This is a genomic window from Vibrio sp. 10N.247.311.49, assembly GCF_041467655.1.
Lineage (GTDB): Bacteria > Pseudomonadota > Gammaproteobacteria > Enterobacterales > Vibrionaceae > Vibrio > Vibrio crassostreae_C.
Genome location: NZ_JBFSVA010000009.1, coordinates 1 through 113178, shown reverse-complemented (window position 1 = coordinate 113178; position 113178 = coordinate 1). Strand labels below are relative to the sequence as shown.

The window sequence follows — 113178 nt, the reverse complement described above, 5'->3', positions numbered from 1 at the left end:
GGCGCAAAAGAATAAAGCATTGGCGATTATCGCTGATGAGCTAGAAGCAAACGCAACAACGATTTTAGAAGCGAACGCGAAAGACATCGAATTAGGTCGCGAAGCGGGTTTAACTGACGCACTGCTTGATCGTCTACTTCTTAACGAAGAGCGCTTAACCGGTATCGCTAACGATGTTCGTAACGTGATTAGCCTGAATGACCCAGTTGGCAGCGAAATTGACAGCAAAGTACTAGAAAACGGTATGTCGCTGTCTCGTCGCCGCGTGCCACTTGGTGTGGTGGGTGTTATCTATGAAGCGCGTCCGAACGTAACCATCGATATTGCAGCTCTGTGTCTGAAGACAGGTAACGCAAGCATTCTACGTGGTGGTAAAGAGACGTTTTTCTCGAACATGGAACTGGTTAAGGTTATCCAGTCTGCATTAGAGAAAGCGGAGCTTCCAGCCGCTTCTGTTCAGTACATCGAGAAGCCTGATCGTGAACTCGTTTCTCAACTGCTTAAACTGGACGACTACGTGGATATGATCATTCCTCGTGGCGGCGCTGGTCTGCACAAGATGTGTAAAGAGAACAGCACCATCCCAGTAATCATCGGCGGCTTTGGTATCAGTCATATCTTCGTTGATGAAAGCGCTGATCTTGAGAAATCTGTCGATGTGGTCGAAAACTCAAAAGTTCAACGTCCATCGGCGTGTAACTCGTTAGATACACTGCTAGTGCATGAAGCGGTTGCTGAAGCTTTCCTAACTAAGCTGAAACAGCGTTTAGCCGGCAAGGTAACCTTAGTTGCTGATACCAGTGCAAAATCGCTGCTAGCGGGTTTTGAAGACCAACGTGATGCGGTTGAAGGCGACTTTGACACTGAATGGCTAAGCTACACGCTAGGCGTGAAAGTGGTAGCGGATGTGGCAGAAGCGATTGACCACATGCGTGTACACAACGCGAGTCATTCAGATGCGATCATGACCAATAGCTTAGAGAGCTCAGAGCGTTTCATTAACTCTGTTGGTTCTGCAGCGGTTTATGTGAATGCATCAACACGTTTCACTGATGGAGCACAGTTTGGTTTAGGTGCTGAAGTTGCCGTGTCTACTCAGAAATTGCATGCTCGCGGCCCAATGGGCTTAGAAGAGCTGACAAGCTACAAATGGGTAGGTAAAGCGAACTATTTAGTCCGCGGTTAACGCTGGTCGTTAATTTTACTCCTCAGCTCATTTTTGAAATGGCGGTCGAGTAGCAATAATCAATGAATCACCACACAAAAGGGCCTTAATTGGCCCTTTTTCTTTCCTAACGTTTGGCAATTCCGTTACACTGATATTCAATTATTTGGAGGTGATATGCATTGTCCTTTTTGTTCAGAGAACGACACTAAAGTAATCGATTCAAGACTGGTAGCCGATGGCCATCAGGTTCGTCGTCGCCGTCAATGCCTTGCATGTAGTGAACGTTTTACTACGTTCGAATCGGCAGAACTTGTGATGCCTAAAGTCATAAAGTCGAATGGAAACCGCGAACCATTTAATGAAGATAAAATGGTGGGTGGTGTACAGCGCGCCCTAGAAAAACGCCCAGTGAGTGCTGACGCGATTGAACTTGCGATCAGTACGATTAAGTCACAACTCCGTGCAACTGGTGAGCGTGAAGTACCAAGCGAGATGATTGGTAATCTTGTGATGGGCCAATTGAAAGAATTGGATAAAGTGGCGTACATTCGTTTTGCCTCTGTTTACCGCAGCTTTGAAGACATCCGAGAGTTTGGCGAAGAAATCGCTAAATTAGAGGATTAACTCCTCAATCATGTCAAACTTTACTCCCCTAGATTTTCAAATGATGTCGCGTGCTATTCAGTTAGCAAAACGCGGCATTTACACTACTGCGCCAAACCCTAATGTGGGTTGTGTCATTGTACAAACCGACGGTCAGATCGTTGGTGAAGGTTTTCATGCCAAAGCTGGCGAACCTCATGCTGAAGTACATGCCATGCGAATAGCAGGCGACAAAGCAAAAGGTGCGACGGCTTATGTCACGCTAGAGCCTTGTTCTCATTACGGTCGAACGCCGCCTTGTGCTGAAGGTTTGATTAAGGCTCAAGTAGCCAAAGTGATTTGTGCCATGCAGGACCCAAACCCAAAAGTCGCAGGTCGTGGTATCAAAATGCTACGCGATGCGGGTATTGAGGTTGAAATCGGTTTGCTAGAGCAAGACGCTCTCGACTTGAACCCTGCATTTATCAAGCGTATGCAAACTGGCATGCCATTCGTTCAGTTAAAGATGGCCGCTAGCCTTGATGGGCAAACGGCATTGGAAAATGGCCAAAGCCAGTGGATCACATCGCCAGAAGCACGTCGTGATGTTCAGAACTACCGAGCAAAATCAGGCGCTGTGTTGTCAACTAGCCAGACGGTGATTGAAGACAACGCGTCGTTGAATGTTCGTTGGGCAGAGTTGCCAAGCAGTATCAAAGGTCATTACGCTGAAGACGAGCTGCGTCAGCCGATTCGCGTGATTCTTGATCGTCAAAACCAACTGCGTCCTGAACTCAAGTTATTCCAGACTCCAACATCGGTGTTGAGAGTTGCCGAAGCATCTGCTGATATTGAAGTCGCAACCACAGATGCAGGTCAGCTCGATTTGCACGATCTGATGCGTCAATTACCTGCCAATCATATCGACCATATTTGGGTCGAAGCGGGCGCAACATTGGCAAAAAGCTTGATTGAAGAGCAGCTGGTGGATGAGCTAATCCTTTATTTAGCACCTAAACTTATGGGCAGTGACGGACGAGGTTTGATGGGTGCATTAGGGCTCACTTCAATGTCTGACGTTATTGACCTAGAAATTAAAGATGTTCGACAGGTTGGTGTGGATATTCGCATCGTTGCGAAACCCGTATTTCGAAACAGATAGTAACGAAACCACAGTTGAAATAGTTACTCCAACTACATACGTGTCGTTGACAACAAAAAGAGTTTTAAAATGTTTACAGGAATTGTAGAAGCCGTAGGTACATTGAGTGCAATCACTCCCCGCGGAGAAGACATCACCGTAACGGTTAATGTTGGTAAGCTTGACATGGCTGACGTTAAGTTAGGCGACAGTATCGCTACCAATGGTGTGTGTTTGACAGTTGTTGAATATAACGACCACAGCTACAGTGCAGATCTTTCGCTTGAGACCCTGAAAAAAACGGGTTTTGTCGATTACCAAGCGGGCGATAAAGTTAACCTTGAGAAAGCAATGTTACCAACCACGCGTTTCGGTGGACATATAGTGTCTGGTCACGTTGATGGCGTGGGTGAGATTGTTGAACGTAACCAAGTTGGCCGTGCGATTGAATTCTGGGTAGAAATGCCAGCAGAAATCTCAAAATACGTGGCTCAAAAAGGCTCAGTAACAGTTGATGGCATTAGCCTGACTGTGAACGATTTACGTAAGAACGCATTCAAGCTGACTATCGTTCCTCATACTTCTTCAGAAACCACCATCGACCAATTCAATGTCGGTCGTAAAGTGAATCTAGAAGTTGATGTATTAGCACGTTACATGGAGCGTTTACTGCAAGGTCAGCAACAAGAATCTGAGCCTGAATCTCGATTAACGATGGAATTCTTACAGCAGAATGGTTTTGCCTAACCGTTGATACAAAGTGCGTTAAGCGAGACTTTGTAAAGCGAAGCAATATCATCAGGTTTAAATAGTGTCGGTTCTAGGAAGCAGAACCATTTCAAAGGATATAGAACAATGCCAATTAGTACTCCTCAAGAAATTATTGAAGACATTCGCCTAGGAAAAATGGTTATCCTGATGGATGATGAAGATCGCGAAAATGAAGGCGATCTGATCATGGCAGCAGAACATGTGACGCCAGAAGCGATTAACTTCATGGCGATGTACGGCCGTGGTTTAATTTGTCTGACGCTAACCAAAGAGCGTTCAAACCGCATGGGTCTAGCGCCTATGGTTCAAGATAACAACGCACAGTACACCACTAACTTTACTGTTTCGATTGAAGCGGCAGAGGGCGTAACAACGGGTATCTCTGCATCAGACCGTGCAGTGACGGTTCAAGCGGCAGTGGCGAAAGATGCGAAAGCGGCTGATCTTGTTCAACCTGGTCATATTTTCCCACTGACAGCGCAAGATGGCGGTGTTCTGACTCGCGCAGGACACACAGAAGCAGGTTGTGATTTAGCACGTCTTGCAGGCTGCGAGCCAGCATCGGTTATCGTTGAGATCCTTAACGACGACGGTACTATGGCTCGTCGCCCTGACCTTGAAGTGTTTGCTGAAAAACACGACATCAAGCTAGGCACGATTGCTGACTTGATTGAATACCGCAACAACACAGAAACAACGATTGAGCGTGTAGCACAATGCCATTTACCAACAGAGTTTGGTGATTTCGAGCTGGTGACTTACCGCGATACAATTGATAACCAGATCCACTACGCGATGCAAAAAGGCGACCTATCTGAAGGTGCTCCTTTGGTACGTGTTCACCTGCATGACACGTTCACCGATCTGCTTCATTCAGACCGTGGTACTGAACGCAGCTGGTCGCTAGATAAAGCGATGAAGCGTATTGGCGACGAAGGCGGTGTGTTGGTTATTCTTGGCAACGAAGAGTCGTCTGATTCTTTGATTCACAAAGTGAAGACATTCGAAGCGCAAGACAAGAACGAGCAGCCAACTATGGCGAAGAAGCAGGGTACCTCGCGTCGTGTTGGTGTCGGTTCTCAGATTCTTCAAGATCTAGGTGTGCACGATATGCGTCTGCTTTCTTCAAGCACTAAGCGTTACCACGCATTGGGTGGTTTTGGCCTTAACGTTGTTGAGTACGTTTGCGAATAAACCATGCGTTAGCAAGCAGACGTTTCTCTGTTTGTAGCAACATAATTTACCGATGATTTCAGTGGCTCTTTTGGTGATAAATCTTGCCAAAAGAGCAAAGTAGCCAAGTCCGACTCAAAACGTGTTCAACACACAAACTTGGTTACTCGCTGTTCCTATATGCTTGGGATCAGCGCTGCATTATCATCTTTACATTGCCGGTGTCTGTTCTTCTAAATTACCATTAGATATTGCTCACAGTTTTGTGCTAGAATCCGGCGATTCTCACTTGATGAAAATAGTTAAAGGAAGGCTTATGAAAGTGATCGAGGGTGGCTTCCCAGCGCCAAATGCAAAAATTGCTATCGTTATTGCTCGTTTCAACAGTTTTATTAACGAAAGTTTACTTTCTGGTGCAATCGATACTTTAAAGCGTCATGGACAAGTAAGCGAAGACAACATCACTGTTGTTCGTTGCCCTGGTGCAGTAGAACTTCCACTTGTAGCGCAGCGCGTTGCAAAAACAGGTAAGTTCGATGCGATTGTATCTCTTGGTACAGTAATTCGTGGCGGTACACCTCACTTTGACTATGTTTGTAGTGAATGTAATAAAGGTTTGGCACAAGTGTCTCTGGAATATTCTCTTCCAGTAGCGTTTGGTGTTCTTACTGTTGATACGATCGATCAAGCTATTGAACGCGCAGGAACCAAGGCTGGTAATAAGGGTGCAGAAGCAGCACTTAGCGCACTTGAGATGATCAACGTTCTTTCTGAAATCGATTCCTAATGGGGGCCAGTGTGAAACCAGCCGCACGTCGTAACGCACGTCAATTTGCTCTACAAGCAATTTATTCTTGGCAAATTACTAAAGAAAATATTGCTACCGTTGAAGAACAGTTCTTATCTGGTGGTAAGTATGATGAAGAAGAGCATCATGCTGCAGAGCCTGCTCTTGCTATGCCAGAAACAGACGTTGCATACTTCCGCGACCTACTAACTGGTGTTGCTCTTAGCCACATGGAACTTGATAGCAAGCTTCGTCCATTCGTATCTCGCCCTATGCAAGATCTGGATCTGATGGAACTAGCGCTTCTACGTTTAGCTATGTACGAGATGACTCGTCGCGAAGATGTACCATACAAAGTGGTTATCAACGAAGCTATCGAGCTTGCAAAAGTATTTGCAGCAGAAGACAGCCATAAGTTTGTTAACGGTGTGCTTGATAAAGCTGCACCGCACGTTCGTAAGAAATAAGACGTTCGTATATTGAATCTAAAGGTCAGCTTTATGCTGGCCTTTTTTGTAACTAAATTTCTGTAATATCCATGATTACGGCGATTTTTATGAGACTAAAGATAGGGCATGTGATGTCTGGCGAATTTAACCTGATTGAAAAATATTTTGTAAATCGACAACCACAACGTAAAGACGTTCTTCTAGCTGCTGGCGATGATTGTGCTTTGGTCAAAGCGCCGGGCAATGTTGAGATAGCGATCAGCACGGACACCTTAGTGGCTGGTACCCATTTCTTAGCTGAGGCGAATCCGGCTTGGGTGGCACACAAAGCGTTGGCTTCCAATATCAGTGACCTTGCTGCAATGGGCGCGACGCCTGCTTGGGTGTCTTTTGCTTTAACCATGCCTGAAATCGATGAAGCATGGCTTGCTCCCTTCTGTGACTCCTTTTTTAAACTCGCAGACTACTTTGGTATTCAGTTAATTGGTGGCGACACAACCAAAGGTCCACTAAGCCTGACACTGACGGTACAGGGCTTTGTTCCTGAAGGACGAGCGCTGCGCAGAGATGGCGCGAAAGTGGGCGACTGGATTTACGTAACAGGTAATCTAGGTGACAGCAAAGCTGGCTTAGAAGTGTTACTTAACCCTGAGCAGAACAGAGCGAAGCCCTATGCTGCTGAGCTTGAAGAGAGACATTATGTGAGCGCCCCACGAGTGTTAGCGGGTCAGGCTCTAGTGAACCTTGCTTCATCTGCGATTGATATCTCTGATGGCGTTATTGCTGATTTAAAACATATCCTTAAGCGTTCTCAAGTTGGCGCGAGTATTGATGTAAGCACGCTGCCTATCTCTCCAGAGTTATGTCAGTTCGCTCCTGATATCACTTCAGCTCAGCAGTATGCGCTAACGAGTGGTGAAGAGTACGAACTGTGCTTTACTGTACCAGAAGAGAATAAAGGGTCGCTGGAAAGTGCTTTGTCACACACTGGTACAAAAGTCACCTGCATTGGCCAGATAAGACCTGTAGAATATTTTGAATTACACAATAATGGTGAACCACTAAGCTGGAACTTAACTGGTTACGATCACTTTAAGGTTAATTGATGACAAACCCACTTTCTCTTATTTCTCTTAAAAATCCTTGGCATTTCTTAGCAACGGGTTTTGGCAGTGGCTTATCGCCTATTATTCCCGGCACAATGGGCACGCTTGCGTCAATTCCGTTGTACCTATTGTTGGTTCAGCTACCGTTTCCTGCTTACGTTGCCGTGGTGGTGGTAAGCTGCATTATTGGTATTAAGATCTGCCAAGTAACGTCTGATGATATGGGCGTGCATGACCACGGTTCTATCGTTTGGGATGAGTTTGCGGGCTTTTGGATCACCATGAGCTTAGTGCCTATGCTGAATATCCCTGCCGATGACTGGAAATGGCTTCTGACTGGTTTTGTGCTTTTCCGCTTCTTTGACATGGTAAAACCTTGGCCGATTGGTTGGCTAGATGCGCGAATTCACGGCGGCTTGGGTATCATGATTGACGATATTGTAGCGGGTATTATGGCGGCTATTTCGTTGTATGCCGTGGCACATTTCGCAGGTTGGTTAGTGTGAGTTAACTGAAGGGCTAAGGTTTAGTTGGCGATACACCAAACTAATTAGCAGATACTAAAAAGGTTGACCCTAGGGCCAACCTTTTTTGTTTGCGGAGCTTACGAGCTTACGTATTAAAGCTACTTGGCAAGATAGTCAGTGATAGACTTCTCAATGCCTTTCGCGTCCAAACCAAGCTCTTCATGCAGTTCGCCTTGCGTACCTTGAGCAATGAACTTGTCTGGTAGGCCAAGGTTCAATACTGACATCAGCAGTTTCTCTTGCATCAAGAACTCAATCACACCTGCGCCCGCACCACCTACAATCGCATTCTCTTCGATAGTTACCAGTACATCGTGGTCAGCAGCAAGTTGTTTGATCAGAGCTTCATCGAGTGGTTTCACAAAGCGCATATCTGCAACTGTCGCATCGATGACGTCAGCGGCTTGAAGTGCACTCTCAAGGAAAGTACCAAAGCTTAAGATAGCGACTTTCGAGCCATCTTTTGTTTTTTCGCTTTCGCGAACGATACGACCTTTACCAATCTCAAGCGCGGTAAATTTATTTTGTATCTCAGTACCCATACCATTACCGCGAGGGTAACGAACGGCACTTGGACCTGTATGCTGGTGGCCAGTGTAAAGCATTTGGCGACATTCGTTTTCGTCGCTTGGCGCCATGATCACCATGTTTGGAATACAACGCATAAAGCTTAAGTCGAACGCACCTTGGTGTGTTTGACCATCAGCACCGACAAGACCTGCACGGTCAATAGCGAACATGACCGGTAAGTCCATGATAGCCACATCGTGGATCAGTTGATCGTAGCCACGTTGTAGGAACGTCGAGTAGATAGCGACAATCGGCTTATCACCCGCAATCGCCATACCCGTTGCTAGGGTCACAGCATGCTGCTCAGCAATTGCTACGTCGAAGTATTGTTCTGGGTACTCTTTCGAGAAACGCACCATGCCAGAACCTTCACGCATTGCAGGCGTGATCGCCATTAGCTTAGGATCTTGCGCCGCCATATCACACAGGAAGTCACCAAAAATCTTAGAGAAAGTTGGTTTAGAGCTGGTGCTCTTAGGCAGACTTGAGTGTGCTGGATCGAATTTCGGTACGCCGTGGTAACCGATTGGATCTTTCTCAGCTGGCTCGTAGCCTTTGCCTTTCTTAGTCATGATATGCAGGAACTGAGGGCCTTTAAGGTCTCTCATGTTCTTAAGCGTTTTAATCAGCTCATTGACATCGTGACCATCAATTGGGCCAATGTAGTTAAAGCCTAACTCTTCGAACATGGTGCCAGGGACAACCATGCCTTTTAGATGTTCTTCTGTACGACGAACCAGCTCTTTAATCGGCGGAACGCCTGATAGCACTTTCTTGCCGCCCTCACGAATTGACGTGTAAAGACTGCCAGAAAGAACTTGAGCTAGGTGGTTGTTTAGCGCACCTACGTTTTCAGAGATCGACATCTCGTTATCGTTCAGGATAACCAGCATGTCATTGTGAATATCGCCCGCGTGGTTCATGGCTTCAAATGCCATACCCGCAGTAATCGCGCCATCACCAATCACACTCACGACTTTACGGTTCTTGCCTTCTTTCTTCGAACTGATAGCCATACCAAGTGCAGCACTGATCGATGTTGAGGAGTGACCAACAGAAAGGGTGTCGTATTCACTCTCTTGACGCCATGGGAATGGGTGCAGTCCATCTTTTTGACGGATAGTCGACAAGCGGTCGCGACGACCTGTAAGAATTTTGTGCGGGTATGCTTGGTGACCAACATCCCAAACCAACTGGTCAAAAGGCGTGTTGTACACATAGTGCAGAGCAACAGTCAGCTCTACTGTACCTAAGCCTGACGCTAAGTGACCACTTGACTGGCTCACTGAGTTAAGAAGGTAGGTACGTAATTCATCACAAAGCTGTGTCAGCGTCTCTTTTGGAAGTAGACGCAAATCCTCTGGCTTATCAGCCAAAGCAAGAGTTGGGTACTTTGATATATCAAGAGTCATAGGTAATGCGCGCTTATTGTCTTAGTTCTTGCGCTCGATGACGTATCGGGCGAACTCTTCGAGTAACTGGGTATTGTATGGGATTGCAGCCAAAGCTTGAAGTGCTTCCTGTAGCAGAGTTTGCGCTTTTTCTTGAGCGCCCTCTAAACCTAGCAAAGAAGGGTAGGTGCTTTTGTTCAATTCTTGGTCAGAACCCTGTGGTTTACCCAAAGTTTCAGTATCGCCAGTGATATCTAAAATATCATCTTGAACCTGGAATGCTAATCCAATGGCATCGGCGTACTTGTCTAATTGAGGCATCACTTCAAACGCTTTTTCACCAGCAGTAAGCGCACCTAAACGAATCGCACATTTCATTAACGCGCCCGTTTTATTGCGGTGAACTTCTTCTAACTCTTCTAGCGTGACAGAGCGGTTTTCAGCTTCAATATCAAGTGCTTGTCCAATACACATACCTTGTGCACCAGAGGCTTCAGCTAGGCGTTGAATCATTCGAACGCGATTGCTTTCACCGTCAGCACTTAATGTACCTTCCGCAAGTATAGTAAACGCGAGAGTTTGTAGTGCATCGCCAGTTAAAATTGCCGTTGCTTCATCGTATTTGATGTGACAAGTCTGATGGCCACGACGCAGTTCATCATCGTCCATTGCTGGAAGGTCGTCGTGAATCAGAGAATAGGCATGAATACATTCGATTGCAGATGCTGGAGTGTCGAGTTCTTCAGCGGTGCAGCCGAGCATTTCCCCTGTAATGTAGACAAGAAATGGACGTGCGCGTTTACCGCCTAAAAGTAATCCATAACGCATCGCGTTGATAAGATTCTGATTTTGGTGTGGTAGGCGATCAAGCCAAAGGTTCAATTGCTCGTTATTACGTGCTTGATAAGACAATAAAGTCTCGATCATAGGGGATCTCATACAATTCGTTATTCAGGTTGTGGGTTAAAGTCACTCAGCTCTGCATTTTCATCATTTTGCAGTAGGATGCTAACACGTTGTTCAGCATCGTTTAGTTTACTTTGACCGGCACGAGCGAGGGAGATGCCTCGTTCGAATTTTTTCAGCGCATCATCTAAAGCTAGATCACCATTTTCTAGTTGATCAACCAAGCCATCAAGCTCTTCGATTGCTGCTTCAAAGCTCATATTTTCAGGTTTCTTAGTAGCCATAATAAATCTGCGTTTGGAAAGATGAACGAACGTTACCCTAGGCCGCTGAGATGGTCAAATGTAACCAAGAAATTTTGCTAGAAAGTTCGTTTTTAAGGGGCTTGAACGCACTTTGCTTGAATAACCTTAGCTTTATCGAGTTTATGCGCTACGTATAAGAGCAAAGTAAGCCAATAGTTGGGATTCAAAAACGAAAAGTGTGATACTTAGGCCAAGAATTTACTAAAAGATCTTATAGTCTTGCCGATACAAAGATTATCGTCGACATAGAGCTACAAAAAAGCATGAGGAGTGCTCAGTGGATTTAGCAACCCTAATAGGTTTGATTGGTGGATTTGCCTTTGTAATTATGGCAATGATCCTAGGTGGAAGCCTCGGGATGTTCTATGACACGACATCCATTTTGATCGTAGTTGGTGGCTCAACGTTTGTTGTTCTGATGAAGTTCACCATGGGACAGTTCTTTGGCGCGACTAAAATCGCAGGCAAAGCTTTTATGTTTAAAACGGATGAGCCTGAAGATCTTATTGCGAAAGTTGTAGAGATGGCTGATGCGGCTCGTAAAGGTGGTTTCTTAGCACTGGAAGAGATGGAAATTAACAACAGTTTCATGCAAAAGGGCATCGACCTATTGGTAGATGGCCATGACGGTGATGTGGTACGCGCTGCACTGCAAAAAGACATCGCATTAACCACAGAACGTCACGAACAGGGCGCGAAAGTGTTCTCTGCATTTGGTGATGTTGCCCCTGCAATGGGCATGATTGGTACCTTGGTTGGTCTGGTTGCCATGCTTTCGAACATGGATGATCCAAAAGCGATCGGTCCTGCGATGGCGGTAGCACTTTTAACCACTCTATATGGTGCGATTCTTTCGAACATGGTGTTCTTCCCAATTGCCGACAAGCTTGCGCTGCGTCGTGACCAAGAGACACTCAACCGTCGTTTGGTTATGGATGGCGTACTCGCGATTCAAGATGGTCAGAACCCACGAGTAATCGATGGTTACCTGAAGAGCTACCTAAACGAAGGTAAGCGTACGATTGATGGTGAACCTGCGTAAGAGGAGTTGAAGATGGATGAAGAAAATCCATGTAAATGTCCTCCTCCGGGGTTGCCTCAATGGATGGGGACATTTGCTGACTTGATGTCACTGCTGATGTGTTTCTTCGTACTGTTGCTCTCATTCTCTGAGATGGATGTACTGAAGTTTAAGCAGATCGCTGGCTCGATGAAGTTCGCATTTGGTGTGCAGAACCGCCTAGAAGTCAAAGACATCCCGAAAGGGACCAGCATCATTGCACAAGAGTTTCGCCCTGGTCGCCCAGAGCCAACGCCAATTGATGTGATCATGCAGCAAACGATAGATATCACTCAGCAGACGCTGGAATTTCATGAAGGTGAATCTGAGCGCGCTGGCGGTACCATGCGTGACCAAGGCAAGATGACCGGAGGCAAGTCGCCAGAGGTTTCGACTCACGACAATCAAAACTCTGAGTCAGACCAACAGCAACAACAAGCTGAAGCTCAATCGCAAGAGATGGAAACCTTGATGGAAAGCATCAAGAAGGCGTTGGAGCGAGAGATAGACCAAGGCGCGATTGAAGTTGAAAACCTTGGCCAGCAGATTGTGATTCGAATTCGTGAGAAGGGTGCATTCCCATCGGGTTCTGCTTTCCTACAGCCTAAGTTCCGACCTTTGGTGAGACAGGTTGCTGAGTTGGTGAAAGATGTTCCGGGTATCGTTCGAATCTCAGGGCACACCGATAATCAACGTCTTGATTCCGAGCTTTATCGATCTAATTGGGACTTGTCATCACAGCGAGCAGTGTCTGTTGCTCAAGAGATGGAAAAGGTGCGTGGTTTCTCTCATCAACGCTTGAGAGTACGCGGCATGGCGGATACCGAGCCAGTCGAGCCGAACGATACTGAATGGCAACGTAGCCTCAACCGCCGCGTTGAAATCAGCATCATGCAGGGCGAGCCGCTTTACAGTGACGAAGTGCCTGTTATTAATGAATAGCCGATACGTGTACACACGGTAGCATGCAGATAGCATCGAAAGCCCAACCTTATAATGAGGTTGGGCTTTTTGTTTGCTGGTCTTCAATGGTTCTCTCTGCGGCATTTATGTCGTTTCGAAACCTGCTACTGTTAATAACAAGCGGTTTAATGATGGTGTTACAGCAAGCACTCTTTTCCTTGCTTCACTTTCTCATGTATAATTCGCGCCCTTAGATTTAGATATGATCTATTCTTGCTTCAAGTGCTGTGTAAATTCTCTAATTTACTTGGCGATGAGCGTTTTCAAAATTTTGAACATTAATGTTGTGAAAGTACTATGAAATTTATTGTTAAGCCCCATCCGGAAATTTTTGTAAAAAGTGAATCGGTGCGTAAGCGCTTCACAAGGATTCTAGAGTGCAACATTCGTAACGTTATTCAACGTCGCTGTGAAAGTGTTGCGGTATTCAACCGTCGCGATCATATTGAAGTGACGTCTGAGAGTGACCAGTACTACGCAGAAGTGTTAGAGGCTCTGACTCACACTCCAGGTATTCACCACTCTCTTGAAGTTCAACAGTCTGAATTCAAAGACTTGCACGATATTTACGAGCAAGTACTAGAACGCAGCCGTGCTGACATTGAAGGCAAGACTTTCTCTGTACGTGCTAAGCGTCGTGGTAAGCATGACTTTACCTCTATTGAACTTGAGCGCTACGTAGGCGGCGGTCTAAACCAAGCAGTTGAGTCAGCGAAAGTTCGACTTAAGAACCCTGATGTAACCGTTAAGGTTGAAGTGGCTAACGACAAGCTAAACCAAGTTCTAGCTCGTCACAAAGGCCTCGGTGGCTTCCCTCTTGGTACTCAAGAAGATCTACTGAGCTTGATCTCTGGCGGCTTTGATTCTGGTGTTTCAAGCTACCTGCACATCAAACGCGGCTCTAAGGTTCACTATTGTTTCTTCAACCTTGGTGGCCCAGCGCACGAGATTGGTGTTAAACAAGTGGCTCACTACCTATGGAATAAATACGGCTCATCTGCAAAGGTGAAGTTCATTTCTGTAGACTTTGAACCTGTGGTTGCTGAAATCCTTGAGAACGTAGAAGACGGCCAAATGGGCGTTGTTCTTAAGCGTATGTTCATGCGTGCTGGTGGTATGGTTGCAGACAAGTTCAAGATCGAAGCGTTGGTTACTGGTGAAGCACTAGGTCAGGTATCAAGCCAAACGCTAACTAACCTGCGTCACATCGACAACGTGACAGATACTTTGATTCTTCGTCCGCTTATCAACTGGGATAAAGAAGACATCATCGACCTTTCTCGTATCATCGGTACTGAAGACTTCGCTAAGGTAATGCCTGAGTACTGTGGTGTTATTTCTAAGAAGCCAACAGTGAAAGCGAAGAAAGGCAAACTGGAAGCAGAAGAAGCTAAGTTTAACTTTGAAGTGCTGGATCAAGTGATCGAGAACGCTCGTGTTATGGATATCCGTGACATCGAGAAAGAGAGCCAAGAGCAAGCGCCTGAAGTTGAACAAGTTCAAGCTGTTGCTGAGCACGCTATCGTTCTTGATATCCGTAGCCCAGAAGAAGAAGACGAAAGCCCATTAGAGATCGAGGGTGTTGAAATTAAACACATCCCATTCTTCAAGCTTTCGACTCAGTTTGGCGACCTAGACCAAGCGAAAGAGTACTTGCTGTACTGTGACCGTGGTGTAATGAGCCGTCTACAGGCACTTTACCTACAAGAGCAGGGCTTCCATAACGTTAAGGTTTACCGCCCATAGTGGTGTGTTGACCAAGCGTTAATCATTTTGCAAAGCCGTTTACTGAAAAGTAAGCGGCTTTTTTATTTTCTATTGTGAATGATTTACAGTAGTCAGACAGAGGCGTGAGTTTGGGCGTGCTATCGTCATGCTCAGCTTTGAAATTTTTGATTGATAGAAAGAGTGTGTTCTAAACGGGTTTATAAGTACCGAAGAAGTGTGAGTATCTTGAAGTATTCTGTTACTTTTTAGTGCAACTCAATGGTGCTATTTGTATGTGTTCAGTTGATTATTTGAGTGGGTGTCTGATTCTGTGATTGGCGATGAAAAATAATAAAGATTAATTAGCACAGCTATTGATAAACTTGTTGTTACATTTCTTTGCACATAAAAAAACACCGCCCATAAGGCGGTGTAAACAAATTTGACAGACAGGTCAAAATAAATACAGGAAGTACATGCCTCGTTTCAGTATAAACTGCAACAAAACATTTGGTAGAACTCTACCCAACTCGAAAAGAACGAGTTTGCAAACACAACATCGCAGGAGCTAAGCCAATTGATTCTAGAGAGAATCAAGCCGTTCAGGCTAGCTGCTGCGGGATGAAATATAGAATTTCTCTGGCTGCTAGGCAATGGACAAATTATAATGTTTCAGATAAAAAAAACTAATGCTTATTTAGAGAGTAACTATGTCTCGTCGATTACCCCCATTAAACTCGCTAAGAGTGTTTGAAGCTGCAGCTCGACACTTGAGTTTTACGCGTGCTGCAGAAGAGTTGTTTGTTACTCAAGCGGCAGTCAGTCATCAGATCAAAGCGCTTGAAGAATTCTTATCTTTGAAGCTGTTTCGCCGAAGAAACCGCTCTTTGCTGCTAACTGAAGAAGGTCAAAGCTACTTCTTAGATATCAAAGATATTTTCACATCACTAGCAGAAGCGACAGACAAAGTGCTGGAGCGAAGTGAGAAGGGCGCATTGACCATCAGTTTACCGCCGAGTTTTGCTATTCAATGGTTGGTACCAAGGCTCGCTGACTTTAATCAGCAAGAGCCTGATATTGATGTAAGAATCAAAGCCGTTGATATGGATGAAGGCTCGCTAACCGATGATGTAGACGTCGCTATCTATTATGGCCGAGGGAATTGGTCGGGGCTCAGAGCCGATAAACTTTACCAAGAATACTTAATTCCTCTTTGCTCACCTTCCGTGCTGCTAGGAGCTAAACCTTTAGAATCTCTCAGTGATTTGGCATGTCATACGCTACTGCATGATACATCTCGAAAGGATTGGAAACAGTTTGCTAAGCAAAATGGTATTGATGGGGTAAACGTTAATCATGGCCCTATCTTCAGTCACTCAACCATGGTATTGCAGGCGGCCGCTCACGGGCAAGGTATTGCTTTGGGTAATAATGTGTTGGCGCAACCTGAAATCGAAGCAGGTCGTTTGATTGCACCTTTTGATGAAGTGTTGGTGAGTAAGAACGCCTTCTATGTGGTTTGTCATGAGAAACAAGCCGACATGGGTCGTATTGCTACCTTCCGCGACTGGATGCTAGCGAAAGCGCAAAGTGAACAAGAGGACTTACTCGATGAATAACGTCATCATTGATGGTGAAGACAATCCCATCACCTTTATCTTTGCCCATGGTGCTGGCGCAGGCATGGAGCATGAGTTCATGCAGTCGGTAGCCAAAGGGTTAGCCTTTAAAGGGATACGAGTGATTCGTTTCAACTTCCCTTACATGATTAAACGTGCTGAAGATGGTAAGCGTCGTCCACCTGACAGAGCGCCTAAGCTACTTGAAGCCTATCAAGAGATTATTGAGCAGGTTGATGCCGATAAGCTTGTGATTGGTGGTAAGTCGATGGGAGGGCGTATGGCGAGCCATTTGTCTGAACTTGATAAGGTGGCCGCAATGGCGTGTTTAGGCTTTCCTTTCCACCCACCAGGTAAACCCGAGAAATACAAAGGTGAGCATCTGGCTGAGTTAGCAAAGCCATGCCTCATTTTACAAGGTGAGCGCGATACCTTTGGTAAGCGTGAAGAGTTTGCTGATTTTGATCTGTCTGATTCTATTCGTGTTGAATTTATTCCCGATGGCGACCACAGCTTTAAACCTCGTAAGAGTTCTGGTTACACCGAGCAGCAGAATATTGCGTTAACCGTTGAGAAGTTATCAGCGTTTATCAAAGAGGTACTCAATGAGAAGTAAGTATTTACTCACGTTTGCTGGCATCTCTGGTGCGGTTGCTGTGATGCTTGGCGCCTTTGCAGCTCACGGTTTGAAAGCTATCTTGTCTGAATATCTGCTAGGCGTGTTTGAGACGGGTGTTCAGTACCAATTTATCCATACTCTAGCGATATTGGCGTGTGGCGCTCTGCTGCAGATGAAACTTGGCGCTAAATCACAAAAATATTTTTTCATTGCGGCAATTTGCTTTATCATCGGCATCCTTTGTTTTAGTGGCAGCCTTTATGGCTTGGCACTGACAGGAATAAAATGGTTTGGCCCTATCACTCCGTTTGGTGGTCTACTATTTATCATTGGTTGGGGAGTCTTCTCCTTCGCTGCTTTGAATATAAAAGAGGTAACTCAGTGAAACACGTACTACTTTATTGTCGCTCTGGTTTTGAAAAAGAATGTGCTGGCGAAATTCAAGACAAGGCAACACAACTGGAAGTGTTTGGTTTTCCTCGCCTAAAGAACAATACAGGTTTTGTATTGTTTGAATGTTACCAAGCAGGTGAAGCGGACAAGTTGATCAAAGAGATCGATTTCCAATCACTGATCTTTGCTCGTCAAATGTTGGCAGTGGCTGTTGAAATTAAAGACCTGCCAACCGATGACCGTATTTCTCCAATTCTTGAGGCGCTTTCTGAGAAAGAAGGTTTCCCTCGTTGTGGTGATATCCGTATTGAAACGCCAGATACTAACGAAGCAAAAGAGCTTTTGAAGTTCTGCCGTAAATTTACCGTGCCGATGCGTCAAGCGATGCGTGGTAAAGGCCTGATGACAGCGAAAGATAACGCTAAGAAGCCTGTGCTTCATTTATGCTTCATCGCTCCGGGCCACTGTTTTGTTGGTTACTCTTACCCAACGAACAACTCCCAGTTCTTTATGGGTATCCCTCGTCTGAAGTTCCCATCAGATGCGCCAAGCCGTTCTACATTGAAGCTAGAAGAAGCATTCCACGTATTCATCCCTCGTGATGAGTGGGACGAGCGTTTAGCTCCAGGTATGTGGGGTGTTGATTTAGGTGCATGTCCAGGTGGTTGGACTTACCAATTGGTTAAGCGCTCGATGTTCGTTCACTGTGTTGATAACGGCATGATGGCAGACAGCCTAATGGAAACAGGTCAAATTAAGCACCACATGGTGGATGGCTTTAAGTTTGAACCAGACCGTAAGAACGTAACTTGGATTATCTGTGACATGGTTGAGAAGCCAGCTCGTGTTGCTCACCTTATGGGTGAGTGGATCATCAAAGGCTGGGCGAAAGAAGCACTGTTCAACCTTAAACTGCCTATGAAAGGCCGTTACGATGAAGTACTGCAAGATATCGAGAACCTAAAAGTGTTCCTGATTGAGAACAAAGTGAAGTTCAAGATGCAGGCTAAGCACCTTTACCACGATCGCGAAGAGATCACGGTCCACATTCAGGCGCTTTCAAACATCTCACCGCACTAATATTTACGTTAGTGTGTCAGTGATAAAAAATGCTCCTTTAAGGGGCATTTTTTGTATCAATATTATCGAGTCACAGCGACTTAAGCGTTTGCTTCGTAACGAATATCTTGCAGGTTGAACCCTAAATCAATATCGGTTTTGAGTGCCGATACTTGCTTACATACACGAGCGGATTCGATGTGTTCGTCGAACTTCTTACGATATTTTTTCGGCAGATCTTCTGCTTGATAGGCCGCTTCGATATCTGGGTAAGTGGTCAATATCTCTTTGGCTGCTTTTGGCCCGATACCTGGGATGCCCGGTACTTGGCTTGAGCTTACGCCCGTTAATCCCCAGTAATCTGCCAGTTGTTCAGGTTTAACGCCAAACTCAGCTTCGATAAAGGGTTTATCTAACCAGCGGTGCTGGAAGTAATCGCGGATCTGTAGTGTAGGTGATAACAGTTGGCAGTAACCTTTATCGGTAGAGATTATCGTAACTTTTTCACCATGGTCAGCCACTTTTTTTGCGAGTGTTGCTACTAAGTCATCAGCTTCATCGCCATCAGATAACAGCGAATCAATACCTAATTCCCACCAAGCTTGTTGGATAGTATCGAGGCCTTTCAGTAATGGCTCAGGCATCGGTTTACGATTCTGCTTATAAGCAGGAAGCACATCTGCGCGCCAGCCACGGTCTTGTAAATGGTGATCAAATACCGCGATGATGTGGGTGGGCTTTGATTCATTCAGAATCTTATTGAGAGTGCGAATTGTGGTGGTAATGGTTCTTGCTATATCGGTTGGATCCGGCTGAACTGAGTGAACGCGTCGGATTAGGTTCAAGGCATCGATAATAACAAGATGGATAGACATAAGTTTCCACTAAATAGGCAATAAATAAGGGACTGCTAGCCCCTTATAGTAACGTATCACTTGGTGAGTTGAAACGCTGGTGACGTAAACGTCATGACTTGTTTAGCTTTATGCTTACGGCTTTGTTATCAGTCAGATATTATCATCAGCTGCTTGGCGCAATTTTATAACAAGGAACGTAGTCGGTACCACCCGGCAGTTTCATTCGATCTTGTTCAACAAAATCATTTAGCAGTTGATCCATCTTAGTCATCAACTCTTTGTCGCCATCAATGAGGAATGGCCCATGCTTCTCAATCTCCAGAATACCTTCGGCTTTGACGTTACCTGCCACAATACCTGAGAACGCTTTACGTAAATTCGCAGCAAGGCTCTCTGTTTTCTGATCCATGTGCAGATCGAGTGCCGCCATAGATTCGTGAGTAGGGTCGAAGGGGAGTTGGAACTCAGGCTCAATATGCAGTGACCAGTTGTAGCTGTAAGCATCGCCTGTTTCTTTACGGTGAGAGCGTACATCTGGCATTGCTTGCTTCATAATTTTCGCAGCACGTGCTGGATCATCAATGACAATTTCATAGTGCTTTTGCGCTTCTTCACCCAATGTTTCACCAATGAACTTATCAATTGAACGGAAGTAAGCCTCGCTCTCTTTAGAGCCAGTTAGAACGATAGGCATCGGTTGGTCTGCGTTGTTTGGGTGCATCATGATACCTAGGATGTACAGCAGTTCTTCGGCGGTTCCTGGGCCTCCAGGGAAGATTATGATGCCATGTGCCATACGAACAAACGCTTCAAGACGTTTCTCGATATCGGGCATGATCACCAGTTCGTTCACTATCGGGTTTGGCGGCTCAGCCGCAATGATTGATGGTTCAGTTAACCCTAAATAACGATGTTCAGTATAGCGCTGCTTAGCGTGACCAATAGCCGCACCTTTCATTGGCCCTTCCATCGCACCTGGTCCACAACCCGTACAGATGTTGAGTTCACGTAGGCCAAGTTCATTACCGACTTCGCGAGTATATTGGTATTCAGTGGCATTAATTGAGTGACCACCCCAGCACACGATCAGGTTCGGCTCAATGCCGGGTGTGAGTGCTCCTGCGTTTCTCAAAATACCAAACACAAGATTGGTGATGTGAGTTGCGTTGGTGAGGTTAAGCCTTTGGTTATCGGCCAAGTGCATGTTGACGTAGACAATGTCACGCAGCACTGAGAATAGATGTTCTTGAATACCCTTGATGATTTCACCGTCGACAAAGGCATGCTCTGGTGGGTTGCTTAGTTCGAGCTTGATACCACGCTCACGACGCACCACTTCAACATCAAATGACTGATACTTGTCGAGCAATTCTTTGGAGTTGTCGGTATGGCTACCCGAGTTCAGTACCGCTAACGTACAGTTACGATACAGTTGGTACAGATCACTAGATGCGGTTTTTTTAAGACGCTCAACTTCAAGTTGAGAGAGTAAATCCATGCTACCGGCAGGGCTGATATGAGTGATCATAGTGCCTCCTTGTTGAGAAGAGCAGAGGCGACTTTTGAAGTGACCCTCTGGCTCGAGAGTGAGAAGCAAACGTTGAAAGTGTTTGGTTAAAGGTGAGAAGAGTTAACCAGACGAAACGGTTACGACAGCGTTGCTTTATGGATTGTATAGAATTGCTTAAGGGCTAATATCGAGTTGCTTAAGATCTTATAAACAGCATGACTTGTCAAGAATGCTTGTTAAGCGAATGCTAATCATAAGCTTAGCAAACATTGAGGGAATTGGTATGTGATAAGTATTTGAAAAAAAGAAATAAATTAAATCAGGCCTAGTTTAATTCCAAACCAATTGGTTAGTACCACGTTGTTTGGCTTTGTTTAGCGTTTTATTGAGTCGCTCTAGTACTTCTTCAGGTGTATCTGACTCTTTGAATTGAGTACTTGCTGCACACAAAGTAATCGTGATTTGTTGATCACGGAACTTAAAGGGTAAACGGCTGACTTGAGTCTGGATGTTTTGAATTACCTGGTGGCAATATTCATCCGTTTGCTCTGGTAATAACAAGATAAATTCCTCACCAGAAAAACGAGCCACACTATCGGTAGCGCCGGTCTCTTTGGTGATGGTTCTTGCGATAATTTTGAGTGCTTTGTCACCCGCTGTATAACCAAAACTATCATTGATGGCTTTGAAATTGTCGATGTCGAGCAGTACAACACGCAGTGAGTGTTGCGCGCGAATCCAACGGCGGTATTCAAGTTCTAAGCGATCGGTAAAGGCGGTACGATTGTAGACCTTGGTGAGCGGGTCAAGCAACATACGCTGAGCCTGATCTTCTAAACGCTTTCGATAGTCTTGAGTCACTTCATAGAGTGAATCTAACTGAGTCTTTCCATAACTCATTCTCTCTATCAGAGCTTGTTCTTTCTGTTCTGCGTGATTCAATCTTTCTGAAAGAGAGGCGATTTCAGTGAGTAACGGATTAATCGTTCGCTTTAAACTATCAATTTCCTTCGCTTTCTCTACTGAGCTTTGGCTTCTAGTGACTAGTTCATTTAACTCAGAGTTTAGACCTTGTCGGTGCTCAAAGTAGCTCTGGCTCTGGTCGGCATTTTGGTCTGCCGTTTTGATGCTGGACGCTAAAGAAGAATTAAGCTGATCGATGAATTGTTCAGACTTCTTACGTTCTAGGTTGGTGCCTTCAATAACCAGTTTGAGGATCTGAAGTGTTAGCTCAAGTAGGTTTTGTGTGGAAACACCAAGCAGCAGCTTCGCTCGAATATCGGTAAGCAGATCACCCGATTCACCCTCGAAGTCGAGTTCAGTGATCAGATGTTGTAGTTCGTTTGATAGGTCGGAAAGGAGCTCTTGTTCCGGAGAGTGCGCAGCGTCAGCAAAATGGGTGCGTGAGTTATTCGCCATAATCTTTATGGCACGCTCATAAATACCGAGAAGTTTCATGGCGTGGTCGACTTTCTGACTGCCATTGCATTCGGAGAAGCTAAGTAAGTTTCTTAGGTCGCGTTTGAGCTGTGCTGGAAGGCCAGTTATGCGCTGCAGCGTTTCCCCACTGTGCTTAATGCTATCGTCCAGATATCCGTTCTGTTTATCCATAGCCAACGTTTTCTGCTTAAGCATCCTTTCTAATACTGCCAGCTTTGGGATCATCGAGCTAATGTCTTTTTGCTTTTCTAGCTCTTCCCGAAGGGCAATGAGGTTTTCATCTAAATGGCTGTTACTGCCAACACATGCGTCACTTAAAGATGTGACGATACGCTTTAGAACTTTTTGTTCTCTAATAAATTTGAACGAGGTGTCTCTTTGCGTCAAACGGACCTGCTCCAACTGAAGTTTCAGCTGGTGGAGTTGCGCCTGAATGTCTTTTTCAAGAATGCCCATAGATGTATTAATTAGCGCCGCGTAGACCGAGCTCGATCATTTTGATGAAATTCCGTTGCATCGATAATAACAAAACTAAAAATAAGGTCACGGCTTGCCGCTCTTAACCGCTCGCAAATCAGTCATCTTTTAGCATTTTTTTGATGTTGTCCTCATTCTGGTATGACGATTGTATCTTTATTAACCCTTGATTAATCGCATGTTTACACGCTTCTCGTATGTTACCAGTTGCAAGGCTTGCCGCTGGTGCGTTATCGATAGCTTTGAGGTATACCCATTGGCTAGTGCGTTCTTTCAAGCTGATTTCACGCGCTAGGTTGGTCGACATCAACAATACATCTAATAGCTCTTGGTCATTAATAGCGGTGTAAGCTCGTGGTAAAAACGGGTAGTCAGCGATGCCCATTCGAATCGTTCGGTTGATATTACGTTCTGGCTCGAAGTCATTTACCCACGATTGAATCTTTAGGAACATCGCTTCTGGTGATGAATCACGATCTGAATTTGGCTCTATATAAAGCAAGTTCGCATCTGAGAAATGATAGACGCGAGCTGGGCCTTCCAGTTTTGATTTTAAGAAATCACCGAAAGCATCTTCGAGCTCTAAGCCCGCTTTATAACCATTTTGCGTATACATGTTGCGCAGGAAAGGTAAGTCAATCATAACGAAGCGTAAGCGGTCGTTTAATGGTTCATAAATCAACTCCCCAAGCTGCCATTGCTCGAAGGTTTGGCTGGTTTGCTCTAACGAATTTGAGAGCTTAGCATTGAGCATTCTTAGGTTCGGAAGCTTTGAACGTGAGTGCGTAAAAAGATCAGTACGCAGCGAATCCACTTCTTTAGCTAAGGTTTGGATGAGGTAGCCTCTGCGTAGTACAAAGAAGAATAGGACGATGCTGAACAGAAATAGGGCGAAGGATATCTTTTGGAATTTACGATGCTCTAACTTATACCTTTCTAATTCTTGCGCTTGACCAGCGTAGTGCAAAGTTTGTTCAGCAAACTCTTTCTGCTGACGGAATGCATCCTCACCTACACGATTTAGTTTTTGCTGCTCTAAAGAAACTAAACTATTGTACTGCTTGAGATTCGCTAATGCTTGTTGAGGACGACCTGCTTGTTCATAGCCTAAGGACAGTAAGTAATACGAACGCTGTGACAGGTGCATATTTTCTATCTGACGTGAAATTTCAAGTGCACGTGTCGCATGCTTGATTACGTCATCGCTCTCTTGTAGATGATAAGCTAACCCTGCCGACAGCAGCGCAGCGCGGCCTTCCAGTTTTGGAATATCTGTGTACTCCAACAGCTCAAGAGCGCGTGTTAGGTATTGTTCTGCAAGAGGGTAGTTATAAAGGCGTAAGTAGGTAGCTGATAAACTCAGACGAATATCAATGACTTGTTGGATATCTCGGTCGGTGCTTTCATGGTCCAAAACGTTGAAGAAATGCACTAACGCAAGGTTATATTTTCCTTGAAAGAAGTATACATCACCCATTTTTTTAAGCACTTGTGCCAAAACAGGTGAGTTTTCAAAGCTATCATAGAAATCAGCAGCTTGAGATAAGTGCTCGAGAGCTTTATCTAACACTTGGCGTTCAAAGAAAAGCTGAGCAAGCAGGCGGTTTACTTTTGCTAAGCGTGAGCTCAGATTACCTTCTACGGATTTCCAGTAGCCATACAACAACTCAGATAGTGCGTGGTTGTACTCTTTATGGGTTAGATAAAATTCACCGACCGCGATGTGGTAGTCGATAGTCACTTTTTCTGAGTAACGCTGATCGAGGTAGGTTTTCGCTTCTTGGTAGAACTTCTCGGCTTCATCGACCTTATTGTCATAAGAGGCAATATCAGCTTTCAGCATGATCAAACGATAGGTAATACCTTCTGTTAAACGCAAGGTTTTATTCACCGATTCTAGGTTTGCTTCGATACTCGCCAGCTCTGTTTTTGCTTTGGCTGATTTCCTGTCACTCAGCCAAAGTAAGCGTACTTTTAGGATCTCAAGATCCAGTTTTAGGTACTCAAGCTTATAGGTTTTCGCAAGCTCAAATGCTTTGTCGATATGTTGAATCGCAATATGAATATTACCAAGGTTGTATTCTGCTTTCGCTAATATCTTGTAGGCATCAATACTGCTGTTTGGGGTTCTGATCGAAGAGTCTGTCTCTTCGCGAGAAATAGCCGATGGGCTTTTCTCGCTTTGGTCTGAAAGGATACGTAGCGTTAGGTAGCTGTTGGCCATTTGTTTTGCTTGGCTCGGCTCGATCTCAACCAAATTATTGGCTTCATTGAGTAGCGCCGACGAATAAACCGACGCATTGACCGATGTGCTTAAGCTTAAAATAAATAGACTAACAACGTATAACCAACGCATTTCAATGTCCCTTTAAAGATTTGGTAGGTTCAAATAAGTGTGGGTGGTTCTCGCCTGATTATTGGCGAGCCATACGCTTATTGTGGCTTGGTCTATCTTGCTCTGTTGAACGGTATGGGTTGATATCCAGACCACCACGACGTGTGTAACGTGCGAACACAGTTAGCTTCGAAGGTGCACAGTATTTCATGATGTCAGTGAAGATACGCTCAACACATTGTTCGTGGAATTCATTGTGCTCACGGAAAGAAACTAAATAGCGTAGCAGAGCTTCACGGTCAATTTGCTTACCAGAATATGCGATCTCAACGCTGCCCCAATCCGGTTGATTGGTGATCAAACAGTTCGACTTCAATAGGTGGCTGTGCAGTGTTTCTTCAACGTCTTGTTCGCCAGCAGCGCCTTCAAGCAGCGACGCTTCAAAGTCGTAGCTAGTGATTTGGATGTCTTGGTTGTCGATACAGTCACCTTCCATCGTCACGATAGGTTGGTTAGTGTAGTCGGTTACTGAGTTTACATTCACAATCACCGTTTCGCCTGCACATGCCGACAAATCTTGGGTCAGGCGCTCGGTTACTTGATCCCAGTTTTCAAATTGAGTCTGGTTGTAGCTGTTCAGGTACAGCTTGAAAGATTTTGATTCAATTAAATTTGGGCTGGTTGCTGGGATGAAAACTTCACCGACAGCCACTTGTGGTAGACCATTGGTGTTTAGCCACGAAAGCTCGTACATCGTCCAAATATCATGACCAACAAAAGGCAGCTCGCCGTTTAGCGCAAGATCATCGCGATTAAGGCTACGAGGCACTGGTTGCAATAAACTTGCATCGTATTGGTTAGAGTACTCAGTTTTTTGGCCAAGGGTTAAACCCGCTAGCTCTTTTGCGTCAGAATATTTGCTCATACTTTCGTTTCAAATTCGATTAGAATGGGGTCGATTTTACTGAATCCCCCTTACCCTGTCATTAAGTCATCGCTTAATCGGCGCGGAAAGGGCTCGGATTCTATTTATTATTTTGTGTTTAGGAGATTTTCATGACTCAACGTGCTCAAGACGCACTACTTTCTTTTAGTCAGCGATACGTTGACGCGTGGCAGCAGAAACACCAAAGCTTACCTCGTAATGAGGAGTTGGTGGACATCGTATCGCCATGCGTAGAAGAAAAGAGTGGCGATGCCGTGTTGTGGAAGCACTATCCACGTGAGCAATTCGCGGATTTCACCAACGTTGAAACCGGTATTGAGTTGACTCTGCATGAAGACATCAAAACTTTCTACGGCGCACAATTCAGCGCAGATATGAACGCAACTTTCGATGGTAACGAATTGACTCTGTTACAGATTTGGAGTGATGAAGACTTCGAATGCCTACAAGAAAACATTTTGGGTCACCTAGTAACTCAGCGTCGCTTGAAGCTAAAACCAACGGTTTTCATTGCCGCGACCGATGCTGAGCTGGATGTTATCTCTATCTGTAACCTAACGGGTAACGTGATTTTGGAGCGCTTAGGTACCAAAAATCGTGATGTGCTCGCCGAGACATTGGCAGAATTTTTAGAAAAGCTACAACCAGCGGTATAAATAGATGTACGTACTAGAACTTCAATTTGAGTGTTTTGATAACACAACGGTAAGCGCTGTCGACAAGGCGGTTAATGGCTTAATGGATGCACTTCGTTATAACGGACAAGTGTTAGGTCGTGAGTTCCCAATCGTGATGGGCGATGGGGAATTCTATGTTCGCGTTGTGTGCCCGGAGCAAGATAGCTTGCACCCGCGGAATCACTCAGACTTTGTGAAAGTGTGTTTTGATCGCTTGTCTAACGCGAGCCTACTAGCGCCTAAAATGCGTTTGCTCGGTCGAGATCTGAACTCAGAAGAAGTGGCAGAAGATGAAACACCAAGCTGGCAGGTGTTATACACGACATTCGTGCACACCTGTTCACCGCTGCGTAGTGGCGATAGCTTGCTACCAATCCCTTTATATCGCAATCCACCTACCTTCAATGGCGACCATAAAGCCGTGTTGAAATGGCAGACCGAATGGCAAGCCTGTGATGAAGTACAAATGGGTGGTGGTTGTCGCGCGGAACATGCAACGCTAACCGAGATCAGTGACACGAAGAGTGTGCTGTTTAAACGCGGTTGGGGTCTAAGAGGGCGCATTGAGTATCTGACTAAGGTTCCAACCTACTACTACTTATACCGTGTCGGTGGGATCAGCCTGAAAGATGAAAAAGAGCGCAAATGCCCGCAATGTGGTGGTGAATGGCTGCTAGATGCGCCTATCCACGATATTTTCTATTTCAAGTGTGATGACTGCCGATTGGTGTCAAACATCTCTTGGGATCACCTGAAGTAATCGACTTTGTTTCGCTTAAATCTGAGATGCTTTACTTTCTAGCAAATCTTTATCATTAAAAAAGGGGCTGACGTTATGTCAGCCCCTTCAGGTATCTATACAGTGCTGTCGTTTAGTTGATTACCAACCTTTAACTACGCCACCTTGGAAGATATCAGAAGCTGCGTTGTACACTTCTTCAGTTTGGTAAGCTTTTACGAAGTTTTGTACGTTTTCAGCGTTTAGATTTTCTTCACGAGAAACGATTAAGTTTACGTATGGAGAATCTTTGTCTTCAACGAATACGCCATCTTTTTGTGGAGTCAGGTTGATAGAGCTCGCGTAAGTTGTGTTGATGATAGATAGAGCAACATCATCAAGAGAACGTGGCAGTTGAGCTGCGTCTAGTTCAACAATCGTTAGGTTCTTAGGGTTACCCACGATGTCGCGAACTGTAGCTAGAAGACCTGCGCCTTCACGAAGTTCAAGAAGACCTTGTTGCTCAAGAAGAAGTAGAGAGCGACCTAGGTTTGTAGGGTCGTTTGGTACAGCAATACGAGCACCGTCTTGGATTTCGTCTACCGATTTCACTTCTTTAGAGTAACCCGCAATTGGGTAAACAAACGTGTTACCAGCGATAGTTAGCTTGTAGCCACGGTCAGCCACTTGCTGATCTAGGTACGGTGCGTGTTGGAACGCGTTGATGTCGATAGAACCATCATCTAGAGCTGCGTTTGGTGTTACGTAATCCGTGAAAGTAACCAGTTCAACGTCTAGGCCGTATTTCTCTTTCGCTACTTTAGCTGCCACTTCAGCAACTTGCGCTTCTGCACCTGCCATTACGCCAACTTTTACTTTAGAAGTATCCACTTCTTTATCACCACAACCTGCTAGAACTAGCGCTGAAGCTGCTGCTGCGATAGTTAGTAAACCTTTAAGGTTAAATTTCATAATAATCTCCTTTTAATAAATCTATTTAATTAGGTTCAGACGACTCTAATCTTTATGTGTGAGTCTTTATCTGTGGTCAACGCGGCGAACTAATGAATCACCGATTGATTGAATAATTTGTACCAGCACAATCAACATCACTACTGTCACAGCCATGATGGTCACATCGTAGCGGTGGAATCCGTAACGAATCGCGACATCACCTAGGCCACCACCGCCTACAGTACCGGCCATTGCTGAGTAGCTCACCAGAGTCACTAGCGTAATCGTTACTGAGTTGATGATAGTCGGTAGTGCTTCTGGAAGCAGAACCTTATTGATGATTTGTGTTGGTGTTGCGCCCATTGATTGGGCCGCTTCCACTAGACCTGTTGGTACTTCAAGTAGTGCACTTTCGATAAGTCGAGCCACGAATGGGATAGCGCCAATCGTCAGTGGAACAATCGCTGCTGTTGTACCGATGAAGGTACCAATCAGCATCTTAGTCAGTGGAATAATCGCAACCATCAAAACTAAGAAAGGTACTGAACGACCCACGTTCACAATCGCACCTAGAATCTTGTTTACTTTGGTGTTCTCTAACAGGCCACCTTTTTTAGTCGTATGCAGAATCACGCCTAGTGGAATACCGACCGCGAAGCCAACAATGCCTGCAACAGCAACCATGTAAAGCGTTTCGCCTGTTGCGCCTAATAGAAGGTTACCGTTAAGGCTGATCCAGTCAGCAATCTCGTTGAAACTAAAGGACATAACCAAGCACCTCTACTTTTACATTGTTGTCGCGTAGGAATTGGATAGCAGCATTATCATCTGCTTCATTACCGAACAGTTCAGCGACCATCATGCCGAACTTCACGCCACCGGCGTAATCAAGGTCAGAACTTAAGATGCTGACATCGATATTGAATTTACGTGCGATTTGCGTCATTAGCGGAGCATCAACCGTTGCACCAGTAAACTCAAGACGCACCAGCGGGTAGCTGCTGTTTACGCGAGTCTCTTGCAAACGTGCTTGGTAATCTTCAGGGATCGTCAGATCCAACGTTGAGCGAATAAACTGATGCGCTAGCTCTGTCTTCGGATGAGCAAAGATGTCACCGACTGTACCTTTCTCTACCAATTCACCGCCGCCAATGATCGCAACCTCGTGACAAATGCTTTTAACCACATCCATCTCGTGTGTAATAAGCAGGATAGTGATGTTCAGCTTGCGGTTGATTTCACGCAGCAGCTCAAGGATAGATTGAGTTGTTGCTGGATCCAATGCGCTGGTGGCTTCATCACATAGCAGTACTTTCGGGTCAGAGGCCAGTGCGCGAGCAATCGCCACACGCTGCTTTTGACCACCACTTAGGTTTGCCGGGTAGGTGTCACGCTTATCAGCAAGGCCAACCAGTTCAAGTAACTCGCTGACTTTCGCTTCAATAATCGCTTTATCTTTACCAGCAAGTTCTAGAGGCAGTGCTACATTGTTAAATACAGTACGAGAAGACAGCAGGTTGAAGTGCTGGAATATCATGCCGATGTTACGGCGCGCTTCGCTAAGCTCTGATTTGCTGAGTTTTGTTAGGTCGATACCATCAACAATCACTTCACCCGAAGTCGGGGCTTCCAACATATTTACACAGCGGATTAGGGTACTTTTGCCTGCACCTGAAGAGCCGATGACTCCAAAGATTTGACCTTGAGGAATGTGGAGGTTGATATCAATTAAGGCATTGATTTCTTTAGTGCCTTGATAAAAAACCTTATTGACTTGATTCACTTTAATCATAGAGAAACCCGTGCAGGTAGAACAGAATAATATGTCGATAGCTCGCTCGATTTACAGACGATGCTATGGTGTTCTATGATCTAAGTCAATAGATATTTTTACGTCTAGACGGCTAAACGTCGATTGTATGGCTAAGCTAGAAACAAATCGTTAACGAACGCAAAACTAAATAGATAGTGATGAAGCAAATAAAGCGTGTAATAATTAATGATTAATAGAGAGTTGATAGAGAACAAAATTTTGTCTAAACCTGCTGTTTTTTTAGATCGTGATGGAGTGATTAACGTTGATCACGGCTACGTACATGATGAGCATGACTTTGAATACATCGATGGTGTGTTTGAAGCGGCGAAAGCGTTTAAAGATATGGGTTATTTATTGGTGCTAGTGACCAACCAATCTGGTATTGCTCGCGGCATGTTTAGTGAAGACCGTTTTCTTTCTTTAACGCAGTGGATGGATTGGAACTTTGTTGATAATGGTGTCGAGCTCGATGGCATTTATTACTGTCCTCACCACGCTGAGCACGGTATTGGTGACTACAAGCAAGATTGTGAATGTCGTAAGCCAAAGCCAGGCATGTTCATTTCTGCTCGTGACTTTCTGAAGATTGATATGGCTAACTCGGTCATGATCGGCGATAAAGCGGAAGACATGATGGCTGCAGAAGCAGCAGGTGTTGGTACTAAAGTCTTGGTAAGAACGGGTAAACCCATCACTGAAAAAGGTGAAGCGTTGGCTAGCGTGGTACTTGATAGCATTAAAGACGTACCCGCTTTCTTAAAAGGCTAAACGTTTTATTTATCACTAAGGTATGGACCTATCATTAGGCACTTACATTAGGTTTGTTCGAACCTGTGAATAGGCTAAGTGTCGTTGACTATATAAAGATGAGGAACGAAGTATGAAAGCTATGTTGGTAGCATCTCTATGTACAGTAGCATTGGTTGGGTGCTCTAAATCAGCAGCCCCTGAGACTGATAGCGCAACATCGAATGATCAATTCGCGACTTATCAATGTGAGTCTGACGTCTCGTTTGATGTGTCTTACCTTGATAATGAAAAAGCGGTACTACGCTTGCCTGATAATGAATACCGCCTGACTCAAGTTCCAGCGGGCTCAGGAACCAAATACATCTTAGATGATGGCACTTCAGAGATGATTAACAGCATCACTTTGCGCACGAAAGGTGACAATGCGCGTCTAGAACTTGGTCGCGTAGTCTATCGAAATTGCCAAAAGTAAGTCATAGTAAGAACTGCTAGTATTTACAAACAGTTAAGTGAGGGAATCTACCCTCACTTTTTCTTCTCTTCCCTTTAACGTTAGACTTTTTATGAGCAAAAAACTCACTATTCTTGATATTGCAAAGCTGTCCGGTGTTGGTAAGTCAACCGTATCACGCGTTCTGACCAATGATCCAAAAGTGAAACCTGAAACCCGTGAAAGGGTAGAAAGAGTAATTCAAGAATCTGGGTACACGCCTTCAAAGTCTGCGCAATCGATGCGCGGTGGCAGCCAAAAAGTCATCGGCGTGATTATCTCTCGTTTGGACTCTCCCTCTGAAAACAAAGCCGTTAGCACGATGCTGGCCGAGTTGTATCGAGCGGATTACGATGTCGTGATCATGGAAAGCCAACTTGATAGAGATAAAGCCAATGAGCACCTGCAAGTTCTAAAGCGTCGTAACGTTGATGGCATTATTGTATTTGGTTTTACTGACTGCGATATTCCGGCAATCGAAGCTTGGGAACACAAAGCGGTGGTGATTGCTCTGGATACCGAGAACGTGACGTCGATTAACTATGATAACCAACAGGTGATCAATAGTGCGTTGGTGCATTTATCGGATCAAGGGATCTCTGACGTTGGCTTTATCGGGGTTGATCCTAGTGATAAATCAACCGGTGAACTGCGTCTTAAGGCTTATCTCGATTGGTGTGAAAACACAGGTTCAGTGGCAAACTATCGTACTGGTCAACTTCATCACGAAAGTGCTTATCAGCTGGTGGATGAGGTGTTAACTCCCGCGACTCAAGCGATCGTTTGTGCCAGTGATACGCTGGCTCTTGGTGTAATCAAGCGTCTGCAAGAACTACAACGTGAAGATGTGGTCGTCACTGGCGTTGGTGGTAATGATCTTCTCTCTTTCTTATTCCCACGAGTATTTAGCATTGATCCTGGTTACCAATCTGCAGGTAAGTTGGCTGCTAATCTATTGATCTCTCAGCTTTTAGGCAATTCAGAGATCTCTCATCATACGCAATCTCCTATTCTATAATCCACTCAATTAAGCGAAATTGAACGGCTTAGATTAAAATTAGAGTGTGATCTCTTTCAATTAATGGGATTGTTCCCATTTTAATTTATCATTCATACGGGCATTATAATAACCGTAATTGGGAATGTTCCCATAGATCTAAGTCTGAGTGATTATAGCTTGCATGGTTTAGATGAGTAATTGAATGAAACCAGGGTGGGGTAGTATGAGTAAGATAGCGAAGCAAGACGTTGCGCGTCTTATCGAGTTAGTCGGTGGTAAAGAAAACATTGCGAGTGTCAGCCACTGTCTGACTCGACTGCGTTTTGTATTGAACGATACAGAGCAGGCCAACAAAGCTGAACTCGAAAAACTGAAGCTAGTAAAAGGCTGTTTTACTAATGCAGGCCAATTCCAAGTTGTGATTGGCACTGAAGTTGATGAAGTGTACGCACTTTTGATTGAGCAAACTGGTAAAGATGCATCATCAAAAGATGAGGCGAAGTTGGCTGCTCGTCAAAATATGAACTTCCTTGAGCGTGGTATATCCCATTTAGCCGAAATTTTTGTACCACTGCTGCCTGCCATCATTACTGGCGGTTTGATTCTTGGTTTCCGTAATGTGATTGGCGACATTCGCATGTTCGACGGCAAAACCCTAGTTGAAATCAGTCAATTCTGGGCAACGGTTCACTCTTTCTTATGGTTGATCGGCGAAGCTATTTTCTTCTTCCTTCCGGTTGGTGTGTGTTGGGCAACGGTTAAGAAGCTCGGCGGAACCCCTATTTTAGGCATCACGCTCGGTGTGACCTTGGTTTCCCCGCAATTGATGAACGCTTACATGATAGGTAAATCGGTACCTGAAGTGTGGGACTTTGGCTTGTTCGTGATAGAGAAAGTTGGTTATCAGGCTCAGGTGATCCCTGCGATGTTAGCGGGTGTGGCTCTGGCCTTCATCGAGACCAACCTTAAGCGTATTGTTCCTTCTTACCTGTACCTTGTTGTCGTGCCGTTCGTATCGATTATTTTGTCTGTGATTCTAGCGCACGCTTTCATTGGCCCATTTGGCCGTATGTTAGGCGATGGCGTGGCATTCGCGGCTAAAGCGGCAATGACAGGTGACTTTGCGATTCTTGGTTCAGTAGTCTTTGGCTTCCTATACGCACCTTTGGTGATTACAGGTATTCACCACACAACCAATGCCGTCGACCTACAACTGATGCAAGACTTAGGCGGCACACCAATCTGGCCTTTGATTGCGCTATCAAATATTGCACAAGCTTCAGCGGTTGTTGGCATCATCATCTTAAGCAAACGCGAAGGCGAACGAGATATCTCGGTTCCAGCTGCAATCTCTGCTTACTTAGGTGTAACAGAGCCAGCGATGTACGGCATCAACCTTAAATACAAATTCCCAATGCTGAGCGCAATGATCGGCAGTGCCGCTGCGGCTGCTATCTGTGGTAGTGCAGGAGTGATGGCGAATGGTATCGGTGTTGGTGGCTTGCCAGGCATCTTATCGATTCAACCGCAATATTGGTCTGTTTACTTAATTGCGATGCTGGTGGCGATTGTACTACCCGTCACGTTAACACTGTTCTTCTATAAACGAGCACAGATGAAAGGCGAGCTAGAAACCGCCAACGCGTAATGCATTTAATAAGCGATGACTCCAAGGTGAGCCATCGCTTTTTCTCTTAGTTATAGCTTTTTCTTTTAGTTATAACGGCTATTCGACCATGATTCACATGGTGATTTTTATTTTATATTTTCTGGTAAGTGAGTGTTAGAGATGGCGATGACTGAGCATGATGAAAGTTGGTGGAAAACCGCAACCATCTATCAAATCTACCCAAAGAGCTTTTGTGACAGTGGCAGTAAAGGTACTGGCGATATCAAAGGGATCATTTCAAAACTGGATTATCTTAAACACTTGAGTGTGGATGCCATTTGGTTAACCCCAGTTTATGCATCCCCAATGATCGATAACGGCTACGATATTTCAGATTACTACGCGATTAACCCACAATTCGGCACCATGGAAGATTTCGACCTATTGCTGGCTGAAGCGCACCAACGTGGTATTCGTATCGTGATGGATATCGTGGTAAACCATACTTCAACAGAGCATGCATGGTTTCAATCTGCTTTGGGCGACAAAAACAGCTCTTACCGCGATTACTATATTTGGAAAGATCCCGTAGATGGTCAAGCACCAACTAACTGGCAGTCTAAGTTCGGTGGTAATGCGTGGGAACTAGATGAGGCGACTGGGCAATACTTCCTACACTTATTCGCCAAAGAACAGGCTGACCTCAACTGGGAGAACCCGGTTGTACGTGAAGAAGTGAAAGACGTTATCAGCTTTTGGGCAGAAAAGGGCGTTGATGGTTTCCGCTTGGATGTGATCAACCTGATTTCGAAGCAGCAAGACTTTCCTAATGATGATATCGGTGATGGCCGTCGTTTCTATACCGATGGTCCACGTGTACACGAATACCTGAAAGAGATCAGCGAAGCCGTATTTCAGAAGTACGGCAGCGTGACCGTAGGCGAGATGTCTTCAACCACGTTGGAACACTGCCAGCAATACTCAAACGTTGATAACAGTGAGCTATCGATGGTGTTTAACTTCCACCACCTTAAGGTCGATTACACCAATGGTGAGAAGTGGACCAATGCGCCGTTTGATTTCTTACAGCTCAAATCGATCTTTAACCACTGGCAAACGGGATTGAATGGCAAAGGGTGGGGCGCACTATTCTGGTGTAACCACGATCAACCGCGAGTGGTGAGTCGCTTAGGTGATGATCAGCAATATCGTGTTGAATCGGCCAAGATGTTGGCTGCGTCTGTACATATGATGCAAGGTACGCCGTATATCTATCAAGGTGAAGAGATTGGCATGACCAACCCTGGCTATACCGATATCAGCCAGTATCGTGATGTAGAGAGCACCAATATGTATGACATCATGGTGAACCGTGATGGTGTAGCGCATCAAGATATGATGGCGATTCTGGCGCAGAAATCACGTGATAATTCTCGTACTCCAATGCAATGGAATAGCGAAGCGCATGCAGGCTTCTCACAAGCTCAGCCGTGGCTAGATGTTGCGAATAACTACACTGAGATCAACGCTGAGCAAGCGCTAGAAGATAAAGACTCTGTTTTTTACTTCTACAAGAGCTTGATTGAGTTACGTAAAGAAGTGCCAGTGATTACTCATGGTAGCTACAAAGATTTATTGCCTGAGCACCCATCGGTATTTGCGTATTCTCGTGAGACGGATAGTCAGACTTTGTTGTGTATTAACAACTACTATGGTGAAGAGGCGGAATGCGTTTTACCGGAACGTTTTGATATGAGTAAGGCGAAGAGTTTGTTGTCTAACTATCAAGAAGCGAACACTTCAGCAGCATCACATCATCAAGTCTTACGTCCTTACGAGACTCGTATTCTCTTGATTGAAGGTTAACCTTGTTTCATTTTAAGAAGCCTGATTCTTACTCCCCTTAAAGGATTAGGCTTTTACAAAGGCTTTGGAGTGCTCCCCAAAGCCTTTTTTTCGATGCCCTGTTAGTGCTTAGTGAGCATTTCGATCTCTTCGTGTGAAAGAGGAACAAGGGTTGGCACTGACTGTGGTGTGACAGCGACATTCAGTTCATCGAGAAGCATTGTCAGTTTGTCCATCGGCCATTGTTGAAGCTGAGCTTTAATCTCTTCGTAGGCGTCATCCCTTTCTTCTCTCACTGCTTTGTCCATTTCAAGTCCCGCAAAGTTAACGTTGTTTGCTCAAGACCACTGATTTCACTGTGTCGCACATAGCCAAATACGGGATGATAAATCGTCGTGATATTTTCATTGATGAGTGTACTACTCGACGGTTGCTCATCATTGTTGCATTCTAGAGTCAGTATTGATTGGTATTCGAGTAAGCCTACTTCTATTTGTTGATTATTAATTTTCTCAAATATTTTACCGTTTTCTATTCTTTTCTGTTCTCTTTTCCAATTCAAAGAACAGCGACTGATCACCATTTTAGGATCAACATCATACTGTTCGACTAATCGGTATGCATCTTCATCGCTGATGTCGAGTCCGTTAATATTATGTTCCCAAAATGAAGAACTTATTTGTTGATCTTTATATGTATTAGCCGATGTAGGAAATTCCATGCTATCAAAAATATGGATTAAAGAAGGCGCTTTATTAAAGAAGTCAATCAGACTTAAAGAAGCCTCTTCATTAATTCGATATAGCTGACCATCTTTTTCATACAAAAAATCTGTATCTTCATTACTTCCTATCGAGTTCTTAATTATTCTCACATAAAAGCTATCTACACCAATATTGGAAAGGTTATTAATGATTGCTGTCAATTGATCTGTCTCCTTTTGAGGGAGAGTGTCTAAAACGTCGATGAGTTCAATCGCATTTTTAGGAATGTATTTAATGTAAAAAACCTCTGAAGAGCCCCCATCAAGACGATTTATTTTCTCTTCATAGTTTAGCCACTGTTCATTTTTTGGAGAAAATTGGGATTTATTAAAGTCCAGATCTGAGCCGATTTGTTTTTCTGGTATAGAGGGTGATGAGCTATTACAGCCTGATAGAAATAGCGATGATAAAATAGATAATAAAGTTAATTTGTTCTTCATGATTTTAATCCGGTAAAAATGCTGAGGTGTTTATGTTGTCAACAAGTTTGAAGATTAGCGTTTGATAAGCCAAATAATGAGAGATAACAAAGATTAACGAATCTTATTTTTATGTTTAATCTTCTGTTTTTAAAGGTTTTTTTTTGTTATTTTATTTCATTTTATTGGTATTCTAGCGTAGCAGTCTTATTCATTAATAGATTAACTTAAGTGACCTAAGTGTTTTGTTCGTATTTGTTTTACTTTGTTGTTTTATTTATTTAATCCAATTCGTTAACTTCTCGTCTACCAAAATGGTAATAAATAAAAGAAGGATAACTAAATGCGTAATAATAGTGGCTATAGCTTAATTGAATTGGTGATCGTTATTGTGGTGATCGGTATTTTATCGGTGGCAGCGATACCTAAATTTATGAATATTCAAAATGAAGCGAGAGAAGCTCGACTCTATAGTATAAGAGGTGCTTTAGAATCGGGTATCAATATGGCTCATGGAATGATGATGTTAGAAGGGAAAGAACACTATCGTTATGTTTCAAATAAAATTGAGGGTCAAACTTCAGATGGTTATGGTGTAATTCCGTTACAGAACTTGCCATTTAAAGGGTGTGAGATCGATGGAAGAAAAAGTTGTGCATTTATTTATGGTTACCCTGATGCCGACGAAAATAATCTATCCATTGTCCTAAAAGGCATTCTCGGTTCGTCTTCATTGTGGAAGGTACACCGAACGGAAAATGAAAGAGGTACTGCTTATATTACGCCACTGAATCAAAATGAATTTAAACAGTGTTCAGTTCGATATCAGGTCCCTCTTTCTCAAGAAGAAGATTATCAGATCGATGTTTTGCCTTGTGCTTAATTGATTGACATAAGATTGAATAAAACCATGATCAAATAAGTTCATGGTTTTATTTTTGTTTCTGCATCTTGATCATGGTTTGGCAATAGGCTTCAATCATATTGCGCCAATCATAAGTCATCGTTTTATTCGAAAATTTGCTCTTCAACTGATTCCAAGGTGATAAGCAAGTTTCTACTGATTCTGGTTGAGCAAGTCGTTTAAATAGCGCTTTTGATGGGACTGTATGGGATAGTGAAACGATGGATTGTAGGTAGTTTTTCATAAAGAGATCTTCTCGGCCGCTTTTATAAGAAATATCGGAAACGAGAAGGTAAATTAAGGCATTATCAATCCTTGAACCACCTACTGGAGTGCGTAGAAAATCAAAAGCGTTTTCTAGGTTTCCTGCTTTCAGGTTAATTAGGCCTAACCATATGCCTAGTTCGTCAGGAAGCGGAGTGAAACGCGTATACAGTTGGCTAATAGCCTTTTCCAACGTCTCTTTATTGGTTTCAAACAATGTGTTGTGTCGAGCAAAATAGAGGGCTTTAAATTCATCATTTGGAATGAATGAACCTTCGTCAATATCACGGTCATACTGCTTAAATACAGACAAATTATCTAGTTGCCAATCGTATTCAATCGGAATGGGAAGTGCAAAAAAACGAGCGATGTCTTGCTGTAGAGGCAAAAGGGAAAGGCTCAAGCTGTTGAGATTGATAACGTAGGTTTTTTTGAACACTTCCTTATCAGATGTAGAAAAGAGCAGCTTAGCTTCGGCATGAACAGTGGAAGGTGTTTCGAGATCTTTTAAGCGAATGTTGAGTTTGTACTCACTTGATATGCTCTCTTTTGCTCCGGGCCAATAGGGACTGTCATCGATTGTCGTCACGAAGTAACTCGGAATGTCTTGATTGACCAAATCGGTATATGGATATTCAATTTGTTGCTCAAGAATCAAAGCTTTAATGATTTTCCTATGCTGTTTTGATTGAGGGCCCGTAGCATCAATACGATGCAGAAGAAGCTCTCTCATTTGGATGGTTTGTTGTTTGCGATATTGCTCGATTAGATTGCTTGTTTTTGTAACATAAAGATAAGACGAAACAAAAAATGCCATAGAAAGGAACACGATCAAGTAATGTAAGGGCTTTATGTTGGTCAGTTTGGCACTCAACGCAAGACGTATTGTGGGCGGTGTTTCTCGGGAGGGAGCATGGTCATCTTCCTCAAGAGTGATTAGCTTTACTTGGCTGTCGCAAAGGTAATAGCCTTTACGGGGGTAAGTCACCAGTATTTTTGTTGCATCTTCATGGATTAAATATTTTTGAAGGAGCGCACGGAAGGTCGATATTCTGTTAGTCAGTACATTTTTAGAAATGTAGTCGCTATGCCAGATCTCTTGAATGATCGCGTTAGAAGAAAGCGGTTCACCGACATGAGTAAGCAAAAACTCGAGCAGTTCAATGGTTCTTGGTTCTAAATCGATTATCTCATCGTTATACTGTAAGTGCTTTTTCTGCGGATTATAGATCATTCCCCCGATTTTAATTAGGCCGCCAACCTCTTTTGCTTCTTCAAGAATATTTCGCATCATGTAGGAACATCATTATTAATTATTTGCCTGTATTATATAGCATTTTTCTTAAACGGAGTATGCGTGTTGTCACCTGTAGTGGATTTTATATCGGTGTGGCTTATGATTCATCGCCAGTACTAAATTCAGTGCCAAAGCTCCTAAAATGGAAAGTAAGATTGTTGTAGGAGTGACAAAAAGAAAGGAAGTGAATAGGATTATCGCGTCAATCGCCATTTGTGATTTTCCGACGGAAATACCAAATTTATCTTGGATGAATAAACACAGGACGTTGAACCCGCCAAGACTCGAATGATGTCTAAATAGGATCAGCATGCCTAAGCCCATTAACAAGCCGCCAGCTACCGCACAGTAAATTTCATTATGAACGTCTAACGAAATCACCAAGTATAAATGATCGGCAAATACAGACACTAAAGCGCCAGAAATGGCACTGCTTATCGCAAAGTGACGGCCAAATCGTTTCCATGCTAATAGGTAGAATGGGCAGTTGGCAATAAAGTACAAAATACCAAAGGTTACTGGTGTAAATTGACTCAAAAGCAGTGCCAAGCCAGTCGTACCACCAGTAATCAGGTTTGCTGACTGTAAAAAGAAGACGCCTAACGCCACTAAAAACGTGCCAGTGAGAATCGCTACCCAATCTTCTTTACGTGAGTGTTTTTCCATCGTTTTTATAATTACCTAACCAATAAAGGCGTGCATAGTAGAGAAAAACCTTAGCTTTCGGTAGCTGGAGGGGCAAAATTAAGGTAAACCTATGTAATCTGCGTTTTACAGGGTGTAAAGCGTAAAATTGACAGTAAGCGCCATCTTTGGTTGGATAAGCCAAATAGCCATGATGAATCTTATTTGTGATTATGAAAAAACTGCATGATAAAATTGCAATTAGCTCTTTATGACCTAGATCAAATTATGTAGAATGCGTCACATCAAAACGGTGACGGAAACGTTTGCTTTCGGTCGTTGTGTGGTTTTTTTGAAACTTTCAGTACAATCTGAGTCAGGAGATACAGATGCTTAAGCGTGACATGAACATTGCTGATTACGATGCGGATCTATTCGCAGCTATCCAAGAAGAAACTCTTCGTCAGGAAGAGCATATCGAACTTATCGCTTCAGAAAACTACACAAGCCCACGTGTAATGGAAGCTCAAGGTTCTCAGCTAACAAACAAATACGCTGAAGGCTACCCAGGCAAGCGTTACTACGGTGGTTGTGAGTACGTAGACAAAGTTGAAACTCTAGCAATTGAACGTGCATGTGAACTATTTGGTGCAGAGTACGCAAACGTACAGCCTCACTCAGGTTCTCAAGCAAATAACGCTGTATACATGGCACTACTAAATGCAGGCGATACGGTTCTAGGTATGAGCCTAGCACACGGTGGTCACCTAACTCACGGTTCTCCAGTAAACTTCTCTGGTAAGCTTTACAACATCATCCCTTACGGTATCGATGAAGCGGGTCAAATCGATTACGAAGAGATGGAAAAGCTGGCTATCGAGAACAAGCCTAAGATGATCATCGGTGGTTTCTCTGCTTACTCTCAAATCTGTGATTGGAAGCGCATGCGTGAAATCGCTGACAAAGTAGGTGCTTACCTGTTCGTAGATATGGCTCACGTAGCAGGTCTAATCGCTGCAGGCGTTTACCCGAACCCAGTGCCACACGCTCACGTAGTAACTACAACGACGCACAAAACGCTTGCGGGTCCTCGTGGTGGTCTAATCCTTTCTAACGAAGGCGAAGATCTTTACAAGAAGCTGAACTCAGCAGTATTCCCAGGCGGCCAAGGTGGTCCTCTAATGCACGTTATCGCTGGTAAAGCAGTAGCGTTCAAAGAAGCTCTAGAGCCAGAATTCAAAGAATACCAAGCTCGCGTAGTTGCTAACGCAAAAGCAATGGTTGCTGAATTCCTAGCACGCGGTTACAACATCGTTTCAGGTTCTACAGAGAACCACCTGTTCCTAGTTGACCTAATCGACAAGGACATCACAGGTAAAGAGGCTGATGCAGCACTAGGTGCAGCGAACATCACTGTGAACAAGAACTCAGTACCAAATGATCCACGTAGCCCGTTTGTTACTTCAGGTATCCGTATCGGTTCTCCTTCTATCACTCGTCGCGGTTTCTCAGAAGCAGACGCGAAAGAGCTAGCAGGTTGGATCTGTGACATCCTAGATAATATGGGCGATGAGTCTGTTATCGAAGCGACTAAAGCAAAAGTACTAAATATCTGTAAGCGTCTACCGGTTTACGCTTAATTTTTCTTCGTAGTAATTTGAACTTCGTTGTCGAGCATGCTCACTTACATCCGTAAGCTCCGCGTGCTCTCCTAGAATTTCAAACGACTACTTTGAAAAATACTTTTAAAGGGGCTCATTGAGTCTCTTTTGTTTTAGGGAAAGGTGCTGAAAACTCCGCGCCTGTTCCTTGAACTTAAGCTATTTGATTGAAAGTACGATTTGAAGGGCTCCTTGTTAGGGGCCTTTTTGGTATCTGTCGGTATGGAGTTGGGTTATCTGAGAATGCAGAAAGGCGGTACTAAAAAGGGCTGATGTTTGCACATCAACCCTTTGTGGTTTTCTTATGTTGGTTCTACTTTCTGATACTAAGCAGGGTGCCAGACTTACACTTGAATGAGTAATAATGGCGGCTCTCGTTGAATTTTCCTAAGCCTTCGCCGTCACAGTAGTCGATATTGATGTCACGCATCACTTCTAGTGTGTCTTCGCTTTTCAGAGCGAATTTAGAGCCATCAGAGCAGACAATACGCACTCTTTCATCATGGCTTACTGAGTAAATATCGACTTCGGTGTTACACAGCTCAAAAGAGGCTTCACGAAAGTTGTCTTGCTGTGTATTTGAAGCGCAACCTGCAGTCAGTGTTGCTGCGAAAACTGCCAAAAGTCCGAGTCTTTTCATTGTTAATCCTTCGCTATCATCAGATTGATTGATGAGTTTTATATGCTATTTCAGGTAGCCTATACAACAACACGCTTTGGTTCAAGGAGCGCTCGTTGACTCTAAGATATAAAAGTATAGATGTAGACAGATAATTTATAATTGGCTAACTGCATGTTTATCCAATACGTATCACCAATAAAAAAGACCAACACAGAGGTTGGTCTTTCGAAATAAAGCTTGTTTTAAATGACTATCGAAACTGTTTTGCTTCTGGAAAATACTCAAAACCAGCAGACGCAAGTTTAGCGATCAAGGCTGCCTTATCGATTTCGTAGAAGTTAACCACTCGATCCAAATCACCACCGAAGTCGTCACGTAGCTTCATGTTGACGATGCTCATTAACATCACTGGATCCATCTTTGCAAAATTAGCGAGGTTCATGTTAGTCCTCGAAATCTGAAATCAGTAAGTTAGCAGCGGCAAAGGCTGCACGTTCACGAGCTTCTTTAGGAAGAGACTCATCGGCAGCAAGGTCATTCAATGTTTTTACTGCGCAGGTGATCGCTTTAGGGATATAGCCTTGGTCGCCACTGCCAATTTGAGAATACAGTTCACGAACCAAATCACAACAATCGTATACTTTCATTTTTATACCTAACCAAATGATAACTGATCTCAATATACACATAGAGATAAGCAAAAACAAAGTGGATCTGATCAAGTTCAGAGTTAGTTTGTCCTTGCTCAATATCTCACTTGGTTAGCTCGCTGCTTAGGCCGTTCTTTACGGCTTCGTTTGGTACTTGCCGATTAGCCAGAGACTTGTTGTTCAAGTTGATAGGTGACTTCATCAGCAAGATTGAGCTGTTTCGCGAGCTCTTTGAGGTACGCCTTTTCCATGAAATTCTGTTCGTCGGCCACAATCAAAGAGGCTAAGTAGATCTCACTCGCCTGTTGAGGTGACGTTGCCAGTTGAGCGATTTCGCTTGGGTCGAGTGGCTTATGCAGTTCTTCAGAGACCAATTTAGTCAGTTGATAATCAGCGCCCATATTCTCGACGGCTTGCTCTATCTTAGCCATCTCTTCTTCATCAACATGGCCATCAGCTTTAGACGCGGCAATCATCGATCGTAGAATCAGCACGCTGTGGTTTGCATCATTTTCATCAAACTGAGCCTGTTCGGCGTTAGGTGTCTGGCCTTGTTTGGATTGGTAGTCGTTGTAGACTTTATAAGCCAAAGCGCCCAGTGCTGCTGCGCCGCCAATCCCAGCCGCTTTCTTACCCATTTTCTTAGTCTTCTTAGAGCCCATTAACGCACCTAACAGTCCTCCGCCAACTGCGCCTGCACCGAAGGCTCCGAGTGTACTTTTACTGCTACTCTTGCTATTGCTGCCTTGAGAAAGGCCACTTAAACTTGAAGACCCTTGTGAAAGTTTCTGAGTACCTTGTTTTACGAGATCTGATTTAAGTGCTTGGTTCAGTAAGCTTTTGATATCCATCGATACCTCCAATGGTGAGCATGTCCAAAAAGTTGATGACACCAATATACGGATTTAAAGATGAACAGGGGATTAACTTACGTTATTTACTCTACTGATAAATAGAAGGGAGTTTGAAGCGAAATGACAGGCACAAAAAAGGCCACCTAACGGCAGCCTTTCAATGTTTATCTAGTCAGTAATCGGATTACTAAGCTAGTTGAGCCTTAAGGTGCTCGATAACCGTGTCCATTGCGATAGCTTCTTTATCACCAGTACGACGGTTTTTGTATTCGAAGTTACCTTCGTCCATGCTGCGATCGCCGATAACGATAGTGTGAGGGATACCCACAAGCTCGATATCTTTAAACATAACACCAGGGCGCTCTTTACGGTCATCGAATAAAACTTCGATACCCATAGCTGTTAATTCAGCGTATAGCTTCTCAGCTGCTTCTTTAACGCGCTCAGATTTGTGCATGTTCATTGGTACGATAGCAACTTGGAACGGCGCTAGTGCGTCTGGCCAAGTGATACCGAATTTATCGTGGTTTTGCTCGATAGCAGATGCAACAACACGTGAAACACCGATACCGTAACAACCCATCTCTAGGATTACGCTCTTACCATCAGGACCAAGCACGTTACAGTTCATTGCTTTAGAGTAAGTATTACCCAGTTGGAAGATGTGACCCACTTCGATACCACGCTTAAGCTGGATAGTACCTTTACCACATGGGCTAAGGTCACCTTCAACTACGTTACGTAGGTCTTCAACTTGAGCAAGCTCAACGTCACGACCCCAGTTAATTCCGAAGTAGTGCTTACCGTCTACGTTTGCACCAGCGCCGAAGTCACTCATTACAGCAACTGAGCGGTCAACGATGAATGGTAGCTCTAGGCCAACAGGGCCAAGTGAACCAGGACCAGCGCCAACAAGTGCACGGATTTCTTCTTCAGAAGCCATCTCTAATGGAGAAGCAACCTGTGGAAGGTTTTCTGCTTTCACTTCGTTAAGCTCGTGGTCACCACGGATGATTAGAGCAATGATATCTGCTTCTACTTCATCAGATGCTTTAACGAATAGAGTCTTAACTGTCTTCTCGATTGCTAGACCGTGTTGCTCTACCAATTCTGCGATAGTTTTCGCATTTGGTGTATCAACCAGTTCCATCTCTTGAGTTGGTGCTGCTGCATCTTCAGTAGGAGCAAGTGCTTCTGCTTTTTCGATGTTTGCTGCGTAATCTGACTCAGTTGAGAATGCGATTAGGTCTTCGCCGCTTTCAGCAAGAACGTGGAACTCTTGAGAGCCGCTGCCGCCGATTGCGCCAGAGTCTGCCAATACTGGACGGTATTCAAGGCCCATACGGTCGAATGCTTTACAGTAAGCATCGTGCATCGCTTGGTAAGACTTTTCTAAGCCTTCTTTGTCGATATCAAAGCTGTACGCATCCATCATAGAGAATTCACGTGCACGCATTACGCCAAAACGAGGGCGGCGCTCATCACGGAATTTAGTCTGTATTTGGTACAGATTTAGAGGTAGCTGTTTGTAAGAGCTGATCTCGTTACGTACTAGACTCGTTACCACTTCTTCAGCTGTTGGGCTAAGAACAAATGGACGAGAGTGACGGTCTGTGAAACGAAGTAGCTCAGGCCCCATCTTTTCAGAACGGCCAGTCTCTTCCCAAAGCTCAAACGGTTGAACTACGGGCATCAAGATTTCAACGGCACCTGCATTATCGATCTCTTGGCGAACGATATTTTCGACTTTACGCAGTACACGTAGACCAGTAGGTAGCCAAGTATATAAACCTGAAGCTAGCTTACGGATCATACCTGCACGTAGCATCAGCTGGTGGCTGATAACTTCTGCGTCGTTTGGAGTCTCTTTCAGAGTAGAAAGAAGGTAGTTACTGGTACGCATTCTATGGTATCCGTTTCATCATTGATAAAAGAAAACTTGCTGTCGTTCGTAACCACAGCAAATCTGATATAGCCGCATATAATATCAGCCTATTTGGGATCTCAAAAGCGTTCAATGTCAGTTACATTGATGAAAAGCGTTTCAACCACGAATTTCACGTTAAGATCGAACAAATTTACCGCATATTCCTTACTGTCTGGCTTGCCTTTTTTATAGGCAGGGCGAGGATCTTGGCCTAATACTTCTTTGATCACCTGAATGATATGGCGCGCTTGTGGATGGCTTGCGAGCTTACTTTGCGCTTGCTGCGAAAAGTTAACGTCGAGCACTTCTGGTTCATCGGCGGCAAACCCTCCCAATGCATCCGGAATCGAATCTGAATAGGGGATATAAGGCTTGATGTCGATGATCGGTGTACCGTCTACTAAGTCGACGCTGCCGAGATCCAACCAAGTCTGTCCTTTCTCTTGAGACACACCTTTTAGTTCAACCGCAGACATGCCAATTCCATTTGGTCTGAATGTGGCACGTGACGCGAATACACCAATACGTTCATTCCCGCCAAGGCGAGGTGGCCTCACAGTTGGTTTCCAGCCTGCTTCAAGGTTCTTGTCGAACAGAAATAGTAACCAAACATGGCTAAATTGCTCTATATCACGAACAGACTCAAGGCAGTTTGCTGCATCAACCAACCTGACTCTTGAGGTGGATGTGGGTACCAACCTGGGCTGCCTTGGCACAGCGAACTTCTCTTTATAAGGAGACTCAATAAAGCCAACAGGTTCAATGGTGTACATAGTTGGGTGTTCTCTGATTAGGATTAAGACGGAAAAATATCATAAAATCGCTTGTTTTTCTTTTGATAATAATTATCATTTGCAACGTTATAACGTATCAAAATTAGTTATTTAAGGGAAATACAATGAAACCGAATATCCATCCAGATTACCGTCCCGTGGTTTTTCATGACACCAGTGTCGATGAGTACTTCTTAATCGGCTCAACGCTAAAACAGACCGTACTATCGAATGGGAAGACGGCAATACTTATCCTTACTTCACGATTGAGGTGTCGTCAAAGTCGCATCCTTTCTATACGGGTAAACAACGAGTGCTACATAAAGAGGGACGTGTTGCGAACTTCACTCGTCGTTTTGGTCAATTAGGTAAGGGAGCGAAATAGAATGAAAGTTGTGAAATCACTTAAAAGTGCGAAAAGTCGCCATCCTGATTGCCAGATAGTAAAGCGCAGAGGTCGTCATTATGTTATCTGCAAAACCAATCCGAGATTCAAAGCGGTTCAGAAATAGTCAGTCAAATTGATGTGACGCGAGTGTAAAAACGAGGGGAAAGTCAAACTTCATTCATTTGTCTGTTTTTCTTTTCCACCGAGAAGAACCTGACAGAATATTGCGTATTAACTTAGAGTATGGCGTGTTTTATTTTCAAGTGAATCAATGGCTTATATTATCAGTTATATTTGTAGTGAATGTGTGTTTGTGAATTATAAATCTAGATTTTGTATTTAATGTGGATTTATTTGCTAATTAATTGTTCAAATAGAGTTAAAAATCGTCGTTTGTTACACATTTTGTAACATTTTGAATTTCTAATTGATAATTTTGTCGCGTACCCTTCGCTGGCAATTTGAACATTTTTGTCACAATTGCATAGGAATCACTACAAGGAGGGAACTGATGAGTTCATCAGCTTCAATAAAAAACAACTCGCCAAAGAAACCTATTTTTACCCGTTTTCTCGATGGTGTTGAATATTTGGGGAACCTATTACCCCACCCGATCACTCTTTTCGCAATCTTCTGTGTCGCTATTCTAGTTACTTCAGGTATCGCTGGATATTTTGAAGTCTCTGTTATGGACCCTCGTCCAGAAGGTGCTCCAGGTCGTGCTGCTGACGGCATGATCTACGTTGTAAGCTTACTTAATGCTGAAGGCTTACAGCTCATTGTTACTAATCTAGTGACAAACTTTGTTGGCTTTGCGCCATTAGGTACCGTGCTTGTTGCAATGCTAGGTGTAGCGATTGCTGAGCACTCAGGTCTATTATCTGCGGCGATGCGTGGCATGGTAATGGGCGCATCTAAGCGCATGGTTACGGTAACCGTAGTTTTCGCAGGTATTATCTCTAACACGGCTTCAGAGCTTGGCTATGTAGTACTTATCCCGCTTGCAGCAATGCTTTTCCACTCTTTGGGTCGTCACCCATTAGCAGGTCTAGCGGCAGCATTTGCTGGTGTATCTGGTGGTTACTCTGCAAACCTTCTAATCGGTACGGTTGACCCGCTGCTTTCTGGTATTACTACAACAGCAGCACAAATGATTGATCCGACTTACAACGTTGGTCCTGAATCAAACTGGTACTTCATGTTTGTTTCTACTTTCTTCATCGCGATTACAGGTGCATTGGTAACTGAGAAGATTGTTGAACCAAAACTGGGTAAATACAACGACGAAGAAGCGTCTGAAGATTTATCAAATGATTCAATGGGCAAGCTAACAGACGTTGAGAAGAAAGGCCTTAAGTTTGCGGGTATCGCAGTGCTAGCGGTTTCAGCGCTTCTTGCTTGGACGATTGTTCCAGCTGATGGTGTTCTACGTTCAGCAGCAGGTACGGTTTCAGGTTCTCCATTCCTGAAAAGTATCGTAGCGTTCATCTTCGTATTCTTCGCAGTTCCTGGTTTTGTTTACGGTAAAGTTACCGGCACAATGAAAACAGACCGTGATGTAATCAATGCAATGTCTAAGTCTATGTCTTCAATGGGCATGTACATCGTACTTGTGTTCTTCGCTGCTCAGTTTGTTGCTTTCTTCAAGTGGACTAACTTCGGTCAAGTATTCGCAGTTGCAGGTGCTACTTTCCTACAGGATATCGGCCTAACGGGTCCAATGTTGTTCTTCGCATTCATCCTAATGTGTGGCTTCATTAACCTGATGATCGGTTCGGCTTCTGCTCAGTGGGCAGTAACAGCGCCAATCTTCGTTCCAATGCTAATGTTAGTAGGTTACGCACCTGAAACGATTCAAGCGGCTTACCGTATCGGTGATTCAACAACCAACATCATTACGCCAATGATGAGCTACTTTGGTCTTATCCTAGCTGTAGCGACGCGTTACATGAAGAACCTAGGTATCGGTACTCTGATTGCAACTATGCTTCCATACTCAATCGTATTCTTGGTTGGTTGGAGCTTAATGTTCTACGTTTGGGTATTCGTATTTGGCCTACCAGTAGGTCCAGGTGCTGCAACGTACTACACGCCTTAGTTGTAGAGTAGGGGAAACCTTCTTCTAATTGATATTAAAAAAACCTGCATTGTTTGCAGGTTTTTTGATTTTTTATGGAGAGATAGAACTAGGTTAAGCTCGGATGAGCCAGCTAGCGTTTGGCTAGAATTCTATCTAAGTGGTTGGCAAACTCACGACGGTCGGTTTGAGAAAGGGCACTTGGTCCACCCGTTTGGATGCCACTTGAGCGCATGGTATCCATAAAGTCACGAATGTTCAGACGCGCTTTAATGGTCTCTTTGGTGTAAAGCTCACCACGAGAGCTGAGTGCTTGCCCACCTTTAGTGATCACTTCGTCAGCCAGAGGGATATCGGATGTAATCACAAGATCGCCGGGTTCAGTGCGCTTTACGATTTCATCATCAGCAATATCAAACCCGCTTGGCACTTGAATTGAGTGAATGTTATTGCGTTTAGGAACGGGAACCAGATGGTTTGCCACAAAGGTACATTCAACCCCTGTGCGCTCAGCTGCGCGTACGATTGTTTCTCGGATAACCTTTGGACAAGCGTCCGCATCAACCCATATCTTCATAGTGTTCTATTTCTCTGTTAGCTTATTTATCGGTCAACTTATTGCTCAGTTGCCTTATTGATCAGTTAGTTTAGCTTCAAGCATGGCAACGCGAGCAGTGAGTTCAAGGATTTGCTTTTCCAGTTGGCTAACACGATCAAGTGCTGGCTCTTCTTGTGTCGCGACTTCAACTTTAGGAACACGATTTGCGCTTTTCCAGCTCTTGATGGTCGTGATTAAAGCGGGCATCGGAACGGATGTGCTCATACGAGCCTTAACTAAAGCAACTGTCGGCTCTTTCCCTTGCGCTTGCAGTCCTTCAAGCACTGATTTCAACTCTTCAGAAACATCTTTTGTCAGCATGTTGATCTCCATTTTTAGTCTTTAGTCATTTTACTCGCTCTGGTGAATGATAGCGAATCATAAAACCGCCCATGGCTTGTGAGAGATCTCTTACAAAGGTTGTGAGATAACACGAATACATCGCTAGAGAGATTGATGTGCACATGGTTAAGGTGTTGAATTTTAATTGTTTTATATAATTAACAACTTTCTTGAATTCAAAATGTGATGCAAATCTATTGTCCGAAATCCTAAATCGCGTAAATTAAACCTTGTCGGAAGGATTCTGACACGGAACAGGAAAGCACCAAGGATTTGGTTATCTTCAGGATGAAGATTTGGTTACTTAGGATTGAGTGATCAAGCATGGAGCGTAAGGACATTGTAGGGATACAGTCAGTTAACAGGAAGTTAGCTGCAACGGAATGACAATGGACACCTTTAGGATTAAAGGGTTGGATTAGCATCAGGACGATGTAAAGGACACCGCTCACGGAACAAGTGATGTGCGCTAACTAGGATTGTTAGCTTTCAGGATGATTGGACACCGCTAGGACGGCGAAGTAAAGGGAAGAGCTGAAGGATTACAGCCACTATTATGGATGATGCATGGAGCATTAATTAGTAGCCGGACTGCTGCGAGTAAGACCCTAGCCCTGACACTTCGGTGTCGGGGCTTTTCTTTTCCTAAGGCTTTTTCTCTATCTAGGGGCTCTCTTTAATTCAGGAGCTTTTATCTAAGCACGCGACATCTGCTTTTCTGCTAATGGTCAACACAAGGAGTGTTTTATGACGATAGCAACCTCAAGAACGCTGTTGGTACCTTATACCGAGCAGTTAGAACATGACTTTATCAAGTTGAATTGCTGCCCCATCAATCGTGCTGAAATGAACGGGCCGCATTCTATTGCCTCTGCAAAACACCTATTTCAAGAAATACTGAACGACAACGTTGGTTTTTGCCGAGCCATTATCCACAACCAAACCCGCGAATACCTCGGGCATTTGTTTGTTTCGTCTGAAGAAGGGAAGCATGAACTGGGATTTATTCTGGACAAGGAGTTTTGGAATCAAGGCCTTGCTAGTGAAGTGCTAAAACCTTTCTTTAGTTTGGTTTGTTTTGAAGAACACCTAACGAATGTTGTCGCGACCGTTAATGTTGGTCATAACCCATCAATTAAGTTACTTGAAAAGTTAGGCTTTGCATTTAAAGAGACCAAACAAGATCAGTTTGGCCCTTATCATGAATATAGTTATACCGCGTATTGCGACGTTACATTCTATGAGGCTGTAGCTCAAACCGCATAGAACGGAAGCCCACCATGGTCAGTTTCCCTTGGTACAGGTCATCACCTAACGCTGAAAACTCAAATTGATACACGGTGTGCCAGCGCCAAATGGTGGTGAGCTCATGGCGCATCTTAAGTTTATGACCACTAAAGGCAACACTTAATAGCTGTAAGTCGAGCTCTTTACATTTTCTCGCAATGGCAGCTTTCGCAAGCTCGGATTGCCTGCGCTGTTGCCAAAACAGAAAGCAAAAGAAGCACAGCATCAAAATAGCCAATAAGTTATCTATCATTTAATCCATACTTCCTTTTATCTCTCTATTCCGTTCGTGATTTGAGCTTTTTGTTATGAGCTACTGAGCTGTTCTGTCTGGTATCTATTGCGACTTAGCCGCTTGTTGTAATTCTACAAGTGCATTGGCGAGTTCTGGTGATGGGTTCGAGTTCAATAATGGTAAAAATACCATTCTCAGTGTCGGAATCATCACTAAATCTGCAAATAACTGATTGAACAAGTTTTGGTTGCCCGTTTGTGCGAGACGCAGCAAGAACTGCTCAGCAATCGCAGGATCTTGCAGTGCGTGCCAGCTGCGACCAGCCAAACCAATCAATACTTCTTGGTGGCTTAAGCGCGGGCTAGCCAGAACTTGGTTAATTACGGCGTTGGTTGTGCTTTGCTCTGCGCCAGAAAGGGCACGTACCAGCGCTGACAGTAAGAACAGATCTGGCTCTTGACTGTTAATCTCATTCTCTGCCATTTCTTGTAAGCGTTGAGCGAGCTTGTCATTGATTTGCGTATGCTCAAGCGCCCCGAGAGTCGCGTATAGAGGTTCTGAAGGCAGCTTATTCAATGCTTTGCGAATCGCGACACCATTTTGTTGGCTGCCTAAACGAGCACACATATCAGTGATGCCTTGTAGGCCAACGGTTTTCCAGTTGTCCCAGCCTAGATCGCCTGTGAAGTAGTGTTGAGCGTGTTCGTAGTATTGGCTCGTTGCAAGGTCTAAACCTGCTCTTACTTGGCTATGGAACACGGCCATTTTGTCTTCTGAAGGCTTGAAGGTATATGGGTTGTTTGACAGCTTTTGTTGTTGCTCTTCGCTGATCTCACCGTTCAAACGTGTGCCCATCGCTTCGATAACAAACTTAAGGAAATTGCCGACATCACCTTGATGTAATAGGCCTCTTTCGTCCAGTTTGAATTTTAGGAACCAGATCCAAGGTTGCTTGTGTTCGTTCCAGTAACTAATCGCTAAGTGAGCTTGTTTCTGAAGTGGAAATGGGTACGGCTGTTTCCCTTGCTCAACATCAGAGAATAAGGTGTTGTCGATCTTCTGAATACGGCGACCTAGGTCGTAGATATCGTACTGGCAACCGCTATTCTTTAGTAACTGAGTGAGCGTGTGAATCGTTTCCATAGTAATAAAGCTCCTAACTTTCTTTCCTAAATAGATGGTACTCTATGCCCCAATTTCAAGGTCACTAGATAAATAACTTGGTGAAAAATGACAGCAGCCACAAAGTTACCTCTTTTACTTCAACAATTAGAAGAACAAATGCGCCAATGTTCGCTATGGAGCACGCTTCCGCCTTCGGATGAAGCTCTGGCGAGCGTTGAACCTTTCGGGATTGATTCGTTACAACCGGAAGAGTGGTTGCAGTGGATCTTTATCGTTAAGATCAACGCAATGATGGATGCCCAAATGAGCCTACCGAAAGGCTTTGCTATCCATCCTTATTTTGGTGAAGTGTGGAAAAATGAGGCAGACAAAGTCGAACTGCTAGTGACAATTCAGAGCATTGATGAGGTATGTGCGTAATGTTAGAGATCATTTATCAAGATGAGTACTTTGTCGCGGTGAATAAGCCCGCTGGCATGCTAGTGCATCGTTCATGGTTGGATAAACACGAAACGCAATTTGTTATGCAGACATTGCGCGATCAAATTGGTCAGCATGTATTTCCATTACACCGCTTAGACAGACCGACATCGGGTGTGTTGGTGTTTGCGTTGTCGAGTGAGGTTGCTTCACAGGTGATGCCAATGTTCGCTAATCATGAGATGCAAAAAACCTATCATGCGATTGTCCGTGGTTGGATAGAAGAGGGCGATACGCTCGATTATGCACTTAAGGTTGAGCTGGATAAGATCGCAGATAAGTTCGCGAAAGAAGACAAAGAAGCGCAAGAGGCAGTGACAGTCTATGAACCGCTAGCAAAAGTAGAAGTGCCATATTCAACAGGACGCTTTCCTACGAGCCGCTACTGCTTGGTTGAGATGATGCCAAAGACAGGTCGCAAACATCAGCTGCGTCGTCACATGGCTCATCTAAGACATCCGATTGTCGGTGATACTTCACATGGTGATGGTAAGCACAATCGACTGTTCCGTGATGATTTAGATTCGCATCGTTTGTTGTTGCACGCTTCTGAGCTTCGCTTTATCCATCCTTTCACAAAAGAAGAGTTGGTGATGAAGGCCAACCTTGATGAAACTTGGCTAAGGTTGTTTGAAACCTTTGAGTGGGATACTAACTTAATCGATGCTCAAACTTGCTTGTCTAAGTAAGTCTCGCGTGTTTAGGCAATCTCCAGTCTAAGTGAATAGAGAAAATAGAATAAAAAACAAAGGGCTGATAGTGATATCAGCCCTTTTTGTATCTGTATAACCTTAACGGCATAACTAATGTTGGTTAGTTAACAGTAATAGTTAGTCGCGGGATCATTTTAGCTTTTCTAGATCAGCTTCGATCTCAGCGATCTTGCTTGATACCACTTTCTCTAGATGGCGTAAGTCGGTAAGGATCTTCTGCTTCACATCCACCTCAGCCGTTGGCGTCGGTTTGGTGATTTTGTTGAGTTCATCAATCACAAGAGTGAGGTTGCGGTTAATCTCTGTCACTTCTTTGTATTGATTATTGCCACCGCTAACAAGCACACTTTTTACTTGTCGTGGGTACTTAAATTTAACGCTTTTCGCGAACAGTTCCCCTTTCTGCTTACGAAAGTAAATCTTCAGGATATCTTTGTGCGCTTCTTGGCGAAGGGAGTAACGTTCAATCTGTTTAGGTTCGTGGATACCTAAGCCAGTGAGGTTTGGATACATAAGCGACCTCTAGGTTATGAATGTAATACTTTTATGTAATTGACTTGATCAATGTAGCAGCCTAACGACGAGCTAGATAGTTGATATCTGTGAATTGATTGTAAGTTGTGGGCAAGATCGCTCTCTATCTTTGCCCACACTTATTTGGCTATTAAAGCTATTCCTAGAGCTAAACTTGTTTCCTAGTAATAACTTACTTCTAGCACTAAATTAGCTTTCTAAGGTGCGAGTTCTGAAACATGCTCAGTTAACCTTTCTCTTAGTGCCTGTTCTTGTTCTTCAGACAGCCTTCCTCCCGCTTCACTGGTCAGAATAAACAGATCCTCTGCTCGCTCACCTATGGTGGTGATTTTGGCACCGTGCAAGTTGATGTCTAGCTCCGCAAAGGTTGCACCGACTTGAGCCAATAACCCCGGCGTATCAAGAGCTCTTAACTCCATCAAGGTACGTTTCTTGCTCTTGGTTGGTAGGAACTCAACTAAGGTTTTGACCTTAAAGTGTTGCAAGTTACGTGGCGTGCGACGCGTCTTAATCTTAGTCGGGCGGCCATCAGTCAATACATGAGTCAGATGTTTAGCAACGGCTTTGTGTCTTGCTTCATCAATCGCTTCGCCGTGCTGGTCTAGTACGATAAAGGTATCCAAAACATGACCATCTTTGCTAACCATGACCTGCGCGTCATGAACGTTAAAGTTACGTCTGTCGAGTTCGGCAACCACGGTCGCAAACAGTGCTGCTTGGTCTTTACAATAAACGAACACTTCTGTGCCACCGCGCGTCGCTTTCTTACTGATCAGCACTAACGGTTGGCTTGGGTCTTCTAGGCGAAGTAAGTGCTCACAGTGCCAAGCGATTTGTTTATGTGTGTGACGCAAGAAATAATCGGCCTTAAAGCGTTGCCACAACACTTCAATCTCACGAGCGGTGAAGCCTTCTTTACGCAGCAGTGCTGATGCCATTTGTTGGTTGTGACGAATACGGTCTCTGACATCGACAGGGTTTTCCAAGCCGCGGCGCAGTGCTCGCTGCGTTGAGTGGAACAGCTCAGCTAACAGGGTTCGTTTCCAACTGTTCCATAGCTCAGGGTTAGTCGCACAGATATCGGCAACGGTTAAACAAACCAGTAGCTCGAGTGATTCTTCATCACGCACTTTTTTGGCGAATTCGGTGATCACATCTGGGTCGTAGATATCACGACGTTGAGCCGTTACTGACATCAATAGGTGATTTTGTACCAACCACGCGACTTGTTTGGCTTCAGGCTTCGATAGCCCGTGTTCAATACAGAAAGAGTAAGCCTCAACCGCACCTATCTCAGAGTGGTCTCCGCCGCGGCCTTTGCCGATGTCATGGAAGATAGCGGCAAGGATCAGCAACTCTTTCTTCTGTACTCGAGGATAGACTTCACAGCAGATAGGGTGCTTATCGTGGTTTTCGATTTGACCAAAGCGGTTGATGTGCTTGAGCAGGCGGATACTGTGCTCATCCACGGTGTAAACATGGAATAGGTCAAACTGCATCTGACCAACGATCTGGCTCCACTGCGGTAAGTACGCAGAGAGCACGCCCAATTTGTGCATTAAGCTAAAGGCTTTGTGCAGGGCATTAGGGTGGCGAACTAGATCCATGAACTTGTCACGAGCTTCAGGAATGGTATGCAGGAATCGGTTCAATCGACGGCGTGCCGTACGCAGTTGTCGCAATGTTGGTGGACTTACCCCTTCGATAGTCGAGTCATTGGCGATATGGATGAACATATCGAGAATGGTTTCTGGTCTTGCTTGGAATAGGGCAGGCTTGCGCGCTTCGATCAACGAACCTCGACGTTGGAAATCACTATCGAGAATTTCAGCGTCTTGGGTTTGACCGCCATTGATGATCGCTTGATCGAACAGCTTAAGCAGCATCTTATTCAGTTCAGCAACACGACGAAGGGTTCGGTAGAACTCTTTCATCATCATCTCAACACCACGGTTTCCTTCACCCGTATAACCCAGATGTTCAGCGACTTGAGCTTGATGCGCGAACGTTAAACGGTTGTCGTAACGGCGCAGTTCAATATGCAATGCAAAGCGAACACGCCATAAAAAATCTTGGCACTCAACGAGCTCACGATATTCAGCATCGGTCAGAAAACCGTATTTGCTCATCTCTAACAAAGAGGTCGCGCCGAAGTGGCGACGCGCAACCCAGCTCAGGGTATGGATGTCTCTGAGCCCTCCCGGAGTCGATTTGATGTCCGGTTCTAAATTATAGGTGGTGTCGTGGTAGCGAGCATGACGCTCTCTCTGTTCTTGAATCTTGGCTTTGTAAAACGTCTCACTTGGCCAAAATGAATCGGAATGAATCTTCAGTTTTAGTTCTTGGAAAGTGTCTTCACTACCACATAACAATCGCGACTCTTGTAGGTTGGTCGCGACGGTTAAATCATCGGTGCCGATATCGAGACACTCAGTAATAGTTCGCACAGCATGGCCAACTTCGAGCTTTAAATCCCAAAGTAGAGTAATGAATTGACTGACCTTTTCACCAAGAGCTGGTGGTAGTGTTTTTTGCGAGACAATGAGAATATCAATGTCAGACAAAGGATGCAGTTCGCCACGACCATAACCACCCACTGCGACAAGTGAAATATGAGGCAGTTTGTTGAATCCGAAATTTTCCCACAAACGATTGAGAAGTAAATCCATGTATTCGGAGCGCAGTAGAACCAAATCGGTGACGGGATGGTGGTTCAGAAATTCATTTTTTTGATACTGCGTGAAGATCTCGAGCTGATTTTTTAATTCGCAGATTTCAATTTGTTCGTCATTGAACGTAAGAGGGCATTGATAAGGCATAGTCTGCTATCCGTGCAAGCAAATGAGAATAGTAAACAATTTAACAGAAGCTGATGGAAAATCGAAATTGAGTGGATAAAAAATATCCTCGACAATGCGAGGATATTTTTAAAAGGCTGATGCGCTCAGTTCGGTGAACTAAGCGTTCTTCATGATACGTGGGATTGTATCATCGCTGCGCAGTGTTAGTACTTCACAACCAGTATCAGTTACAACCAGAGTGTGCTCCCATTGAGCCGAGTTCTTGCTGTCTGCTGTGTATACTGTCCAGCTATCTTCGTCATCAAGACGACAGCCAAACTTACCCGCGTTGATCATTGGCTCGATAGTGAAGCACATGCCTGCTTTTAGCACGGTGCGATCGCTGTTCTTGTAGTGAACTACTTGTGGATCTTCGTGGAATTCAGAACCAATGCCGTGACCACAGTAATCTTTAACAATAGAGAACTTAGCGCGTGGGTTGTTCTTGTTGTTTGTTTTGATGTACTTCTCGATAGCAGTACCGATTTGACCAAGTTGAACACCTGGCTTAACTTGGCGCATGCCTTCGTAAAGTGCTTCTTGAGCAACCATGCACAGACGCTTGTTTGCAGGTGAAACCTCACCAACAAGGAACATCTTAGATGTGTCACCGTGGTAACCTTGTGGACGAACGCTTAGGTCTGCATTTTCATCATTAGGAACAATCACAGTTATATCAACGTTTAGAATATCGCCATCTTTCAATACTGCAGGTTTGAATTGACCTGTGCTACCTGTCTCATCTTGTGATGCTGGAATGCCGTGACACACGATGTGGTTGATAGACGTACAGATTGACTTAGGGAAACCGTGGTAATCAAGTGGTGCTGAGTATGCGCCTCTTTCTAGAGCGTACTCGTGACAGATTTTGTTCAGTTCTTCTGTCGTTGTACCTACTTGGATGTGAGGTTCTATCATCTCTAGAATTTCAGCGGCCAGTTTGCCGGCAACGCGCATTTTTTCGATTTCTTCAGCAGTTTTAATTTTTACAGCCATTGCATATCTCTTAATTTGGTAGCACCTAAGTGTGCATATTGGGGCTATTCTATCAGTGCAGCATTTTAGCGCAACATTACCATGTCCGTACAATATTGGTGGATACTGCTCAATCTGAGTGGATAATGTTCGGTTTAATGGTGCAGCGTGATTTGAATAGGACACTATTTTACAGAGGAAATTCGCCGCCACGGTTCAGTATAGCAGTCGCCATTTTTAGAATTTTTTCTAGCCATAGATAGACAAAATATGGTATAAAGCGCGCCGGACATCAGGACTGTTTTCTCCACTTGGCGAAACAAGCTTTGTGTCCACTAACTTATTTCTTTAAATCACACACATTCCGACACATGTTCCGGGGTGCCTCAACAACACAGATAACGGCTGAAAAGTGGTTAGTTGTTAGGGGTCGGATTCATGGGGGATGTGGAGGCCTAACCCCATAGAGGATTTTAAAATGGCAACTGTATCAATGCGCGATATGCTTAAAGCTGGTGTTCACTTCGGTCACCAAACTCGTTACTGGAACCCAAAAATGAAGCCATTCATCTTTGGTGCTCGTAACAAAGTACATATCATCAACCTAGAAAAAACTGTACCAATGTTCAACGACGCTCTAGCTGAAATTGCTAAAGTTGGCGAGAAGAAAGGTAAAGTTCTTTTTGTTGGTACTAAGCGCGCTGCATCTGAAGCTGTTAAAGAAGCTGCTATCAACAGCAACCAGTTCTACGTTAACAACCGCTGGTTAGGCGGTATGCTAACGAACTACAAAACTGTTCGTCAGTCTATCAAGCGTCTGAAAGAACTTGAAGCGCAAGCTCAAGACGGTACTTTCGACAAGCTTACTAAGAAAGAAGCTCTAATGCGTACTCGTGAAATGGAGAAGCTAGAGAAATCTCTTGGTGGTATTAAGAACATGGGCGGCCTTCCAGACGCTCTATTCGTAATCGATGCTGATCACGAACACATCGCAGTTAAAGAAGCAAACAACCTAGGTATCCCAGTTTACGCTGTAGTTGATACTAACTCTAACCCAGACGGCGTTGACTTCGTTATCCCAGGTAACGATGATGCAATCCGTGCAGTACAGCTTTACCTAAACGCTGCTGCAGACGCGGTTAAAGAAGGTCGTAACAAAGATGTTGCTGCTGTAGCTGCTGAAAAAGACGGTTTTGTAGAAGCTGAATAATAGCGGCTCTGAGCCATATTTAGTTCATATTAAGCGGTCATAATCGGTGGCTTAACGGACTGAATACAGTCAATATCAGGGGCCAATTAATTAGGCCCCTGTTTTTTATCTTTTTTAGAATTTACTGAGGAATAGAGAATGGCAACTGTAACTGCAGCTCTAGTTAAAGAACTTCGTGAACGCACAGCTGCGGGCATGATGGAATGTAAAAAAGCACTTGTTGCTGCTGAAGGCGACATCGAGCTAGCAATTGAAAACATGCGTAAATCTGGCGCAGCGAAAGCAGCTAAAAAAGCTGGTAACGTTGCTGCTGAAGGCGCAATCATCATCAAAGAAGCAAACGGCGCAGCTGCTCTTCTTGAAGTTAACTGCCAAACTGATTTCGTAGCTAAAGATGCAGGTTTCCTTGCATTCGCTAACGAAGTTGCTGAAGTTGCTCTAGCAGAACGTCTAGAAATCGCTGCTCTTCAAGCTAAATTTGAAGAAGCGCGTATTGCACTAGTAACTAAGATCGGTGAAAACATCAACATCCGTCGCGTACAATTCGTTGAAGGTGTTGCACTAGCTTCTTACCGTCACGGCGAGAAAATCGGTGTTGTTGTTGCTGGTGAAGGCGAAGCTGAAACGCTTAAGCACGTTGCAATGCACGTTGCTGCATCACGTCCTGAGTTCCTAAACCCAGAAGACGTACCTGCAGACGTAGTTGAGAAAGAAAAAGCAGTTCAAGTTGAAATCGCTATGAACGAAGGCAAACCAGCTGAAATCGCAGAGAAAATGGTTGTTGGCCGTATGAAGAAATTCACGGGCGAAATCTCTCTAACTGGTCAAGCTTTCATCATGGAGCCTAAGCAAACTGTTGGCGCTATCCTGAAAGAGAAAGGCGCTTCAGTATCTGACTTCGTACGTCTAGAAGTTGGTGAAGGCATCGAGAAAGCGGCTGAAATGAGCTTCGCTGACGAAGTTGCTGCGGTACAAAAAGGTTAATCCTTAGCGTATTGTTTGAAAAAGACCGTGGCAAATGCTGCGGTCTTTTTATGAATAATGAATTATTTCCGACTTTTAGCTGTTATGAATGCAAACTGAGCTCTTCAGTTTTTATCCATGACTGTTAATCATCAACTCTTTGGAAGGTAAACTCCATGACTACGAACCCTAAACCAGTGTATCAACGTATTCTGTTAAAACTTAGCGGTGAAGCGCTACAAGGCGAAGAAGGTTTTGGTATTGACCCAACGATCCTTGATCGTATGGCTCAAGAAGTAAAAGAATTGGTTGAACTAGGCGTTCAAGTTGGTGTTGTTATCGGTGGCGGTAACTTGTTCCGTGGTGCTGGTCTTGCTGAAGCTGGCATGAACCGCGTTGTTGGTGACCACATGGGTATGCTTGCAACGGTAATGAACGGCCTTGCAATGCGTGACGCTCTTCACCGTGCTTACGTAAACGCACGTGTAATGTCTGCAATCCCTCTTAAAGGTGTGTGTGACGACTACAACTGGGCAGATGCAATCAGCCAACTACGTCAAGGTCGCGTTGTGATCTTCTCTGCTGGTACGGGTAACCCATTCTTCACTACGGATTCTGCTGCATGTCTACGTGGTATCGAAATCGAAGCTGACGTAGTTCTAAAAGCGACAAAAGTAGATGGTGTATTTACTTCTGACCCTGTAGCAAACCCAGACGCAGAGTTGTATGATACGTTGTCTTACAACACGGTTCTTGATAAAGAACTTAAAGTAATGGACTTGGCTGCATTTACGCTAGCACGTGATCACAAAATGCCAATCCGTGTATTTAACATGAATAAACCAGGCGCACTACGTCGCGTGGTTATGGGTGAAACTGAAGGTACATTAATCAGCGACGCTGACTAATTTTTCGGGCTTACTGAGGTGTTGTACCTTGGTAAGCTTATCCTTATCACTCCAAATAAAAAGCTTTCTTGAAGAAAGAACATAATCAAGGTGAAATTGTGATTAACGAAATCAAAAAAGACGCTCAAGAGCGCATGGTAAAAAGTGTTGATGCACTAAAAAACAGCCTGCAAAAGATTCGTACAGGCCGTGCGCACCCGAGCCTACTTTCTGGTCTTACTGTTGAGTACTACGGTGCTCCAACGCCTTTGACTCAAGTAGCTAACGTTATCGCTGAAGATGCACGTACACTAGCTATTACAGTGTTTGATAAAACACTGACTCCTCTAGTTGAAAAAGCAATCCTGACATCTGACCTAGGCCTAAACCCTATGTCTGCGGGTACAGTTATCCGTGTTCCACTTCCACCGCTAACGGAAGAGCGTCGTAAAGACCTAGTTAAAATCGTTCGTGGCGAAGCTGAAGGTGGCCGTGTTGCTATCCGTAACATCCGTCGTGACGCGAATGGCGATCTAAAAGCACTTCTTAAAGATAAAGAAATCTCTGAAGATGAAGATCGTAAAGCACAAGACGAAATTCAAAAGCTAACTGACGCTGCGGTTAAGAACGTAGACGAAGTTCTAGCTGTTAAAGAAAAAGAGTTGATGGAAGTTTAATTTTCCATATTCTTTTCTTTCCGGAAAAACGCTGTACTCACGGTGCAGCGTTTTTTTATGCTACTCTGTTCGACTATTAGAATTTGATTCACTCTTTTATGCATAATTCTCAAGCGTTCACAGACTCTCTTCCTAAACACATTGCTATCATTATGGATGGTAATGGTCGCTGGGCAAAAGCTCAGGGCAAGCCTCGCGTCTTTGGCCATAAAAACGGTGTTCAAGCCGTTCGTAAAACTATCTCTTCTGCAGCCAGACTTGGCATTAAAGCCGTTACTCTTTTTGCATTTAGTAGCGAAAACTGGCGTCGTCCTGAAGAAGAAGTCGGTATCTTGATGGAACTGTTTATTTCAGTGCTGTCGAGTGAAGTTAAAAAGCTTCATAAAAATAATCTACAACTTCGTGTTATTGGTGATAAAAGTCGTTTCAATGATCGACTACAAAAGAAGATAGAAGAAGCGGAAGCTTTGACTAGCACCAATACGGGTATGGTTATTAATATTGCAGCTAACTACGGCGGTAAGTGGGATATTCAGCAAGCAATGACCTCTATTGCTCAACAGGTAAAGTCTGGTGATATTAATGTAGATGACATTGATGAAGCTATGATTACACAGCACCTGACAATGGCAGATATTCCTGAAGTCGATCTACTTATCCGTACCAGTGGCGAATGCCGCATTAGTAATTTTATGCTTTGGCAGTTGGCTTACGCCGAAATGTATTTCACTGAACAATTCTGGCCAGACTTTAATGAAGACAGCTTAGTAGAAGCTGTGACTTGGTTTGTTAACCGTGAGCGTCGTTTTGGATGCACCGGTGAGCAAATTAAAGCTCTGATGGACAGTTAATAAGGATTTTTTGGTTTGAAACAACGAATTATTACGGCGTTGATTTTAGCTCCCCTAGTTATTCTAGGTATTTTCGAGTTATCACTTCCTACATTTATTCTTTCACTAGCGGTAATCTCGCTATTGGGTTTTTGGGAGTGGACTCAGTTTGTTGAAAGCAAATCACGTTATGTAGCGTTGATTCCAACGGTTGTGGTAAGTGCTGCAAGTTTTGCTTTTATCCCTTTTGATGCATTTAGCCTTAATAACTTGTCTACTGCTCACTACGCCATTCTAACGATTGGCTCGATTTGGTGGGTAATCGCGAGTGGCATGGCGGTGACTTATCCTAAGTCTATGCCTGCATGGAAAGACTCTTCTCTTCTTCGTCACGCCTTTGGTGTGCTGACTCTGCTGCCATTCTTCTGGAGTGTGGTTATCCTGCGTGCTAACGGTATCGATGCTGATCCTTACCACGGTGCTAAACTGGTGATGTTTGTTTGCTTGCTTGTTTGGGCTGCAGATAGCGGCGCATACTTTTCAGGAAAGAGTTTTGGTAAGCGTAAAATGGCACCAGCGGTAAGCCCTAATAAGACGATTGAAGGTCTTATCGGTGGCATTATTACTGCGGTGATCGTGGCTTGGATCTTTGCTGACTTGTTTGACATCCAATTCACAAGCCCACTTCACATGATTGTTATTACCCTTGTGACCGTTGTTATTTCTGTTCTAGGTGACCTTGTTGAAAGCATGTTTAAGCGTGTTTCTGGGGTGAAAGACAGCAGTAATCTGATTCCTGGTCATGGTGGTATACTAGATAGAATAGATAGCTTAACGGCTGCATTCCCTGTCTTTGCTCTGCTTTATTTAGCATTCTAATAAAAAAGGGCAGTGATTCTGCCCTTTATTACATTTCTACGGTCATATGTGATGCGAAATCTAACTATCCTTGGCGCTACCGGCTCAATTGGTGCAAGTACACTAAAAGTCGTTGAGCAAAACCCAGATCTCTATTCAGTGGTTGCACTGGCTGCAGGCTCGAATGTTGAAAAGATGCTGGCGTTAGTTGAAAAGTGGCAACCAAGCTATGTTGCTATGGCTTGCTCTGATGCAGCGTCTCAACTGACTGAAGTGTTGTCCGTGAGTTACCCTAACGTAAAAGTACTTTCAGGCACTGAAGGCATGTGTCAGGTTGCTTCTCTAGAGGAAGTGGACACGGTAATGGCCGCGATTGTTGGTGCCGCTGGTTTACTTCCTACTATGTCTGCGGTTAAAGCGGGCAAGCGTATCTTGCTTGCAAACAAAGAAGCTTTGGTGATGTCTGGGCAGTTGTTTATCGACGCCGTGGAAAAATACGGTGCAGAGCTGCTTCCTGTCGATAGCGAGCATAATGCTATTTTCCAATGCCTTCCGCAGAACGTACAAACTAACCTAGGCCGCTGTAACCTTGAAGAAAACGGCATTAACCATATTCTTCTGACTGGTTCTGGTGGTCCTTTCCGTTATACCGATGTGGCTGAACTCGAATCAGTGACTCCTGAACGCGCAATTGCACACCCTAACTGGTCTATGGGGCCTAAGATCTCTGTCGATTCTGCGACTATGATGAATAAAGGGCTAGAGTACATTGAAGCGAAATGGCTATTTAATGCTTCTCAGGAGCAGTTAAAGGTCATCATTCACCCGCAGTCTGTGATTCACTCGATGGTTCAGTACAAGGATGGCTCTGTGCTTGCTCAAATGGGCGAACCAGATATGGCAACGCCAATCGCTTTGACGATGTCTTACCCTAATCGTACCGAGGCGGGTGTTAAGCCTTTAGACTTTACTAAAGTGGGTGAGCTTACCTTCTTAGAACCAGATTTCAGTCGTTACCCGTGTTTGAGGTTAGCGATTGAAGCGTGCTACTTAGGTCAGCATGCGACAACAGCCATTAATGCAGCAAACGAGATCGCGGTCGATGCTTTCTTGAACAATCAGGTGAAGTTTACCGATATTGCTGTCATTAACGAACACGTTATGAGCAAAGTATGTGAACAACATAACTCTGAGGGTTTAGATAGCTTGGAAAGCCTTCTCGAGCTCGATAATATGTCTCGTCAAATAGCCATTCAATTTATTAAAGAGCAGCTAGCATGAGTGGAATTCTGTGGAACTTCGCATCTTTTATCGTAGCGCTTGGCATTCTGGTTGCTGTTCATGAGTTTGGACACTTCTGGGTCGCTCGTCGTTGTGGTGTGAAAGTTGAAAAATTCTCGATTGGTTTTGGTAAATCAATCTGGAGTAAAGTGGGCCGTGATGGTACTGAATACAGCTTGTCAGTGATTCCACTGGGCGGCTACGTTAAGATGCTCGATGGTCGTGTTGACGATCTTTCTGAAGATCAACAGCAATACGCTTTCGACAAGAAGCCGCTTTGGAAACGAACGGCGATTGTGGGTGCAGGCCCTGCATTCAACTTTATCTTTGCGGTGTTCGCGTATTGGTTAGTATTTTTGATTGGCGTACCCGCGGTTAAGCCCGTGATTGGTGAAGTCACTCCACAATCTATTGCTGCACAAGCCGGAATTGAAACTGGAATGGAACTTAAATCTATTTCAGGAATCAAAACCGCAGATTGGGAATCAGTCAATATGGGGTTGATATCGCACATTGGTGATCAATCCATGACAGTGACGGTTGCTTCTCAAGACGACATCGGCTTTGAGCAACAAATGACATTGGATATTTCAGACTGGTCGTTCAACCCAGAAACTGAATCTGCAATGACAACGCTGGGCTTTAGACCGTATTCTCCAGAGATATCGACCGTACTGGCTCAAATCATTGATGATGGCGCTGCATACGATGCAGGTCTTGAAGCTGGCGATAAAATTGTTGAGATTAACGGGCAACCTATTGAACAGTGGCAGTCGGTTGTTGAGTTAATTCGTGCTAATCCAATGACATCATTGGACTTGGTCGTATTGCGAAATGGTGCCGAGCAGTCATTGGTTATGACACCAAAAAGTCGAGAGCTTTCTGATGGTTCGACAATCGGCTATGCAGGTATTGCTCCGGAAGTCGCAGAATGGCCAGAAGATTATCGCTTTGAGTTACAATTTGGTGTAATTGAGTCTGTAGGAAAAGCATTTGATAAAACAGGTCAAATCATTGGATTGACACTGACAATGCTTAAGAAGCTCATCGTTGGTGATGTTGGCTTAAACAACTTGAGTGGCCCTATTTCAATCGCTAAAGGTGCAGGTACAACCGCCGATTATGGTCTGGTTTACTTCTTGGGCTTTTTGGCTCTGATTAGTGTTAACTTAGGGATTATTAATTTGGTTCCGCTGCCTATGCTTGATGGCGGACATTTGCTGTTTTTCGCTATTGAGGCCGTTACTCGTAAACCGGTACCTGAGAAAGTTCAGGAAATGGGATACAGAGTGGGAGGGGCAATCCTCTTCTCATTGATGGCTCTGGCAATATTTAACGATTTTACTCGTCTGTGAATGGTTTCTCACAGGCATTGGTAGTAGCAAGGAATAATTAGAATAAGTATGGCGATTAAGCAAATTCTGTTCGCAAGTCTATTGGCCACTAGTGTGGCTGCGAACGGAGCACAAAACTTTGTAGTTCAAGATATCAAGATCGAAGGTTTACAGCGTGTTGCACTTGGTGCAGCTCTACTGAAAATGCCAGTACGTATTGGCGATGAAGTGGATGAAAGCGATGTGTCTGAGATCATTCGTGCATTGTATGCTTCGGGCAACTTTGAGGACGTTAAAGTACTTCGTGATGAAGGTGTATTGATTGTTCAAGTTCAAGAACGACCGACCATCGCAAGCATCTCATTCTCTGGTAATAAAGCGATTAAAGAAGAACAGCTTCAGCAGAACCTAGATGCGTCTGGTGTTCGTGAAGGTGAAGCCCTTGACCGTACTACGCTGAGTAACATTGAAAAAGGCCTTGAAGATTTTTACTACAGTGTTGGTAAGTACAACGCGACAGTAAAAGCGGTTGTGACACCTCTGCCACGTAACCGTTCTGACCTTAAGTTTGTGTTTACTGAGGGCGTATCCGCTAAGATTCAGCAAATCAACTTTATCGGTAATGAAGTCTTCTCTGACTCTGAACTGCTTAGTCGTTTCAATCTGAATGTTGATGTTGCATGGTGGAATTTCCTTGCGGATGAAAAATACCAAAAGCAAGTATTAGCCGGTGATATCGAAGCGCTGAAATCTTACTACCTTGACCGTGGTTACCTTAAGTTTAAGGTTGACTCTACGCAGGTGGCGATCTCTCCAGACAAAAAAGGTGTTTACATCACGCTTGGCCTCGATGAAGGCGAAGCCTACACCGTTAAAGATGTCTCTTTCCGTGGTGAATTAATCGGTCGTGAGGCTGACTTCGAAGCGTTAGTGCCATTCGAAGACGGCGATACGTACAACGGTTCTTCGGTAACGTCTTTGGAAGAGAACGTAAAACGAATTCTTGGTGAATCTGGCTACGCGTACCCACAAGTTCGCACGATTCCTGAATTTGACGATGAGACCAAAGAAGTGTCGTTGGTTATCAATGTAGAAGCGGGCAGCCGTATCTATGTTCGTGATATTCGATTCACGGGTAACAACTCAACGAAAGACGAAGTACTGCGTCGTGAAATGCGTCAAATGGAAGGCAGCTGGCTTAACTCTAAGTCCATTGATACCGGTAAGAGCCGTCTTAACCGTTTAGGTTTCTTTGAAACGGTTGATGTACAAACAGTGCGTGTTCCTGGCAGTGAAGACCAAGTTGATTTGGTTTACAACGTTAAGGAAGCGAACTCAGGCAGTATCAACTTTGGTGTTGGCTACGGTACTGAATCAGGTGTTAGTTTCCAAGTTGGTTTGCAACAAGATAACTTTGCAGGTTCAGGTAACCGTGTTGGCGTAAGTGCCATGATGAATGATTACCAAAAGAACGTGAGCTTAGACTACCGTGACCCATACTGGAACCTTGATGGTGTGAGCTTAGGCGGTAAGATCTTCTACAACGAATTTGAAGCCTCTGAAGCGGGCATCGTCGACTATACCAACCAAAGTTACGGTACCAGCCTAACATGGGGTTTCCCTATGGATGAGCTGAACCGTATCGAGTTTGGTGTGGGCTATACGCACAACAAGATCGGTAACGTACCGACTTATATCCAAGTTGAACAGTTCGCGAGAAGTATCGACCAATACGGTGACGAGCACATCTTAACCGATGACTTCGATATCAATATTTCATGGACGCGTAACAATTTGAACCGTGGTTTCTTCCCAACTGAGGGTAACCACCAACGTGCTTTCGCTAAAATGACGGTACCAGGCTCTGATGCTCAGTACTTCAAAATGCAGTACGATGTAAAACATTACATCCCGCTGACCAAAAAGCATGAGTTCACACTATTGATGCGCGGCCGATTAGGCTATGGTAATGGTTATGGTCAAACAGATGGTAACGATAACTTGTTCCCATTCTACGAGAACTACTACGCAGGTGGTTTTACAACCCTACGTGGTTTTGGCTCTAACTCAGCTGGCCCGAAAGCCGTTTACGGCAGCAGCACAGGTAATAACCCAACCTATGATACCGCTACTGATGATTCAGTGGGTGGTAACGCGGTTGCCTTAGCAAGCTTAGAGTTAATTGTACCAACGCCGTTTGCTTCTGATGAAGCGCGCAGCCAAATTCGTACCAGTGTCTTCTTCGATATGGCAAGTGTATGGGATACCGAGTTCGTAGACCGTGGCGCACCTAACAGTGGCGGCCAGTACTACTACGATTACTCTGATCCAACAAATTACCGTTCATCTTATGGTGCAGCCCTTCAATGGATGTCACCGATGGGCCCACTGGTTTTCTCTCTAGCGAAACCAATTAAAGTTTACGAAGGTGATGATGAGGAATTCTTCACATTCACCATTGGTAGAACTTTCTAATATTTAAAGGACAATATTTTGAAAAATATGATTAAAGCAGCAGGTTTAGGCCTTGTAGTTCTTAGCTCTTCTTTCTTTGCAACAGCTGCTGAAGCTGCGCAAAAAGTGGGTTATGTAAACACTGCACAAGTATTCCAGGCTCTACCTCAGCGTGAAGTTGTTCTTCAAAAAATGCAGGAAGAGTTCAAAGACAAAGCAGCTGAGCTACAGAGCATTCAAGCTGAAGCTAAAACGAAGATTGAAAAGCTTAAGCGTGATGGCGAGCTACTAGGTCCTGACGAAGTTGAGAAGCTACGTATCGAAGTAGGCCAACTAGACAGCAAGTACAAAATCAAAGCTCAAGCACTAGAAAAAGCAAGCCAACGTCGTGAAGCACAAGAGAAGCAGAAGCTATTCAAAGTGATTCAAGATGCTGTAACGAAAGTTGCAGAGAAAGAAGGCTACGACATGATCGTTGATATTCAAGCTCTACAATACGGTAAGCCTGAATACAACATCTCTGAGAAAGTAATTAAAGCACTGAAATAAGTTTTATGAAGAATCTGACTTTAGCCGAATTGGCAACGATTACCGGGGGAGAGCTACACGGAGATGGTACAATTACCGTTTCAGCAGTCGCTCCGATGGATAAAGCGCAAGAAGGTAACATTACGTTCCTTTCTAACGTGAAGTACAGCAAGCACCTAGGTGACTGTAAAGCGTCCGCTATTATGGTTAAAGAGAGTGAGCGTCAACTGTGCAAGACTAACGTGATTGTGGTTAATGACCCTTATGTTGCTTTTGCTAAAGTTGCTCAAGCGCTTGATACTACTCCTGCTCCCGCAGCGGCTATTGCTGATTCTGCTTCAATCTCTAGCGAAGCAACCATTGGACAAAATGTGTCTATTGGCGCGAACGCTGTGATTGAGTCTGGTGTATTACTTAGTGATGATGTGATCATCGGTGCTGGTTGCTTTATTGGTAAAAATGCAAAAATTGGCGCAGGCACTAAGCTGTGGGCTAACGTAAGTGTTTACCATGAAGTTGTGATTGGTGAAGGATGTCTGATCCAATCAAGTACTGTTATTGGCTCTGATGGCTTTGGTTATGCGAACGAGAAAGGCGAATGGGTTAAGATCCCGCAAGTCGGCTCTGTTCGCATTGGTAACCGCGTAGAAATTGGCGCGTGTACTACCATCGACCGCGGCGCATTAGATGACACAATCATCGAAGACAACGTTATCCTAGATAACCAACTCCAGATTGCTCACAATGTTCACATCGGATATGGTTCAGCTCTTGCTGGTGGTACTATCATTGCAGGCAGCACGACGATAGGTAAGTACTGTATTATTGGTGGTGGTTGTGTGATTAATGGTCACATTGAAATCGTTGACGGCGTTACAATCACCGGTATGGGGATGGTAATGCGCAGCATCACTGAGAAAGGCATGTACTCTTCGGGTATTCCTTTACAGCCAAATAAAGATTGGCGTAAAACAGCAACGCGTGTTCATCGAATTGATGAAATGAACAAGCGTTTGAAAACCGTTGAAAAACTTATCGAGAAGAGCGCGGAATCATAATTCCAGCATTTCTAATAAAAGGCTCGCGTACAGCGAGTCTTTTTCGTTTATAATCCTTCTAATTAAATAAAGAATATATATAGGAATACGACTTTGACTACTGAACAGACAACGATGAACATTACTGAAATTCAGGAACTATTACCTCATCGCTACCCATTCTTAATGGTTGATCGTGTGACTAGCTTTGAAAAAGAAAAAACACTGACTGCGATTAAGAATGTCTCTGTTAACGAACCTCAGTTCACAGGCCACTTCCCACAACTTCCTGTATTCCCAGGCGTGTTGATCTTAGAAGCAATGGCACAAGCAACAGGCCTTCTAGCATTCAAATCTTTCGGTGCGCCTTCTGGCAACGAGTTGTACTACTTTGCTAGCGTAGATAAAGCTAAATTCCGTAAGCCAGTAGTACCAGGTGACCAACTGGTTATCGAAGTTGAATTCTTAAAAGAACGTCGTGGCATCGCATCGTTTAATGGTGTTGCTAAGGTTGACGGCGTAGTTGTATGTTCAGCTGAACTTAAATGTGCTCGTAGAGAGTTTTAATATGATTCATGAAACAGCGAAAATTCACCCGGCAGCAGTAATCGAAGGTGATGTAACTATCGGTGCTAACGTGACGGTTGGGCCTTTCACTTACATTGCTGGTAATGTGACAATTGGTGACGACACTGAAGTGATGTCGCACGTTGTGATCAAAGGTCACACAACCATTGGTAAAGAAAATCGTATCTTCCCACACGCTGTTATCGGTGAAGAAAACCAAGATAAGAAATACGGCGGCGAAGACACAACAGTTGTAATCGGTGATCGCAACGTAATTCGTGAAGCGGTTCAAATCCATCGTGGTACGGTTCAAGACAAAGCAACCACAGTGATTGGTGATGACAACTTACTTTGTGTTAATGCTCACGTAGCGCACGATGTTATTGTTGGTAACCACACTCACATTGGTAACAACGCTATTCTTGGCGGTCATGTAACGGTTGGCGACTACGCTGGTGTTATGGCACTTTCTGCGATTCACCCATTCTGCTCAATTGGTGCTTACGCATACATTGGTGGTTGTTCTGCAGTTGTTCAAGATGTACTGCCGTACGTGCTTGCACAGGGTAACCACGCGGCTCCATTCGGTCTTAATCTAGTAGGTTTGAAGCGTAACGGATTTGAAAAACCTGAAATTCGTGCACTACAGAAGGCGTACAAAGAGTTATACCGTTCAGGTAAAACACTTGAAGAAGCGAAAGTGGCTTTAGTTGAAATGGCAAAAGAGTTTACTTCGGTAGCGCCTATGCTTGAAATGCTAGAGAACTCTGAGCGCGGTATTATTCGTTAATACTCGATATGGTTATGTACCAATCAATGTGAGTATGGCAATAACTACTTCATCAGAATGGTATAACAAAAAGATCGCTACTCGTTAGGCGGTCTTTTTTGTTTTAGGCAACAAGGGAATTGAAAAACTATGGCACAGCAAGAAGCAGCAACCAATAGCTCGGACTTCGTTTCGAATGAACCATTGCGCGTAGGCATTGTTGTCGGCGAACTGTCTGGCGATACGCTTGGTGAAGGCTTTATCAAAGCGATCAAATCACAATACCCGAATGCAGAGTTCGTTGGCATTGGCGGGCCGAAAATGAAAGCCCTAGGTTGTGAGTCTCTTTTCGAGATGGAAGAGCTGGCCGTTATGGGCTTAGTTGAAGTGCTTGGCCGTTTACCTCGCTTGTTAAAAGTAAAAGCAGAGCTGGTTAAGTATTTCACTCAAAATCCACCCGATGTCTTTGTCGGTATCGACGCGCCCGATTTCAACCTAAGGCTTGAGTTAGACCTTAAGAACGCTGGTATCAAAACGGTGCATTACGTGAGCCCTTCAGTGTGGGCTTGGCGTCCAAAGCGTATCTTTAAAATCGACAAAGCAACCGACTTAGTCTTGGCTTTCTTGCCGTTCGAAAAAGCGTTCTACGATAAATATAACGTTGCCTGTGAGTTTGTTGGTCACACGTTGGCAGACGCGATTCCTTTAGAGCCTAGTAAACAAGATGCTCGAGAGCTGTTAGGTCTTGATCAAGACAAGCAGTGGTTAGCCGTATTACCGGGTAGTCGTGGTGGTGAGATGGGTTTGATTGCTCAGCCATTTATCGAAACTTGCCAACGTATCAAGCAGAAGTATCCGGATATCAATTTTGTTGTTGCGCTCGTTAACGAGCAGCGTAAAAAGCAGTTTACTGAAATCTGGCAATCGACCGCACCTGAGCTTGAATTCACGTTAGTCGAAGATACGGCAACCAACGTGATTACCGCCGCTGATTCTGTGCTCTTGGCTTCAGGTACCGTGGCTCTTGAATGTATGTTGCTTAAACGCCCTATGGTGGTTGGTTACAAAGTAAATAAGCTGACGGGTTACATTGTTAAGAAGTTGGCGATCACTGAGTTTGTGTCACTGCCGAATATTTTGGCTGGTGAAGAGATCGTGAAAGAGCATATTCTTGAAGAGTGCCACCCAGACTTTTTGTTCCCGTCTGTCGATAAAATGCTATCAGCCGATAACAGTGCCTTGATCAAACGCTTTACCGAGATGCATCACTGGATCCGCAAAGACGCAGACAAACAAGCCGCTAACGCAGTATTGAAATTGATTGACCGACCTTTTGTTGAAGCATAAAGCGCTTATTTACAGAACATTAAGAGATTAGTTATGGCAGTAAAAGAAAAAAAAGAGCTTCCTCCATTTGAATACCCGCAAGGTTACCAGCTGTTTGCTGGCGTGGATGAAGTAGGGCGTGGCCCTTTGGTTGGCGACGTGGTGACCGCTGCGGTTATCCTTGATCCAAACAACCCAATCGAAGGCTTGAACGACTCAAAGAAATTGTCTGAGAAAAAGCGTCTTGCGTTACTTCCTGAAATCAAAGAGAAAGCTTTGGCGTGGTCTGTCGGTCGTTGTTCTCCACAAGAAATTGATGAGTTGAATATTCTGCAAGCGACGATGGTTGCTATGCAGCGAGCTATCGCGGGGTTGAGCGTTCAACCTGATATGGCGTTGATAGATGGAAACCGAGTCCCAGAACTGCCGATGGATGGTCTTGCGATTGTGAAGGGGGACTTGCGAGTGGCTGAAATCAGTGCGGCGTCTATTATCGCAAAAGTCGTTCGTGACCAAGAGATGGAAGATCTTGATAAACTTCATCCAGAGTTTGGTTTTGCTAAGCATAAAGGTTACCCGACCAAAGCGCATTTCGAAGCGATTGAAAAACATGGTGTAACCGAGCATTACCGCAAGAGCTTTAAGCCAGTAAAACGTATTCTTGGTATAGATTAGAGCTTTACGTTAACTAGAGCTTAGCATCGAATAAAGTTGCTAACTTGTATTAGAAAAAAATAGAATACACACAGTTGTAATCCTAGGCTCAAACCTAGAACTCAGGAAAAATAATGTCAGATCCAAAATTTGTTCACCTACGCGTACACAGTGACTTTTCGATGGTGGATGGCCTATCCAAGGTGCCACCATTAGTTAAAAAAGTCGCTGAAATGGGTATGCCTGCTCTAGCATTGACCGACTTTACCAACCTGTGTGGTTTAGTGAAGTTTTACGGTACTGCCCATGGGTGTGGGGTTAAACCTATTATTGGTGCTGACTTCTTGATGCAGTCTCCAGAATTCGGTGACGAGTTGACCAAGCTCACCGTTATCGCAACGAACAATAAAGGTTATAACAACCTAACGTTACTCATCTCAAAAGCTTACCTTCGTGGTCATGTTCAACATCAGCCTGTTATTGATAAAGAGTGGCTAATTGAGAATGCAGAAGGCCTGATCATTCTATCGGGCGCCAAAGAAGGTGAGATTGGTAAGGCGTTGCTGAAAGGTAACCGTGACTTGGTTGCAAGCAGCGTCGAGTTTTACAAAACGTACTTCGCCGATCGTTTTTACTTGGAACTGATTCGTACCGGACGACCAGATGAAGAGTCATACTTACACTTTGCGTTAGAGCTTGCTGAACAGGAAGACCTGCCTGTTGTCGCAACCAACGAAGTGGTTTTTCTAACTGAAGACCTGTTTGATGCTCACGAAATCCGCGTGGCGATCCATGATGGTTTCACTATGGTCGATCCTCGTCGCCCTAAGAACTACAGCGCGCAGCAATATCTACGTAGTGAAGAAGAGATGTGTGAGCTGTTCTCAGACATTCCTGAAGCACTTGAGAACAGTGTTGAGATTGCTAAGCGTTGTAATGTAACGGTTCGTCTGGGCGAGTACTTCCTGCCTAACTTCCCAACGGAAGGTTTGGCGATTGAAGACTTCTTGATCAAGAAATCTGAAGAAGGCCTTGAGCGACGTCTAGCGTTCCTATTCCCAGATGAAAAAGTGCGTGCTGAGCGCAGACCGGAATACGATGAGCGACTCAAGATTGAGCTCGAAGTTGTTAACAACATGGGTTTCCCAGGTTACTTCTTGATCGTAATGGAGTTCATCCAGTGGTCAAAAGACAACGATGTGCCAGTAGGTCCTGGCCGTGGTTCTGGTGCCGGCTCTCTAGTCGCTTACGCCTTGGATATCACCGATCTCGATCCACTTGAATACGATCTACTTTTCGAACGTTTCTTGAACCCAGAACGTGTATCCATGCCCGATTTCGATATCGACTTCTGTATGGATAAGCGTGACCAAGTTATTGATCACGTGGCTGAAATGTACGGTCGTGATGCCGTTTCTCAGATCATCACCTTTGGTACCATGGCGGCAAAAGCGGTAATCCGCGATGTAGGCCGTGTATTGGGCCACCCGTTTGGTTTCGTCGATCGAATTTCAAAGCTTGTACCGCCAGACCCGGGTATGACGCTAGAGAAAGCATTCCTTGCTGAACCTGCATTGCCAGAGCTTTACGATGGCGATGAAGAAGTTCGTGAGCTGATTGATAAGTGTCGCATCCTTGAAGGTTGTACGCGAAATGCCGGTAAGCACGCAGGTGGTGTTGTTATCTCACCCACCACGATCACCGATTTTGCGCCAATCTATGCCGACGCAGAAGGTAACTTCCCAGTAACGCAGTTCGATAAGAATGACGTTGAAACGGCTGGCTTGGTTAAGTTCGACTTCTTGGGGCTGCGTACCCTGACCATCATCGACTGGGCGTTAGGCCTAGTGAATCCACGTTTGAAGAAAGAGGGGAAAGAACCGGTTCGTATCGAGTCGATTCCTCTTGATGACCAAGCGTCATTTAACCTATTACAAAATTCTGAAACCACCGCGGTATTCCAGCTGGAATCGCGTGGTATGAAAGACCTTATCAAACGTCTACAGCCCGACTGTTTTGAAGATATTATCGCATTGGTAGCCCTGTTCCGTCCGGGTCCTCTGCAATCAGGCATGGTAGATAACTTTATCGACCGTAAACACGGCCGTGAAGCGGTTTCTTACCCTGATGAAACGTGGCAACACGAATCGCTGAAAGAGACGCTAGAACCTACGTACGGCATCATCCTGTATCAAGAGCAGGTAATGCAAATCGCACAGATCCTTGCTGGCTATACGCTTGGTGGAGCGGATATGTTGCGTCGTGCGATGGGTAAGAAAAAGCCAGAAGAGATGGCAAAGCAACGTGGTACCTTTAAAGAGGGTGCTGAAGCCAATGGTGTTGATGGCGAGCTGGCCATGAAGATCTTTGACTTGGTAGAGAAATTTGCGGGCTACGGCTTTAACAAATCTCACTCCGCAGCATATGCACTGGTTTCTTATCAAACGCTATGGCTGAAAACGCACTACCCAGCGGAATTTATGGCTGCGGTAATGACGGCAGATATGGATAACACCGAGAAGGTTATTGGCCTTGTTGATGAATGTTTCCGTATGAAGCTCAAGCTTTTACCACCAGATATCAACTCGGGTCTGTACCGCTTTAACGTGGATGAAGATGGCGCGATTGTTTATGGCATCGGTGCGATCAAAGGGGTCGGTGAAGGCCCTATTGAAGCGATTATTGAAGCGCGAAATAAAGGTGGTTACTTTAAAGACTTATTCGACTTCTGTGCACGTCTTGATCTGAAGAAGGTTAATAAACGTGTTATCGAAAAGTTGATTCTATCCGGAGCCTTAGATAGATTAGGTCCTCACCGAGCGGCGATGATGGCATCTTTGAAAGATGCGGTGAAGGCAGCGAGTCAACATCACCATGCTGAGTCTTTTGGTCAATCTGATATGTTTGGCGTGTTGACCGACGCTCCGGAAGAGGTTGAACACAAGTATACCCAAGTGCCTAAATGGCCTGAGAAGGTTTGGCTTGAAGGTGAACGTGAAACGCTTGGTTTGTATTTAACGGGTCACCCGGTTAACGCTTACATCAAAGAGTTAGCGAAATACACCAGCTGTCGTTTGAAAGATGCCACGCCAACGCGTCGTGACCAATCACTAACAATTGCAGGCTTGGTGATTGCTGCGAGAGTGATGACGACGAAGCGCGGCACGCGAATTGGTTTGATGACACTTGATGACCGTTCGGGCCGAATGGAAGTGATGTTGTTCTCGGATGCGCTCGATCGCTACGCAGAATTGCTCGAAAAAGACAAAATTGTGGTCGTTTCCGGACAGGTCAGCTTTGATGATTTCAATGGCGGGCTTAAAATGTCCGCGCGCGAGGTCATGGACTTAGGAAGCGCCCGTGAGAAATATGCTCGTGGGGTGTCGATATCTATCGACCAATCCCAAATTAACGGTCAATTTTTTGAACGCTTTAGTCAAATCTTAGAACCTTATAGAGCCGGAACGGTCCCAGTCAATGTATACTACCAGCGTGCCGACGCTAGAGCGCGGTTAACATTGGGCACAGAATGGCGCGTGACGCCAAGTGATACATTACTAGACGAATTAAAACAGCTGCTTGGAAATAGCCAAGTAGAACTCGAATTTAACTAAAATTTAGCTTCGCGAATGCGGAGCTGAATCAACAAGGATTCATAGATGAGCCTGAACTTTCTAGAATTTGAAAAGCCTATCGCTGAACTTGAAGCAAAAATCGAAGCGCTACGTGACGTTTCGCGTCACGGTGGTGACACAGCGGTAGATCTAGACAAAGAAATCGAACAACTAGAGAAAAAAAGCTTAGAGCTTAAACAGAAAATCTTTAGTGACTTAGGTGCATGGCAGGTAGCTCAACTTGCTCGTCACCCTCAACGTCCTTACACCAAAGATTACCTGGAGCATGCATTCACAGAGTTTGAAGAGATGGCGGGCGATCGCGCTTACGCTGACGACAAAGCTATTGTGGGTGGTATGGCTCGTCTAAATGGCCGTCCTGTTATGGTTATTGGTCACCAGAAAGGTCGTGAGACTAAAGAGAAAGTGATCCGTAACTTTGGTATGCCAAAGCCAGAAGGTTACCGTAAGGCGCTACGTCTAATGGAAACTGCTGAGCGTTTCAACATGCCTATTATTACTTTCATCGACACAGCGGGCGCATACCCAGGTGTTGGTGCTGAAGAGCGTGGTCAATCTGAAGCTATCGCTAAAAACCTAAAAGTGATGGCTGGCCTTTCAGTTCCTGTTATCTGTAACGTTGTGGGTGAAGGCGGTTCTGGTGGTGCACTAGCGATTGGTGTTGGTGACTACGTGAACATGCTTCAGTACTCTACGTACTCAGTAATCTCTCCAGAAGGTTGTGCTTCAATCTTATGGCGCGATTCAGATAAAGCACCACAAGCAGCTGAAGCGATGGGCCTGATTGCTCCTCGTCTTAAAGAGCTTGAGCTTATCGACGAAATCATTCCTGAGCCTCTAGGTGGCGCGCACCGCGACCCTGCACAAACCGCTCAAAACATGAAAGACATGTTAGTTAAACAGCTAGAAGAGCTAGAGCAGTTTGATAACGAAACGCTGCTTGAGCGTCGTTACCAGCGTCTAATGAGCTACGGCTACTGCTGATAACTTGCCTTAGCGATAAGGCTAGCTATACGAACAAATGATGAAAGGGTTGGACTCAGTGCCAACCCTTTTTTATTATTAAAACATTATCCCTTAACACACGATCTCTTGGTTTATTAGCCTCATGACACACTTAATTGATACCTTCACATCTGTACTTGATCAAAGCGCGCTTAAGCCTTGTCGGTTGATCGTCGCTTTCAGTGGTGGTGTCGATTCACGAGTGTTGTTGGAGTTGGCTGCCCAATTCGCTAAGTCCCATCACATCGATTGCTGTGCGGTACATGTTCACCACGGCTTAAGCAACAATGCTGATTATTGGGCAGAGCAGTGCAAAACATGGTGTGATGCTGTGTCGGTATCCTTGTTCATTGAACGAGTCTCGCTAGATATTAGCCGTGGAGAAAGCGTTGAAAAGCTGGCTCGAGACGCGCGATACCAAGCCCTTAAAAAGCATATTAGACAAGGTGATGTGTTAGTGACAGGCCAGCACATCGATGACCAAGTCGAGACCTTCTTGTTAGCTCTTAAGCGTGGCAGTGGTCCGAAAGGGCTCTCTTCAATGGCGAAAGTGATGCCATTTTCAGGTGCTCATATCGTTCGCCCACTGCTGTCGGTGACGAGAACGGATATTGAAGGGGCGGCGCGCGATATGGCTTTAACTTGGATAGAAGATGAGAGTAATCAAGACGTTCGCTTTGACCGTAATTTTATTCGTCATCAAGTCACTCCGACACTGACCGAGCGTTGGCCTAGTTTTCGAGAATCGGTCAGTCGTAGTGCTCAGCTATGTGCAGAGCAAGAGTTACTGTTGGATGAGTTGTTAGAATCTCACTTACAACAAGCTTTGACTGAGAAGCACAGCTTAAGTATTGAGGTATTATCTCAGCACTCTGATTTACTGCGTGCACGCTTATTAAGAATGTGGCTGAGCCGCTGTAATCAACCGATGCCGAGCCAAAAGCAGCTCAAACTTATATGGGATGAGGTGGCATGTGCTCAGGCAGACGCCAACCCTAAGCTGGTGTTGAATGAGGTTGAGGTTAGACGTTTTAATCATCAGCTCTATGTCGTCAAAGAGACCAAAGACTTGTCGAACTGGCAAAGTGATATCTCGATGGAAGAGAGCTTAGTTTTGCCTGACGGTTTAGGGGAACTACACTTAACTTCAGCGGCGAGTGATGGTGTATCTAACCACTGTGATGCGCAACATTTTAGTCTCAACACAACGAGAGGAACACTGCGAGTGATATTTAACCCTGAGGGATTGTCAGCACACCCTGTTGGGCGCGGTCATAGCAGGAAGCTTAAGAAGTTGTTTCAAGAGTACCAAGTACCCAGTTGGTTAAGACGCAGAACGCCGATATTAATGGATGGCGATCGAGTGATCGCTGTTTTAGGCTTATTCGTAGATAAAAACTACGAAGGTCAAGATTGTGAAGCGCTTTGGAGCAAGTAGAAAAAGTTTATGTCACAATTCACCGTCACTTTAATAAAAATAATTAATGGAATATGCAATGAAGAAAATTACACTAGGATTAGTTCTTGGATTTGGACTATTGAGTGGTAACGCTCTGGCGGCTGATGTTGCTGCGGGTCAAGCTAAAGCAGCAATCTGTGCGGCATGTCATGGTGCAGACGGTATCGCAGTGATCCCTGGCTATCCAAACCTTAAAGGTCAAAACGAGCAATACATCGCTTCATCAATTAAGGCCTATAAGAATGGCCAGCGCACCGGCGGTTTGGCCGCTGTAATGCAGGCTCAAGCTTCAATGCTGAGTGATGAAGACATCGCGAATCTAGCCGCTTACTACGCAAGCCTTAAGTAAAACCTTCTCAAAGCGCTGGTTAAACAAGATGATAAATTTCGAGCCAGAGCTTTAAAGCTCTGGCTTTTTTCATTGAATGTTTACTATAGCTAACCGATAATGAGCCATTCGCACAGTTTAAGGGATGAACATGAAAAAGATTGAAGCCATTATCAAGCCATTCAAACTTGATGATGTACGTGAAGCACTTGCAGAAGTGGGTATTACGGGTATGACAGTATCTGAAGTTAAAGGCTTTGGACGTCAAAAAGGTCATACTGAGCTATACCGCGGCGCAGAGTACATGGTCGACTTTTTACCTAAAGTGAAACTAGAAATCGTTGTGACCGACGAAGTGGCTGACCAATGTGTTGATACCATCATTGAGACGGCTCAAACAGGTAAAATTGGTGACGGTAAGATCTTCATTACTGAAGTTGAACGTGTGGTACGTATTCGTACTGGCGAAGAAGACGAAGACGCCGTATAAAAAAACTATTACCCTAAAAGGAGCGTTTATCGCTCCTTTTTCATCTCTGGTAGGGTGCTGTATGTTTAAGAAAACCACCATTGTTATCACGTTATTGATAACGCTTGCTGTCGTTAGTTTTCATTTTATCTTCGTGATCCCGAATAAACCCAACCTGATCATTTCCTCTCAAAGTACCAGTAACGACATCTACAGTTGCTACCAAAACTCTGCACCGAAAGCGATTGATGTGTCTGATGGCTTAGACATTACGGTGTGGAATATCTACAAGCAAAACCGAAATAATTGGCAGAGTGAGTTAAATAAGCTGTCGGCAGGTAGCGATTTAGTCTTGCTGCAAGAAGCTAGTATGACAGAAGGACTTCGCCAATGGGTAATGAGCGGACAGTGGGGAAGCACACGTGTTAATGCGTTTGAGGCCTTTGAGCAAAGTGCTGGGGTACTCAACCTAGCAACCCATTTACCGATCGAAGCTTGTGCTTATACTCATGAAGAACCTTGGCTTCAACTGCCTAAATCGGCGCTTTGGTCGCGTTACCAACTAAACAATGGCGAAGAGCTGGCTGTGATTAATATCCACGCTGTGAACTTTACCTTTGGTACGGAAGATTACGAGGCTCAGCTCAAGAGCTTAACTGACAATCTGCAAAAGTATCGTGGGCCGGTTATTTTTGCTGGGGACTTTAATAGCTGGAGTGAAGCTCGCTTTGCTGTATTGAAAGATGCGTTGGAGAAGGTTGGTTTGACGGAAGTTGCCTTTGAGCCAGATAACAGAACTCAGTTCATTACAGGACTGGTGCTCGACCATGTGTTCTATCGAGGGCTAGAGGTAGAAAAAGCAAAAGCGCCCATTACGGACGCTTCTGATCATAACCCTATGCGAGTGACCTTTAAGGCTAGAGAGTCTTCGCTAGCCTTATCTCTTCTACTTAAAAGATTAAAATGTAGAGCGCCCAGATTAGGTAGTAGCCAACCCATGGTAAGCCTGAAATCACAAGCGCTTGCCCGCGTTCAAACTCAGTCCACGTTAATACCGCAGCATAACCTAGCACGATGTACCATGGCAGAAGCAGTGGTAATGAGCTAGCAAACTGTGACCAATCATTAGTTAGCGGTAACTTGATCAAGCCATTTAAGCTGTTCAAGTCGGCAGCGTAGTTCATCACATGTCCATGCTTGAGTATCAGGCTTGCGTAGCTTGCTACATCACCTAAAACAGCTGGGAATATAACAACCGATGCCGCTGCAAACCATCGCCAAAAGCTGTGCTGATGTTGGCTTGGCTTGGTTGCTAGGTTAAACCAGAATGCCAATAGAACGATGGTTAATGTTCGGCCAAATACGTCGCTGATGATTTCACTTGCGAGTAAGGTATTGCTGTCAAGTAACGCCAATTGGTCAGGGTTCGTTTGAGCCAGTTGCTGCGAGAGCTCTGCACTTAACCATGCAAAATCTACATTCGAAAAATAAGCACCCCAAAACAAAAATGGGCTGAGCATTAATACGACGTAGGGTTGCCATCCCCAAGCACTTCGTTGATAAAGCGCTAAGAAACAAGCTGTTGGCGAACGGAATATATCCAACAGCATGACGAGTGGGTTACTTGACGGGTTCATACACTTACCTTAGTTACATCAACATACAGCTTCAGTTTTTGTCCTGGCTGTAGGTATTTTTTGTTCTGCAAAGTGTTCCATTTTACAACATCTGTACTTTTTACTTTGAACTTTGATGCAATACCGCTGACTGTGTCACCTGATCTTACGTTATAAAAGATCGTACGGATGATGGCGCCGTCTGAGCCGTTCTTCCAAATGACCAGTTCTTGACCAACTCTAAGCGTGTCGCGTGGTCCCATGCCATTCCACTTAGCCAGTGATTGATGAGAGACCTTATTTGCGCGTGCAATCGTCCATAGGCTGTCACCACTTCTTACAGTATGGCTGAGCTTATATTGACCACGACTCTTCGACTGTGTGCTTGCTAGGCGGTTTGAGGCGCTTAGGGCGTATGTCTTGTCGTCTTTGGTGGATGTTGGGATAAGTAAGTGCTGGCCAATACGAATATTGTTGTTGCTCAAACCGTTTGCAGAGCGGATCACTTTGCTGGTGGTGTTATATTTGCTTGCCAGTACGCTAATGCTGTCACCAGATTGAACCTTGTAACGCACCAACTTCATGCCTTTGCCTTTATTGGCAGCGACTTCTTTGTTGAATTTCTCAACTGAATCTAAAGGAAGTAATAGTTGTTGGTGTTTCTCTGGTGCCGTTGCCCATTGGTTGTAAGCCGGGTTGTAACCTTGAAGTTCTTTGACAGGAATGCCTGCGTAGTTCGCAGCAATGGCTAAATCAAGCTGTTCTTCAGGGTTAACCAGAGTCAGCACTGGCTTATTCGGGATCGCCGGAATATCGATGCCATACTTTTCTTGGTTGGCAATGACATCTGCTAGAGCAAGCAGTTTAGGTACATAGCTGCTGGTCTCTTTTGGTAAGTCCAAAGAGAAAAAGTCGATTGGCTTGCCAAGCTTCTTGTTCTTGCGGATTGCGCTGTTTACTCGACCACCACCACTGTTATAGGCAGCAATCGCATGATTCCAGTCGCCATCGAAACGTCGGTTAAGATCTGAGAGGAAGTCCAATGCGGCGTCGGTAGAGGCGGCAACATCGCGGCGGCCGTCATACCAAAAGTTCTGTTCAAGCCCGTAGTCTTTGCCAGTGCCTGAAATGAATTGCCATAGACCAGCAGCACTGCCATGAGAGTAGGCAAATGCATCGAAAGAGCTTTCTACAACGGGTAGTAGTGCCAATTCTAGTGGTAAGCCTTTTTCTTCAATCTTAGTCGTGATCAGATACAAGAAAGGTTCAGCACGCTTTGATACTGTTTTTAGATGACTCGGGTGCTTGAGATACCAAGTTCGGTAGTAGTCGACCTTCTTTTGGTCTGGCACTTCCATTTCAAGTTGCATCGCAATGCGTTTCCAAACATCTTCTTGTGTTTGTGGAGTAACGACAGGTGCTTCAACTTTTTGATCTTCTTTGGCTGTTGCTTCTGATGAAACGTTCGCTTGAGAAACTTCTTTAGTAGGAGATGTGTTGGTTTGCTCGGAAGCTTGGTCTGGATTCTCTGACTGAGTTAATTGGCAACCAGAAAGTAGTAATACCAAAGCCCAGCTGTACTTAACTCGCATGTTACAGCCTTTTTAATTAACGGCCGATGATAATACTTGCCACCCCCTATGAGTGACAAGTCTGTATTTGTTAAAATTCGTTCTTCCACGCACGTAAAGCGGTGAATACCGATAAAGGATCGGTCTGCTCGGTGCGATTAGACACTGATTTCACTACACTTGGCTCGGTATAGCGCAGGAAGGGGTTCACAAACTTCTCTTGTCTCAAATTTGTGGGGATGGTCGACTTATTTTGAGCGCGAAGTCGGTTCACTTGGTCGCGATATTGCTGCAAATGTTGGTTATCAGGCTCTACGGCTAATGCGAAAGCGATATTGGCTGCAGTGTACTCATGTGCACAATAAACTTCGGTTTCTTGAGGCAGAGCCGTGATCTTATTCAGTGCATCGAACATCTGTTGTGGTGTGCCTTCCATGATTCGGCCACAGCCCGCAGAGAACAACACATCACCACAAAACAGTTTGGCATCGCCCACATAACCAATATGACCCGCAGTATGGCCACTGAGCCCTAGGACGAGGAATACTTCGCCAAACAGTTCTAATTGATCACCATCATCGACCGGATGAGTTAAGGTAGGGATAGGTTCATTCCTTGGACCGACAACATCCACGCCGGGAAATTGTCTAACGAGTTCTGGAACACCACCAATGTGATCGTGGTGGTGGTGTGTAATCAAGATTGCATCTAAAGTTAGCTCATGGTGTGCCAAGTACTCTAATACTGGAGCCGCATCACCAGGGTCGACGACAGCACAACGGCGATCGCTATTTTGAATCAGCCAGATGTAATTGTCGTTAAATGCAGGTATGCTTTTGATATGTAACATTATTGGTTCTCCAGTCACTATTAGTGCGACAGAATAAGTGAGACAGATTATTGATGAAGCCAGCACGTAGCAGAAAGAAGTTTGAACGTCCTTACACTTGGGCGCAATTGCACAATGGGGACTGGTTGAGAGAATCTATTCAAACTCGACTCGATGAGTGGTGCCCAAAGCTATTTGGTTACCATATGCTCAAGCTCGGTGGCCTCAGTAGTGAGATTTCTAGCTGCACATGCAACATTCAACATCAAGTAAACCTAGATATCCAGAACCCATTACATAATGTGATAGCGGATGGCTATAATTTACCCTTTTTGGAGAAAAGCTTTGATGTTGTAGTACTGAGTCATCAGCTAGATTATAGCAATGACCCGCATCGCTTATTGAGAGAAGTCGACCGAGTGATGATGGACGATGGCTATATCATTATCACGGGCTTCAACCCAATCAGTGTCACTGGGCTTGCCAGTTTGATGCCTTGGCGAAAGAACAGCTTGCCTTGGAGTGGGCGTATGTACACGCCAAGTCGAATTAAAGACTGGTTAGGTGTACTTAACTATGAAGTAATTCATTGTGACACCTACGCGCTGTTTCCGATGAGTAAGTATCAAGCGATGTGGACGTGGTTGGAGAACAGCTTAGGTGGTTGTGCATCCTTCGCCGGAAGCCAATACTTTATTGTTGCTCGTAAGCGTACTTACCCGCTAAAACCCATCAAACCACATTGGCACCTCAAGCGACGTTTCTCGCCTGTTGGGGCAAGTTTTAGAACCAATACGCGCCGTACAATGGATTCAGCCAAAGCGTCATATCCGCTAAAAACAGAAAAAGCCGATTAGTTGTCGGCTTTTCATCTATCAATTCGATTGAGAAATTGTCAATTAGTTTAAGAAATTATAAATCGCTTTCTGAAATGTGCGTCTAATTAAAAAGACGATTAGCTTGGTTGATAGCCCGTATCTTCTAGAGTCGGATTCTCCGCTGCATTTCGCGCTAAATCATCACACATTTCGTTTTCTCTGTGTCCCGCGTGTCCTTTTACCCAGCGCCAATCAACGCTATGGCGAGCGGTTTCTTTATCGAGCCTTTGCCACAGATCGGCATTTTTAACCGGTTTCTTGTCGGCTGTTTTCCAGTCACGCTTTTTCCAGTTATGAATCCACTGTGTGATGCCTTGACGCACGTATTGGCTATCTGTTGTCAGAATCACAGAGCAAGGTTCTTTGAGGGTTTGCAGAGCCACGACAGCGGCGAGCATTTCCATACGGTTATTGGTTGTTAGCGTGAAACCTTCTGCTAGCGTCTTCTCGACTTTTTTGTAGCGAAGTACGATGCCATAGCCGCCGGGACCAGGGTTGCCTAAACAAGAACCATCAGTGAAAATTTCAACTTGTTTCGTCATGATTTGATACTATTACCTCAAGCACATTATCGGCATAGTCTGACACAGTTATCCTTATGAATACCAGTAGCACTCCAGAACAAAGCACGAACGAAAAAAACAGTTCGAACGAAAATAAGCGCATTGTTGTACTCGATACCGAAACCACCGGTATGAATACAGAAGGTGGCCCTCACTATATGGGTCACCGCATCGTTGAAATTGGTGCAGTAGAGATCATCAACCGTAGGCTGACCGGGCGTCATTTCCACGTCTACATCAAGCCCGATCGTGCGATTCAAGAAGAGGCGATTGGCGTTCACGGTATTACCGATGAATTCTTGATTGATAAGCCTGAATACCAAGACATTCATAAAGAGTTTCTCGACTTTATCAAAGGTGCGGAGCTGGTGGCTCATAACGCGCCCTTCGATACGGGCTTCATGGACTATGAGTTTGAGAAGCTCAACCCAGCGATAGGTAAAACGGATGACTACTGTAAAGTTACCGATACCTTGGCAATGGCGAAGAAGATATTCCCAGGTAAAAGAAACAACCTAGATATCTTATGTGACCGTTACGGTATCGATAACTCGCACCGCACTCTCCACGGCGCATTGCTCGATGCGGAGATCCTAGCCGACGTCTACTTATTGATGACGGGTGGTCAAACTTCGCTGCAATTTAACGCTGGTCAACAGGAAGGTGAAGCCGAAAGCATACGAAGAGTAGAAAGTGGTCGAAAATCCCTAAAGGTTTTACGAGCTACGGCCGATGAAGTAGAAGCGCATCAAAGTCGTTTAGATCTCGTCGAGAAAAGCGGAAGCTGCCTCTGGCGTCAGTAGGGAGAAAGTATGTTAAGGGTATTGGCTACCGGTTGCTTATTGCTGTTAAGTTTTGGCTTACATGCAGCAACAGAATCCGTTATGAGTTTATTGGACAACCGTTTTCGAGTTGATTCCAGTATTGAACAAGTCACCTTTGTGATTTATCGAGCCGATAACTCTAAACCTGTCGTTTTGGTTCGCCCTGATGGCAAGAAATACTACTCTTGGCGCAATGCTGATAATGTCCGTTGGTACGAAGAATCGTCCATGGACATTATCTCTATCGACAATCCGATGCCCGGCCCTTGGCAAGCGATAGGTAAAGTTTCCCCTAAGAACAATATCAAGCTGCTGTCTCATCTTGTTTTGGATGCTAATGAGTTCCCAGATAAGTTGTATCAAACAGAGCGCATCAAATTTACCGCTCGACTGACTTCTGATGGCAAGCCGCTGGTGCTGCGCGATTTTCTCGATCGCGTGAAGCTTAAGGTTACCTTTACTAAGTTTGTTGAAAACGAAGAGTCTTTGGTGAGAGAAGCGCGCCCGGTGCCGGTTGTGATGGGCGAGTTTGCCGATGATGGCGCTGATCTTGATGAAAAGGCCGGAGATGGTGTGTTCACTGTCTCTTTGCCAATTGATATCGAGCCCGGTAAATACCGAGCGCGTATTACCTCTGGTAATGGCGTGTTCCTGCGAGCGCAAGAGCAAGAAGTCTTGGTTTACCCAACACCGATCACTAGCACCTTCATTCAATCACGAAAAGAGGGTTTACCTCATACTATTGTGGTGTCTGGTGAACAGGGGATGATCGCACCGAGCTCGTTAGCGGTTCATGTTGAGCACAAGGCTCCTGATGAATATGTGATGTACAAGCAGGGGCAAGCTGAAGTCGACGCAATGAAAGTCGCTTTAGAGGTGCCTTATAATGGCGATTTAGGAATTTATAATTGGTCAGGGATGGTTTATGCCACTGATGCTTCAAGTCAGCGCCCGCTGATTTTTCCAATTACCGAGCAGTCGTACAGCGTTGTTGAAGATATCGACTTAGCAGAGTCACGACGTCTTCAAGAAGAAGCTCTTGCTGAACAGAAGCGTATCGCAACAGAGTTGATGATCCTTCAAAAACGTGAAGATGACAGACAGCGCAGTATGATCATTATTGCGGTGGGTAATGTGGTCGCTATTCTATTGGGCTTATTGATTTGGTTTGTGGTTCGTAAGGTCAAGGCGAAGAAAAAAGCGTTACCTGAGATGCAGCTCAAGGCGCCCAAGTAACTCGCTTAGATGATTAGATTGTCTAGAGAGAATAAGCCGCTAGATAAAGCATTAAAATTTGTGACAACGATGTCATGAACAAAAAAAACGGGACTCATAGGAGTCCCGTTTTTGTTTCTTTTTCTAACCTTAAGCGACGTTATCAATCGATTGGTCTGGGTACTGAGACTTTGCTGCAAGCTCCTCTGGAGAGAAGTCGTCAACGTTAATCGTGTACAGTCTATGTTCCTCGGCGCTAATCAGCAGAACTGCCTCTTCTTGCGTTAAGATGCCTTTCTCTAACCCTAATTGAGCCACAAGGTCTAGTCGTAAGAAAGCGCGCTTTTGGTGTGTCTCTTTGCAGACTTTGTCGAACAGAGGTTCAGCTTGAAGAATCACTTCTAGCGCTTTTTCAATCTTACCTACTGGGTTGTATTCCGTCGCTTCTAGGTATTGGCCGCGACCTATACGAGAGCGTGTTTCGCTTGGTGTTTGTAGAATGTGCGCAACTTTGCTATCGAGCTTGTCGTTTGGAGCACGACGGATACGACCAAATGGCATTAGCACAACACGAAGCAGACGACCAATCACAGGGTTAGGGAAGTTCGCTAAGAATTCATCAATCGCCACTTCAGTCTGACGTAAGCTATCTTGCATCCCCCAATGTACTAACGGTAGATCTTCAGCGTGGCTGCCTTCACTTTCAAAGCGCTTCAACGTTGCTGAACCGAGGTAAAGTTGACTTAAGATATCACCCAGTCTTGCTGATAAACGTTCTCTACGCTTCAGTGATCCGCCTAGAACTGCCATTGAAATATCAGACAGTAGCGCTAGGTTTGCACTGTAGCGGTTTAGCTGTTGGTAGTAACGCTGTGTCTGTTTATCTGTTTTATTTGAAGGTGTTGGCGCATCAGAACCACGACCATCGGTTAAACCAAACCACAAGCTGCGGACTAGGTTGCTCATCGTAAAGCTAACGTGCCCTGCTAACGCTGAATCAAACTTATCAAGCGCATCGCTGCTTTCAGAATAAGCCGCTTCCATTTCGTTCAGTACGTAAGGGTGACAGCGAATCGCACCTTGACCATAGATGATCATTGAACGAGTCAGGATGTTTGCGCCTTCAACCGTAATCGCGATAGGCGAGCCTTGGTAGCCACGAGCTAGGAAGTTCGATGGGCCTAAACAAATGCCTTTACCACCGACGATATCCATCGCATCAATGATGCTGCGCTGGCCACGGTGAGTACAGTGGTACTTAACGATTGCAGAGATAACCGAAGGCTTTTCACCAAGGTCGATGCCCGCAACGGTTAGGTTACTTGCAGCGTCCATTACATAAGCGTTACCTGCAAGGCGTGCAAGTGGCTCTTCAACCCCTTCCATGCGGCCAATAGGCTGTTTGAACTGACGGCGGATACGAGCGTAAGCGCCAGTTGCAAGCGCGGCAGACTTGATGCCACCAGTTGAATTTGAAGGCAGTGTGATACCACGACCAACCGACAGGCACTCAACCAGCATACGCCAGCCTTGACCGGCCATTTTCTGACCGCCAATGATGAAATCGATAGGCACGAAGATATCGTCGCCTTGCGTCGGGCCATTTTGGAAAGGTACGTTTAGTGGGAAGTGGCGGTTGCCAATCTCTACGCCTTTTAAATCCGTTGGGATAAGCGCACAAGTGATACCAAGATCTTTTTGATCACCAAGCAGGCCATCCGGGTCACGAAGTTTAAAAGCTAAGCCTAATACCGTCGCGACAGGCGCGAGAGTGATGTAACGCTTGTTCCAAGTTAGGCGCATGCCAAGTACTTCTTCGCCTTGCCAGTCGCCTTTACATACCACACCGTAATCTGGGATAGAGCCTGCATCTGAACCGGCTTCTGGGCTAGTCAGAGCAAAACAAGGGATCTCTTTACCTTCCGCTAAGCGAGGCAGGTAGTGGTTTCTTTGTTCTTCTGTTCCGTAGTGTTGTAAAAGTTCACCAGGGCCTAATGAGTTAGGTACGCCAACCGTCGATGACAATACACTAGAAACGCCCGTTAGCTTCTGTAGAACCAAAGATTGAGCGTAAGCTGAGAACTCTAAGCCGCCGTATTTTTTCTTGATGATCATGGCGAAGAATTTATGGTCTTTCAGGTATTGCCATACTTCTGGTGGCAAATCAGCAAGCTCATGTGTCACTTGGTAATCATTGACCATTTCACACACGGTATTTACTGGGCCATCTAAAAACGCTTGCTCAGCTTCAGAGAGCTTCGGATCAGCAATGTTCTGAAGCTTCTTCCATTCAGGTTTGCCTTTGAACAGCTCTGCTTCCCACCATACTGTGCCAGCTTCTAGTGCTTCTTTTTCTGTCTGAGACATCGCCGGTAGAACTTTCTTAAATAAAGAGAGTGCTTTTTGGCTGATCAGTGTCTGACGAATGGTCGGTACAGCAAAGATCGCAACGGCTAATAGATAGCAAAGCCAGCCAGTAACAGCCACGCCGCCAAGCAGTGTTAATGCTACCATTGCGCCGGTTAATACAACTAATGCACGTACCAGACTAACTCTATGGTAAAGACAGACGCCTAAGATGGCGGTCATGCCGAGTAGGGAGAGCAATATGTTCATGATCGATTTCCTTTTCAGAGATCACTTATTGTTATTAAGTTTTAGGTAAGAGGTCTAACCAGTCAAGTGTAAACAAAATATTAAATATTTGTAAAACTCCAAGGTGAGTAAAAAGTGATCTCAATAGAGTTAAAATTCTAATTGTGAGAGGTTGGTGGCGAATATTTGGACGGATTTACAACGACAAGTTAATTAAGGTGGCAATCTTTGGGCTTAAGTGTCGACACTATTTCATGTTTGTGGGTAAACTCAGCTATAAAGAGGGAAAAACCCTCAGCTCTCATTTCACGTACCTTAAGTTGCGTAAAAAAATATAAGAGATAAGCCTTATGTACCAAGACCTAATCAAAAGTGAATTGAACGAAGCTGCTGACGTTCTTAACAAGTTCTTGAGTGATGATCACAACATTGCTCAAATTGAAGCGGCTGCAAAACTGATTGCTGACTCATTCAAACAAGAAGGCAAAGTGCTTTCTTGTGGTAACGGTGGCTCACACTGTGATGCGATGCACTTCGCGGAAGAGCTAACAGGCCGATACCGTGAAAATCGCCCGGGCTACGCTGGCATTGCGATTTCAGACCCTAGCCACTTATCTTGTGTGAGTAATGATTTTGGCTACGACCACGTGTTTTCTCGCTATGTAGAAGCGGTGGGTCGTAAAGGTGATGTGTTGTTCGGTCTGTCGACTTCAGGTAACTCTGCCAATATTCTAAAAGCGATTGAAGCGGCTCAAGCGAAAGGCATGAAGACGATTGCATTGACGGGTAAAGATGGCGGTAAAATGGCGGGTTGTGCGGATATCGAAATCCGAGTACCACACTTTGGCTACGCAGATCGCATCCAAGAGATTCACATTAAGATCATCCACATTGTGATTCAACTTGTTGAAAAAGAAATGGAATAGTCGTTTACAGAGATTTAAAGCACAGCTTAGGCTCTGCTGGTTTTAATAGGGAGTAGATTAAACCATGTGTGAATTGCTTGGTATGAGCGCGAATGTGCCAACTGATATTTGTTTTAGCTTTACTGGTCTTATGCAGCGTGGAGGCAACACTGGCCCGCATCGTGATGGCTGGGGTATTACCTTTTATGAGGGAAAGGGTTTTCGTACATTTAAAGATCCTAACCCTAGCTGTGAATCTAAGATCGCTGAGTTGGTTCAAAACTACCCAATTAAAAGCCAAGCCGTTGTCAGTCATATCCGTCAAGCGAACCGTGGTGGTGTTAATCTAGAAAATACACACCCTTTTACTCGTGAGCTTTGGGGGCGATACTGGACCTTCGCTCACAATGGTCAATTAACGGATTACGACGATCTGATCAGTGGTCGTTTCAGACCGGTCGGCGAGACAGACAGTGAGCTCTCTTTCTGTTGGTTACTCAAACAACTCGAAGAGCGTTTTCCTGAGCCACCTCAAGATATGGAAGGTATGTTTCGCTTTGTGGCTGAGTGTTGTGACAAGCTGCGTGAGAAAGGCGTTTTCAACATGTTACTCAGTGATGGTGAGTATGTGATGACCTTCTGTACCAACCATTTGTACTGGATAACAAGGCGCGCACCTTTTGGTAAAGCGAGCCTGATTGATGAAGATGTTGAGATTAACTTCCAAGAAGAAACTACACCTAATGATGTGGTTACAGTGGTGGCAACCCAGCCTCTAACAGACAATGAAGAGTGGTTTAGAATGAAGCCGGGCGAATATGCGCTGTTTCATTTTGGTGAGCTGATAGGCAACAATCATAAAGCATTGGAAGATGTCGCTTATGCGCCGAAGAAGGTAGCAAGCCAAGCGCCAACTGAACCATTGAGCTGAGCTAAGTATCCCGAATAGTATGATTTGAACCTCATAAAAAAGACCGCTTACTGAACTAATGAATCAGTAAGCGGTCTTTTTTTGGATTTGATTTAGTTTCTGAAGAATTACTCTTCTGCGTAACCGTGTTTACCTAATGCCTTACCGTCTAAGACAGCTTGCCCATTTAGCATTGATAAACGATCTTCGGCGAACCATTTACAGACCATAGGGTAAATGCAGTGTTCTTGAGTAAGCACTCGGCTTGCCAACATATCAGCATCATCATCTTCAAATACCGGCACCTTAGCTTGCAAGATCACAGGGCCGCCATCGAGCTCCTCGGTAACAAAGTGGACGCTAGTACCGTGTTCTTTGTCTTGCGCATCAATGGCACGCTGGTGGGTGTGTAGGCCTGGGTATTTCGGCAACAGAGAAGGGTGGATGTTGACCATTTTCCCTGCATAGTGACGAACAAACTCTGAACTCAGGATTCGCATGTAGCCAGCGAGTACGATTAAATCTGGCTGGTAAGCATCGATCTGAACCATCAATTCATGGTCAAACTCTTCACGTGAACCAAAGTCTTTTGGATTCACTGAATGAGCGTCAACACCTGCGGTTTTCGCTCGTTCTAATCCAAAAGCCTCTGCTTTGTTTGAGAAGACAGCTTTAACCGATGCATCAATCATATCGCTATCGCAGGCATCTAAAATAGCCTGTAAGTTACTTCCGCTTCCTGAAACTAACACAACGATGTTTTTCTGGGAGTGACTGGTTTTATTTGAGTGATTGTTTTTCATAGAGTGGGTCATACGATTGATTAACTGAATTGTTTACAATGTACCTACATAAACTAAGGTTTTCTGCGGGCTAAATAGCAAAATGAGGACCATTAGGTCCTCATTGATTAACTAAGTAAGTGAGCGTATCACTTATTTAATTTCAACTTGCTCTTCGCCAGCTTCAGCGTTTGCGATCTCACCGATAACCCAAGCGTTTTCGCCTTCAGCTTTCAGTAGTTCAACAGCAGCGTCTGCTTGATCTTTAGGTAGAGCAACAACTAGGCCTACACCACAGTTGAAAGTGCGGTACATTTCGAATGTCTCCACGTTACCTTTCTCTTGTAGCCAGTTGAAGATAGCAGGCCATTCCCAGCTCTTGCCATCAATGACTGCTTTAGTACCTTCAGGAAGTACGCGTGGGATGTTTTCCCAGAAACCACCACCTGTGATGTGTGAGATAGCATGAATGTCATGCTCTGCAATCATCTTAAGTGCCGATTTGATGTAAATCTTAGTTGGTTCTAGTAGGTGCTCACCGATAGTGCGACCTTCTAGTTCTTCACTCTTATCAGCACCAGAAACTTCTAGGACTTTACGAATTAAAGAGTAACCGTTTGAGTGTGGACCACTTGAGCCAACAGCGATAAGTGCGTCGCCTGCTGCTACTTTAGTGCCGTCAATGATGTCCGCTTTTTCTACAACACCAACACAGAAGCCAGCTACATCGTAGTCGTCGCCTTCGTACATGCCTGGCATTTCAGCAGTTTCACCACCGATTAGTGCACAGCCAGCTTGAACACAGCCTTCAGCAATACCAGAAACAACGTCTGCTGCTGTATCTACATCTAGCTTACCTGTTGCGTAGTAGTCTAGGAAGAATAAAGGCTCACCACCTTGAACGATTAGGTCGTTCACACACATTGCCACTAGGTCGATACCAATGGTGTCGTGTTTTTTCAGATCCAAAGCAAGGCGAAGTTTAGTACCAACACCATCAGTACCTGAAACAAGTACTGGCTCTTTGTATTTCGTTGGAAGTTCACATAGGGCGCCAAAGCCACCAATACCGCCCATTACTTCAGGGCGACGAGTGCGTTTAACAGCACCTTTAATACGGTCTACTAGTGCATTACCTGCGTCGATATCAACACCAGCGTCTTTGTAGCTTAGAGAAGAAGTATTACCACTCACGGGATAGTCCTCGAACTTAAGTTGGATGTGAAAACGGCGCTATTCTAACAGGGCTTGAATATGAAGAGCAAACGTTTGCGCGGTTTTTTTTATTAGAATAAAGATTCTGAAATAACCTTAGAGTTCGTGTATAATCTACAGGTTTGTTTAAATATTGCCGGAGTTGGAAATGAAAGTTGTTGAAGTGAAACACCCGCTAGTAAAACATAAAATTGGCCTGATGCGTGAAGGTGAGATTAGCACTAAGCGTTTTCGTGAGCTAGCGACAGAAGTGGGTAGCCTTCTAACATACGAAGCGACATCAGACTTTGAAACTGAGCGTGTGACGATTAACGGTTGGAACGGTCCAGTAGAAGTTGACCAAATTAAAGGTAAAAAAGTAACGGTAGTGCCAATCCTACGTGCTGGTCTAGGCATGATGGACGGCGTTCTTGAGCACATCCCAAGTGCACGTATCAGCGTTGTTGGTATCTACCGTGACGAAGAAACACTTGAGCCAGTACCATACTTCAACAAGCTTGCATCTAACATCGATGAGCGTATTGCTCTAGTGGTAGACCCAATGCTTGCGACAGGTGGTTCTATGATCGCGACTATCGACCTGATGAAAGAGAAAGGTTGTAAGCACTTTAAGATTCTTGTGCTTGTTGCTGCTCCTGAAGGTATCGCTGCTCTAGAAAAAGCGCACCCAGATGTTGAGCTTTACACGGCTGCAATCGATGAGAAGCTAAACGACAAGGGCTACATTGTTCCTGGTCTTGGCGATGCTGGCGATAAGATCTTCGGTACTAAGTAATTCGGTTTCAGCTTAAGTGACTCTAAACAGTTCCTTAACTCGCTGAATTAACCGTATTAATAAAAAGGGAGAGCATTCGATGCTCTCCCTTTTTTGATCTTGTTAGGTTGTGATTCTTTGGAATCTAGCCTTACCGACTCATTAATCGATTTGAGCTTTATCTACCACAGTGTTGTCACCTAGCTCTTCTGGAAGTACTAGGTTAAGTAGAATCGCAACGATACCGCACAAGCTTACGCCCTGTAGGCTAAAGTCACCGATACCAAAGGCCATGCCGCCAATACCAAAGACTAAAGTAATGCCCACAATCACAAGGTTACGTGATTTGTGTAGGTCAACATTGTTTTTGATTAGCGTGTTAAGACCCACTGTTGCGATAGAGCCAAACAGTAGAATCATGATTCCGCCCATTACAGGAACCGGAATCGTTTGAAGTAGTGCGCCTAGCTTGCCAACCAATGCAAGAACGATGGCTGTGACTGCAGCCCAAGTCATGATCACAGGGTTGAATGCTTTGGTAAGCATTACTGCGCCTGTTACTTCACTGTACGTCGTGTTTGGCGGCGCGCCCAGCATTGAAGCGGCAATTGTTGCCACACCGTCGCCAGTAATAGTGCGGTGTAAACCTGGTTTTTTAAGGTAGTCTTTACCGGTCACGTTAGATATCGCAAGCATATCACCTACGTGTTCAACGGCAGGTGCAATCGCGACAAATACCATAAAAAAGATAGCGTTGATGTTGAACTCAGGTGCAGTGAAGTTCGGTAGTGCCAACCAAGACGCTTGAGCCACTGGTGTGAAGTCTACCGCGCCGTATACCAAGCTAGTGATGTAACCCGCAACAATACCACCAAAGATAGGCAGCAGTTTTAGGAAGCCTTTCGAGAATACACTGATGACAATCGTTACTAGCAGTGAAATCGAAGAGATCCACAGTGCTGCGTCTGCATCAACGAGCTGAACTGCGCCGTCGCCAGTCTTACCAAGCGCCATGTTTACCGCAACAGGCGCAAGACCTAAACCGATAACCATGATTACAGGGCCAACCACGACGGGTGGAAGTAGCTTATGAATGAAGCCAACGCCTCTTACTTTAATCAATGCACCCATCAATACATACACAACACCTGCCGCCATTAGGCCACCCATGGTTGCGCCAACGCCCCATGTTTGAATACCAAACATGATAGGCGCGATGAATGCGAAAGAAGACGCTAAGAAGATTGGCACTGAACGGCGTGTAATAAGTTGGAATAAAAGGGTACCGATACCTGCGCCAAACAGTGCAACGTTAGGATCAAGCCCTGTTAGTAGCGGCACGAGTACAAGCGCACCAAAAGCTACGAACAGCATTTGCGCACCTTGCAAAGCATTTTTCATGTTATGTCCTTAAAAATGGTCGTTATATGAAAAGCGAAAAATAAAATTCGCGGGATTCTATCACTTGGCAATCGATTGCTACACCAAATAGATCAAATTTATTTATCTTAGTGATGTTTTATATCCATCTAAGCCCTAGAAATTCAGTTTATAAGTGAGCGATTTATCATGGCCAGGTGATATTTTGTGGTTATTAAACACAGTGGGCGCTATCGACCTTGCCCCTCAATCCATAGTTGCTTATCATCTAGGCACAAGATTTGAATATTAGGATCAGTATGCGCTACATAGCATTGTTGTTGATGGGACTATTAGCCTCTCCGAGTTATGCCTTAACTCAAGTAGATATTTTTAGTGCTGAAGTTGCGATTAACGCTGAAGACAAACAGCCAGAACAAGTGGCAAGAAATACAGGTATGGAGCAGGTATTGATACGTGCGACTGGCCAAACTGATGTCGCTTCGAATGAGACGATTCAAAAGGCGATGCGCAAGAGTTCGCAGTACATGTCTCAAATGAGTTTTGGCGAAAGCAATGACCAATCAACATTGCGTATGCGTTTTAACGGTGCTCAAATCCGTTCTCTGTTGACTCAAGCACAGTTACCTTACTGGCCTGACACGCGTTCAAACATCCTTGTTTGGCTGGTGGAAGAGGACAACTACGACAAGAACATCGTATGGGAACACTCTAACTCACAGTTAGCAGCTAGCTTACAAGCTAAGGCAAAAGAGCGTGGCTTGCCTCTAACGCTGCCTGTGGGTGACTTTGACGATATTACGGGTATTGCGACTTCTGATTTGTGGGGTAGCTTTGTTACGCCAATCAGTAAAGCGAGTCAGCGTTATCCTGTTGATGCTGTGTTGGTGATAAAGGCTCAATCTTCAGGCCTACGTTGGGCTCTATACGATCAAAAGCCAAGTCAATTGACGAGTGCACCAACATCGCCTGTAAGTGGTTCACTATCGGGTAACAGCGACACGACTTCTAAGAAGTTAGTTGACCAAATCAGTAACTACTACGCAGGCAAAAGTGCTGTGACGGTAGCGAGTGAGTCATCAGAATCGATTTTAACGCAGTTTATTAGCCTGAATAATGCTCAAGACTTCTTCCAGTTAGAGAACGCACTTAAGCGTCTAAACTCGGTGGCAAGCCTAGATATTCTGAAGATTCAGAACAACGAAGTCACTTTCCGAATTCACTTATTGTCGACTCAACAAGAGTTTGAGCAAGAAGTAGCAAGTATTCGCCAAGTTGCGAAGGTTGAAGAATCTTACATTGAGCCTGAAGTGAGCCCTGAATTTGAAACTCAAGACAACACAATGTCTGTAGGTGATGATTCAACAGACGCTGCTGAAGTCGTTGGTGACGAAACTGACTCAGGCGTACAAGTGATTAAGGGCAACGAGGTATCTGAGGATGCTGAGCTAACGAATACGCCTGACGCAACGTTAGAGGATTCTAGTACAGAAGATCTAACCATCACTGCGCCAGTACATGCTAAGCCAAGCTTGGTATACGAGTGGGTTCGCTCATAATTGTCAGCTGACATGACTGATTGAAATGAAAACTTGAAAAAAGCCCTGCAAGAGCAATCTCGCAGGGCTTTTTGTTTGTAAGCGGTCAGTTTAAAAGCATGGGCTCAATATTATTGCTCGAACTTAGCTTTCTCTCTCTTTTCTACTTCGGAAAGGCGCTTCAACTTGATGCCTAACTCTTTGGCTCTAAAGCGAGTAAATAAGATATTGCCCGCGAAACCTAGAGTCGTCAGAAGCAGTTCTACAGCCGCTAATAAACGTTCACCATCGTCTACATACAAGATAGTTAATGCGTGTAGGAAATAGAGCATCAAGACGAAATTTGCCCATGCGTGCGTATAAGGTTTTCCTGCTAAAATGCCCGGTAATGGCAATAACAGCGGGATAGCCCAAGCAATCGCCAGTGTGACATTACTGAGATGAGGGTGCGGTGAAAGCGTCATCTGCCAAGCCACCACCCAGAATAACAGTGACAAGTTGCCCGCTAAAGCAAGGTAGCGAAATAGCTTGGTTTTGGGAGACATAGCCTTCTCTGGCATATACATCATTGAGAAATTCCCTTCTGATTTATTGCGATGCGCGCTAGGCGTTTACCTAGGTTTTGCGCCAACTCAATCTCTTCTTTGCTAAGTGAAGCGCTCTCTCCAGTACTGCTTGCACCATAAGGCGTACCACCAGTTTGAGTGGTGTGCAGCGCCGGTTCTGAGTAGGGGATGCCCACGACTAACATGCCGTGATGAAGCAGGGGCAACATCATGCTTTGTTGTGTTGTCTCTTGACCACCATGCAATGATGAAGAAGAGGTAAATACACAACCTGGCTTATCGATGAGATCACCATTGATCCACATTGATGTCGTGCTATCCCAAAAGTGCTTCATTGGCCCGGCCATGTTACCAAACCAAACCGGACTGCCTAGCGCCAAACCATCACAAGATCGAAGTTCTTGTAACGAGGCAATAGGATCGGTTGGTTGATAACGCGAATCAGGCTGCTCTTCTACTGTGTACACGTCGTTCACCGTCCTTAGCATAGCTTCGCAGTTCGGGATGGATTCAACCCCTCGTGCAATCTGCCTTGCTAGAGCTTGTGTGTTGCCGTGGCGACTGTAATAAAGAACAAGAATGTTAATGCTCATATTGGATTACAGAATCTCTAGCACTTGCTCTGGTGGACGACCAATTTTTGCTTTGTTGTTCGCGACAACGACTGGGCGCTCAAACAGTTTTGGATTGGTTGCCATCGCGGCGAAAAGATCTTCATCAGTAACTGAAGCATCGCCAAGGTTTGCTTCTTTGTAGTCCGCTTCTTTGGTGCGCATCATGTCGCGAACACTGTCAAAACCAAGCTGAGTGAACAGTACTTTCAGCTGTTCAACTGTTAACGGAGTCTCCAGGTATTTGATGACCTCTGGCTGTACGCCGTTTTCCTGAAGCACTTCTAGAGTTTGACGGCTCTTTGAGCAGCGTGGGTTATGATAAATCACGACAGACATGGTTCTTCCTCATTATTATTTTTGATTTAGTTGTTTAGCTGAAGCCACCAGGGGTGACTTCTTTTTTGTGTAACGTTGAGCTTTCTTTTTATTCTGGTAACGAGCTGTTACCAGTAAACACTCTATTGTAGCGACAAGAAGCGCTCTCGTTGAATCATTAGCTGATCAATTCGAGCGTCGTAGCGTGCTTGTTTTAGGCTTCCTAATTCTGCGATTTGGCTTGCTTGCGTGTAGTACTGAATCGCTTTGTTCCAGTTGGCTTGCAGTGCCAAAATTTCTGCACGAGCAGCCAGTTCTTCGTCGCTATTACCAAGGCTCGTATTTACTTTTGAAAGTAAGTGCCAGCCATTGGTGTCATTCGGGTTATCGTGCGTGTAACGCTGCAATACGCGAACCGCTTCTTGAAGATCTTCATTTTCAATCAGTGCGTTGGCGTAGTTAATGGTCAGAACCGGGTTGTTTGGTTGACGAACCAGTGCCGATTTAAGTTCTTTAATCGCAATCTCAGGCTGCTTCTTCTCGATGTGCAGATCCGAAATAGCATCTAGATAAAACAGGTTGGTTGGATCGCTGTTAATCAGCTTGTTCAGGATGGGCTCTGCTTTGTCTAATTTTTTAGAGTCTAGGTAAACCAGTGCTTGGCCATATTCTAATGACGGAACCAAAGCTTTAGGGGCTTTCTTTAGCTGACGCTCAAACCAATCAAGAGCAGCATCATTATTAATGCCAGCATAGCGCGCAACAATGCGGGCTCTTGCTAGGTGGTAGTCCAGAGAGGGAGCCAGTTTCAGTGGCGGGTAACTACGAGCACGAGCACGTGAATCGGTAATTCGGTCTTCTGGTAATGGGTGAGTCAGTAGCATTGGCGGTGGTGTGCTCGCATAGCGATATTCATCAGCTAAACGGCCAAAGAAACGTGGCATCGCATTCACATCAAACCCAGCTTTTGCTAGCGTGTTGATACCAAAGCGGTCGGCTTCTTTTTCATTACTACGGGTGTAGTTGATTTGGCTTTGCATATTACCCGCAGTCGTTGCCGTTAGGGCTGCAATGCCGGCTTCAGGAGCTGCAATTGCCAGTAATACAGAGGCTGCTAGTGCTGCAATGGTTGCTGGAGAGCGGCGCGCTTGGTCTTCCATACTACGCGCTAAGTGACGTTGGGTTACGTGCGCGATTTCGTGCGCTAATACAGAAGCTAATTCACTTTCAGATTGTGCATGCAGGAATAGACCTGAGTGCAAAGCAACATAACCACCAAAGAAAGCAAAGGCGTTGATGTTGCGGTCACGGATCATAAAGAACTGGAAAGGTGTCTTTACATCATTTGCGTTCGCGACCAGACGATGGCCAAGAGTATCAATATATAGATTTAGAACTGGGTCGTTTACGATAGGCTGGCTACTTCTGATGATGCGCATGTAGGCATCACCATAGATAAGCTCTTGGTCGATAGTGAGTGTGCCGCCAGCAGCGGTACCGATATCTGGTAGCTCCAAACTATTGGTATTCGCCATAGTTGGGGTGCTTAATGTAGCTGCGATGCATAAGCAAGCAATTGAGCGAGCGCGTTTAAACATATTAGTCAGTAATACTCCGTTTCTTCTGACAGTAAGACAAGTGCAATGGAAATTGGTTCTTTATCTGATTTAACCTTTGCCAAGTGCGTGCGCTATCATGAAGGAGGATGAATGAATGATGGCGCGTTTTCAAAAACAGATTACAATACGACCCTTATAATAAGCATCGAGCTCAAGAATGACACCTAATATTCTAGATTTACGCCAAGAGCGCTGTCCAATGGCGCTATTATTAGCCAAGCGTCACAGTGTAAAGTTAGAAGTAGGGCAGTCATTGTCAATTTATGTGTCTGATAACAGTTCGATGAAAGATATTGTTACTTATTTGTCTAAGCAAGCCTATGACGTCATCACTGAGGTTTGCTCTAATTACCATCATCTCCTCGTCACTAAAAAGGAATTGCAGTCAGATGCTTGAAATGGTCAATCGTTGGTATAAACGACGTTTCTCTGATCCCCATGCTGTCAGTTTGGTTGCCATCATTCTCTTCGGCTTTATTACGATCTACTTCTTTGGTCACCTAATTGCACCACTCTTGGTTGCGATTGTGTTGGCTTATTTGCTTGAGTGGCCTGTTACCCAACTTCAAAGACTCGGTGTTCCAAGAACGCCTTCGGTGATGTTGGTGATCATGATGTTCTTTAGCCTGATGTTGCTGGCGCTGTTTGGTTTAGTGCCTACCATTTGGGAGCAAGTGGGTAACCTCATCAATGATATTCCAAGTATGTATGGCGGCTTACAGAAGTTCATCGCGACGATTCCTGAGCGCTATCCTGAGTTAGCAAACTTGCAGATCGTTGAATCGATTGTGTCTAACGCGAAAAACAAAGCATTAGGCTTTGGTGAAAGTGTTGTTAAAGGTTCTTTGGCTTCTCTTGTGAGCTTGGCTACGCTTGCGGTTTACTTGATTCTTGTGCCGCTGCTGATCTTCTTCTTATTAAAAGATAAAGAAGAGATGATCAGCATGGCGAGTGGCGTGTTGCCTAAAAACCGTCGTCTAGCGACCAAGGTTTGGGTTGAGATGAACCAACAAATCTCGAACTATATTCGCGGCAAGGTCCTTGAGATCTTGATCGTCGGTGGTGTCAGCTACGTGACCTTTGCGATTCTAGATTTACGTTATTCAGCTCTGCTGGCTGTCGCGGTTGGCTTCTCGGTACTGATTCCTTATATCGGTGCGGCGGCTGTGACCGTTCCTGTCGCGATTGTCGGTTTGTTCCAGTGGGGATTAGAACCTCAGTTTTACTGGTTGCTTCTCGCTTACGGTATTATCCAAGCGCTAGATGGTAACGTGCTCGTTCCTGTTCTTTTCTCTGAAGCGGTGAACCTGCACCCAGTGGCCATTATTGTTGCCGTGTTAGTGTTTGGTGGACTGTGGGGATTCTGGGGCGTGTTCTTTGCTATCCCGTTGGCAACGTTAGTTAAGGCGGTTTGGAATGCCTTACCGAGTCACGCATTAGACGATGACCCCGAACATCAAAAGTAATTGATCTTGTTATAGAAAAAGGCCGAACATCCATGATGTTCGGCCTTTTTGCTCTTAGCTTAATAATTAGCTTAATGAGTGTTGCTATTGCCTTAGAAAGTGATGAATCTAAGTCATTAACTCACTCAAATCGCCCTTAAGCTTCTTGATTGAAGTAATCTAGAACCACTTCGTGGTGAGTCTTAGTCTTGAACTTGTTGAAGACATGTTCAATCTGACCTTCTTCATCAATTAGGAAGCTAATACGGTGCAGACCGTCGTAGATTTTACCCATGAATTTTTTCTCGCCCCAAACGCCAAACTGTTCAGCAACGCTGTGGTCTTCATCAGATAGCAGGGTGAAGTTTAGAGATTTCTTCTCAACGAAGTTTGGTAGACGTTTTACTGGGTCAACACTCACACCTAGAACAACCACGTTTAGGTCATCAAGCTGTGTTTTGATATCACGCAGGCCTTCCGCTTGCACAATACAACCTGGAGTCATTGCTTTAGGGTAAAAATAGAAAAGTACTTTTTTACCTTTGAAGTCACCAAGAGATACGATATTGCCATCTTGATCTGGAAGAGAAAAAGCAGGTGCTGGAACACCAGCCGTTAGCGTATTCATGACATTTCCTTTTTAAAGACTGTTTTTGATAAAGTTGAGCGAGCCTTGGACTGATAGGCTCTGACACAGCGAATCGAATTCTTCTTGTAGCTGCATCAAGTTACATTCTGATTGCACAGAAGCGGTAATAGAGATATGGAATTGGTCGTTGTCGAGTTGAACCTTAGATTTATTGATGGTTCGTGCACTTAACGAATCGAGGCCGATGTTTCGGTCTGCGAAGAACTGGGTAAACTGCTCAGTAAGTCCGATTTTATCGTCTGACTCAACGAACACCTCTACTGTGTAAGAGTTCTCAATAACATCATGAGTTGAGGTTCGCTTCATAATCGTAATCAAGTCGTGCTCTTGTCCAAGCAAGGGCAAGGTGGTTTCAACGCGGGTAATGTTGTTTGCCTTTCCAGACAGCAGCATGATAAGCGTAAATTCTTCGCCAAACAGGGCGATACGGCTATCAATAATGTTACAGCCTGATTGGGTGACTAAATGAACCACTTGGTTGCATACACCTGGGCGATCAGTGCCCACAGCTGTGATTACTAGATGTTGAGTCATAAAATCACGTCTCTTTATATTCCATTGATTCATGCATGTTAGCACAGTTAGCTCGTGGAATAAGCGTGCGTGCGGGGCTTTTTATGTGCGACCTTGCTTCGAACATGCAACCAATGATAAGAATATCGAGCGCGTTAAAAAATGAGATAGAGCGATGAGAGCACAGCTTACTTGTTACTGACATCCAGTGATGTGCTATCCGCTAGATTGAGTGCAGGTTACCCAAATTCTAGGTAGAACGCCGTTAGAAGTCGTTTTACCTCAAACATACGACAATATTTAATGCAGATGTTGCCGGTAAGCCACTTTAATGTCTTGTGTTTATTGATTGGCTTACAGTAACATGCAAAAAGAATAAATTAAGGGAGATAGACATGTTTTCAGGAAGTATCGTTGCGCTAGTTACGCCATTTAATACAGATGGTGAAGTGGATTTCGACAGCCTTAAAAAGTTAGTTGAGCACCATATTGCTGCAGGTAGTGATGGTCTGGTTGCGGTTGGCACAACAGGTGAGTCTTCAACACTCACTATTGAAGAGCATGTCAAAGTCGTCAACAAGATCGTTGAATTTGCTGATGGTCGTATTCCCGTTATCGCTGGTACAGGTGCAAATGCAACTCATGAATCTGTTCTATTCAGCCGTTTGTTGAATGGTTCTGGTATTGCTGGTTGCCTGAGCGTAACGCCTTACTACAACAAACCGACTCAAGAAGGTTTGTACCAACACTACAAAGCGATTGCTGAAGTCAGTGACGTTCCACAAATTCTATACAATGTTCCAGGTCGAACTGCGGTAGACTTGTTGCCAGAAACGGTTGCTCGTCTTGCTGAGATCGAAAACATCGTTGCACTGAAAGATGCGACGGGTGATCTCGACAGAATTGCAATTCACCGTGAACTTTGTGGCGAAGACTTTATCTTACTAAGTGGTGATGACTTAACAGGCCTAGAATTTGTTAAGCGTGGTGGCGATGGCGTGATCTCTGTAACGAACAATGTTGCAGCCGCTGATATGGCAACCATGTTCAAGCTAGCAAAAGAAGGTAAGTTTGAAGAAGCGGAAGCGATCAATGAGCGTTTGATGCCTCTACATAAGAATTTGTTCGTTGAGTCTAACCCTATTCCCGTAAAATGGGCGGTTCATAAAATGGGTCTGATTGCTGAAGGTGGCTTACGTCTACCGCTGACTGAACTGTCAGAGCCAGCTCAACCTGTTGTTGCTCAAGCAATGACTGAAGCGTGCATTTACTAAAACGTATGAAGTGATGCCGAAGCGAACCTTCGGCATTTAGGAGTATAAATGAAGTATTCTCACCAGCTAGTGATTGGGTCACTGGCTGTTTTCGTTCTTACAGCATGTTCTGGCAACCCGACTCAACGTCGCCAAGCCAAAGATGATTTCGAATACTTAGAAACACCTGAGTTTTCACAATGGCAATTGCCTGTAGATGCTCAGCCTCAGTTCTACCCAAATTTTGACATCCCAAGCGGTGAATTCAGTGGTGGTACTGGTCGTGAAGTGGATATTCGTCCACCGCAACAGGTTCTTGAACTGATCCCGGGTGCTCGTGCTGAGCGTCAAAACGGTGAAGTGACACTATGGCTTCTTCGCGCAGAAGAGGCAGACCGCGTGTGGCAAACGGCTGTAGATATGCTGGCTCAACGTGGTATTGGTATTCGTGAGCAATCAGAGAATGAGATTGAGACCGATTGGGTAACTTGGGTTTCTGAAGATGAAGACGTAGAGATTGGTAGTCGTTACTCTATCTCTCGCTTCCAAGCAAACAACCGTCATGGCTTCAAGATTAATCTGATTGATTGGCGTGAAGGTACTGAAGAGAAAACAGTAACGGCAACCAATAAAGAGCGTTACAACGCGTTCCTGACCAACCTAGTTATGGCTAAGTACGATGAAAACCTTCGTGCTGAAGCGGCGCTGAAAGCGCAAGAGTTGGTGAAGCGTATTCCAATTTCAATGGGTGCTGACCGTAGTGGTTTCCCTGTGATTATTGCTCGTACGCCATACAATGTATTCTGGCAGCGTCTGCCTAACTTGTTGCCTGAAATGGGCTTTGAGCTTGAAGAACGCAATCAATCTCAGGGTACGGTGAAGGCGAAGTACGCAGCACCAGATGATGAGTTCTGGGAAGAAATTGGCCTACAGCCTATCGACTTAGCGCCAGGCACTTACAACTTCCTATTTGGTGACCTTGGCAACCGTACGTCAATCAACGTAACGGATGCATCAGGTAAGCCAGTAGAAGAAGAGCTGCTTAAGTCTATGGTTCCGGTATTAGCGCATATTGCTGACCAAACCAAAGATGACAAAGAAGCGAAAGCTGAGTAGTCATTCAAGCCGTCACAAGCTGAGTTAAATCAGCCTTGTGATTAGCAAAAGCAAATAAAAAAGAGGACACACTGTGTCCTCTTTTTTATTGTATTCGTTGTCATCAGGCTACATTGGTCAATCAAAATTGGTCAATCAAGCTGATTAGCCAAAGCAAAAGGCTATGCGTCTTTATTGTCTTTGGATTCTTCTTTTTCAGCTTTCTCTTGGTTAAGTTTATCCGAGCGATTGAGCTTATCTAAATCTCGCTCAGTTTTACCACGCCCCGTCAGATCCATATTGGCTGTCTGTTTGAGCGCTGCGATGTTACCCACAACAACGCTAACTACGATGATGATGATAACCCAAGGGTTTGTAAGCCACTCCAACATAAGCGCTCCTAATGACTGATATTCGCTACGAAGCGTGCATAGATCTCGTCTAGCTGCTCCATAATAATCTCATACCCTAATACTGGCTTAGATTGGAGTTGCTTGCCAAGTAAAGTCGGAGATAACTGTGATAAACACGACTCCGATACTTTGCGATGGCTGATATGCCATGGTTCGATCGCCACACCACCCAAATCTTGGCTGTAAGGAAAGAAGAAACCAAATTGTGCAGCATGAACTGATAGCCATTGGTAAAACGATTGCTGGTGGCCAGTAAGGTATTCCCATGGTTCTAATTGCAGCTGTGTACCTTCTGGTAAGTTGTTTCGAGCAAAGACATCAAAGTCACAACCCCAATGATGACGACTCGCGCCGGGAAGCGCAGACCATCTCAGGATAGCCGATAGCTTTTGTTGTTCGGTCAGTTTTGAAGCATCAAGAGGTTGGCTTTCTGAATCTAATATCGGAGCTTCGCCAGAAAACTTACGGTTCCAAATCAGAGATTGCCTTTCATAGTCGCGAAAGCCACTGGCAATCTCCATTTTAAAACCAGCGAGCTGAGCAGCTTCAATCAAATTATTCAGGTCATTCTTAACCTCACTGTGGACCAAGAAGGTCTTGGTGCCGATCAGGCTAGGCTCTAGATGAGAATCTGATTGTCCGGTAAGCTGCTCTGGTGTCATAACGAGTCTCTCAATAATTGGATGCTATGAATCGCTGATGAAAGACTATTTAGCGAATAGGTTCACTAATGTTCTTTCGTACATGTCAGTTAGCTTTTCTAAATCGGCTACCTTCACGCATTCGTTAACCTTGTGAATCGTTGCATTCACAGGGCCTAGTTCAACCACTTGTCCGCCCATACGTGCAATAAAGCGACCATCAGATGTACCGCCAGTCGTTAGCAGTGCTGGTTTCACATCATTGACGTGACCCACTGCATCAACAATAGCATCAAGCAGTGAACCTGCGTCTGTTAAGAACGGGTCGCCATTGAATGTCCATCTTAGGTCGTATTCGAAATCATACTTGTCGAGTGTCGTTGTGATGCGCTCAACGATGATGTCGTTGCTTAACTCTGTACTAAAGCGTAGGTTAAACTGAACATTAAACTCACCAGGGATCACGTTTGAAGCACCAGTACCCGCACTCACATTTGGAATTTGGAAACTGGTTGGCGGGAAGTAATCATTACCTTTATCCCACTCAGTTGTTGCTAGCTCATTAATAGCAAGCAGAGAGCTGTGTACTGGGTTGTTTGCTAGGTGAGGGTAGGCAACATGACCTTGTGTGCCTTTAATCGTTAGGTCGCCAGTGATAGAGCCACGACGGCCGTTCTTCACGACATCACCCACGAACTCAGTGCTCGATGGTTCACCAACGATACACATATCGATGTTTTCACCGCGCGCCATTAATGCTTCAACAACACGTACAGTACCGTTGATGAAAGGACCTTCCTCATCTGAAGTGATCAGGAAACCAATTGAGCCTGTGTGGTCTGGGTGTTTGGCAATGAACTGCTCGACGGCAACAATCATTGAAGCCAGAGAGCCTTTCATATCAGCAGCGCCACGGCCATGTAGGAAACCGTCTACGATAGTCGGTTCGAATGGCTTAGTGTTCCACTGTTCGATTGGGCCTGCAGGTACCACATCAGTGTGACCAGCAAAAGCAAACAGAGGCGCTTCAGTACCACGACGAGCCCAGAAGTTGGTCGTATCTTCAAATACCATCACTTCGATTTCAAAACCGAGTGCTTTTAAGCGTTCAATCATCAGGTCTTGGCAGCCTGCATCTTCTGGTGTTACCGATTGACGGCTGATTAGGTCTTTTGCCAGAGCCAAAGTTGGGCTATCTGTCATCCTTGAATTCCTTGTTTAAATAAAACGTCTAGTCATTAATTTTTAGGCGCTGATTCACTGATCAACGTCCTGTTGTCTGTCTATGTAAATACAACGATCTAAGCAAAAATAGCCGCGTATTGGTCGGCTTTAAATCCGATGTGAAGCTTACCCTCAACTTTTAAGATTGGGCGCTTGATCATTGCAGGTTGTTCAACAAGCAAAGTCACCGCTTTTTCTTCTGTTAGGGTGTCTTTCTGTTCTTGAGAAAGTTGGCGATAAGTCGTACCACGTTTGTTTAGCACAAGCTCCCAACCTAGCTCAGAGCAGAAGCTTGTTACTAGCTCTTCTGTGATGCCTTGTTTGCGATAATCGTGAAATTCGAACTCGATACCTTCAGCTTCGAGCCATTTCTTTGCTTTTTTAATGGTGTCGCAATTTGGGATACCAAACATGGTGATAGTCATTATTCTTCCTTTGAGTGATTTTATTTCATTGTTATGAGTTGAATCCTATCAGGAAGCAGCAACTCAGACAAAATAGAGTGATGAATATTTCATAGAGTGAAAAAAAAGCGTAAGAAAATGTCACTATTGGAGACTTATTGATCAGCCTCAACATGTTGTCAGCGAAAAAAGAAATAATTGAGCTGCACATATATAGGAGGTGTCAATGGAGTTGAGTCCTGTTTTTGCAAGGCGGCTATATTTAGCATTGTTAGTGGAAAGCCTTGATAGGCCAAATGTGCCTAAACTCATCGAAAAAACGGGGTGGCCTCGTCGTACTATTCAAGATGTACTCAAGGCGTTACCGGGGATCGGTATCGAACTTATGTTTGTTCAAGATGGGCGACGTCATAATGATGGCTATTACCAGTTATCCGACTGGGGGCCATTTGACAGTCAATGGGTTATCCAGCGTAAAGGCGATATAGCAACAAGCCTTGGATTTAGTGCATAAGCCAGCGAAAGCTGGCTTTCTTTTTTTAGAATAGAAATAGTAGGGAGCATCTCGCTAATATGAGTTGTGAGCTACCCCATTACGTTTCTATTTACTTACACAGATAGGCAGTTCCCAGCATAGTCACGGATGTGGAAAAATCTTGGGGAAGTGTGAATATCACGGTATCTGCGCCTAGCTCAATCGTATTCGACTTGAGTTGATTCATGGCGCCTTGAATCAATGTGTCATTTGGGTAAAACAGGTAGTTGTACCAATGGCCTTCGCTGCCTGTGACTTCCCCTTTATACTGACATTTATCGATATTAATCACGCCATGGTAATCCATTTGCACGTTGGCAGCTTCGCTATGAGGCGTTGATGTCGGTGTCGTGCAACCGAGTAACACGCTACTCATAGCCAAAGCGATTAATTCCTTTTTCATACGCTTATCCTGTTATTTCATCAAATAAATCGCGAAGCCTACCCAGCTTGCGAACAGTAGTAACCACGGCAGTTTAGTGGCGTGATTTGATGGTGTTTCAACACTTGTTTCGATCGTGTCTTCTTGGTGTTGATTAGCTTGTTGAGTCTGTTTTTCTTTCTGTACGCGCTTCTTCGCTTTATCGGCTTGGCGGCTGCGTTCTTTTTGCTGTTTCTTGTACAGTGCGATGCCTTTCTCGATACCCTGAGCAATCAGTTTAGTTTGTTCTTTGGTTTGAGCTGGCTTTTGAGTCGCTTTGGCTATCTTCAGTGCTTCCTGTTGAGATTCAACAGAGGGCGTATTAGTTTTGTTTTTCATACTGAGTTCGACAATTAAAACGGATTGGCTACTAAGATAACGCAAAGCTAGTTAAGTATGAATGATTTGCGTTAAAGTGTTGGTTTGAAAATAAGTGAAAGTGAGATTTGTGCGGTACTCCATAGAACAATACGACAAGCACGGCTTTTTGAAAGCTCCAATCTTGCTCTGGCTAGGTTGGTTGTTTCTTGCGAAAGCCTTGGTCGTTTTCATTGTTGCAGGCGCAAGCCGAGAATCGGGAACCGATATTCTTGAGATAATCTACCCAGACCATCAGATGTTTTATGTCGGGATCGCGTTGAGTGTGCCTAGTTTGCTGCTGATGTGGTTATTTGGGCTAAGATCGCCAGATAGAAAGCGCCTTAACAAAGTCGTGTCATGGGGACGTTGGGTTACCATGATGGCTATCTTGGCACAGGGCTCCCATACGATTTATTTAATCTATTTGGATAACGGATGGTTCCGTTGGTCAAATGGCATCACCCTATTGTTGCTGCTGTGGTTAGCGCTTTATCTAACCAATAGCCATGCTGCAAGGGATTGCTTTAAAGTGGTTGAGCTCGAAGACTGATTCTCATCAAAACATTTGTCCCATTCACAATTATACTTAGAATCTAAAACTGGAAGGAATAATCTATGCTTAATGTTTCAAATGAGCAGCCTAACGTTCAAAGTGCTATTTTGCCTGAAGCTGGGCCTTTCGCGCTTTACGTTCAACTTAAAGTGAACGCTAATACTGCTAATGTACTAGCAGAAATTCAAAAGCTTCCGACTCTAATCGACGAACTAAACCAAACTCAGCCTGATGCGAACTTAACGGCATCGGTTGCGTTCTCAAAAGCTTTTTGGGATAGGTTCGAGCAAGCAGCGCCCGCTGATTTGATCGACTTCCCTGTGCTGGGTGAAGGTGATATCACAGCACCGAGCACACTGTCTGACGTTCTGATTCACTGTCATTCAAACCGACATGATCTGCACTTCTTTATCTTGCGTAAATTGCTATCTGAAGTAGCAGCTGATGTTGAAGTGGTTGATGAAACTTATGGTTATCGCTTCCTAGACTCTCGTGACATGACAGACTTTGTTGATGGCACTGAAAACCCGAAAGACGCACAACGTGCTGAAGTCGCTATTGTGCCTGAGGGTGAATTCGCTGGTGGTAGTTATGTAATGGTGCAGCGTTTTGTGCATAACCTGCCAGCTTGGAATCGTTTGAATGTATCGGCACAAGAGAAAGTGATTGGCCGAACTAAACCTGATTCAATTGAGTTAGATGATGTTCCTGCGGCGTCTCACGTTGGCCGTGTGGATATCAAAGAAGAAGGCAAGGGGCTTAAGATTGTTCGCCACAGTCTACCTTACGGTACTGCTACGGGCGACCACGGCTTATTGTTCATTGCTTACTGTAACGTTCGTCATAACTTCGATGCGATGTTAGAGAGCATGTACGGCGTAACTGATGGCAAAACAGACCAACTGCTTCGCTTTACCAAAGCAGTGACTGGCGCTTACTACTTTGCACCTTCAACTGACATGTTGAGTGTATTAACGATTAAGTAAATCACCTCATCTGCAGCAAAGAAAGGGAGCCTCAGGGCTCCTTTTTTATTAAAGCTTTATATGAACTGGTCGATATAAGAGCAATCGTGAGTTTTATTCCTCTTTTTGTAAGCGAAGGTCTATGGCTATAACTGTCAATACGAATGTCTCGGCGTTAGTGGCTCAGAGAAACCTCTCTAACGCTAATAACATGCTGAACCAATCTTTGGAGCGCTTAGCTTCAGGGAGCCGTATTAATAGTGCAAAAGACGATGCGGCTGGCTTACAGATCTCAAATCGATTAGAAGCACAGATGAGTGGCATTGATGTTGCTGTTCGAAATGCTAACGACGGTATCTCCATTATGCAGACTGCAGAAGGGGCGATGAATGAAACCACTAATATCATGCAGCGCATGCGAGACTTATCCCTACAAGCGAGTAACGGCTCGAATAGTTCATCGGAACGAATCGCTATTCAAGAAGAAGTCACCGCGTTAAATGACGAGCTGAATCGAATTGCCGAAACCACTTCATTCGGTGGTAAAAAACTCCTTAACGGCAGTTTTGGGCACACCTCGTTTCAAATCGGCGGCAGTTCGGGCGAAGCTGTGCAGATTGGTTTGAAAAGCATGCGTACTGATGACATCAACATGGGCGGCTTTAGCTACGTTGCTAATGGCATGGCCAGTGATTCATGGGAAGTGAAATCAAACCAGAATGATATGACGATGTCGTTTACCGATCGTTTTGGTCAGCCACAAGAGATCACCATCAACGCGAAAGCGGGCGATGATATCGAAGAGTTGGCGACTTACATTAATGGTCAAACGGATCTCTTATCGGCTTCTGTTAATGATGACGGACAACTTCAGATTTATATGTCAGGTGAAGATACCGCGGGTACCATCTCTTTTTCAGGTTCATTAGCCAGTGAGCTTTCGATGTCAGCGGGCTATTACGAGTCAGTTAATGACATCAATGTAACGGATGTGGGTGGTGCTCAGCGCGCCGTCTCTATTTTGGATACGGCGATGAAGTATGTCGATAGCCATCGCTCTGAATTAGGGGCAATGCAAAACCGCTTTGATCATGCCATTAACAATCTTGAAAACGTTCATGAGAATTTGGCGACATCAAACAGTCGAATCAAAGATACCGACTACGCCAAAGAAACCACTCAAATGCTCAAGCAACAAATACTGCAGCAAGTGAGCACAACGATACTCGCTCAAGCCAAGCAAGCGCCGAATCTAGCTTTAACGTTATTAGGTTAATGAATTACCTACAATCTTATAAAAGCATTTCAGCTTGGCCGGTGCTTTTTGGCGAATAAAAATACAATTTCTCACTCGACTGACTTCCCGGCAACTTTAGCGATTTTCTCATCTTTTTTCGATAATTTTACGACCAGTCACGCTTTCTTCTGTTTTACCGCTATTTCTTTAAATTTGTTGTTTTTTTCCTAAAGGTTTCGCCAATCACGCCGTTATTAAAAGTAACTTAGAGATAACTACTTGGTTTTCCGAGACGTCGGAAACCGCTATACCGGAAAATCAATTGGAGAAGTCACCATGGCAGTGAATGTAAATACAAACGTTTCAGCGATGACAGCGCAACGTTACCTAAACAACGCAAACAGCGCACAACAAACATCAATGGAGCGTCTAGCTTC

General features: G+C 44.6%; 113 protein-coding genes and 3 pseudogenes (1 of these 116 only partly in view). 68 read left to right on the top strand and 48 right to left on the bottom strand.

Going from position 1 to position 113178, the window contains the following annotated elements; genetic code table 11:
* The 9 genes from AB6E54_RS11320 to pgpA all read left to right on the top strand — a co-directional run.
* Positions 1–1186 carry the 3' portion of a glutamate-5-semialdehyde dehydrogenase gene (locus AB6E54_RS11320; RefSeq protein ID WP_017060786.1) on the top strand. Its footprint begins 65 nt before the window's first position, so 1186 of the gene's 1251 nt are visible here — the last part of the coding sequence; its start codon lies beyond the left edge, outside the window; the stop codon is at positions 1184–1186.
* A 156-nt stretch (positions 1187–1342) separates the two neighbouring features.
* Complete coding sequence (nrdR, locus tag AB6E54_RS11315) at positions 1343–1792, top strand: transcriptional regulator NrdR (RefSeq protein WP_004734394.1); 450 nt, start codon at positions 1343–1345, stop codon at positions 1790–1792.
* Between the two features lie 40 nt (positions 1793–1832).
* Entirely contained in the window at positions 1833–2912 is a 1080-nt protein-coding gene (gene ribD, locus AB6E54_RS11310) for a bifunctional diaminohydroxyphosphoribosylaminopyrimidine deaminase/5-amino-6-(5-phosphoribosylamino)uracil reductase RibD (protein ID WP_102331959.1), read from the top strand.
* 69 nt (positions 2913–2981) lie between these two features.
* Complete coding sequence (locus AB6E54_RS11305; protein ID WP_010436361.1) at positions 2982–3638, top strand: riboflavin synthase; 657 nt, start codon at positions 2982–2984, stop codon at positions 3636–3638.
* A 108-nt stretch (positions 3639–3746) separates the two neighbouring features.
* Complete coding sequence (ribBA, locus tag AB6E54_RS11300; protein ID WP_017060784.1) at positions 3747–4856, top strand: bifunctional 3,4-dihydroxy-2-butanone-4-phosphate synthase/GTP cyclohydrolase II; 1110 nt, start codon at positions 3747–3749, stop codon at positions 4854–4856.
* Between the two features lie 295 nt (positions 4857–5151).
* Complete coding sequence (ribE, locus tag AB6E54_RS11295; RefSeq protein ID WP_004741508.1) at positions 5152–5622, top strand: 6,7-dimethyl-8-ribityllumazine synthase; 471 nt, start codon at positions 5152–5154, stop codon at positions 5620–5622.
* Positions 5622–6089: a transcription antitermination factor NusB gene (gene nusB / locus AB6E54_RS11290; RefSeq protein ID WP_004734399.1), complete on the top strand. Its 468-nt coding sequence runs from the start codon at positions 5622–5624 to the stop codon at positions 6087–6089. The genes ribE and nusB overlap by 1 nt, the downstream gene beginning before the upstream one ends.
* 113 nt (positions 6090–6202) lie before the next feature.
* On the top strand, positions 6203–7177 hold the full coding sequence (gene thiL, locus AB6E54_RS11285) for a thiamine-phosphate kinase (protein ID WP_372106507.1): 975 nt from the start codon (positions 6203–6205) through the stop codon (positions 7175–7177).
* Positions 7177–7683: a phosphatidylglycerophosphatase A gene (gene pgpA, locus AB6E54_RS11280; RefSeq protein WP_017060782.1), complete on the top strand. Its 507-nt coding sequence runs from the start codon at positions 7177–7179 to the stop codon at positions 7681–7683. Before thiL ends, pgpA begins: the two co-directional genes overlap by 1 nt.
* Before the next feature lie 119 nt (positions 7684–7802).
* On the opposite strand, the gene dxs is transcribed toward pgpA, so the two are convergent.
* Genes dxs through xseB form a run of 3 tightly spaced genes read right to left on the bottom strand, consistent with a single transcriptional unit; the run spans position 7803 to position 10855 of the window.
* Complete coding sequence (gene dxs / locus AB6E54_RS11275; protein ID WP_372106418.1) at positions 7803–9686, bottom strand: 1-deoxy-D-xylulose-5-phosphate synthase; 1884 nt, start codon at positions 9684–9686, stop codon at positions 7803–7805.
* Between the two features lie 21 nt (positions 9687–9707).
* Positions 9708–10592, bottom strand: coding sequence for a (2E,6E)-farnesyl diphosphate synthase (gene ispA, locus AB6E54_RS11270; protein ID WP_371724331.1), 885 nt, complete (start codon positions 10590–10592; stop codon positions 9708–9710).
* A gap of 20 nt (positions 10593–10612) precedes the next feature.
* On the bottom strand, positions 10613–10855 hold the full coding sequence (gene xseB, locus AB6E54_RS11265) for an exodeoxyribonuclease VII small subunit (protein ID WP_004734405.1): 243 nt from the start codon (positions 10853–10855) through the stop codon (positions 10613–10615).
* Between the two features lie 298 nt (positions 10856–11153).
* On the opposite strand from xseB, the gene pomA reads away from it, so the two are divergent.
* The 7 genes from pomA to rlmM all read left to right on the top strand — a co-directional run bounded on the left by pomA (position 11154) and on the right by rlmM (position 18317).
* Entirely contained in the window at positions 11154–11918 is a 765-nt protein-coding gene (gene pomA, locus AB6E54_RS11260) for a flagellar motor protein PomA (RefSeq protein WP_372106416.1), read from the top strand.
* A 12-nt stretch (positions 11919–11930) separates the two neighbouring features.
* Positions 11931–12878 carry a flagellar motor protein MotB gene (locus AB6E54_RS11255; RefSeq protein WP_017060777.1) on the top strand — a complete coding sequence of 316 codons (948 nt, stop codon included), beginning with the start codon at positions 11931–11933 and terminating at the stop codon, positions 12876–12878.
* Between the two features lie 318 nt (positions 12879–13196).
* Entirely contained in the window at positions 13197–14645 is a 1449-nt protein-coding gene (gene thiI, locus AB6E54_RS11250) for a tRNA uracil 4-sulfurtransferase ThiI (RefSeq protein ID WP_029235325.1), read from the top strand.
* Between the two features lie 671 nt (positions 14646–15316).
* Positions 15317–16225, top strand: a complete 909-nt coding sequence (locus AB6E54_RS11245; protein ID WP_017063339.1) for a transcriptional regulator GcvA — start codon at positions 15317–15319, stop codon at positions 16223–16225.
* Positions 16218–16841, top strand: a complete 624-nt coding sequence (locus AB6E54_RS11240; RefSeq protein ID WP_102319949.1) for an alpha/beta fold hydrolase — start codon at positions 16218–16220, stop codon at positions 16839–16841. The genes AB6E54_RS11245 and AB6E54_RS11240 overlap by 8 nt, the downstream gene beginning before the upstream one ends.
* Entirely contained in the window at positions 16831–17229 is a 399-nt protein-coding gene (locus AB6E54_RS11235; protein ID WP_102319950.1) for a DUF423 domain-containing protein, read from the top strand. Before AB6E54_RS11240 ends, AB6E54_RS11235 begins: the two co-directional genes overlap by 11 nt.
* Entirely contained in the window at positions 17226–18317 is a 1092-nt protein-coding gene (rlmM, locus tag AB6E54_RS11230; protein WP_017070491.1) for a 23S rRNA (cytidine(2498)-2'-O)-methyltransferase RlmM, read from the top strand. Before AB6E54_RS11235 ends, rlmM begins: the two co-directional genes overlap by 4 nt.
* Before the next feature lie 80 nt (positions 18318–18397).
* On the opposite strand, the gene xni is transcribed toward rlmM, so the two are convergent.
* The 5 genes from xni to queF form a co-directional block, all read right to left on the bottom strand.
* Complete coding sequence (xni, locus tag AB6E54_RS11225) at positions 18398–19171, bottom strand: flap endonuclease Xni (RefSeq protein WP_372106414.1); 774 nt, start codon at positions 19169–19171, stop codon at positions 18398–18400.
* 145 nt (positions 19172–19316) lie between these two features.
* Complete coding sequence (gene ppnN / locus AB6E54_RS11220) at positions 19317–20681, bottom strand: nucleotide 5'-monophosphate nucleosidase PpnN (protein WP_010436397.1); 1365 nt, start codon at positions 20679–20681, stop codon at positions 19317–19319.
* Positions 20682–20993: 312 nt separating this feature from the next.
* Complete coding sequence (locus AB6E54_RS11215; protein WP_372106413.1) at positions 20994–22559, bottom strand: diguanylate cyclase domain-containing protein; 1566 nt, start codon at positions 22557–22559, stop codon at positions 20994–20996.
* A 118-nt stretch (positions 22560–22677) separates the two neighbouring features.
* Positions 22678–24936 carry a lipopolysaccharide assembly protein LapB gene (locus tag AB6E54_RS11210; protein ID WP_017063345.1) on the bottom strand — a complete coding sequence of 753 codons (2259 nt, stop codon included), beginning with the start codon at positions 24934–24936 and terminating at the stop codon, positions 22678–22680.
* Between the two features lie 58 nt (positions 24937–24994).
* Positions 24995–25840, bottom strand: coding sequence for an NADPH-dependent 7-cyano-7-deazaguanine reductase QueF (queF, locus tag AB6E54_RS11205; protein ID WP_017060768.1), 846 nt, complete (start codon positions 25838–25840; stop codon positions 24995–24997).
* 131 nt (positions 25841–25971) lie between these two features.
* On the opposite strand from queF, the gene syd reads away from it, so the two are divergent.
* Positions 25972–26517 carry a SecY-interacting protein gene (syd, locus tag AB6E54_RS11200; protein ID WP_050633962.1) on the top strand — a complete coding sequence of 182 codons (546 nt, stop codon included), beginning with the start codon at positions 25972–25974 and terminating at the stop codon, positions 26515–26517.
* A gap of 4 nt (positions 26518–26521) precedes the next feature.
* A complete protein-coding gene (locus AB6E54_RS11195; protein WP_017060766.1) occupies positions 26522–27298 on the top strand; it encodes a Zn-ribbon-containing protein in 777 nt (258 codons plus the stop codon).
* Positions 27299–27418: 120 nt separating this feature from the next.
* Here the strand turns inward: AB6E54_RS11195 and AB6E54_RS11190 are convergent, their stop codons facing one another.
* The 3 genes from AB6E54_RS11190 to metN all read right to left on the bottom strand — a co-directional run bounded on the left by AB6E54_RS11190 (position 27419) and on the right by metN (position 30002).
* The gene (locus tag AB6E54_RS11190; protein WP_372106411.1) at positions 27419–28228 is read right to left on the bottom strand and encodes a MetQ/NlpA family lipoprotein; all 810 of its coding nucleotides are present in this window, start codon (positions 28226–28228) and stop codon (positions 27419–27421) included.
* A gap of 66 nt (positions 28229–28294) precedes the next feature.
* Positions 28295–28978: a methionine ABC transporter permease gene (locus AB6E54_RS11185; protein WP_017060764.1), complete on the bottom strand. Its 684-nt coding sequence runs from the start codon at positions 28976–28978 to the stop codon at positions 28295–28297.
* Entirely contained in the window at positions 28968–30002 is a 1035-nt protein-coding gene (gene metN / locus AB6E54_RS11180) for a methionine ABC transporter ATP-binding protein MetN (protein ID WP_017060763.1), read from the bottom strand. The genes AB6E54_RS11185 and metN overlap by 11 nt, the downstream gene beginning before the upstream one ends.
* Before the next feature lie 207 nt (positions 30003–30209).
* Between metN and gmhB the strand changes: the two genes are divergently transcribed.
* From gmhB to treC, 5 genes are all read left to right on the top strand, one after another.
* Entirely contained in the window at positions 30210–30794 is a 585-nt protein-coding gene (gmhB, locus tag AB6E54_RS11175) for a D-glycero-beta-D-manno-heptose 1,7-bisphosphate 7-phosphatase (protein WP_017060762.1), read from the top strand.
* Positions 30795–30906: 112 nt separating this feature from the next.
* Complete coding sequence (locus tag AB6E54_RS11170; protein WP_017060761.1) at positions 30907–31248, top strand: MliC family protein; 342 nt, start codon at positions 30907–30909, stop codon at positions 31246–31248.
* Between the two features lie 91 nt (positions 31249–31339).
* On the top strand, positions 31340–32284 hold the full coding sequence (gene treR, locus AB6E54_RS11165) for a trehalose operon repressor TreR (RefSeq protein ID WP_017060760.1): 945 nt from the start codon (positions 31340–31342) through the stop codon (positions 32282–32284).
* Between the two features lie 205 nt (positions 32285–32489).
* On the top strand, positions 32490–33914 hold the full coding sequence (gene treB, locus AB6E54_RS11160; protein WP_022570656.1) for a PTS trehalose transporter subunit IIBC: 1425 nt from the start codon (positions 32490–32492) through the stop codon (positions 33912–33914).
* Positions 33915–34055: 141 nt separating this feature from the next.
* Positions 34056–35741: an alpha,alpha-phosphotrehalase gene (treC, locus tag AB6E54_RS11155; RefSeq protein ID WP_372106410.1), complete on the top strand. Its 1686-nt coding sequence runs from the start codon at positions 34056–34058 to the stop codon at positions 35739–35741.
* Positions 35742–35842: 101 nt separating this feature from the next.
* Here the strand turns inward: treC and AB6E54_RS11150 are convergent, their stop codons facing one another.
* Entirely contained in the window at positions 35843–36028 is a 186-nt protein-coding gene (locus AB6E54_RS11150; protein ID WP_372057892.1) for a hypothetical protein, read from the bottom strand.
* Complete coding sequence (locus AB6E54_RS11145; protein ID WP_372106409.1) at positions 36013–36924, bottom strand: hypothetical protein; 912 nt, start codon at positions 36922–36924, stop codon at positions 36013–36015. Before AB6E54_RS11145 ends, AB6E54_RS11150 begins: the two co-directional genes overlap by 16 nt.
* A 322-nt stretch (positions 36925–37246) precedes the next feature.
* Here AB6E54_RS11145 and AB6E54_RS11140 point away from each other — a divergent pair, with 322 nt between their 5' ends.
* Complete coding sequence (locus AB6E54_RS11140) at positions 37247–37786, top strand: prepilin-type N-terminal cleavage/methylation domain-containing protein (protein WP_372106407.1); 540 nt, start codon at positions 37247–37249, stop codon at positions 37784–37786.
* A gap of 49 nt (positions 37787–37835) precedes the next feature.
* On the opposite strand, the gene AB6E54_RS11135 is transcribed toward AB6E54_RS11140, so the two are convergent.
* Positions 37836–39365 carry a winged helix-turn-helix domain-containing protein gene (locus AB6E54_RS11135; RefSeq protein ID WP_102507655.1) on the bottom strand — a complete coding sequence of 510 codons (1530 nt, stop codon included), beginning with the start codon at positions 39363–39365 and terminating at the stop codon, positions 37836–37838.
* A gap of 69 nt (positions 39366–39434) precedes the next feature.
* Positions 39435–40034 (bottom strand): YitT family protein, encoded by a 600-nt coding sequence (locus AB6E54_RS11130; RefSeq protein ID WP_146441296.1) that lies wholly within the window; start codon positions 40032–40034, stop codon positions 39435–39437.
* A gap of 347 nt (positions 40035–40381) precedes the next feature.
* Between AB6E54_RS11130 and glyA the strand changes: the two genes are divergently transcribed.
* Positions 40382–41632, top strand: coding sequence for a serine hydroxymethyltransferase (glyA, locus tag AB6E54_RS11125; RefSeq protein ID WP_372106405.1), 1251 nt, complete (start codon positions 40382–40384; stop codon positions 41630–41632).
* A gap of 334 nt (positions 41633–41966) precedes the next feature.
* On the opposite strand, the gene AB6E54_RS11120 is transcribed toward glyA, so the two are convergent.
* The 6 genes from AB6E54_RS11120 to tsaA form a co-directional block, all read right to left on the bottom strand.
* Positions 41967–42293 (bottom strand): hypothetical protein, encoded by a 327-nt coding sequence (locus AB6E54_RS11120; protein WP_017063350.1) that lies wholly within the window; start codon positions 42291–42293, stop codon positions 41967–41969.
* A gap of 232 nt (positions 42294–42525) precedes the next feature.
* Positions 42526–42717 carry a DUF4250 domain-containing protein gene (locus tag AB6E54_RS11115; protein ID WP_016767592.1) on the bottom strand — a complete coding sequence of 64 codons (192 nt, stop codon included), beginning with the start codon at positions 42715–42717 and terminating at the stop codon, positions 42526–42528.
* Position 42718: 1 nt separating this feature from the next.
* The gene (locus AB6E54_RS11110; RefSeq protein WP_008222923.1) at positions 42719–42922 is read right to left on the bottom strand and encodes a YaeP family protein; all 204 of its coding nucleotides are present in this window, start codon (positions 42920–42922) and stop codon (positions 42719–42721) included.
* A 164-nt stretch (positions 42923–43086) separates the two neighbouring features.
* Entirely contained in the window at positions 43087–43776 is a 690-nt protein-coding gene (locus tag AB6E54_RS11105; RefSeq protein ID WP_017060754.1) for a tellurite resistance TerB family protein, read from the bottom strand.
* 190 nt (positions 43777–43966) lie between these two features.
* Complete coding sequence (locus AB6E54_RS11100) at positions 43967–45682, bottom strand: proline--tRNA ligase (RefSeq protein ID WP_065584001.1); 1716 nt, start codon at positions 45680–45682, stop codon at positions 43967–43969.
* A gap of 101 nt (positions 45683–45783) precedes the next feature.
* Positions 45784–46479, bottom strand: coding sequence for a tRNA (N6-threonylcarbamoyladenosine(37)-N6)-methyltransferase TrmO (gene tsaA, locus AB6E54_RS11095; protein WP_050711737.1), 696 nt, complete (start codon positions 46477–46479; stop codon positions 45784–45786).
* A 125-nt stretch (positions 46480–46604) separates the two neighbouring features.
* Here tsaA and AB6E54_RS11090 point away from each other — a divergent pair.
* The 3 genes and pseudogenes from AB6E54_RS11090 (at position 46605) to AB6E54_RS11080 (ending at position 48965) form a co-directional block, all read left to right on the top strand.
* A pseudogene (locus AB6E54_RS11090) lies at positions 46605–46864 on the top strand (type B 50S ribosomal protein L31).
* A gap of 1 nt (position 46865) precedes the next feature.
* Positions 46866–46991: a type B 50S ribosomal protein L36 gene (gene ykgO / locus AB6E54_RS11085; protein ID WP_004734365.1), complete on the top strand. Its 126-nt coding sequence runs from the start codon at positions 46866–46868 to the stop codon at positions 46989–46991.
* Between the two features lie 387 nt (positions 46992–47378).
* Positions 47379–48965, top strand: a complete 1587-nt coding sequence (locus AB6E54_RS11080; RefSeq protein WP_372106402.1) for an AbgT family transporter — start codon at positions 47379–47381, stop codon at positions 48963–48965.
* 112 nt (positions 48966–49077) lie between these two features.
* On the opposite strand, the gene AB6E54_RS11075 is transcribed toward AB6E54_RS11080, so the two are convergent.
* Positions 49078–49521, bottom strand: coding sequence for a YaiI/YqxD family protein (locus tag AB6E54_RS11075; RefSeq protein ID WP_017063355.1), 444 nt, complete (start codon positions 49519–49521; stop codon positions 49078–49080).
* A 54-nt stretch (positions 49522–49575) separates the two neighbouring features.
* Entirely contained in the window at positions 49576–49863 is a 288-nt protein-coding gene (locus AB6E54_RS11070) for a hypothetical protein (protein ID WP_017069390.1), read from the bottom strand.
* 768 nt (positions 49864–50631) lie between these two features.
* On the opposite strand from AB6E54_RS11070, the gene AB6E54_RS11065 reads away from it, so the two are divergent.
* Positions 50632–51150: a GNAT family N-acetyltransferase gene (locus tag AB6E54_RS11065; protein WP_017060749.1), complete on the top strand. Its 519-nt coding sequence runs from the start codon at positions 50632–50634 to the stop codon at positions 51148–51150.
* Here the strand turns inward: AB6E54_RS11065 and AB6E54_RS11060 are convergent.
* Together AB6E54_RS11060 and AB6E54_RS11055 are read right to left on the bottom strand one after the other, a co-directional pair.
* Positions 51116–51424 (bottom strand): DUF3301 domain-containing protein, encoded by a 309-nt coding sequence (locus AB6E54_RS11060; RefSeq protein WP_017060748.1) that lies wholly within the window; start codon positions 51422–51424, stop codon positions 51116–51118. The two genes, AB6E54_RS11065 and AB6E54_RS11060, sit on opposite strands and share 35 nt — an antisense overlap.
* Before the next feature lie 84 nt (positions 51425–51508).
* Entirely contained in the window at positions 51509–52549 is a 1041-nt protein-coding gene (locus AB6E54_RS11055) for a DUF3549 family protein (RefSeq protein WP_017060747.1), read from the bottom strand.
* Positions 52550–52636: 87 nt separating this feature from the next.
* Here AB6E54_RS11055 and AB6E54_RS11050 point away from each other — a divergent pair, with 87 nt between their 5' ends.
* Both AB6E54_RS11050 and truC read left to right on the top strand, forming a co-directional pair.
* Entirely contained in the window at positions 52637–52951 is a 315-nt protein-coding gene (locus tag AB6E54_RS11050; protein ID WP_017063358.1) for a YqcC family protein, read from the top strand.
* Entirely contained in the window at positions 52951–53700 is a 750-nt protein-coding gene (truC, locus tag AB6E54_RS11045; protein ID WP_017060745.1) for a tRNA pseudouridine(65) synthase TruC, read from the top strand. The genes AB6E54_RS11050 and truC overlap by 1 nt, the downstream gene beginning before the upstream one ends.
* A gap of 153 nt (positions 53701–53853) precedes the next feature.
* On the opposite strand, the gene AB6E54_RS11040 is transcribed toward truC, so the two are convergent.
* The 3 genes from AB6E54_RS11040 to map form a co-directional block, all read right to left on the bottom strand.
* Complete coding sequence (locus AB6E54_RS11040) at positions 53854–54237, bottom strand: DUF3461 family protein (RefSeq protein WP_004734354.1); 384 nt, start codon at positions 54235–54237, stop codon at positions 53854–53856.
* Between the two features lie 218 nt (positions 54238–54455).
* On the bottom strand, positions 54456–57077 hold the full coding sequence (gene glnD / locus AB6E54_RS11035) for a bifunctional uridylyltransferase/uridylyl-removing protein GlnD (protein WP_017060744.1): 2622 nt from the start codon (positions 57075–57077) through the stop codon (positions 54456–54458).
* Positions 57078–57215: 138 nt separating this feature from the next.
* Positions 57216–58094, bottom strand: coding sequence for a type I methionyl aminopeptidase (gene map, locus AB6E54_RS11030; RefSeq protein WP_372106400.1), 879 nt, complete (start codon positions 58092–58094; stop codon positions 57216–57218).
* 457 nt (positions 58095–58551) lie between these two features.
* Here map and rpsB point away from each other — a divergent pair, with 457 nt between their 5' ends.
* The 21 genes and pseudogenes from rpsB to AB6E54_RS10925 all read left to right on the top strand — a co-directional run.
* A complete protein-coding gene (gene rpsB, locus AB6E54_RS11025; protein ID WP_009847420.1) occupies positions 58552–59283 on the top strand; it encodes a 30S ribosomal protein S2 in 732 nt (243 codons plus the stop codon).
* 138 nt (positions 59284–59421) lie between these two features.
* Positions 59422–60267 carry a translation elongation factor Ts gene (tsf, locus tag AB6E54_RS11020; RefSeq protein WP_010436487.1) on the top strand — a complete coding sequence of 282 codons (846 nt, stop codon included), beginning with the start codon at positions 59422–59424 and terminating at the stop codon, positions 60265–60267.
* A gap of 155 nt (positions 60268–60422) precedes the next feature.
* Positions 60423–61154, top strand: a complete 732-nt coding sequence (pyrH, locus tag AB6E54_RS11015; protein ID WP_017060742.1) for a UMP kinase — start codon at positions 60423–60425, stop codon at positions 61152–61154.
* Between the two features lie 98 nt (positions 61155–61252).
* The gene (gene frr, locus AB6E54_RS11010) at positions 61253–61810 is read left to right on the top strand and encodes a ribosome recycling factor (RefSeq protein WP_017060741.1); all 558 of its coding nucleotides are present in this window, start codon (positions 61253–61255) and stop codon (positions 61808–61810) included.
* 98 nt (positions 61811–61908) lie between these two features.
* The gene (locus tag AB6E54_RS11005) at positions 61909–62661 is read left to right on the top strand and encodes an isoprenyl transferase (RefSeq protein WP_017063364.1); all 753 of its coding nucleotides are present in this window, start codon (positions 61909–61911) and stop codon (positions 62659–62661) included.
* A 15-nt stretch (positions 62662–62676) separates the two neighbouring features.
* On the top strand, positions 62677–63519 hold the full coding sequence (locus tag AB6E54_RS11000; protein ID WP_017063365.1) for a phosphatidate cytidylyltransferase: 843 nt from the start codon (positions 62677–62679) through the stop codon (positions 63517–63519).
* A 51-nt stretch (positions 63520–63570) separates the two neighbouring features.
* Positions 63571–64779 (top strand): 1-deoxy-D-xylulose-5-phosphate reductoisomerase, encoded by a 1209-nt coding sequence (gene ispC, locus AB6E54_RS10995; protein WP_017060737.1) that lies wholly within the window; start codon positions 63571–63573, stop codon positions 64777–64779.
* A complete protein-coding gene (gene rseP / locus AB6E54_RS10990) occupies positions 64776–66134 on the top strand; it encodes a sigma E protease regulator RseP (RefSeq protein WP_017060736.1) in 1359 nt (452 codons plus the stop codon). The genes ispC and rseP overlap by 4 nt, the downstream gene beginning before the upstream one ends.
* A gap of 48 nt (positions 66135–66182) precedes the next feature.
* On the top strand, positions 66183–68588 hold the full coding sequence (bamA, locus tag AB6E54_RS10985) for an outer membrane protein assembly factor BamA (RefSeq protein WP_017069384.1): 2406 nt from the start codon (positions 66183–66185) through the stop codon (positions 68586–68588).
* A gap of 27 nt (positions 68589–68615) precedes the next feature.
* On the top strand, positions 68616–69116 hold the full coding sequence (locus AB6E54_RS10980; RefSeq protein WP_017056311.1) for an OmpH family outer membrane protein: 501 nt from the start codon (positions 68616–68618) through the stop codon (positions 69114–69116).
* Between the two features lie 5 nt (positions 69117–69121).
* Positions 69122–70153, top strand: a complete 1032-nt coding sequence (gene lpxD / locus AB6E54_RS10975) for a UDP-3-O-(3-hydroxymyristoyl)glucosamine N-acyltransferase (RefSeq protein ID WP_372106399.1) — start codon at positions 69122–69124, stop codon at positions 70151–70153.
* A 93-nt stretch (positions 70154–70246) separates the two neighbouring features.
* Positions 70247–70699, top strand: a complete 453-nt coding sequence (fabZ, locus tag AB6E54_RS10970) for a 3-hydroxyacyl-ACP dehydratase FabZ (protein ID WP_009847408.1) — start codon at positions 70247–70249, stop codon at positions 70697–70699.
* Position 70700: 1 nt separating this feature from the next.
* Positions 70701–71489: an acyl-ACP--UDP-N-acetylglucosamine O-acyltransferase gene (gene lpxA / locus AB6E54_RS10965; protein WP_017066405.1), complete on the top strand. Its 789-nt coding sequence runs from the start codon at positions 70701–70703 to the stop codon at positions 71487–71489.
* 129 nt (positions 71490–71618) lie between these two features.
* A complete protein-coding gene (lpxB, locus tag AB6E54_RS10960; RefSeq protein ID WP_017066406.1) occupies positions 71619–72815 on the top strand; it encodes a lipid-A-disaccharide synthase in 1197 nt (398 codons plus the stop codon).
* A gap of 33 nt (positions 72816–72848) precedes the next feature.
* Positions 72849–73469: a ribonuclease HII gene (gene rnhB, locus AB6E54_RS10955; protein WP_017063371.1), complete on the top strand. Its 621-nt coding sequence runs from the start codon at positions 72849–72851 to the stop codon at positions 73467–73469.
* Positions 73470–73582: 113 nt separating this feature from the next.
* The gene (gene dnaE / locus AB6E54_RS10950; RefSeq protein ID WP_050649624.1) at positions 73583–77062 is read left to right on the top strand and encodes a DNA polymerase III subunit alpha; all 3480 of its coding nucleotides are present in this window, start codon (positions 73583–73585) and stop codon (positions 77060–77062) included.
* Between the two features lie 45 nt (positions 77063–77107).
* The gene (gene accA / locus AB6E54_RS10945; protein WP_017060731.1) at positions 77108–78067 is read left to right on the top strand and encodes an acetyl-CoA carboxylase carboxyl transferase subunit alpha; all 960 of its coding nucleotides are present in this window, start codon (positions 77108–77110) and stop codon (positions 78065–78067) included.
* 124 nt (positions 78068–78191) lie between these two features.
* The gene (gene tilS / locus AB6E54_RS10940) at positions 78192–79526 is read left to right on the top strand and encodes a tRNA lysidine(34) synthetase TilS (RefSeq protein ID WP_372098325.1); all 1335 of its coding nucleotides are present in this window, start codon (positions 78192–78194) and stop codon (positions 79524–79526) included.
* Positions 79527–79572: 46 nt separating this feature from the next.
* Positions 79573–79896, top strand: coding sequence for a cytochrome c (locus AB6E54_RS10935; RefSeq protein WP_170791809.1), 324 nt, complete (start codon positions 79573–79575; stop codon positions 79894–79896).
* A 130-nt stretch (positions 79897–80026) separates the two neighbouring features.
* Positions 80027–80365, top strand: coding sequence for a nitrogen regulatory protein P-II (gene glnB, locus AB6E54_RS10930; RefSeq protein WP_017063373.1), 339 nt, complete (start codon positions 80027–80029; stop codon positions 80363–80365).
* Between the two features lie 61 nt (positions 80366–80426).
* Positions 80427–81266, top strand: a pseudogene (locus tag AB6E54_RS10925) (endonuclease/exonuclease/phosphatase family protein); the annotation flags it as partial.
* Positions 81267–81294: 28 nt separating this feature from the next.
* Here AB6E54_RS10925 and AB6E54_RS10920 read toward each other — a convergent pair.
* The 3 genes from AB6E54_RS10920 to gloB all read right to left on the bottom strand — a co-directional run bounded on the left by AB6E54_RS10920 (position 81295) and on the right by gloB (position 84381).
* Positions 81295–81981: a YIP1 family protein gene (locus AB6E54_RS10920; RefSeq protein WP_017060727.1), complete on the bottom strand. Its 687-nt coding sequence runs from the start codon at positions 81979–81981 to the stop codon at positions 81295–81297.
* Entirely contained in the window at positions 81978–83552 is a 1575-nt protein-coding gene (locus AB6E54_RS10915) for a LysM peptidoglycan-binding domain-containing protein (RefSeq protein ID WP_017063374.1), read from the bottom strand. The genes AB6E54_RS10920 and AB6E54_RS10915 overlap by 4 nt, the downstream gene beginning before the upstream one ends.
* Positions 83553–83622: 70 nt before the next feature.
* Complete coding sequence (gloB, locus tag AB6E54_RS10910; RefSeq protein ID WP_017060725.1) at positions 83623–84381, bottom strand: hydroxyacylglutathione hydrolase; 759 nt, start codon at positions 84379–84381, stop codon at positions 83623–83625.
* Positions 84382–84434: 53 nt separating this feature from the next.
* On the opposite strand from gloB, the gene AB6E54_RS10905 reads away from it, so the two are divergent.
* The gene (locus AB6E54_RS10905) at positions 84435–85217 is read left to right on the top strand and encodes a class I SAM-dependent methyltransferase (RefSeq protein WP_017060724.1); all 783 of its coding nucleotides are present in this window, start codon (positions 84435–84437) and stop codon (positions 85215–85217) included.
* A 98-nt stretch (positions 85218–85315) separates the two neighbouring features.
* Here AB6E54_RS10905 and rnhA read toward each other — a convergent pair whose 3' ends face one another.
* Positions 85316–85780 carry a ribonuclease HI gene (gene rnhA, locus AB6E54_RS10900; RefSeq protein WP_372106396.1) on the bottom strand — a complete coding sequence of 155 codons (465 nt, stop codon included), beginning with the start codon at positions 85778–85780 and terminating at the stop codon, positions 85316–85318.
* A 56-nt stretch (positions 85781–85836) separates the two neighbouring features.
* Here rnhA and dnaQ point away from each other — a divergent pair, with 56 nt between their 5' ends.
* Both dnaQ and AB6E54_RS10890 read left to right on the top strand, forming a co-directional pair.
* Positions 85837–86604, top strand: a complete 768-nt coding sequence (gene dnaQ, locus AB6E54_RS10895; RefSeq protein WP_017060722.1) for a DNA polymerase III subunit epsilon — start codon at positions 85837–85839, stop codon at positions 86602–86604.
* A 9-nt stretch (positions 86605–86613) separates the two neighbouring features.
* Positions 86614–87861 (top strand): TIGR03503 family protein, encoded by a 1248-nt coding sequence (locus tag AB6E54_RS10890; protein WP_136978527.1) that lies wholly within the window; start codon positions 86614–86616, stop codon positions 87859–87861.
* A gap of 129 nt (positions 87862–87990) precedes the next feature.
* On the opposite strand, the gene fadE is transcribed toward AB6E54_RS10890, so the two are convergent.
* A complete protein-coding gene (fadE, locus tag AB6E54_RS10885; RefSeq protein ID WP_017060720.1) occupies positions 87991–90456 on the bottom strand; it encodes an acyl-CoA dehydrogenase FadE in 2466 nt (821 codons plus the stop codon).
* Between the two features lie 329 nt (positions 90457–90785).
* On the opposite strand from fadE, the gene lpcA reads away from it, so the two are divergent.
* Together lpcA and AB6E54_RS10875 are read left to right on the top strand one after the other, a co-directional pair.
* Complete coding sequence (lpcA, locus tag AB6E54_RS10880; protein WP_017063379.1) at positions 90786–91361, top strand: D-sedoheptulose 7-phosphate isomerase; 576 nt, start codon at positions 90786–90788, stop codon at positions 91359–91361.
* 64 nt (positions 91362–91425) lie between these two features.
* Complete coding sequence (locus AB6E54_RS10875) at positions 91426–92271, top strand: class II glutamine amidotransferase (protein ID WP_102333435.1); 846 nt, start codon at positions 91426–91428, stop codon at positions 92269–92271.
* 107 nt (positions 92272–92378) lie between these two features.
* Here AB6E54_RS10875 and purN read toward each other — a convergent pair whose 3' ends face one another.
* Complete coding sequence (purN, locus tag AB6E54_RS10870) at positions 92379–93053, bottom strand: phosphoribosylglycinamide formyltransferase (RefSeq protein WP_102333440.1); 675 nt, start codon at positions 93051–93053, stop codon at positions 92379–92381.
* Positions 93054–93185: 132 nt separating this feature from the next.
* Positions 93186–94226: a phosphoribosylformylglycinamidine cyclo-ligase gene (gene purM, locus AB6E54_RS10865; protein WP_008222945.1), complete on the bottom strand. Its 1041-nt coding sequence runs from the start codon at positions 94224–94226 to the stop codon at positions 93186–93188.
* Between the two features lie 169 nt (positions 94227–94395).
* Between purM and upp the strand changes: the two genes are divergently transcribed.
* Complete coding sequence (gene upp, locus AB6E54_RS10860; protein WP_017060716.1) at positions 94396–95022, top strand: uracil phosphoribosyltransferase; 627 nt, start codon at positions 94396–94398, stop codon at positions 95020–95022.
* Between the two features lie 141 nt (positions 95023–95163).
* Here upp and AB6E54_RS10855 read toward each other — a convergent pair whose 3' ends face one another.
* Positions 95164–96402: a uracil-xanthine permease family protein gene (locus AB6E54_RS10855; RefSeq protein WP_065583985.1), complete on the bottom strand. Its 1239-nt coding sequence runs from the start codon at positions 96400–96402 to the stop codon at positions 95164–95166.
* A 278-nt stretch (positions 96403–96680) separates the two neighbouring features.
* Here AB6E54_RS10855 and AB6E54_RS10850 point away from each other — a divergent pair, with 278 nt between their 5' ends.
* Complete coding sequence (locus AB6E54_RS10850) at positions 96681–97940, top strand: DUF2066 domain-containing protein (protein ID WP_136978524.1); 1260 nt, start codon at positions 96681–96683, stop codon at positions 97938–97940.
* A gap of 110 nt (positions 97941–98050) precedes the next feature.
* Here AB6E54_RS10850 and AB6E54_RS10845 read toward each other — a convergent pair whose 3' ends face one another.
* The 4 genes from AB6E54_RS10845 to AB6E54_RS10830 all read right to left on the bottom strand — a co-directional run bounded on the left by AB6E54_RS10845 (position 98051) and on the right by AB6E54_RS10830 (position 101012).
* Positions 98051–98488 (bottom strand): DUF2069 domain-containing protein, encoded by a 438-nt coding sequence (locus tag AB6E54_RS10845; protein WP_017060713.1) that lies wholly within the window; start codon positions 98486–98488, stop codon positions 98051–98053.
* Entirely contained in the window at positions 98485–99078 is a 594-nt protein-coding gene (gene wrbA / locus AB6E54_RS10840; RefSeq protein ID WP_017060712.1) for an NAD(P)H:quinone oxidoreductase, read from the bottom strand. The genes AB6E54_RS10845 and wrbA overlap by 4 nt, the downstream gene beginning before the upstream one ends.
* Before the next feature lie 6 nt (positions 99079–99084).
* A complete protein-coding gene (arsC, locus tag AB6E54_RS10835; RefSeq protein WP_017060711.1) occupies positions 99085–99435 on the bottom strand; it encodes an arsenate reductase (glutaredoxin) in 351 nt (116 codons plus the stop codon).
* 122 nt (positions 99436–99557) lie between these two features.
* Entirely contained in the window at positions 99558–101012 is a 1455-nt protein-coding gene (locus tag AB6E54_RS10830; RefSeq protein ID WP_017060710.1) for a M48 family metallopeptidase, read from the bottom strand.
* 178 nt (positions 101013–101190) lie between these two features.
* On the opposite strand from AB6E54_RS10830, the gene AB6E54_RS10825 reads away from it, so the two are divergent.
* Positions 101191–101430 carry a sulfurtransferase TusA family protein gene (locus AB6E54_RS10825; RefSeq protein ID WP_017060709.1) on the top strand — a complete coding sequence of 80 codons (240 nt, stop codon included), beginning with the start codon at positions 101191–101193 and terminating at the stop codon, positions 101428–101430.
* A complete protein-coding gene (locus AB6E54_RS10820) occupies positions 101423–102499 on the top strand; it encodes an AI-2E family transporter (RefSeq protein WP_017060708.1) in 1077 nt (358 codons plus the stop codon). The genes AB6E54_RS10825 and AB6E54_RS10820 overlap by 8 nt, the downstream gene beginning before the upstream one ends.
* Positions 102500–102635: 136 nt before the next feature.
* Here the strand turns inward: AB6E54_RS10820 and bcp are convergent, their stop codons facing one another.
* Complete coding sequence (gene bcp, locus AB6E54_RS10815) at positions 102636–103106, bottom strand: thioredoxin-dependent thiol peroxidase (protein WP_017060706.1); 471 nt, start codon at positions 103104–103106, stop codon at positions 102636–102638.
* 12 nt (positions 103107–103118) lie between these two features.
* A complete protein-coding gene (locus tag AB6E54_RS10810; protein ID WP_017060705.1) occupies positions 103119–103661 on the bottom strand; it encodes a glycine cleavage system protein R in 543 nt (180 codons plus the stop codon).
* Between the two features lie 374 nt (positions 103662–104035).
* Between AB6E54_RS10810 and dapA the strand changes: the two genes are divergently transcribed.
* Both dapA and bamC read left to right on the top strand, forming a co-directional pair.
* Positions 104036–104914 carry a 4-hydroxy-tetrahydrodipicolinate synthase gene (gene dapA / locus AB6E54_RS10805; RefSeq protein WP_017060704.1) on the top strand — a complete coding sequence of 293 codons (879 nt, stop codon included), beginning with the start codon at positions 104036–104038 and terminating at the stop codon, positions 104912–104914.
* Positions 104915–104962: 48 nt separating this feature from the next.
* The gene (bamC, locus tag AB6E54_RS10800; RefSeq protein ID WP_017060703.1) at positions 104963–106009 is read left to right on the top strand and encodes an outer membrane protein assembly factor BamC; all 1047 of its coding nucleotides are present in this window, start codon (positions 104963–104965) and stop codon (positions 106007–106009) included.
* A 161-nt stretch (positions 106010–106170) separates the two neighbouring features.
* Here bamC and AB6E54_RS10795 read toward each other — a convergent pair whose 3' ends face one another.
* The 4 genes from AB6E54_RS10795 to AB6E54_RS10780 all read right to left on the bottom strand — a co-directional run bounded on the left by AB6E54_RS10795 (position 106171) and on the right by AB6E54_RS10780 (position 108691).
* Complete coding sequence (locus tag AB6E54_RS10795; protein ID WP_017060702.1) at positions 106171–106380, bottom strand: DUF2897 family protein; 210 nt, start codon at positions 106378–106380, stop codon at positions 106171–106173.
* An 8-nt stretch (positions 106381–106388) separates the two neighbouring features.
* Positions 106389–107063, bottom strand: coding sequence for a M15 family metallopeptidase (locus tag AB6E54_RS10790; protein WP_102333437.1), 675 nt, complete (start codon positions 107061–107063; stop codon positions 106389–106391).
* A 45-nt stretch (positions 107064–107108) separates the two neighbouring features.
* Positions 107109–108245, bottom strand: a complete 1137-nt coding sequence (gene dapE, locus AB6E54_RS10785) for a succinyl-diaminopimelate desuccinylase (RefSeq protein ID WP_017060700.1) — start codon at positions 108243–108245, stop codon at positions 107109–107111.
* Between the two features lie 98 nt (positions 108246–108343).
* Positions 108344–108691, bottom strand: coding sequence for an ArsC family reductase (locus AB6E54_RS10780; RefSeq protein ID WP_017060699.1), 348 nt, complete (start codon positions 108689–108691; stop codon positions 108344–108346).
* 205 nt (positions 108692–108896) lie between these two features.
* On the opposite strand from AB6E54_RS10780, the gene AB6E54_RS10775 reads away from it, so the two are divergent.
* Positions 108897–109184, top strand: a complete 288-nt coding sequence (locus AB6E54_RS10775) for a helix-turn-helix domain-containing protein (RefSeq protein ID WP_004734273.1) — start codon at positions 108897–108899, stop codon at positions 109182–109184.
* A gap of 91 nt (positions 109185–109275) precedes the next feature.
* Here AB6E54_RS10775 and AB6E54_RS10770 read toward each other — a convergent pair whose 3' ends face one another.
* Together AB6E54_RS10770 and AB6E54_RS10765 are read right to left on the bottom strand one after the other, a co-directional pair.
* Complete coding sequence (locus tag AB6E54_RS10770; protein WP_065585044.1) at positions 109276–109608, bottom strand: DUF4156 domain-containing protein; 333 nt, start codon at positions 109606–109608, stop codon at positions 109276–109278.
* Positions 109609–109620: 12 nt separating this feature from the next.
* Positions 109621–109965, bottom strand: a complete 345-nt coding sequence (locus AB6E54_RS10765; protein WP_065585043.1) for a DUF2956 domain-containing protein — start codon at positions 109963–109965, stop codon at positions 109621–109623.
* Between the two features lie 109 nt (positions 109966–110074).
* On the opposite strand from AB6E54_RS10765, the gene AB6E54_RS10760 reads away from it, so the two are divergent.
* From AB6E54_RS10760 to AB6E54_RS10745, 4 genes and pseudogenes are all read left to right on the top strand, one after another.
* On the top strand, positions 110075–110536 hold the full coding sequence (locus AB6E54_RS10760) for a DUF2919 domain-containing protein (protein ID WP_017060696.1): 462 nt from the start codon (positions 110075–110077) through the stop codon (positions 110534–110536).
* Between the two features lie 65 nt (positions 110537–110601).
* Entirely contained in the window at positions 110602–111525 is a 924-nt protein-coding gene (locus AB6E54_RS10755) for a Dyp-type peroxidase (protein ID WP_102333438.1), read from the top strand.
* A 121-nt stretch (positions 111526–111646) separates the two neighbouring features.
* A complete protein-coding gene (locus AB6E54_RS10750; RefSeq protein WP_017063389.1) occupies positions 111647–112780 on the top strand; it encodes a flagellin in 1134 nt (377 codons plus the stop codon).
* A gap of 240 nt (positions 112781–113020) precedes the next feature.
* Positions 113021–113178, top strand: a pseudogene (locus AB6E54_RS10745) (flagellin); the annotation flags it as partial.

Excerpts from the sequence above, each read along its gene's own strand:
- treB (WP_022570656.1), top strand. The coding sequence starts at position 32,490 with ATGAGTAAGATAGCGAAGCAAGACGTTGCGCGTCTTATCGAGTTAGTC.
- AB6E54_RS11170 (WP_017060761.1), top strand. The coding sequence starts at position 30,907 with ATGAAAGCTATGTTGGTAGCATCTCTATGTACAGTAGCATTGGTTGGG.
- AB6E54_RS10810 (WP_017060705.1), bottom strand. The coding sequence starts at position 103,661 with ATGACTCAACATCTAGTAATCACAGCTGTGGGCACTGATCGCCCAGGT.
- ppnN (WP_010436397.1), bottom strand. The coding sequence starts at position 20,681 with ATGATCACTCATATCAGCCCTGCCGGTAGCATGGATTTACTCTCTCAA.
- nrdR (WP_004734394.1), top strand. The coding sequence starts at position 1,343 with ATGCATTGTCCTTTTTGTTCAGAGAACGACACTAAAGTAATCGATTCA.
- tilS (WP_372098325.1), top strand. The coding sequence starts at position 78,192 with ATGACACACTTAATTGATACCTTCACATCTGTACTTGATCAAAGCGCG.
- treR (WP_017060760.1), top strand. The coding sequence starts at position 31,340 with ATGAGCAAAAAACTCACTATTCTTGATATTGCAAAGCTGTCCGGTGTT.
- AB6E54_RS11050 (WP_017063358.1), top strand. The coding sequence starts at position 52,637 with ATGACAGCAGCCACAAAGTTACCTCTTTTACTTCAACAATTAGAAGAA.
- lpxA (WP_017066405.1), top strand. The coding sequence starts at position 70,701 with ATGATTCATGAAACAGCGAAAATTCACCCGGCAGCAGTAATCGAAGGT.
- AB6E54_RS10750 (WP_017063389.1), top strand. The coding sequence starts at position 111,647 with ATGGCTATAACTGTCAATACGAATGTCTCGGCGTTAGTGGCTCAGAGA.
- AB6E54_RS10920 (WP_017060727.1), bottom strand. The coding sequence starts at position 81,981 with ATGAACCCGTCAAGTAACCCACTCGTCATGCTGTTGGATATATTCCGT.
- queF (WP_017060768.1), bottom strand. The coding sequence starts at position 25,840 with ATGAGCAAATATTCTGACGCAAAAGAGCTAGCGGGTTTAACCCTTGGC.
- AB6E54_RS11060 (WP_017060748.1), bottom strand. The coding sequence starts at position 51,424 with ATGATAGATAACTTATTGGCTATTTTGATGCTGTGCTTCTTTTGCTTT.
- upp (WP_017060716.1), top strand. The coding sequence starts at position 94,396 with ATGAAAGTTGTTGAAGTGAAACACCCGCTAGTAAAACATAAAATTGGC.
- glnD (WP_017060744.1), bottom strand. The coding sequence starts at position 57,077 with ATGCCTTATCAATGCCCTCTTACGTTCAATGACGAACAAATTGAAATC.
- dnaQ (WP_017060722.1), top strand. The coding sequence starts at position 85,837 with ATGAATACCAGTAGCACTCCAGAACAAAGCACGAACGAAAAAAACAGT.
- ispC (WP_017060737.1), top strand. The coding sequence starts at position 63,571 with ATGCGAAATCTAACTATCCTTGGCGCTACCGGCTCAATTGGTGCAAGT.
- AB6E54_RS11040 (WP_004734354.1), bottom strand. The coding sequence starts at position 54,237 with ATGTATCCAAACCTCACTGGCTTAGGTATCCACGAACCTAAACAGATT.
- dapE (WP_017060700.1), bottom strand. The coding sequence starts at position 108,245 with ATGACAGATAGCCCAACTTTGGCTCTGGCAAAAGACCTAATCAGCCGT.
- pgpA (WP_017060782.1), top strand. The coding sequence starts at position 7,177 with ATGACAAACCCACTTTCTCTTATTTCTCTTAAAAATCCTTGGCATTTC.
- rseP (WP_017060736.1), top strand. The coding sequence starts at position 64,776 with ATGAGTGGAATTCTGTGGAACTTCGCATCTTTTATCGTAGCGCTTGGC.
- ribD (WP_102331959.1), top strand. The coding sequence starts at position 1,833 with ATGATGTCGCGTGCTATTCAGTTAGCAAAACGCGGCATTTACACTACT.
- AB6E54_RS11190 (WP_372106411.1), bottom strand. The coding sequence starts at position 28,228 with ATGAAATTTAACCTTAAAGGTTTACTAACTATCGCAGCAGCAGCTTCA.
- AB6E54_RS10775 (WP_004734273.1), top strand. The coding sequence starts at position 108,897 with ATGGAGTTGAGTCCTGTTTTTGCAAGGCGGCTATATTTAGCATTGTTA.
- thiI (WP_029235325.1), top strand. The coding sequence starts at position 13,197 with ATGAAATTTATTGTTAAGCCCCATCCGGAAATTTTTGTAAAAAGTGAA.
- xseB (WP_004734405.1), bottom strand. The coding sequence starts at position 10,855 with ATGGCTACTAAGAAACCTGAAAATATGAGCTTTGAAGCAGCAATCGAA.
- AB6E54_RS11005 (WP_017063364.1), top strand. The coding sequence starts at position 61,909 with ATGCATAATTCTCAAGCGTTCACAGACTCTCTTCCTAAACACATTGCT.
- AB6E54_RS10825 (WP_017060709.1), top strand. The coding sequence starts at position 101,191 with ATGACACCTAATATTCTAGATTTACGCCAAGAGCGCTGTCCAATGGCG.
- lpcA (WP_017063379.1), top strand. The coding sequence starts at position 90,786 with ATGTACCAAGACCTAATCAAAAGTGAATTGAACGAAGCTGCTGACGTT.
- AB6E54_RS11185 (WP_017060764.1), bottom strand. The coding sequence starts at position 28,978 with ATGTCCTTTAGTTTCAACGAGATTGCTGACTGGATCAGCCTTAACGGT.
- AB6E54_RS11240 (WP_102319949.1), top strand. The coding sequence starts at position 16,218 with ATGAATAACGTCATCATTGATGGTGAAGACAATCCCATCACCTTTATC.
- AB6E54_RS10980 (WP_017056311.1), top strand. The coding sequence starts at position 68,616 with ATGATTAAAGCAGCAGGTTTAGGCCTTGTAGTTCTTAGCTCTTCTTTC.
- rnhA (WP_372106396.1), bottom strand. The coding sequence starts at position 85,780 with ATGACGAAACAAGTTGAAATTTTCACTGATGGTTCTTGTTTAGGCAAC.
- AB6E54_RS11105 (WP_017060754.1), bottom strand. The coding sequence starts at position 43,776 with ATGGATATCAAAAGCTTACTGAACCAAGCACTTAAATCAGATCTCGTA.
- AB6E54_RS10765 (WP_065585043.1), bottom strand. The coding sequence starts at position 109,965 with ATGAAAAACAAAACTAATACGCCCTCTGTTGAATCTCAACAGGAAGCA.
- AB6E54_RS10850 (WP_136978524.1), top strand. The coding sequence starts at position 96,681 with ATGCGCTACATAGCATTGTTGTTGATGGGACTATTAGCCTCTCCGAGT.
- AB6E54_RS11110 (WP_008222923.1), bottom strand. The coding sequence starts at position 42,922 with ATGAAAGTATACGATTGTTGTGATTTGGTTCGTGAACTGTATTCTCAA.
- lpxD (WP_372106399.1), top strand. The coding sequence starts at position 69,122 with ATGAAGAATCTGACTTTAGCCGAATTGGCAACGATTACCGGGGGAGAG.
- AB6E54_RS11215 (WP_372106413.1), bottom strand. The coding sequence starts at position 22,559 with ATGGGCATTCTTGAAAAAGACATTCAGGCGCAACTCCACCAGCTGAAA.
- AB6E54_RS10905 (WP_017060724.1), top strand. The coding sequence starts at position 84,435 with ATGAAGCCAGCACGTAGCAGAAAGAAGTTTGAACGTCCTTACACTTGG.
- AB6E54_RS11210 (WP_017063345.1), bottom strand. The coding sequence starts at position 24,936 with ATGCGTTGGTTATACGTTGTTAGTCTATTTATTTTAAGCTTAAGCACA.
- AB6E54_RS11100 (WP_065584001.1), bottom strand. The coding sequence starts at position 45,682 with ATGCGTACCAGTAACTACCTTCTTTCTACTCTGAAAGAGACTCCAAAC.
- AB6E54_RS11115 (WP_016767592.1), bottom strand. The coding sequence starts at position 42,717 with ATGAACCTCGCTAATTTTGCAAAGATGGATCCAGTGATGTTAATGAGC.
- AB6E54_RS10915 (WP_017063374.1), bottom strand. The coding sequence starts at position 83,552 with ATGCGAGTTAAGTACAGCTGGGCTTTGGTATTACTACTTTCTGGTTGC.
- ispA (WP_371724331.1), bottom strand. The coding sequence starts at position 10,592 with ATGATCGAGACTTTATTGTCTTATCAAGCACGTAATAACGAGCAATTG.
- AB6E54_RS10790 (WP_102333437.1), bottom strand. The coding sequence starts at position 107,063 with ATGACACCAGAGCAGCTTACCGGACAATCAGATTCTCATCTAGAGCCT.
- AB6E54_RS11075 (WP_017063355.1), bottom strand. The coding sequence starts at position 49,521 with ATGAAGATATGGGTTGATGCGGACGCTTGTCCAAAGGTTATCCGAGAA.
- AB6E54_RS11140 (WP_372106407.1), top strand. The coding sequence starts at position 37,247 with ATGCGTAATAATAGTGGCTATAGCTTAATTGAATTGGTGATCGTTATT.
- AB6E54_RS11145 (WP_372106409.1), bottom strand. The coding sequence starts at position 36,924 with ATGAAGAACAAATTAACTTTATTATCTATTTTATCATCGCTATTTCTA.
- AB6E54_RS10755 (WP_102333438.1), top strand. The coding sequence starts at position 110,602 with ATGCTTAATGTTTCAAATGAGCAGCCTAACGTTCAAAGTGCTATTTTG.
- treC (WP_372106410.1), top strand. The coding sequence starts at position 34,056 with ATGGCGATGACTGAGCATGATGAAAGTTGGTGGAAAACCGCAACCATC.
- syd (WP_050633962.1), top strand. The coding sequence starts at position 25,972 with ATGACTCAACGTGCTCAAGACGCACTACTTTCTTTTAGTCAGCGATAC.
- bamC (WP_017060703.1), top strand. The coding sequence starts at position 104,963 with ATGAAGTATTCTCACCAGCTAGTGATTGGGTCACTGGCTGTTTTCGTT.
- wrbA (WP_017060712.1), bottom strand. The coding sequence starts at position 99,078 with ATGAGCATTAACATTCTTGTTCTTTATTACAGTCGCCACGGCAACACA.
- dapA (WP_017060704.1), top strand. The coding sequence starts at position 104,036 with ATGTTTTCAGGAAGTATCGTTGCGCTAGTTACGCCATTTAATACAGAT.
- xni (WP_372106414.1), bottom strand. The coding sequence starts at position 19,171 with ATGTCTATCCATCTTGTTATTATCGATGCCTTGAACCTAATCCGACGC.
- ribE (WP_004741508.1), top strand. The coding sequence starts at position 5,152 with ATGAAAGTGATCGAGGGTGGCTTCCCAGCGCCAAATGCAAAAATTGCT.
- tsaA (WP_050711737.1), bottom strand. The coding sequence starts at position 46,479 with ATGTACACCATTGAACCTGTTGGCTTTATTGAGTCTCCTTATAAAGAG.
- AB6E54_RS11255 (WP_017060777.1), top strand. The coding sequence starts at position 11,931 with ATGGATGAAGAAAATCCATGTAAATGTCCTCCTCCGGGGTTGCCTCAA.
- AB6E54_RS11245 (WP_017063339.1), top strand. The coding sequence starts at position 15,317 with ATGTCTCGTCGATTACCCCCATTAAACTCGCTAAGAGTGTTTGAAGCT.
- ribBA (WP_017060784.1), top strand. The coding sequence starts at position 3,747 with ATGCCAATTAGTACTCCTCAAGAAATTATTGAAGACATTCGCCTAGGA.
- AB6E54_RS11080 (WP_372106402.1), top strand. The coding sequence starts at position 47,379 with ATGAGTTCATCAGCTTCAATAAAAAACAACTCGCCAAAGAAACCTATT.
- AB6E54_RS11135 (WP_102507655.1), bottom strand. The coding sequence starts at position 39,365 with ATGATGCGAAATATTCTTGAAGAAGCAAAAGAGGTTGGCGGCCTAATT.
- AB6E54_RS11120 (WP_017063350.1), bottom strand. The coding sequence starts at position 42,293 with ATGAAAAGACTCGGACTTTTGGCAGTTTTCGCAGCAACACTGACTGCA.
- rnhB (WP_017063371.1), top strand. The coding sequence starts at position 72,849 with ATGGCAGTAAAAGAAAAAAAAGAGCTTCCTCCATTTGAATACCCGCAA.
- rpsB (WP_009847420.1), top strand. The coding sequence starts at position 58,552 with ATGGCAACTGTATCAATGCGCGATATGCTTAAAGCTGGTGTTCACTTC.
- AB6E54_RS11070 (WP_017069390.1), bottom strand. The coding sequence starts at position 49,863 with ATGCTGACAAAAGATGTTTCTGAAGAGTTGAAATCAGTGCTTGAAGGA.
- lpxB (WP_017066406.1), top strand. The coding sequence starts at position 71,619 with ATGGCACAGCAAGAAGCAGCAACCAATAGCTCGGACTTCGTTTCGAAT.
- AB6E54_RS10875 (WP_102333435.1), top strand. The coding sequence starts at position 91,426 with ATGTGTGAATTGCTTGGTATGAGCGCGAATGTGCCAACTGATATTTGT.
- glnB (WP_017063373.1), top strand. The coding sequence starts at position 80,027 with ATGAAAAAGATTGAAGCCATTATCAAGCCATTCAAACTTGATGATGTA.
- AB6E54_RS11235 (WP_102319950.1), top strand. The coding sequence starts at position 16,831 with ATGAGAAGTAAGTATTTACTCACGTTTGCTGGCATCTCTGGTGCGGTT.
- AB6E54_RS10770 (WP_065585044.1), bottom strand. The coding sequence starts at position 109,608 with ATGAAAAAGGAATTAATCGCTTTGGCTATGAGTAGCGTGTTACTCGGT.
- metN (WP_017060763.1), bottom strand. The coding sequence starts at position 30,002 with ATGATTAAAGTGAATCAAGTCAATAAGGTTTTTTATCAAGGCACTAAA.
- thiL (WP_372106507.1), top strand. The coding sequence starts at position 6,203 with ATGTCTGGCGAATTTAACCTGATTGAAAAATATTTTGTAAATCGACAA.
- AB6E54_RS11055 (WP_017060747.1), bottom strand. The coding sequence starts at position 52,549 with ATGGAAACGATTCACACGCTCACTCAGTTACTAAAGAATAGCGGTTGC.
- nusB (WP_004734399.1), top strand. The coding sequence starts at position 5,622 with ATGGGGGCCAGTGTGAAACCAGCCGCACGTCGTAACGCACGTCAATTT.
- arsC (WP_017060711.1), bottom strand. The coding sequence starts at position 99,435 with ATGTCTGTCGTGATTTATCATAACCCACGCTGCTCAAAGAGCCGTCAA.
- gmhB (WP_017060762.1), top strand. The coding sequence starts at position 30,210 with ATGATTAATAGAGAGTTGATAGAGAACAAAATTTTGTCTAAACCTGCT.
- AB6E54_RS10830 (WP_017060710.1), bottom strand. The coding sequence starts at position 101,012 with ATGTTTAAACGCGCTCGCTCAATTGCTTGCTTATGCATCGCAGCTACA.
- tsf (WP_010436487.1), top strand. The coding sequence starts at position 59,422 with ATGGCAACTGTAACTGCAGCTCTAGTTAAAGAACTTCGTGAACGCACA.
- AB6E54_RS10890 (WP_136978527.1), top strand. The coding sequence starts at position 86,614 with ATGTTAAGGGTATTGGCTACCGGTTGCTTATTGCTGTTAAGTTTTGGC.
- AB6E54_RS11195 (WP_017060766.1), top strand. The coding sequence starts at position 26,522 with ATGTACGTACTAGAACTTCAATTTGAGTGTTTTGATAACACAACGGTA.
- AB6E54_RS11305 (WP_010436361.1), top strand. The coding sequence starts at position 2,982 with ATGTTTACAGGAATTGTAGAAGCCGTAGGTACATTGAGTGCAATCACT.
- truC (WP_017060745.1), top strand. The coding sequence starts at position 52,951 with ATGTTAGAGATCATTTATCAAGATGAGTACTTTGTCGCGGTGAATAAG.
- purN (WP_102333440.1), bottom strand. The coding sequence starts at position 93,053 with ATGAAAAACAATCACTCAAATAAAACCAGTCACTCCCAGAAAAACATC.
- dxs (WP_372106418.1), bottom strand. The coding sequence starts at position 9,686 with ATGACTCTTGATATATCAAAGTACCCAACTCTTGCTTTGGCTGATAAG.
- fadE (WP_017060720.1), bottom strand. The coding sequence starts at position 90,456 with ATGAACATATTGCTCTCCCTACTCGGCATGACCGCCATCTTAGGCGTC.
- ykgO (WP_004734365.1), top strand. The coding sequence starts at position 46,866 with ATGAAAGTTGTGAAATCACTTAAAAGTGCGAAAAGTCGCCATCCTGAT.
- bcp (WP_017060706.1), bottom strand. The coding sequence starts at position 103,106 with ATGAATACGCTAACGGCTGGTGTTCCAGCACCTGCTTTTTCTCTTCCA.
- pyrH (WP_017060742.1), top strand. The coding sequence starts at position 60,423 with ATGACTACGAACCCTAAACCAGTGTATCAACGTATTCTGTTAAAACTT.
- AB6E54_RS10855 (WP_065583985.1), bottom strand. The coding sequence starts at position 96,402 with ATGAAAAATGCTTTGCAAGGTGCGCAAATGCTGTTCGTAGCTTTTGGT.
- dnaE (WP_050649624.1), top strand. The coding sequence starts at position 73,583 with ATGTCAGATCCAAAATTTGTTCACCTACGCGTACACAGTGACTTTTCG.
- AB6E54_RS10820 (WP_017060708.1), top strand. The coding sequence starts at position 101,423 with ATGCTTGAAATGGTCAATCGTTGGTATAAACGACGTTTCTCTGATCCC.
- accA (WP_017060731.1), top strand. The coding sequence starts at position 77,108 with ATGAGCCTGAACTTTCTAGAATTTGAAAAGCCTATCGCTGAACTTGAA.
- AB6E54_RS10780 (WP_017060699.1), bottom strand. The coding sequence starts at position 108,691 with ATGACTATCACCATGTTTGGTATCCCAAATTGCGACACCATTAAAAAA.
- AB6E54_RS11130 (WP_146441296.1), bottom strand. The coding sequence starts at position 40,034 with ATGGAAAAACACTCACGTAAAGAAGATTGGGTAGCGATTCTCACTGGC.
- glyA (WP_372106405.1), top strand. The coding sequence starts at position 40,382 with ATGCTTAAGCGTGACATGAACATTGCTGATTACGATGCGGATCTATTC.
- AB6E54_RS10845 (WP_017060713.1), bottom strand. The coding sequence starts at position 98,488 with ATGATGTATATGCCAGAGAAGGCTATGTCTCCCAAAACCAAGCTATTT.
- AB6E54_RS11150 (WP_372057892.1), bottom strand. The coding sequence starts at position 36,028 with ATGGACAAAGCAGTGAGAGAAGAAAGGGATGACGCCTACGAAGAGATT.
- gloB (WP_017060725.1), bottom strand. The coding sequence starts at position 84,381 with ATGTTACATATCAAAAGCATACCTGCATTTAACGACAATTACATCTGG.
- map (WP_372106400.1), bottom strand. The coding sequence starts at position 58,094 with ATGGCTGTAAAAATTAAAACTGCTGAAGAAATCGAAAAAATGCGCGTT.
- bamA (WP_017069384.1), top strand. The coding sequence starts at position 66,183 with ATGGCGATTAAGCAAATTCTGTTCGCAAGTCTATTGGCCACTAGTGTG.
- AB6E54_RS10935 (WP_170791809.1), top strand. The coding sequence starts at position 79,573 with ATGGAATATGCAATGAAGAAAATTACACTAGGATTAGTTCTTGGATTT.
- AB6E54_RS11065 (WP_017060749.1), top strand. The coding sequence starts at position 50,632 with ATGACGATAGCAACCTCAAGAACGCTGTTGGTACCTTATACCGAGCAG.
- AB6E54_RS10795 (WP_017060702.1), bottom strand. The coding sequence starts at position 106,380 with ATGTTGGAGTGGCTTACAAACCCTTGGGTTATCATCATCATCGTAGTT.